Source organism: Paraburkholderia steynii (genome assembly GCF_900100565.1).
In the GTDB taxonomy this organism is placed as follows: domain Bacteria; phylum Pseudomonadota; class Gammaproteobacteria; order Burkholderiales; family Burkholderiaceae; genus Paraburkholderia; species Paraburkholderia terrae.
Map to the genome: position 1 here is coordinate 232861 of NZ_FNDI01000008.1, position 113494 is coordinate 346354.

The 113494-nt window shown below is 63.1% G+C and carries 104 protein-coding genes and 1 pseudogene (1 of these 105 cut by a window edge); 67 read left to right on the forward strand and 38 right to left on the reverse strand.

Annotation, left to right across the window (positions count from 1 at the left end; translation table 11 throughout):
• Together BLT65_RS16890 and BLT65_RS16895 are read right to left on the reverse strand one after the other, a co-directional pair.
• Positions 1-653, reverse strand: the 5' end (the start) of a protein-coding gene (locus BLT65_RS16890) for a heavy metal sensor histidine kinase (protein ID WP_091779286.1). The gene continues 799 nt to the left of window position 1, outside the view; only the first 653 of its 1452 coding nucleotides appear in the window; its start codon is at positions 651-653; the stop codon falls past the left edge of the window.
• On the reverse strand, positions 653-1330 hold the full coding sequence (locus tag BLT65_RS16895) for a heavy metal response regulator transcription factor (protein WP_007586698.1): 678 nt from the start codon (positions 1328-1330) through the stop codon (positions 653-655). Before BLT65_RS16895 ends, BLT65_RS16890 begins: the two co-directional genes overlap by 1 nt.
• A gap of 998 nt (positions 1331-2328) precedes the next feature.
• Between BLT65_RS16895 and BLT65_RS16900 the strand changes: the two genes are divergently transcribed.
• Complete coding sequence (locus BLT65_RS16900; protein WP_091779289.1) at positions 2329-3921, forward strand: aspartate:alanine exchanger family transporter; 1593 nt, start codon at positions 2329-2331, stop codon at positions 3919-3921.
• A gap of 288 nt (positions 3922-4209) precedes the next feature.
• A complete protein-coding gene (locus BLT65_RS16905) occupies positions 4210-6147 on the forward strand; it encodes a putative bifunctional diguanylate cyclase/phosphodiesterase (protein WP_091779291.1) in 1938 nt (645 codons plus the stop codon).
• A 12-nt stretch (positions 6148-6159) separates the two neighbouring features.
• Here BLT65_RS16905 and BLT65_RS16910 read toward each other — a convergent pair whose 3' ends face one another.
• Entirely contained in the window at positions 6160-6618 is a 459-nt protein-coding gene (locus BLT65_RS16910; protein ID WP_091779293.1) for an Lrp/AsnC family transcriptional regulator, read from the reverse strand.
• A 261-nt stretch (positions 6619-6879) separates the two neighbouring features.
• On the opposite strand from BLT65_RS16910, the gene BLT65_RS16915 reads away from it, so the two are divergent.
• From BLT65_RS16915 to BLT65_RS16955, 9 genes are all read left to right on the forward strand, one after another.
• The gene (locus BLT65_RS16915; protein ID WP_091779295.1) at positions 6880-7950 is read left to right on the forward strand and encodes a Leu/Phe/Val dehydrogenase; all 1071 of its coding nucleotides are present in this window, start codon (positions 6880-6882) and stop codon (positions 7948-7950) included.
• 1012 nt (positions 7951-8962) lie between these two features.
• On the forward strand, positions 8963-9667 hold the full coding sequence (locus BLT65_RS16920) for a FadR/GntR family transcriptional regulator (RefSeq protein WP_042315039.1): 705 nt from the start codon (positions 8963-8965) through the stop codon (positions 9665-9667).
• A 65-nt stretch (positions 9668-9732) separates the two neighbouring features.
• The gene (gene ltnD / locus BLT65_RS16925) at positions 9733-10623 is read left to right on the forward strand and encodes an L-threonate dehydrogenase (protein WP_091779296.1); all 891 of its coding nucleotides are present in this window, start codon (positions 9733-9735) and stop codon (positions 10621-10623) included.
• A gap of 15 nt (positions 10624-10638) precedes the next feature.
• The gene (gene otnK / locus BLT65_RS16930) at positions 10639-11955 is read left to right on the forward strand and encodes a 3-oxo-tetronate kinase (RefSeq protein ID WP_091779298.1); all 1317 of its coding nucleotides are present in this window, start codon (positions 10639-10641) and stop codon (positions 11953-11955) included.
• Positions 11952-12608, forward strand: a complete 657-nt coding sequence (gene otnC, locus BLT65_RS16935; RefSeq protein WP_091779300.1) for a 3-oxo-tetronate 4-phosphate decarboxylase — start codon at positions 11952-11954, stop codon at positions 12606-12608. The genes otnK and otnC overlap by 4 nt, the downstream gene beginning before the upstream one ends.
• Before the next feature lie 136 nt (positions 12609-12744).
• Entirely contained in the window at positions 12745-14082 is a 1338-nt protein-coding gene (locus BLT65_RS16940; RefSeq protein ID WP_042315043.1) for an MFS transporter, read from the forward strand.
• A 25-nt stretch (positions 14083-14107) separates the two neighbouring features.
• On the forward strand, positions 14108-14896 hold the full coding sequence (otnI, locus tag BLT65_RS16945) for a 2-oxo-tetronate isomerase (RefSeq protein WP_091779302.1): 789 nt from the start codon (positions 14108-14110) through the stop codon (positions 14894-14896).
• Positions 14897-14944: 48 nt separating this feature from the next.
• The gene (denD, locus tag BLT65_RS16950; RefSeq protein WP_091779304.1) at positions 14945-15931 is read left to right on the forward strand and encodes a D-erythronate dehydrogenase; all 987 of its coding nucleotides are present in this window, start codon (positions 14945-14947) and stop codon (positions 15929-15931) included.
• Positions 15932-16043: 112 nt separating this feature from the next.
• Positions 16044-16277 carry a hypothetical protein gene (locus BLT65_RS16955; protein WP_244186509.1) on the forward strand — a complete coding sequence of 78 codons (234 nt, stop codon included), beginning with the start codon at positions 16044-16046 and terminating at the stop codon, positions 16275-16277.
• Here the strand turns inward: BLT65_RS16955 and BLT65_RS16960 are convergent.
• From BLT65_RS16960 to BLT65_RS16995, 8 genes are all read right to left on the reverse strand, one after another.
• Positions 16274-17332 carry a GlxA family transcriptional regulator gene (locus BLT65_RS16960; RefSeq protein ID WP_091779308.1) on the reverse strand — a complete coding sequence of 353 codons (1059 nt, stop codon included), beginning with the start codon at positions 17330-17332 and terminating at the stop codon, positions 16274-16276. The genes BLT65_RS16955 and BLT65_RS16960 overlap by 4 nt on opposite strands.
• A 94-nt stretch (positions 17333-17426) precedes the next feature.
• A complete protein-coding gene (locus tag BLT65_RS16965) occupies positions 17427-18188 on the reverse strand; it encodes a CbtA family protein (RefSeq protein WP_091779310.1) in 762 nt (253 codons plus the stop codon).
• A 13-nt stretch (positions 18189-18201) separates the two neighbouring features.
• A complete protein-coding gene (locus BLT65_RS16970; protein WP_091779312.1) occupies positions 18202-18411 on the reverse strand; it encodes a CbtB domain-containing protein in 210 nt (69 codons plus the stop codon).
• A 42-nt stretch (positions 18412-18453) separates the two neighbouring features.
• Positions 18454-18801 carry a nitrile hydratase accessory protein gene (locus BLT65_RS16975; protein WP_091779314.1) on the reverse strand — a complete coding sequence of 116 codons (348 nt, stop codon included), beginning with the start codon at positions 18799-18801 and terminating at the stop codon, positions 18454-18456.
• Between the two features lie 10 nt (positions 18802-18811).
• Positions 18812-19435 (reverse strand): nitrile hydratase subunit alpha, encoded by a 624-nt coding sequence (nthA, locus tag BLT65_RS16980; protein WP_091779316.1) that lies wholly within the window; start codon positions 19433-19435, stop codon positions 18812-18814.
• Positions 19436-19453: 18 nt separating this feature from the next.
• The gene (nthB, locus tag BLT65_RS16985; RefSeq protein ID WP_091779318.1) at positions 19454-20197 is read right to left on the reverse strand and encodes a nitrile hydratase subunit beta; all 744 of its coding nucleotides are present in this window, start codon (positions 20195-20197) and stop codon (positions 19454-19456) included.
• A 30-nt stretch (positions 20198-20227) separates the two neighbouring features.
• The gene (locus BLT65_RS16990) at positions 20228-20731 is read right to left on the reverse strand and encodes a DUF1097 domain-containing protein (RefSeq protein WP_091779320.1); all 504 of its coding nucleotides are present in this window, start codon (positions 20729-20731) and stop codon (positions 20228-20230) included.
• 34 nt (positions 20732-20765) lie between these two features.
• Positions 20766-21734 carry a CobW family GTP-binding protein gene (locus BLT65_RS16995; protein ID WP_091779322.1) on the reverse strand — a complete coding sequence of 323 codons (969 nt, stop codon included), beginning with the start codon at positions 21732-21734 and terminating at the stop codon, positions 20766-20768.
• Positions 21735-22413: 679 nt separating this feature from the next.
• On the opposite strand from BLT65_RS16995, the gene BLT65_RS17000 reads away from it, so the two are divergent.
• The 7 genes from BLT65_RS17000 (at position 22414) to BLT65_RS17030 (ending at position 31597) form a co-directional block, all read left to right on the forward strand.
• Complete coding sequence (locus BLT65_RS17000) at positions 22414-23514, forward strand: asparaginase (protein WP_091779324.1); 1101 nt, start codon at positions 22414-22416, stop codon at positions 23512-23514.
• 217 nt (positions 23515-23731) lie between these two features.
• Positions 23732-24646 carry a LysR substrate-binding domain-containing protein gene (locus BLT65_RS17005; RefSeq protein ID WP_042315055.1) on the forward strand — a complete coding sequence of 305 codons (915 nt, stop codon included), beginning with the start codon at positions 23732-23734 and terminating at the stop codon, positions 24644-24646.
• A gap of 181 nt (positions 24647-24827) precedes the next feature.
• On the forward strand, positions 24828-26108 hold the full coding sequence (locus BLT65_RS17010; RefSeq protein WP_042315074.1) for a dicarboxylate/amino acid:cation symporter: 1281 nt from the start codon (positions 24828-24830) through the stop codon (positions 26106-26108).
• Positions 26105-27586 (forward strand): cysteate racemase, encoded by a 1482-nt coding sequence (cuyB, locus tag BLT65_RS17015; RefSeq protein ID WP_091779326.1) that lies wholly within the window; start codon positions 26105-26107, stop codon positions 27584-27586. The genes BLT65_RS17010 and cuyB overlap by 4 nt, the downstream gene beginning before the upstream one ends.
• A gap of 49 nt (positions 27587-27635) precedes the next feature.
• Positions 27636-29081: an aspartate ammonia-lyase gene (gene aspA / locus BLT65_RS17020; RefSeq protein WP_091779328.1), complete on the forward strand. Its 1446-nt coding sequence runs from the start codon at positions 27636-27638 to the stop codon at positions 29079-29081.
• 247 nt (positions 29082-29328) lie between these two features.
• A complete protein-coding gene (locus BLT65_RS17025; protein WP_042315075.1) occupies positions 29329-30636 on the forward strand; it encodes a dicarboxylate/amino acid:cation symporter in 1308 nt (435 codons plus the stop codon).
• A 13-nt stretch (positions 30637-30649) separates the two neighbouring features.
• A complete protein-coding gene (locus tag BLT65_RS17030; protein ID WP_091779330.1) occupies positions 30650-31597 on the forward strand; it encodes an amino acid ABC transporter substrate-binding protein in 948 nt (315 codons plus the stop codon).
• 409 nt (positions 31598-32006) lie between these two features.
• On the opposite strand, the gene nhaR is transcribed toward BLT65_RS17030, so the two are convergent.
• Positions 32007-32903, reverse strand: a complete 897-nt coding sequence (gene nhaR / locus BLT65_RS17040; protein ID WP_042315060.1) for a transcriptional activator NhaR — start codon at positions 32901-32903, stop codon at positions 32007-32009.
• 147 nt (positions 32904-33050) lie between these two features.
• On the opposite strand from nhaR, the gene BLT65_RS17045 reads away from it, so the two are divergent.
• The 3 genes from BLT65_RS17045 to BLT65_RS17055 all read left to right on the forward strand — a co-directional run bounded on the left by BLT65_RS17045 (position 33051) and on the right by BLT65_RS17055 (position 34911).
• Positions 33051-33533 (forward strand): CBS domain-containing protein, encoded by a 483-nt coding sequence (locus BLT65_RS17045; protein ID WP_042315061.1) that lies wholly within the window; start codon positions 33051-33053, stop codon positions 33531-33533.
• 92 nt (positions 33534-33625) lie between these two features.
• Positions 33626-34591: a Tim44 domain-containing protein gene (locus BLT65_RS17050; protein WP_091779332.1), complete on the forward strand. Its 966-nt coding sequence runs from the start codon at positions 33626-33628 to the stop codon at positions 34589-34591.
• A 122-nt stretch (positions 34592-34713) separates the two neighbouring features.
• Positions 34714-34911, forward strand: a complete 198-nt coding sequence (locus BLT65_RS17055; protein WP_007586642.1) for a hypothetical protein — start codon at positions 34714-34716, stop codon at positions 34909-34911.
• Between the two features lie 29 nt (positions 34912-34940).
• Here BLT65_RS17055 and BLT65_RS17060 read toward each other — a convergent pair whose 3' ends face one another.
• The 3 genes from BLT65_RS17060 to BLT65_RS17070 all read right to left on the reverse strand — a co-directional run bounded on the left by BLT65_RS17060 (position 34941) and on the right by BLT65_RS17070 (position 37820).
• A complete protein-coding gene (locus tag BLT65_RS17060; protein WP_091779334.1) occupies positions 34941-36239 on the reverse strand; it encodes an SUMF1/EgtB/PvdO family nonheme iron enzyme in 1299 nt (432 codons plus the stop codon).
• Positions 36240-36417: 178 nt separating this feature from the next.
• Entirely contained in the window at positions 36418-37209 is a 792-nt protein-coding gene (gene fnr / locus BLT65_RS17065; protein WP_091779335.1) for a fumarate/nitrate reduction transcriptional regulator Fnr, read from the reverse strand.
• 131 nt (positions 37210-37340) lie between these two features.
• A complete protein-coding gene (locus tag BLT65_RS17070) occupies positions 37341-37820 on the reverse strand; it encodes a universal stress protein (RefSeq protein ID WP_042315064.1) in 480 nt (159 codons plus the stop codon).
• 311 nt (positions 37821-38131) lie between these two features.
• On the opposite strand from BLT65_RS17070, the gene BLT65_RS17075 reads away from it, so the two are divergent.
• Both BLT65_RS17075 and BLT65_RS17080 read left to right on the forward strand, forming a co-directional pair.
• Positions 38132-38821: a FadR/GntR family transcriptional regulator gene (locus BLT65_RS17075; protein WP_036000061.1), complete on the forward strand. Its 690-nt coding sequence runs from the start codon at positions 38132-38134 to the stop codon at positions 38819-38821.
• 144 nt (positions 38822-38965) lie between these two features.
• The gene (locus BLT65_RS17080) at positions 38966-40474 is read left to right on the forward strand and encodes an MFS transporter (RefSeq protein ID WP_042315065.1); all 1509 of its coding nucleotides are present in this window, start codon (positions 38966-38968) and stop codon (positions 40472-40474) included.
• Positions 40475-40493: 19 nt separating this feature from the next.
• On the opposite strand, the gene BLT65_RS17085 is transcribed toward BLT65_RS17080, so the two are convergent.
• Positions 40494-41081: an acyl-homoserine-lactone synthase gene (locus tag BLT65_RS17085; RefSeq protein WP_042315066.1), complete on the reverse strand. Its 588-nt coding sequence runs from the start codon at positions 41079-41081 to the stop codon at positions 40494-40496.
• Between the two features lie 141 nt (positions 41082-41222).
• Here BLT65_RS17085 and BLT65_RS17090 point away from each other — a divergent pair, with 141 nt between their 5' ends.
• Positions 41223-41555, forward strand: coding sequence for a helix-turn-helix domain-containing protein (locus BLT65_RS17090; RefSeq protein ID WP_007586630.1), 333 nt, complete (start codon positions 41223-41225; stop codon positions 41553-41555).
• On the opposite strand, the gene BLT65_RS17095 is transcribed toward BLT65_RS17090, so the two are convergent.
• A complete protein-coding gene (locus BLT65_RS17095) occupies positions 41539-42243 on the reverse strand; it encodes a helix-turn-helix transcriptional regulator (RefSeq protein ID WP_042315067.1) in 705 nt (234 codons plus the stop codon). The two genes, BLT65_RS17090 and BLT65_RS17095, sit on opposite strands and share 17 nt — an antisense overlap.
• 607 nt (positions 42244-42850) lie before the next feature.
• Here BLT65_RS17095 and BLT65_RS47895 point away from each other — a divergent pair.
• The 8 genes and pseudogenes from BLT65_RS47895 to araD form a co-directional block, all read left to right on the forward strand.
• Positions 42851-43207 (forward strand): annotated as a pseudogene (locus BLT65_RS47895) (dihydrodipicolinate synthase family protein); the annotation flags it as partial.
• 75 nt (positions 43208-43282) lie between these two features.
• Complete coding sequence (locus BLT65_RS17105; RefSeq protein ID WP_042315069.1) at positions 43283-44863, forward strand: aldehyde dehydrogenase (NADP(+)); 1581 nt, start codon at positions 43283-43285, stop codon at positions 44861-44863.
• A gap of 114 nt (positions 44864-44977) precedes the next feature.
• Positions 44978-45928 (forward strand): SMP-30/gluconolactonase/LRE family protein, encoded by a 951-nt coding sequence (locus BLT65_RS17110; RefSeq protein WP_091779336.1) that lies wholly within the window; start codon positions 44978-44980, stop codon positions 45926-45928.
• A 250-nt stretch (positions 45929-46178) separates the two neighbouring features.
• Positions 46179-47369, forward strand: a complete 1191-nt coding sequence (locus tag BLT65_RS17115; protein WP_091779338.1) for an extracellular solute-binding protein — start codon at positions 46179-46181, stop codon at positions 47367-47369.
• A gap of 152 nt (positions 47370-47521) precedes the next feature.
• On the forward strand, positions 47522-48601 hold the full coding sequence (locus BLT65_RS17120) for an ABC transporter ATP-binding protein (RefSeq protein WP_042315072.1): 1080 nt from the start codon (positions 47522-47524) through the stop codon (positions 48599-48601).
• Positions 48598-49485: an ABC transporter permease gene (locus BLT65_RS17125; protein WP_036000081.1), complete on the forward strand. Its 888-nt coding sequence runs from the start codon at positions 48598-48600 to the stop codon at positions 49483-49485. The genes BLT65_RS17120 and BLT65_RS17125 overlap by 4 nt, the downstream gene beginning before the upstream one ends.
• Positions 49485-50390: an ABC transporter permease gene (locus tag BLT65_RS17130; RefSeq protein ID WP_007739999.1), complete on the forward strand. Its 906-nt coding sequence runs from the start codon at positions 49485-49487 to the stop codon at positions 50388-50390. The genes BLT65_RS17125 and BLT65_RS17130 overlap by 1 nt, the downstream gene beginning before the upstream one ends.
• 8 nt (positions 50391-50398) lie before the next feature.
• On the forward strand, positions 50399-52150 hold the full coding sequence (gene araD, locus BLT65_RS17135; RefSeq protein ID WP_091779340.1) for an L-arabinonate dehydratase: 1752 nt from the start codon (positions 50399-50401) through the stop codon (positions 52148-52150).
• A 73-nt stretch (positions 52151-52223) separates the two neighbouring features.
• Here araD and BLT65_RS17140 read toward each other — a convergent pair whose 3' ends face one another.
• Complete coding sequence (locus BLT65_RS17140; RefSeq protein ID WP_042316696.1) at positions 52224-52829, reverse strand: short chain dehydrogenase; 606 nt, start codon at positions 52827-52829, stop codon at positions 52224-52226.
• Positions 52830-53001: 172 nt separating this feature from the next.
• On the reverse strand, positions 53002-53451 hold the full coding sequence (locus BLT65_RS17145) for a DUF3005 domain-containing protein (protein ID WP_091779342.1): 450 nt from the start codon (positions 53449-53451) through the stop codon (positions 53002-53004).
• Positions 53452-53735: 284 nt separating this feature from the next.
• Between BLT65_RS17145 and BLT65_RS17150 the strand changes: the two genes are divergently transcribed.
• From BLT65_RS17150 to BLT65_RS17165, 4 genes are all read left to right on the forward strand, one after another.
• The gene (locus BLT65_RS17150) at positions 53736-53969 is read left to right on the forward strand and encodes a hypothetical protein (protein WP_007586604.1); all 234 of its coding nucleotides are present in this window, start codon (positions 53736-53738) and stop codon (positions 53967-53969) included.
• Between the two features lie 171 nt (positions 53970-54140).
• A complete protein-coding gene (gene epsC, locus BLT65_RS17155; RefSeq protein ID WP_042316692.1) occupies positions 54141-55073 on the forward strand; it encodes a serine O-acetyltransferase EpsC in 933 nt (310 codons plus the stop codon).
• 39 nt (positions 55074-55112) lie between these two features.
• Complete coding sequence (locus tag BLT65_RS17160; RefSeq protein ID WP_091779344.1) at positions 55113-55940, forward strand: AraC family transcriptional regulator; 828 nt, start codon at positions 55113-55115, stop codon at positions 55938-55940.
• Between the two features lie 80 nt (positions 55941-56020).
• Positions 56021-56944: a DMT family transporter gene (locus tag BLT65_RS17165; RefSeq protein ID WP_091779346.1), complete on the forward strand. Its 924-nt coding sequence runs from the start codon at positions 56021-56023 to the stop codon at positions 56942-56944.
• Positions 56945-57096: 152 nt separating this feature from the next.
• On the opposite strand, the gene folE is transcribed toward BLT65_RS17165, so the two are convergent.
• Both folE and BLT65_RS17175 read right to left on the reverse strand, forming a co-directional pair.
• Complete coding sequence (folE, locus tag BLT65_RS17170; protein ID WP_007745422.1) at positions 57097-57726, reverse strand: GTP cyclohydrolase I FolE; 630 nt, start codon at positions 57724-57726, stop codon at positions 57097-57099.
• A 130-nt stretch (positions 57727-57856) separates the two neighbouring features.
• A complete protein-coding gene (locus BLT65_RS17175) occupies positions 57857-58780 on the reverse strand; it encodes a LysR family transcriptional regulator (RefSeq protein WP_042316687.1) in 924 nt (307 codons plus the stop codon).
• A gap of 141 nt (positions 58781-58921) precedes the next feature.
• Here BLT65_RS17175 and BLT65_RS17180 point away from each other — a divergent pair, with 141 nt between their 5' ends.
• The 10 genes from BLT65_RS17180 to BLT65_RS17225 all read left to right on the forward strand — a co-directional run bounded on the left by BLT65_RS17180 (position 58922) and on the right by BLT65_RS17225 (position 71205).
• On the forward strand, positions 58922-60100 hold the full coding sequence (locus tag BLT65_RS17180; protein ID WP_091779348.1) for a 4-hydroxybenzoate 3-monooxygenase: 1179 nt from the start codon (positions 58922-58924) through the stop codon (positions 60098-60100).
• Positions 60101-60407: 307 nt separating this feature from the next.
• Positions 60408-61109 (forward strand): 3-oxoacid CoA-transferase subunit A, encoded by a 702-nt coding sequence (locus BLT65_RS17185; RefSeq protein WP_036002191.1) that lies wholly within the window; start codon positions 60408-60410, stop codon positions 61107-61109.
• Between the two features lie 12 nt (positions 61110-61121).
• Complete coding sequence (locus tag BLT65_RS17190; RefSeq protein WP_036000108.1) at positions 61122-61781, forward strand: 3-oxoacid CoA-transferase subunit B; 660 nt, start codon at positions 61122-61124, stop codon at positions 61779-61781.
• A gap of 143 nt (positions 61782-61924) precedes the next feature.
• Complete coding sequence (locus BLT65_RS17195; protein WP_091779350.1) at positions 61925-63307, forward strand: 3-carboxy-cis,cis-muconate cycloisomerase; 1383 nt, start codon at positions 61925-61927, stop codon at positions 63305-63307.
• 4 nt (positions 63308-63311) lie between these two features.
• Positions 63312-64103: a 3-oxoadipate enol-lactonase gene (pcaD, locus tag BLT65_RS17200; protein WP_091779352.1), complete on the forward strand. Its 792-nt coding sequence runs from the start codon at positions 63312-63314 to the stop codon at positions 64101-64103.
• Positions 64100-64498 (forward strand): 4-carboxymuconolactone decarboxylase, encoded by a 399-nt coding sequence (gene pcaC, locus BLT65_RS17205; protein ID WP_091779354.1) that lies wholly within the window; start codon positions 64100-64102, stop codon positions 64496-64498. The genes pcaD and pcaC overlap by 4 nt, the downstream gene beginning before the upstream one ends.
• A 981-nt stretch (positions 64499-65479) precedes the next feature.
• Positions 65480-67381, forward strand: a complete 1902-nt coding sequence (locus tag BLT65_RS17210) for an ABC transporter permease (RefSeq protein WP_091779356.1) — start codon at positions 65480-65482, stop codon at positions 67379-67381.
• On the forward strand, positions 67378-68184 hold the full coding sequence (locus BLT65_RS17215) for an ABC transporter ATP-binding protein (RefSeq protein ID WP_091779358.1): 807 nt from the start codon (positions 67378-67380) through the stop codon (positions 68182-68184). Before BLT65_RS17210 ends, BLT65_RS17215 begins: the two co-directional genes overlap by 4 nt.
• Positions 68181-68894: an ABC transporter ATP-binding protein gene (locus tag BLT65_RS17220; protein WP_091779360.1), complete on the forward strand. Its 714-nt coding sequence runs from the start codon at positions 68181-68183 to the stop codon at positions 68892-68894. The genes BLT65_RS17215 and BLT65_RS17220 overlap by 4 nt, the downstream gene beginning before the upstream one ends.
• 1102 nt (positions 68895-69996) lie before the next feature.
• Positions 69997-71205 (forward strand): ABC transporter substrate-binding protein, encoded by a 1209-nt coding sequence (locus tag BLT65_RS17225; RefSeq protein WP_091779362.1) that lies wholly within the window; start codon positions 69997-69999, stop codon positions 71203-71205.
• Positions 71206-71270: 65 nt separating this feature from the next.
• Here the strand turns inward: BLT65_RS17225 and BLT65_RS17230 are convergent, their stop codons facing one another.
• Positions 71271-71522 (reverse strand): hypothetical protein, encoded by a 252-nt coding sequence (locus tag BLT65_RS17230; RefSeq protein WP_007748721.1) that lies wholly within the window; start codon positions 71520-71522, stop codon positions 71271-71273.
• A 255-nt stretch (positions 71523-71777) separates the two neighbouring features.
• Between BLT65_RS17230 and BLT65_RS17235 the strand changes: the two genes are divergently transcribed.
• The gene (locus BLT65_RS17235) at positions 71778-72359 is read left to right on the forward strand and encodes a DUF6496 domain-containing protein (protein ID WP_091779364.1); all 582 of its coding nucleotides are present in this window, start codon (positions 71778-71780) and stop codon (positions 72357-72359) included.
• Between the two features lie 76 nt (positions 72360-72435).
• On the opposite strand, the gene aptA is transcribed toward BLT65_RS17235, so the two are convergent.
• A complete protein-coding gene (gene aptA, locus BLT65_RS17240) occupies positions 72436-73764 on the reverse strand; it encodes an omega-aminotransferase AptA (RefSeq protein WP_091779366.1) in 1329 nt (442 codons plus the stop codon).
• Positions 73765-73917: 153 nt separating this feature from the next.
• Here aptA and BLT65_RS17245 point away from each other — a divergent pair, with 153 nt between their 5' ends.
• On the forward strand, positions 73918-75327 hold the full coding sequence (locus BLT65_RS17245) for an aminotransferase-like domain-containing protein (protein ID WP_091779369.1): 1410 nt from the start codon (positions 73918-73920) through the stop codon (positions 75325-75327).
• 24 nt (positions 75328-75351) lie between these two features.
• On the opposite strand, the gene BLT65_RS17250 is transcribed toward BLT65_RS17245, so the two are convergent.
• The 5 genes from BLT65_RS17250 to BLT65_RS17270 all read right to left on the reverse strand — a co-directional run bounded on the left by BLT65_RS17250 (position 75352) and on the right by BLT65_RS17270 (position 80066).
• The gene (locus BLT65_RS17250; RefSeq protein WP_091779371.1) at positions 75352-75543 is read right to left on the reverse strand and encodes a hypothetical protein; all 192 of its coding nucleotides are present in this window, start codon (positions 75541-75543) and stop codon (positions 75352-75354) included.
• Positions 75544-75659: 116 nt separating this feature from the next.
• Positions 75660-77159, reverse strand: a complete 1500-nt coding sequence (locus tag BLT65_RS17255) for a diguanylate cyclase domain-containing protein (protein WP_091779373.1) — start codon at positions 77157-77159, stop codon at positions 75660-75662.
• 230 nt (positions 77160-77389) lie between these two features.
• Positions 77390-78478 (reverse strand): GGDEF domain-containing protein, encoded by a 1089-nt coding sequence (locus BLT65_RS17260; protein ID WP_091779375.1) that lies wholly within the window; start codon positions 78476-78478, stop codon positions 77390-77392.
• Positions 78479-78487: 9 nt separating this feature from the next.
• The gene (locus BLT65_RS17265; protein WP_091779377.1) at positions 78488-79135 is read right to left on the reverse strand and encodes a hypothetical protein; all 648 of its coding nucleotides are present in this window, start codon (positions 79133-79135) and stop codon (positions 78488-78490) included.
• 310 nt (positions 79136-79445) lie between these two features.
• Positions 79446-80066, reverse strand: coding sequence for a LysE family translocator (locus tag BLT65_RS17270; RefSeq protein ID WP_091779379.1), 621 nt, complete (start codon positions 80064-80066; stop codon positions 79446-79448).
• A 175-nt stretch (positions 80067-80241) separates the two neighbouring features.
• Here BLT65_RS17270 and BLT65_RS17275 point away from each other — a divergent pair, with 175 nt between their 5' ends.
• The 5 genes from BLT65_RS17275 (at position 80242) to BLT65_RS17295 (ending at position 85345) form a co-directional block, all read left to right on the forward strand.
• Complete coding sequence (locus BLT65_RS17275) at positions 80242-81957, forward strand: SulP family inorganic anion transporter (protein ID WP_091779381.1); 1716 nt, start codon at positions 80242-80244, stop codon at positions 81955-81957.
• A 294-nt stretch (positions 81958-82251) separates the two neighbouring features.
• Complete coding sequence (locus BLT65_RS17280) at positions 82252-82650, forward strand: VOC family protein (RefSeq protein WP_007748683.1); 399 nt, start codon at positions 82252-82254, stop codon at positions 82648-82650.
• A gap of 52 nt (positions 82651-82702) precedes the next feature.
• The gene (locus BLT65_RS17285; protein WP_091779382.1) at positions 82703-83323 is read left to right on the forward strand and encodes a tat (twin-arginine translocation) pathway signal sequence; all 621 of its coding nucleotides are present in this window, start codon (positions 82703-82705) and stop codon (positions 83321-83323) included.
• Between the two features lie 16 nt (positions 83324-83339).
• Positions 83340-84923 (forward strand): GMC family oxidoreductase, encoded by a 1584-nt coding sequence (locus BLT65_RS17290; RefSeq protein ID WP_091779384.1) that lies wholly within the window; start codon positions 83340-83342, stop codon positions 84921-84923.
• Between the two features lie 80 nt (positions 84924-85003).
• Positions 85004-85345, forward strand: a complete 342-nt coding sequence (locus BLT65_RS17295) for a ribbon-helix-helix domain-containing protein (protein WP_007747228.1) — start codon at positions 85004-85006, stop codon at positions 85343-85345.
• A 42-nt stretch (positions 85346-85387) separates the two neighbouring features.
• On the opposite strand, the gene BLT65_RS17300 is transcribed toward BLT65_RS17295, so the two are convergent.
• Both BLT65_RS17300 and BLT65_RS17305 read right to left on the reverse strand, forming a co-directional pair.
• Positions 85388-86449 (reverse strand): sensor domain-containing diguanylate cyclase, encoded by a 1062-nt coding sequence (locus tag BLT65_RS17300; RefSeq protein WP_091779430.1) that lies wholly within the window; start codon positions 86447-86449, stop codon positions 85388-85390.
• Positions 86450-86549: 100 nt separating this feature from the next.
• On the reverse strand, positions 86550-87473 hold the full coding sequence (locus tag BLT65_RS17305; RefSeq protein ID WP_091779386.1) for a LysR family transcriptional regulator: 924 nt from the start codon (positions 87471-87473) through the stop codon (positions 86550-86552).
• A 111-nt stretch (positions 87474-87584) separates the two neighbouring features.
• Between BLT65_RS17305 and BLT65_RS17310 the strand changes: the two genes are divergently transcribed.
• A complete protein-coding gene (locus BLT65_RS17310) occupies positions 87585-88226 on the forward strand; it encodes a glutathione S-transferase family protein (protein ID WP_091779388.1) in 642 nt (213 codons plus the stop codon).
• Between the two features lie 60 nt (positions 88227-88286).
• A complete protein-coding gene (locus BLT65_RS17315) occupies positions 88287-90332 on the forward strand; it encodes a 2Fe-2S iron-sulfur cluster-binding protein (RefSeq protein ID WP_091779390.1) in 2046 nt (681 codons plus the stop codon).
• Between the two features lie 15 nt (positions 90333-90347).
• Here BLT65_RS17315 and BLT65_RS17320 read toward each other — a convergent pair whose 3' ends face one another.
• From BLT65_RS17320 to BLT65_RS17350, 7 genes are all read right to left on the reverse strand, one after another.
• Positions 90348-90701 (reverse strand): hypothetical protein, encoded by a 354-nt coding sequence (locus BLT65_RS17320; protein ID WP_091779392.1) that lies wholly within the window; start codon positions 90699-90701, stop codon positions 90348-90350.
• A 13-nt stretch (positions 90702-90714) separates the two neighbouring features.
• On the reverse strand, positions 90715-91437 hold the full coding sequence (locus BLT65_RS17325) for an RNA polymerase sigma factor (protein ID WP_244186510.1): 723 nt from the start codon (positions 91435-91437) through the stop codon (positions 90715-90717).
• Positions 91438-91441: 4 nt separating this feature from the next.
• Positions 91442-91774, reverse strand: coding sequence for a cupredoxin domain-containing protein (locus BLT65_RS17330; protein WP_091779394.1), 333 nt, complete (start codon positions 91772-91774; stop codon positions 91442-91444).
• Entirely contained in the window at positions 91771-92301 is a 531-nt protein-coding gene (locus BLT65_RS17335; protein WP_091779396.1) for a DUF4142 domain-containing protein, read from the reverse strand. The genes BLT65_RS17330 and BLT65_RS17335 overlap by 4 nt, the downstream gene beginning before the upstream one ends.
• Positions 92302-92433: 132 nt before the next feature.
• Entirely contained in the window at positions 92434-94245 is a 1812-nt protein-coding gene (locus tag BLT65_RS17340) for a chloride channel protein (protein WP_091779398.1), read from the reverse strand.
• Positions 94246-94291: 46 nt separating this feature from the next.
• Complete coding sequence (locus BLT65_RS17345; protein ID WP_036000194.1) at positions 94292-94705, reverse strand: MarR family winged helix-turn-helix transcriptional regulator; 414 nt, start codon at positions 94703-94705, stop codon at positions 94292-94294.
• Positions 94706-94825: 120 nt separating this feature from the next.
• Positions 94826-95956: an HPP family protein gene (locus tag BLT65_RS17350; RefSeq protein ID WP_091779400.1), complete on the reverse strand. Its 1131-nt coding sequence runs from the start codon at positions 95954-95956 to the stop codon at positions 94826-94828.
• Positions 95957-96355: 399 nt separating this feature from the next.
• Here BLT65_RS17350 and BLT65_RS17355 point away from each other — a divergent pair, with 399 nt between their 5' ends.
• Complete coding sequence (locus BLT65_RS17355) at positions 96356-96775, forward strand: phasin family protein (RefSeq protein WP_042314373.1); 420 nt, start codon at positions 96356-96358, stop codon at positions 96773-96775.
• A gap of 58 nt (positions 96776-96833) precedes the next feature.
• On the opposite strand, the gene BLT65_RS17360 is transcribed toward BLT65_RS17355, so the two are convergent.
• Positions 96834-97898: a zinc-binding metallopeptidase family protein gene (locus BLT65_RS17360; protein ID WP_091779402.1), complete on the reverse strand. Its 1065-nt coding sequence runs from the start codon at positions 97896-97898 to the stop codon at positions 96834-96836.
• A gap of 371 nt (positions 97899-98269) precedes the next feature.
• Here BLT65_RS17360 and BLT65_RS17365 point away from each other — a divergent pair, with 371 nt between their 5' ends.
• The 11 genes from BLT65_RS17365 (at position 98270) to BLT65_RS17415 (ending at position 113255) form a co-directional block, all read left to right on the forward strand.
• A complete protein-coding gene (locus tag BLT65_RS17365; RefSeq protein WP_091779404.1) occupies positions 98270-101695 on the forward strand; it encodes a transglutaminase family protein in 3426 nt (1141 codons plus the stop codon).
• A gap of 48 nt (positions 101696-101743) precedes the next feature.
• Positions 101744-104356, forward strand: a complete 2613-nt coding sequence (locus BLT65_RS17370) for a circularly permuted type 2 ATP-grasp protein (RefSeq protein WP_091779405.1) — start codon at positions 101744-101746, stop codon at positions 104354-104356.
• Positions 104353-105243, forward strand: a complete 891-nt coding sequence (locus BLT65_RS17375; RefSeq protein WP_042314377.1) for a transglutaminase family protein — start codon at positions 104353-104355, stop codon at positions 105241-105243. Before BLT65_RS17370 ends, BLT65_RS17375 begins: the two co-directional genes overlap by 4 nt.
• A gap of 74 nt (positions 105244-105317) precedes the next feature.
• The gene (locus BLT65_RS17380; RefSeq protein WP_091779407.1) at positions 105318-105740 is read left to right on the forward strand and encodes a MarR family winged helix-turn-helix transcriptional regulator; all 423 of its coding nucleotides are present in this window, start codon (positions 105318-105320) and stop codon (positions 105738-105740) included.
• 60 nt (positions 105741-105800) lie between these two features.
• Positions 105801-106244 (forward strand): MarR family winged helix-turn-helix transcriptional regulator, encoded by a 444-nt coding sequence (locus BLT65_RS17385; RefSeq protein WP_091779409.1) that lies wholly within the window; start codon positions 105801-105803, stop codon positions 106242-106244.
• Between the two features lie 80 nt (positions 106245-106324).
• Entirely contained in the window at positions 106325-107440 is a 1116-nt protein-coding gene (locus tag BLT65_RS17390) for an HlyD family secretion protein (protein ID WP_091779411.1), read from the forward strand.
• 21 nt (positions 107441-107461) lie between these two features.
• Positions 107462-109042 (forward strand): DHA2 family efflux MFS transporter permease subunit, encoded by a 1581-nt coding sequence (locus tag BLT65_RS17395; RefSeq protein WP_042314381.1) that lies wholly within the window; start codon positions 107462-107464, stop codon positions 109040-109042.
• Positions 109043-109097: 55 nt separating this feature from the next.
• Positions 109098-110552, forward strand: coding sequence for an efflux transporter outer membrane subunit (locus BLT65_RS17400; protein ID WP_091779413.1), 1455 nt, complete (start codon positions 109098-109100; stop codon positions 110550-110552).
• Positions 110553-110638: 86 nt separating this feature from the next.
• On the forward strand, positions 110639-111823 hold the full coding sequence (locus tag BLT65_RS17405; protein ID WP_091779415.1) for a thiolase family protein: 1185 nt from the start codon (positions 110639-110641) through the stop codon (positions 111821-111823).
• 123 nt (positions 111824-111946) lie between these two features.
• Complete coding sequence (panE, locus tag BLT65_RS17410; RefSeq protein ID WP_042314384.1) at positions 111947-112885, forward strand: 2-dehydropantoate 2-reductase; 939 nt, start codon at positions 111947-111949, stop codon at positions 112883-112885.
• A 70-nt stretch (positions 112886-112955) separates the two neighbouring features.
• Entirely contained in the window at positions 112956-113255 is a 300-nt protein-coding gene (locus BLT65_RS17415; RefSeq protein ID WP_042314385.1) for a hypothetical protein, read from the forward strand.
• The last annotated feature ends 239 nt before the right edge of the window (positions 113256-113494 follow it).

Genomic DNA, 113494 nt, shown 5'->3' on the forward strand with positions numbered 1-113494 from the left:
TGCGCGGCGCTCGCGGCGATATCGTTTACGGGCCGCATCGCCGCGCGAATCAGCAGATAGCTGAGCACCGTGGTCAGCAGCACGCCGATGATGCCGTAGATCTTGAGCTGGTCGCGGTACTGATCGAGCAGTTCGTAGCGGTCGCTCAGGTTGCGCGCGATCAGGATGCTGACCATTTCGCCGTCGCGCAAGGTCACGTCGGTGGCGACACCGCGAATCGGCGCGCCCGTGTTGTTGTGCCACGCGACGATGTCGTCTGCCGTGATGCGCGCCGTTGGCGGCACGCGCTGAATGGAGCGGCCGGTGGCGAGAATTGAAGTGTCGCTGGCGGGCACGGGCATGCCGAGCGTGCTCGTCAGATTGTGCTCGATGGCGAGTTGCCCGTTGGGATCGAACACTTCCATCGACATGCCCGGATTACCCAGCACGATGCTCGTGATCCGGTCGCCATGCTCGCGAATGCCTTTCGATGCTTCGATCTCCTGCGCCAGACGCCGCGCGTGACGCGCAGCGAGCACGATGCTCATGTCGTCTTGCGAACTGATCTCACGTTCGAGCGCGCGATAGAGAAAGTTGCCGACCAGCACGAACACGGCGAGCGTCGTCGCGCCGAACGCGAGCGCGAGCGTGGTGGTGATCGAACGGCCGCGCATCAATCCGCTTCCTTGATTTCGAGCACATAGCCGACACCGCGAACCGTATGAATCAGCTTGACGGGGAAGTTGTCGTCGATCTTGCTGCGCAAGCGGCGAATCGCGACTTCGACGACATTCGTGTCGCTGTCGAAGTTCATGTCCCACACGTATGACGCAATCTGCGTGCGGCTCAACACTTCGCCGTGGCGGCGCGCGAGCAGTTGCAGCAGCGAGAACTCGCGCGGCGTGAGATCGATGCGCGTGGTGCCGCGCTTGACGCGGCGGCGGTTCACGTCCATCTCCAGATCACCGATGCGGATCAGCTCGCTTTCGCGCGGCGGTCCGCGACGTGCGAGTGTGCGCACGCGAGCTAGCAGTTCTACGAATGCGAAAGGCTTGACGAGGTAGTCGTCGGCGCCGAGTTCGAGGCCGCGTACACGGTCGTCGATGTCGTCGCGTGCGGTGAGAAATAGCACGGGGGTGGTGCGCGTGGCACGCAGCGTTTTCACGACGGTCCAGCCGTCCATCCACGGCAGCATCACGTCGAGAATGATGACGTCGTAGTCTTCCTCCTGCGCGAGGATCAGGCCGTGCGAGCCGTCGTTCGCTACCTCGACTGAATAGCCGGACTCTTCTAGTCCCTTCTTCAGGTAGGCCGCTGTTTTGGGTTCGTCCTCGATGACAAGGATGCGCATCGTTCTGCTCCGCTTTGCTGCTGGATTTTGACGTTTCAATCATACCGAGATGTGTGTGGTGTCTGATTACATTTCGGTAATGTTCTAGTTTGCTTGTTTTTCTCTGGCATCGGGCCTTTGCGCTGGCATCCGCGTTTGCGCTTTCGTTGCGGGGCCGGTTTGGTTTTTTGGGGTTTGCGCTGGCATCCGCGCTATGCCTTCGTGCTTCAAGCGTCGCCCCTGTGCGGGGCGGCACCTACTTTTCTTTGCCGCCGCAAAGAAAAGTAGGCAAAAGAAAGCGGCTAACACCGCCAGCTCTTGTGTTTGCCTGAGGGCCCCCAAAGGTTCTTACGCTTCACACGGCAATCACGTGACCTATGTTCGTTGCCAACGCTCTTGCGGTGCGCCTCACCCGCTTCACGCACCCGCGTCCGAGCACGCCATGCCAGATAGTCCACCGCCGCCCAGGTGGCAAACTGTGTGTACGCCGTAGCGCATCACACGCCTCACTTCGGACCCGATTGCGCACGCGTGCCACCCTGTAAGAGCGCCAAGCTATACGACGCGACAACCTACACATAGTTTGCCACCTGGGCGGCGCAAACGATTCGCTGCCGTTAGCCCAAGTTCGGGTGTTTGAAGTAGGTGAGGCGGTCATTCGAAGCGTTGGCAACTAACGCGAACAGAAATGCTGCCGTGTGAAGCGTAAGACCGGTTGGGGGCCCTCAGGCAAGAAGAAATGTTGGCGGTGTGAGCCGCTTTCTTTTGCCTACTTTTCTTTGCGGCGGCAAAGAAAAGTAGGTGCCGCCCCGCACAGGGGCGACGCTTGAAGCACGCTAACAAATCGCGGATGCCAGCGAAAACACAAGCAAACCAAACCAACCCGGCCGCGCACAGCGTCTATGATTGATCTGGCAATACATGGGCGGATAGCCTCAAAGCGGCGTGCGCCCATTCCAGTCGCATCATGCTCTTCCGTTAGCTAACAGCAAGGCCAGTACACGACCCATGGAGCGAACATGGATGCAATCCGTACATTGCTCGAATCGCAACCGTTGCTCACTTTGTTCCTCACCATCGCGCTGGGCTATGTGATCGGCGAATTCAGCATCAAAGGCGTGGCGCTCGGCTCGGGCGCGGTGCTGTTCGTCGGGCTTGCGATCGGCGGCTTTGCGCCGAAGTCCGCGCCGCCCGCGGTGCTCGGCACGCTGGGTCTGTTGCTGTTTCTCTATGGCATCGGCGTGCAGTACGGTGCGCAGTTCTTCGCCGGCTTGTCGAGTACCGATGGACTCAAGGCGAACGCGGCCGCCGTGCTCGGCGTGATCGGCGCGGGCTTCGTGTCGCTCGCACTCGGGCCGCTATTCGGCGTGAAGCTCGATCAGGCGCTCGGCCTGTATGCGGGCGCGGGCACCAGCACGGCAAGCCTGCAGGCGGTGCTTGCCGTGCTGAAGGGCGAAGGGGCGGCCGTCGGCTATAGCGTCGCGTATCCGTTCGGCGTCGCCGGGCCGATCCTGTTTCTCTATCTGCTGAGCGTCGCGCTGGCGCGCAAGATCGAAGCGCCGCCCGCGCACATCATGGAGACGGCCGAGATCGCGCTGCGCAACCAGGCGTTCGTCGGCCTCACGTTTCCCGAACTGAAAGCGCGTCTGCCCGCGGGCCTCGGCATCGCAGCCGTGCGCCGCGCGCATCACAACCAGCTGCCCGCCGACGATTTCGTCATGCAAACCGACGACGTGCTGCTCGCGACGTCGATGGATGGCGACGAACTGCGCAAGGCCACCGAACTGCTCGGCGAATTGCACCCCGGACGCATGACGCGTTTCCGCGAAGATCTCGATTATCTGCGCGTGTTCGCGTCGAGTCGCACCGTGGTCAGCCATGCGCTGCGCGATATCCGATTTCCCGACGGCATGGTGTGCTCGATCGCGCACGTGCGTCGCGGCGACGCCGACATGCTGCCGAGTCCCGATCTGATACTCGAGTTCGGCGACCGTGTCGGTCTCTTGATCGGTCCCGGTCAACGCGATGCGGTGCGCAAGCTGTTCGGCGATTCGATCAAGGGAACGGCGGAGTTGAGCTACATCTCGATCGGCATCGGTGCGGCGCTCGGCTTGCTGGTCGGCCTGATTCCGCTGCCGATACCGGGCGTCGGCAAGTTGTCGCTCGGGCTCGCCGCGCTGCTGCTGGTCGCGCTCTATCTCGGCAAGATCCGGCGAATGGGTGGACTCGTCTGGACGATGCCGCTTTCGGCGAATCTCGTGCTGCGCAACTTCGGACTGACGGTGTTTCTCGCGCAGGTCGGGCTGTCGTCGGGACCGAAGTTCTTTGCGACGATCGGCCTCACGGGCATCTCGTTCCTGTTGTACGGCGCGGCCATTCTGATTGCGCTCGTGTGTATCACGGCGGCGTGCTGCCTGTGGCTTTTTCGCCTGCCGTTCGACGCGACCGTCGGCGTGATCAGCGGCGCGACGGGCAACCCGGCGATCCTCGCGTTCGCGAATCGCATCGCGCCGACCGATCGCCCCGATATCGGCTACGCGATGATCTTTCCATCGATGACGATCGTGAAAATTCTGTTCGTCGAGATCGCGGCTGTGGTCATAGGCGGATGAACGGTTTTGCGCTATCAACACGCTATTGATCTGACGAATACCTTGTAAAAAAGGGCTTTTCGCGAGCATTACGCACGTGTGTTGTGCAAGCGTGTGTGGCGCCGTCGAGACAGCGCGGCTCATCTCGCTGCTTTCTTTACTGGCGAACATAGTCGGTCTCGTATCATCAGGTTCGCCGCGCAACTGCCGTAAACATGCAGGTATGCGACAGACGCCATCGCCTCTCGCAGCCTGGACGTACCAACAGGCGGCGCCCCGGACTTGCCGACCCATTCACGCTGCCGAGCCATGATTCGCCCGCAGGACCTCGCCTCGTTTCGTACTGTTCCTGCCGTGAAGGCCGCGCTGTCACGCTCGCAGTTCGACGCGTTTTCACGGCAATTGCCGCTGCTGTATGTGATCCTCGTGGTGAACAGCGTCGCCGTGGCCGCGACGCATGTCGCCGTTGCGCCGGCGTGGCTCGCCATCTGGGTGCCGCTCGCGATGTGTACGGCCTGCGCGATCCGGCTGGTCGTGTGGGTGAGGCGACGAAATTTCCTCGCGTCGCTGACGGACGAACAGGTCGCGTCGCGGCTCAAGACGACGGTCTGGCTGATTGGACTGCTGGGCGTCATCTTCACGGGCTGGGGATTGCTGCTTTTCCCGTATGGCGACCCGTACGCACGCGCGCACGTGGCGTTCTACATGTCGATTACGGTGATCGGCTGCATCTTCTGTCTGATGCACATGCGCAAGGCCGCGTTGTTGCTGACGGCCATCGTGATCGTGCCGTTCTCGCTGTTCTTTTCGCTGACGCATAACGCGGTGCTTGTTGCGATTGCGATCAACATGCTGCTGGTTGCCGTCGCGATGATCTTCGTACTGGTCACCTACTATCGTGACTTTGCGAACCTCGTTGGATCGAAGCATGCATTGCAGGCGAAGCAGGCCGAACTGCAACGGCTGAGCGACGAAAATTCGCGCCTCGCCAATCTCGACATCCTCACAGGGTTGCCGAACCGCCGGCGCTTTCTGGCCGATCTCGACGCGCTCTTCGAAACGGCGCAGGCAGGGCAGGCCCGATTCGCCGTCGGCGTAATCGATCTCGACGGCTTCAAGCAGGTCAATGATCTATATGGCCACGGCGCAGGCGACCGCGTGCTCGAAGAAGTCGGCCGGCGGCTGCTCGACGTGTCGGGGCCGCATACCCAGCTTGCACGGCTCGGCGGCGACGAGTTCGGCCTGCTGGTGACGGACGTGCGCGAGCCGCAGGACTTGCGCGACATCGGCGCGGCGATCTGCGAAACGCTGCGCGCGCCGTACGCGTGGCATGGCGCGACTGCGCGGCTGTCGGGATCGCTCGGCTTTGCGATCTATCCCGATGCGGGCCGCTCGCCCGCGCAACTGTTCGAGCGCGCGGATTACGCGTTGTACTTCGCGAAGGAGCATCGCCGCGGCGGCACGACGATCTTCTCGGCGGAGCACGAAAAACAGATTCGCGAGCTTGGGCAAGTTGAACAGGCGCTGCGGCATGCGGATCTCGAGCGCGAAATGACGCTGCATTTCCAGCCTATCGTCGACACGGTGCGCGAGCATGTCGTGTCGTACGAAGCGCTGGCGCGATGGGCCAGCCCGACGCTCGGCGACGTGCCGCCGGCGTTGTTCATCAAGGTCGCCGAGCGCAGCGATTTCATTCATACCGTGACGGCGGCGCTATTGCGCAAGGTGCTCGCGACGATGCGCGAGTGCGATCCGGCCGTGCGCGTCGCCTTCAATCTGTCGGCGCGCGATATCGGCTCGGTGGACGCGGTTGCGAACATTACGGGCATCGTTCGCGAGAGTGGCGTCGCGCCTGATCGCCTGACCTTCGAAGTGACGGAGACGGCCGTCATTCAGGATTTCGAGCAGGCGTTCGCGTCGCTCGATGCGTTCAAGCAGCTAGGCGTTCACATTTCGCTCGACGATTTCGGCACGGGCTATTCGAGCCTTACCTGCATTCACCGGCTGCCGCTGGACAAGATCAAGATCGACCGCGGCTTTCTCGACCGCATCGACGCCGATCCGGCGGCACAGGACATCGTGCGCAGCATCGTAGATCTGTGCCGCACGCTTGAACTGACGTGTGTGGCCGAAGGCGTGCAGACGGAGGCGCAGGCGAGCGTGCTGCGCGGGCTTGGCTGCACGGTCATGCAGGGTTTCTACTTCGGCATGCCAATGCCGTTCGAAGAGCAGTCGTTTGCGGTGTGATGGTTGCAGCGCTCAAGGCTCGACGGAGACCGAGCGCTTCAGGCAGCGCAGTGCGAACAAAGAGCGGCTGTCCTGAAAGCCGGGCAGGCGATACAGCTTGCGCCGCAGAAACGACTCGTAGCCTTCCGTGCCCGCCACCGCAACCTTGATCAGATAGTCGTATTCCCCCGACACGAGAAACGCCTCGACCACTTCCGGCAGATCGGCGAGCGCTTCGCCGAAGCGGTCCAGCGTGCGCTCATCGTGCTTCGCGAGCTTCACTTCGATGATGACGGTATCTGGCAAGCCCAACGCTTTCTGGTTGAGCAGCGCCGCATAGCCTTCGATCACACCCGCCTCTTCGAGTGCGCGCACGCGGTTCCAGCAAGGCGTCGCCGACAGGCCGACACGTTCGGCGAGCTTCGCGTTTGAGAGGCGTCCGTCGTTGCGCAGTTCGCGCAGGATGCGCTGATCAGTGGCGTCCAGTTTCATGCAGTCTCCGGGTCAAGACGATTCGTCTTCTGTAATGCCGTTCTGATAGTCGATTATTCTGCCACGATCCCGTTCTGTGCCTGATCAACAGCACAAAATTCCCAATTTGACCGCATACACTTTTGCGACGGATGACCTTGCCTTGCGCGGGTCCCGAGAACTTCGCTGCCTGCGTCCGCGACCCGGACGACGAGCGGCCAGCCGGCGCGAGGCGATCGCTTCGCGCGGACTCAACTGCCTGCCCACAAGGAAGGAACACTGATGGACCGACTGACGACGAACTTTGCCGGAACGCTTTTCGGGCTTCACGGCGAACCGGCCCACGAACGCATTGTCGCGGCCAGCGATGCCGAATCCGGCCTGCAAGCCGTGATCGCGGTGTACAGCACTGCGCGCGGCCCTGCGTTTGGTGGTTGCCGCTACTGGCAGTACGCCTCGGACTACGAGGCGTATCACGACGCGCTGCGTCTGTCACAGGGCATGGCGTTCAAGAACGCGCTCGCGGGACTGCCGTTCGGCGGCGGCAAGGCGGTGATCCTGAAGCGTCCGGAGCAGATGGATCGCGTGGCGCTGTTCAAGGCGTTCGGCAGGCTCGTGCAATCGCTCGGCGGCGTTTATCTGACGGCTGAAGACGTCGGCACGACGGCCGACGACATGCGCGCGGTGCAGAGCGAGACGCCGTATGTGAGCGGCATTCCGCGCGACAACGACGTGTATGGCGGGAATCCGTCGCCGCGCACCGCCTATGGTGTGTTCGTGGGCCTGAAGGCGGCGGTGCAGGTTGCGCTTGGGCGTGACACTTTGGAAGGCATTTCGGTTGCCGTGCAGGGTTTGGGTTCGGTCGGCTGGGATTTGTGCGAACGGCTGCATCGCGCGGGCGCGGAACTGATTGTGTCGGATATCGATGCAGGCAAGACCGGGCGCGCGCAGCAGATGTTTGGCGCGCAGATCGCTGATGCGGCGCGGATTGCATCCGTCAACGCTGATGTGTTTGCGCCTTGCGCGCTGGGTGGGTCGATTACCGAGGCTGTAGCGGCTGGTTGTCAGTTTAAGGTTATTGCTGGTGGCGCTAATAATCAGCTGATGTCGCTGGCTGAGGGTGATGTGCTGCATCAGCGTGGGATTTTTTATGCGCCGGATTTTCTCGTCAATGCAGGTGGGATTATTAGCTGCGTGCGGGAGTATCTCGGCTCCGCCGATAAGCAGGCGGTGCTGGATGAGGTTGCAATGATCGCGCCGCGGGTTTTTGAGCTTGCTGAGAGGGTTAAGGCAACTGGCGTTGCGCCGGCTCGTGCTGCTGTGGTTTGGGCTCGGGAGATGATGGAGAGGTGAGGTTTGGGTGTTGTCGGCGACGCTGTTTGGGTTTGCTTTTGCCTTTGGGTTTGCCTGTAACTGGCGTCGCTTTTGGATTTTTGTCTTTGCGCTGGCATCCGCGTTACGGCGTTTGCCTCTGCGCTGGCATCCGCGATTTGTTAGCGTGCTTCAAGCGTCGCCCCTGTGCGGGGCGGCACCTACTTTTCTTTGCCGCCGCAAAGAAAAGTAGGCAAAAGAAAGCGGCTAACACCGCTAGTTCTAGTTTTTGCCTGAGGGCCCCCAACGGGTCTTACGCTTCACACGGCAATCACGTGACCCATGTTCGTTGCCAACGCTCTTGCGGTGCGCCGCACCCGCTTCACGCACCCGCGTTGCGGCACGTCATGCCAGATATTCCTCCGCCGCCCAGATGGCAAACTGTGTGTAGGCCGTAGTGCCACACACGCCACACTTCGGACCGATAGCGCAGGCGTCCCACCCTGTAAGAGCGCAACCCTGTACGACGCGACAGCCTACACACAGTTTGCCACCTGGGCGGCGCAAACCATTCGCTGCCTCTGGCCTTTGTACGGGAGTTTGAAGCAGGTGAGGCGCTTATTCGAAGCGTTGGCAACACGGGCGAACAAGGACGTTGCCGTGTGAGGCGTAAGACCCTGTGGGGGCCCTCAGGCAGGAACAAGAACTGGCGGTGTTAGCCGCTTTCTTTTGCCTACTTTTCTTTGCGGCGGCAAAGAAAAGTAGGTGCCGCCCCGCACAGGGGCGACGCGTGAAGCACGCTAACAAGACGCGGACGCCAGCGAAAACCCAAGCAAACCAAACCAAACCAAACCAAACCAAACCAAACCAAACCAAACCAAACCGCCCGCACCCCGAAGCCTCAACCGCGAACGCCAGCGCCAAGGCCAAAAAAACACCGACCGGCATCGCCCGCGCCACGAAGGCTCAAACCCAAACCCCGAGGGTTTCCCCCCATACCACCCGCCGCAGGCAAATTTGTATGATGACCCTATGACATGGCAAATCCACTGATATGTTCGAAAAAATCCCGAGCCGGGCGCTAAGCGACACAGTCGCTCAACAGCTGCTGGCGCAAATCGACAAAGGCACCTTCGCCCGCGGCGGTAAGCTGCCCACAGAAGCCGTGCTATCGCAAGAGTTCGGCGTAAGCCGCACAGTGATCCGAGAAGCGATCTCGCGCCTGAAGAACGAAGGCGTGGTCGAGCCCCGCCAGGGCAGCGGCGTCTATGTGTCAGCCCACGGCGCGATCCGCCCACTGCGAATCGACTACGCAGAAGCCATGGAAGGCGGCTCAGTGCTGCACATCCTCGCAGTGCGCCGCGCAATAGAAGCCGAAGTCGCAGCAGAAGCCGCCATGCGCCGCACGGACGCCGACATGCTTGCCATCGACGCCGTCCTCAAAAAGATCGACGAAGCCGTCTCCGAGGGCCGCGACGGTGTCGCTGAAGACGTCGCGTTTCATCGCACGATCGCTGCCGTGACGGGCAACCCGTATTTCCTGAAGACCCTCACGTTCCTCAACCAGTACCTCGAAGCAGGCACCGTCATCACGCGCCGCAACGAAGCGCTGCGCGAGGACTTCTCGCGTCAGGTGCGCGACGAGCACGCGGCAATCGTCGCCGCGATCCGCGCAGGCGATCCACTGGCCGCCCGCAACGCCGCGCAAACGCACATGTACAACGCCGCCCGCCGCCTGGCAGAGGCCGGTATCTGCTGATCCACACACGTCTGCTCGCGACACGCGCGAGCCGTCGTCCGAAGCATTGTTCGTAGAGGAATGGTATGTCCAGAAATGTCGGAGTGATCGGTCTTGGCGCGATGGGAATGGGCGTCGCGCGCTCGCTGCTGCGCGGCGGCTTCAACGTGCATGCGTGCGACGTGCGCCGCGATGTGCTCGACCAGTTCGTCGCCGATGGCGGCAAGGCTTGCGCAAGTCCCGCTGAACTCGGCGCGCAATGCGACGTCGTCGTCACGCTCGTCGTCAACGCGGCGCAAACCGAAACCGTGCTATTCGGCGAGCAAGGCGCCATTCGGGCGATGAAACCCGGCGGCGTCGTGATCGCCTGCGCAACCGTTGCGCCCGACTTCGCCATCGACCTCGGCCGCCGCGTCGAAGCGGCCGGCTTGCAGATGCTCGACGCACCCGTGTCGGGCGGCGCCGCGCGCGCGGCATCGGGCGAAATGACGATGATGACGTCCGGCCCCGCCGCCGCCTACGCCGCATGTGACGACGTGCTCGCAGCGATGGCGGGCAAGGTCTACCGCCTCGGCGATCAGCATGGCGCGGGGTCGAAAGTGAAGATCATCAACCAGCTGCTCGCGGGCGTACACATCGCCGCCGCCGCCGAGGCGATGGCGCTCGGCCTGCGCGAAGGCGTGGACGCCGACGCGCTCTACGACGTTATTACGCACAGCGCCGGCAACTCGTGGATGTTCGAGAACCGCGTGCCGCACATTCTCAACGGCGACTACACGCCGCTGTCGGCCGTCGATATCTTCGTCAAGGACCTCGGCCTCGTGCTCGATACCGCGCGCCGCTCGAAGTTTCCGCTGCCGTTGTCGGCGGCGGCGCATCAGATGTTCATGATGGCGTCGACGGCAGGGCATGGCGGCGAAGACGATTCCGCCGTCATCAAGATTTTCCCCGGCATCGACGTGCCGCCGAAGCGCTAAGCGGAGCCGAACGAGATGACCACCTCTACCCGCAAGCCCCTGCTCGGCTGCATCGCCGACGACTTCACGGGCGCGACCGATCTCGCGAACATGCTGGTGCGCGGCGGCATGCGCACCGTCCAGACCATCGGCGTGCCCGCTGCCGATACCCGCATCGAAGCGGACGCGCTGGTCGTCGCGCTGAAGTCGCGCACCATCGACGCCGCGGATGCCGTCGCGCAATCGCTCGACGCGCTGGACTGGTTGAGCGCGCAAGGCTGCCGCCAGTTCTTCTTCAAGTACTGCTCGACCTTCGATTCGACCGATAAAGGCAACATCGGCCCCGTCGCCGATGCGCTGCTTGATGCGCTGTCGGCGATCGACGGCGGCACGCCGTTCACGATCGCGTGCCCGGCGTTTCCCGAAAACGGCCGCACGATCTATCGCGGGCATCTGTTCGTCGGCGACGCGCTGCTCAACGAATCAGGTATGGAACATCACCCGCTCACACCGATGACGGACGCGAACCTCGTGCGCGTGCTGCAGCGGCAAACGCGCTCGAAAGTCGGCCTCGTGCGCTATGACGCGGTGGCGCAGGGCGCGCAAGCCGTGCGTGCATCGATCGATGCGCTGCGCCACGACGGCGTGCGCATGGCGATCGCCGATGCAGTGTCGGACGCCGATCTCTACACGCTCGGCGAAGCCTGCGCGGACCTGCCGCTGATCACGGGCGGCTCGGGCGTTGCGCTCGGCTTGCCGGGCAATTTCCGCCGTGCCGGTCTGCTCGACGATGCCGCCGATGCCGGTGAACTGCCGCGCGTCGAAGGCGCGTCGGCGGTGCTGGCGGGCAGCGCGTCGAAAGCGACCAATGCGCAGGTTGCCGCGTGGCGCGAAACGCGCCCAGCGTTCCGCATCGATCCGTTGGCGGCCGCGCGCGGTGAGCCCGTCGTCGAACAGGCGCTCGCCTTCGCGCGCGAGCATATGAACGCGGCGCAGCCTCAGCCTGTGCTGATCTACGCAACGGCATCGCCGGATGACGTGAAGGCCACGCAGCGCGAACTCGGTGTCGCGCAAGCCGGGGAACTGGTCGAACGCACGCTGGCTGCGATTGCGCGCGGGCTGCACGATCTCGGCGTGCGCAAGTTCGTCGTCGCGGGCGGCGAGACATCGGGCGCCGTGGTGCAGGCGCTCCGCGTCGAAATGCTGCGCATCGGCAAGCAGATCGATCCCGGCGTGCCCGCGACCGCGACCATCGGCGCTGAGCCGCTCGCTCTTGCGCTCAAGTCGGGCAACTTCGGCGCCGTCGATTTCTTCGCGAAGGCGCTGCATCAACTCGACGGAGGCGCGCAATGACGCTCGCCATCCACTCGGGCAGCGAAGCAAAAGTCCGCGAAGAAATCTGCGTGACGGGCGCGAGCCTGTACGAGCGCGGCTATACCGTCGGCAGCGCGGGCAACATCAGCGCGCGCCTCGACGACGGCTGGCTGATCACGCCGACGGACGTCTGTCTCGGCCGTCTCGACCCCGCGCAGATCGCCAAAGTCGATCTCGAAGGCAACGCCGTGTCAGGCGGCAAGCCGTCGAAAACGCTCGCGCTGCATCGCGGCGTCTACGAGCGCAACGGCGAGGCGCGCGGCATCGTACACACGCATTCGACGCATCTTGTCGCGCTGACGCTCGCGGGTGTCTGGAACGACGCCGACGTGTTGCCGCCCATCACGCCGTACTACGTGATGAAGGTCGGCCACATTCCGCTGATCCGCTACCGGCGTCCCGGCGATCCGCAAGTCGCGCAGCAGATCGCGGCGCTCGCTGAAAGTGTGCGCGGCGTGTTGCTCGAACGGCTCGGGCCTGTGGTGTGGGAGCGGTCGGTATCGCAGGCTTCGTACGTGCTCGAAGAGCTGGAAGAGACGGCGCGCCTGTGGCTGATGACGAACCCGCGTCCCGCGCCGCTCGACGAAACAGCGCTTGAAGAATTGCGCACGGTATTCGGCGCGCGCTGGTGATACGCCCGGAAGCATAGAAGCTCAACGGTCCGCGCACGCCGCGGGCCATCCGCATGACCAACCAGGCAAAAAGCCGGAGGACCGACCGCCATGAAGCGGGCGGCTAATAACCGGCGCCATTCGAAGGAGACAGTGCATGACAAGCTATCAGGCGGCATCCGCACGCCCCGCATCAACTGCCGACGCAGCCGGACAACCCGGCGCGGCTGAAGTCGAACGCACCTACGGCAAGGTGTTCTGGCGCATCGTGCCGTTCCTGATGCTGTGCTACGTGGTCGCGTATCTGGACCGCGTCAACGTCGGCTTTGCGAAGCTGCAGATGTCGCAGGATCTCGCGTTCAGCGAAACGGTGTTCGGCTTGGGCGCGGGTGTGTTCTTCGTCGGCTACTTCCTGTTCGAATTGCCTAGCAACATCCTGATGCACAAGCTGGGCGCGCGGATCTGGATTGCGCGCATCATGATCACCTGGGGCGTGATGTCCGCGCTCTTCGTATTCGTGAAGACACCGGCGCAGTTCTACGCGCTGCGCTTTCTGCTCGGTCTTGCCGAAGCCGGTTTCTATCCCGGCGTGATCCTGTATTTGACCTACTGGTTCCCGTCGCATCGTCGCGCGAAGATCATCGCGGTGTTCATGTCGGCGATTCCCGTGTCGGGCATTTTCGGCAATCCGCTGTCGGGCTGGATCATGCAAAGCTTCGATTCGCATCATGGCTTCGCGGGCTGGCAATGGATGTTCGTGATTGAAGCGGTGCCCGCCATCGCAATCGGCATCGCGACGATTCTGTATCTCGACAACGGCATCGCCAGCGCGAAATGGCTGACGCCGCGCGAGAAAAAACTGCTCGCCGATGAAATCGCCGCGCAGCCGCAAGAGAAAACGAAGTCGCATTCGGTCGGCGCCGTGTTTCGCGATCCGCGCACGTGGTGGATGTCGCTGATTTACTTCGCGTTCGTCACGGGTCAATATGGGTTGACGTTCTGGATGCCGACGCTCGTCAAGTCGACGGGCGTAACGGGCGCGTTCCAGATCGGCCTGTTGAGCGCGATTCCGTTTCTGGTCGCGATCGTCGTGATGAACGTGATGGGCCACAGCGCGGACAAGCGTCGCGAGCGCCGCTGGCATCTGATCGGTCCGGCGCTTGCGGGTGCGGTCGGCTTTACGGTTGCGGCTTCGTTTGCTGACAACACGGTCGTATCGATCGCGTCCCTCTCGATCGCGGCAGCGGGCGTGCTGACCTGCGCGCCGCTCTTCTGGTCGCTGCCGACGGCGTTCATGTCGGGCGCGACGGCGGCGGCGGGCATTGCGATCATCAATTCGATCGGCAATCTGGCGGGCTTCGCGAGCCCGTACATGATCGGCTATCTTAAGGACCTCACGCACAGCACGCAGTCCGGCATGTACGTGCTCGCCACGATGCTCGTGATCGGCGCGCTAGCCACCTGGCTGACGCCCGCGCGGCTCGTGAACCGCTGAACGCGCTTTAAAAGGAGTTGCTTCGATGCCTCGCTTCGCCGCCAACCTGACGATGATGTACAACGAACACGCGTTTCTCGATCGCTTCGCCGCTGCGGCGCGCGATGGTTTCGAGGCCGTGGAGTTTCTGTTCCCGTATGACTTTCCGGCCGCCGATCTGAAGGCGCGTCTGACCGAAAACGGTCTCACCCAGGCGCTCTTCAACGCGCCGCCCGGCGACTGGGCGGCGGGCGAGCGCGGCATCGCGTCGTTGCCGGGCCGCGAGGACGAGTTTCGCCGCAGCGTCGATACGGCGCTCGAGTACGTGCGCGTGCTCGGCAATGACAAGTTGCACGTGATGGCGGGCTTGATCAAGCCGGAGCAATCGCGCGCCGCGCATCGCGAGGTGTATCTGAAGAACCTCGCGTATGCGGCGAAGACCGCGCAGGCGGACGGCATCACCGTCGTCATCGAGCCGATCAACACGCGCGATATCCCCGGCTTCTTTCTGAACCGGCAGGACGATGCACAGGCGATCTGCGCGGAAGTCGGCGCGGCGAACCTGAAAGTGCAGTTCGATCTTTACCACTGCCAGATCGTCGAAGGCGATCTCGCGGTGAAGCTCAAGCGCGACATCAAGGGCATCGGCCATATCCAGGTTGCGGGCGTGCCCGAGCGGCACGAGCCGGATATCGGCGAAGTGAACTATCCGTATCTGTTTTCATTGATCGACGAGCTGGGTTACGACGGCTGGATCGGTTGCGAATACCGGCCGCGCGCAGGCACGTCCGATGGACTTGGATGGATCAGGCCGTACCTGAAGGCACGCAGCTAAGGTGGTACCTGAGCGCGTTCGACAGACACACTGAGGATTAACTGGAACATGAAAGTACTGATCACGGGCGGCGCGGGATTTCTCGGCCAGCGTCTCGCGCGCGAGCTGCTCGCACGCGGCGAACTGAAGGGCACGGACGGACAGCGTCAGCCGATCACCGAACTGGTGTTGCTCGACGTCGTCGCGGCGCAGGGTCCGAAAGACGAACGCGTGCGCGTCGAAGTCGGCGACATTGCCGAGCGCAGCGTGCTCGAACGTCTGATCGACGACAAGACGGCGGCGATCTTCCATCTTGCGGCGATCGTCAGCGGCCAGGCGGAAGCCGATTTCGAACTTGGCATGCGCATCAATCTGGACGCGTCACGGCTGCTGCTCGACGTGTGCCGCGCGCGCGGGCATCGGCCGCGCGTGCTGTTCACGAGTTCGGTCGCCGTCTACGGTGGCGATTTGCCCGATGTCGTGCTCGATGAAACCGCGCTCAATCCGCAGTCATCCTATGGCGCGCAGAAGGCGGGCGCCGAGTTGCTGCTCAACGACTATGCGCGGCGTGGTTTCGTCGATGGCCGTGTGTTGCGCCTGCCGACCATCAGCGTGCGGCCGGGCAAGCCGAATGCGGCGGCGTCGTCGTTTGCGAGCGGCATCATTCGCGAGCCGCTCACCGGCGAACCGGCCGTGTGCCCGGTGAGCGGGTCGACGCGCTTGTGGCTACTGTCGCCGCGCAAGGCGATCGAGTGTCTTATCGCAGGAAGCGAGATCGACAGCGCGGCGCTGGGCAATCGCCGCACCGTGAACCTGCCGGGCGTGTCGGTGACGGTCGACGAAATGGTCGCCGCGCTGCGCGAGGTGGCAGGCGATGCCGTCGCGGCGCGCATCGAATGGAAGGCGGATGAGCGTGTCGAGAAGATCGTCGGCAGCTGGCCTGCGCGATGGGATGTGTCGCGCGCGACGCAGCTTGGGCTGCACGGCGACGCGTCGTTCAAGGATATCGTCCGCGCCTTCATCGACGACGAACTCGGCGGGAAGATTCCGCGGTAGTGACTTCTACGGGAGCGTGCGGTTGCTCCCGTTACCTGCGCGCATCCGCTTCTATAATCGGACGATCCACTCACACCGAGGGAATCTGATGCGGCGCAGCGCGATTCTCCTGATGCTTTTTCTGACCGCATGCAGCGCGACGGTCAAGCCGACGCTCACGAACGGCCGCGACGGCGCGGTGATTGCGTGCGACGGCCTGCTCTATAGCTGGAAGATCTGCGACAAGGCGGCAAGGAAAACATGTCCGGGCGGATATGATGTGGTGGATCGGCAGGAAAGCAGAAGCCGCACCGACTACGGCAGCTATCCGACGCGCAAGCTCGTAGTGAGTTGCAAACAGTATTAGCGCGGGTCACGCATCGCGCTATTCGAAACCGTGGCAGACACGCGAGACTCCGCGCGCGGCGCGGCCTGTTTCTTCTTCTCTGCGAGCGGCTTCTTCGATCTGAAGCGGTCGCGATAGTCGGCCGGGTTGATCTGCAGCCGGCGATGGAAGGTCCTGCGAAATCCGTCGGTGTCTTCGAAGCCGCAGCGCTGCGCGATGTCACGCAGCGACAGATCGGTGGCTTCGAGAAAGCGCCTCGCCGCATCGATGCGCGCGTTGGCGAGAAACGTCATCGGCGTGATGCCGCATTCCTTTGCGAAGAGGCGCGACAGGTTGCGCGCGCTCATGTGTACGCGTTCGGCGAGCGACGCCACGGTATGGTCCACATGCAGGTTGTCGAGCATGAACTGCTGCAGCGCGACCATCTGCGAACCCGGCGACGCCTGCGTCTCCAGCAGCGGGCTGAATTGCGACTGCCCGCCTGCGCGCCGCAGATAGACGATCAGATACTTCGCGACATCGAGCGCCATCTGGCGGCCGAAGTCGTCTTCGATCATGGCGAGCGACAGGTCGATCCCTGCCGTCACACCCGCCGTCGTGTAGATGTTGCCGTCCTGCACGAAGATGTGATCCGGCTCGATCCTCGCCTTCGGAAACGTCGCGGCGAGGCGCGGCACGTCCATCCAGTGCGTCGTCACTACCTTGTTGTCGAGCAGGCCCGCCGCGCCGAGCGCAAACAGCCCGTTGCAGATCGCCGATACGCGGCGGCATTGCCTGTGCTGCGTCCTGAGCCAGCCGCTTAGCGCCGGGTCGTCGAACGCGTCGAAGATGCCGAGGCCGCCGGGCACGATAATCGTGTCGAACTCGGGGCACACGTCGAAGATCGTGCGGTCGGGCATCGTGCTCAAGCCGCTCGACGATTGCACGGCACCGCGCGTCGTGCCGACCGTCAGCATTTCATATTCGCACTCGCCCTTGCTCAGTATCTTCACTTCGGCGAACGCGTCCCTCGGTCCGGCGATATCGAGCAGCTGGAAACCGGGGAAGACAAGCATGCCGACCTTGATGCGTTTCATCGCGAGTGTCCGGATACGCTGGAAGACGGGCGCCCGCGTGGGTGGGCGCCTCGAACGGTTAGTCTATACGGCAATGCCCGACGCGTCCGGGCAGTCAAAAAGCTTGCGTCGCAGCGCTGGCGCCGCGCGCATCGCCGCGCATGCGCGAGTCGGCGAATCCGATGCGCTCGGCCAGCACGCCGAACAGCGCGCCTAGCGTCGTCCAGATCACGGCCTGCATGCCGATCGCGGCGATGCGGAACTTCCACAGCAGCGTGGCAGGGAAAGCGGCCGGAACTTCGTCGATGGCGGGCAATGCCGCGAGCACCACGGCCAGCATCACGACGAACGCGAGCAGCCCCGCCAGCGCGCCGTTCCACGCGCCGAAGCGACGCGCGACGACACTGCGCACGTTGAGCGACAGCACCATGATCGCGACCGAGATCGCGATCGTCAGGAAATACAAGCCTGTGCGATAGCCGATCGTATCCGGATCGCCGACGGACGGCGGGTTAGCGGGATACTTGAGATTCGGCACGACGACTAGCGCGACGAACGCACCAAGCGCGAGCCACGCGGCAAGCGGCCGTGCGCCGAGCTTGCCGACGCGTCCCCACGCCCACGCGAAGGTCAGCGCGAAGAGCCCGCCGAACGCCGCGCCGTACGCGACGACGCCCGTCAGCAAACCGGGGCCGGCTTGCGTGTCGCGGCTCACCAGTTCGGGTTCGTGCGCGTCGCCTTCCATGGCGTGCGTGTGTTCCTCGAAGGCGATCGCGCGATCGACCTGCGGCTCGCCCGCCACGCGCGCGAATCCAAACGCGATCAACCCCGCGACGACACCCGCGAGCATGCCGCGCATCAACAGCTTGCCGACCATGATCGTCTCCTTGTCAGTGGCAGGGGAAACCGAGCAGATGGCGCCCGTCATGCACGAACTCATGCACAACCATACCCGGCACGAGCGACGTCGCGCCTTCCTCTGCGCCGACGAAGTACAGCACCAGCAACATCAGCAGGCCGCCGAAGACGATCCACGGCAGCAGTTCGCGAAGCGGAATGGGCGCGAGCGCGTCTACTGGTTGGAGAACAGCATCGTTCATGAAAAACCTCTTGAGTGTGAATGAATGATCAGGATGTCCGGCTTACGATTGAACCGCCACGCGCCGCGCCGTAACGACGCGCGCGAGTTCGTCGCGCGACAGCACGCCGCTCGCTTCGACCACGTTCAACAGCGCTTCGAGAAAGCGTTCGTAGTAGTCCCAGCGCGGCTGGTTCTCGCAGTCGATCATTTCCCACTTCGCAATCGACGCAATCAGGCTCTGTCGAAAGTCTTCCCATTCGAAGCAGCCCGCCTTCGACAGCGACAGCGCGAGACCGAACACGTCGCGCTCCCAGCGGTTGGTGAAAAACAGCTTGCCGTCCAGACGCGGCGGCGAGTCCGGTGTACCGAGCATCGATGCCGCGGCGTATTCCTCGAAGCGCGTGAACATGGCGATGTCCTCAAGCCGTGGGCGCAGCGACGAGCGCGACACCCATCATCGATTCCGGTGTGACGAGTGCGGCGAGTTCTTCCTCGTTCAGGTGCTCCGTGTTCGCGGGACGCTCTGGCACGACGAACCAGCGGATTTGCGCGCTGCTGTCCCACACCTTCACTTCCTTCGCCGCGGGCACGGTCACGCCGAATTCCTGCAGCACCGCGCGCGGCTCGCGCACGCCGCGCGCGCGAAACACCGGGTCCTTGTACCAGTACGGCGGCAGGCCGAGCACGGGCCACGGATAACACGAGCACAACGTGCAGATGATCAGGTTGTGTACGTTGGTGTCGTTGGCGACGGCGGCCATGTGCTCGCCTTCCGCGCCCGCCATGCCGAGCGGCAGCGAAAGTTCGGCAATCGCTTTGGGTGTGTCGTCGATCAGGCGCTGCTTGTACTCTGGATCAACCCACGCGTGCGCGACGATCTTCGCGCCGTTGAACGGGCCGGCCATCGTCTCGAAGTGCGCGAGTACGGCATCGACGGAATCGCTGCCGATCACGCCTTTCTCGATCAGCAGCGCTTCGAGTGCGCGGACCTTGGCGGCACTCGACGCTTCGCGGTCGTCGGGATATTCGAACATTGGGGTCATGCTGGTCTCGCTGTCGGTTTAGTTGGCCGGCTGCACGTAGGCTTCGTACAGGTCGGCGTAGAGGGTCGTGTTGGCTTCGCTCTTGCCTTCGCCCCAGATGTCGGCGGTATCGAAGGCGATCCGGTAGACGGGCATCGGCTCGCCGATGCCGTCAACACCTGTCGATACGAAGTATGAGAACGCGCCCGGGTAGACGAGATCGACGGTGCCCGTCTTGTTGCGCAGATAGCCGGGCAGACGCGTGTGATCGACGGCGTCGGGGTCGGCGATACGCACCGTGTCGCCTTTTGCAAAGCGTGCTGTGCGTTCAAGTGCGTGATAGCCCGAATCGCCGTTTTGCAGATACGCATCGACTTGCGCGGCGAGAGGCGTGTCCGGCTTGTCAGGCAAGGTGGCATCCGGGCTCGCCCGATAGTGCGCCGTCTTCTCCGCGAGTTCCTCCGCCGTGATGTAACCCTGATCGACGAAGAATTGCGAAATGCCGCCTAGCCACTTCTCGTAATAGCGGTACTTGAAGTAATCGAATGGCTGCATGTCTTCGGCGCCCGTGCGCAGCGATGCCCAGGTCCAGTCGTTCTTGAACGTGGTCGGCAGTTGATCGATCGGGTAAGGATGCAGCGCGTTCGCCAGATGCGCGCTCTCGGCCATCATCACGGTATGAATGCCGAAGATGCGCTTTTCCCACGGCTCAACGAAAACACGCGTCTCGGTGCTGACGGGGCCGAGGTTTTCGATGCCGCCAAGGTGATGCTGTAATTTCACGGTTCGCTCCGCAGAGTGGTGAAGAGAGACTTAGCCAAGCCGATGCTGGCGCCTGAATGCGAGCGCTTCGCCCACGACTTCCGACACGAAGCCGAACGCCGCGCCCGTCACGAGCGCGGCAGCGGCGACGAGCGCGGGGTTGCCGATGCCTGCCGTCGTGATTGCCTTGCCGGTCGCGACGGTGGTGCCGACTGTCGATGCGAAGCCCCACACGATCGCGGGCAACACGTCGAGCAGCTTGAGCTTCGACGCCTGCACCATCGCCGCGCTGCCGATGCCGACCAGCACGGCGACCGCGAATGCGCTGCCGCTCGTCGTCGCAATGCACAGCAGCGTCAGCGAGGCGATCACGAGCCCGGTCAGATTCGACGCGACGCTCTTGACGAAGCCTGCGCGTCCGCCGCCCAGCACGAAGAACGATGCCCAGGCGATGAACGTCACCCAGACGGGAACGGGCAGCAGGGTTCCCGTGAGCCATGTGTCGGCGACAGCAAGAACGCCGATGCTCAATGTGTACGCCTCAGGCTTTTTCATTTGCGTGCTCCTTCAAGGAAATTGAGTGAAAGGGTTAGTGCATGCAACTCAACAGACCGTCGCGCATCCGCTCGGCGTCGATGTTTCTGCCGATCATCACGAAGCGGTTCTCGCGGTGTTCATCGCGCGACCACGCCTTGCCGAACTTCGCGTCGAGCAGCATGTGAACGCTGTGGAAATGCAGCCGCCGCGCTTCGTCGTGCAGGTTGAGCACGCCTTTCATGCGCAGCAGTTGCTGGCCGTCTGTCTGCACGAGCTGATTGATCCAACGGTTGAAGCGCGTTGCGTCGAGCGCGCCTGGCACGATGAACGCGCACGATGCGATCGTGTCGTCGTGCTCGTGGTCGTGGCCGGCTTCGTCGAGTAGATCGGGTTCGACGGCGAGCAGGTTGTCGAGCGAAAAGCTGCGCACGCCTAGAAGTGAATCGACGGCGACGGCCGAGTGATTCGCGAAGTCGACCTGCGCGGTCGGATTGAGCTGACGGATGCGTTCGACCAGCGCATCGACTGCTTGCGGCGAGGCGATGTCGGTCTTGTTGACGATGATCCGGTCGGCGAACACGACCTGTTCTCTCGCGATGTCGTCGTCGAGTTGCGCATCGGCATGCAGCGCGTCGATGACGGCGACCACCGATTCCAGTTCGACGCGCTCGCGCACGTCGGGATCGGCGAGAAAGGTCTGCAATACGGGCGCAGGATCGGCAAGGCCCGAGGTCTCGACGATCAGCCGCTCCAGCCGGTCACCGAAACGCGCGAGCAGATCGCGCACGCTCGCGACGAGATCCGTGCGAACCGTGCAGCACACGCAACCGTTGTTGATTTCGACGACGGCTTCTTCGTCGGCCACGATCAACTGGCCGTCGATGCCCACTTCGCCGAACTCGTTCACGACAATGCCGATCTGCATCGGTCGCGTCGCGTCGAGGATGTGATTGACGAGTGTCGTCTTACCGGCGCCGAGAAAGCCGGTCACTACTGTCGTAGGGATTTTCTTGAGTCGCATCGCGGTCGTCCTTGGCGCTTGCCTTGCGGCGGTGCGCAGGTTGGGAACGCACGATTCTTAGCGACTTCCAGGCCGAATTATCGCGGCTGTCTTCGGGGCGACCATAGTTGGCAGGAATATGCGGCCCGGCTTACCGGATTTGCCGGAACGGTGCTGGACGGACAGAAAGCGGGTGGGAGAGGAGATGGGCGGCGCTATCGACAATGGGGCGCGCGTGATCGCAAACGGTGCGGGAGATGCATCGAAGCGTGCGGCAGAGCAGCGAGGTGCAGGCGAAGGTGGTTGTTCGACTGCGCCCTAAGAGATTGACCACTTACAGACCACTGGCCCTTCGTGGTCGGCGGCGATGATGTTATGCGAAGTCCGCATACCTGCATGCATGACTAGCATCAACTTTTTTTTGGCCGTCCCTACCATCCGTTCTTACGCTGGAGCGGTGTTTGGCCAACATCGCTCCAGGCCTTTCCCAGCGTACTGCGGACGGATCGCAACCCTGTTTTCACGACCCCGTGGTGCATACACTGAATGGAAGGCACAGCTCATCGGTCGGCGACCGTAACGCGCTTCGCCCGATCGTAGCCAGGCCGATGAATCCGGTTTAGTACCGTCACGGTTTCTTACTCATTCACATACGATCATGAACACACTATCCCGACTCGCTTTTGCGCCAGGCCGTACCGTGAGCGCGCTGCTGATCGCGGCATGCATTGCGCTCCCCGTCTGCTCGACATTTGCGGTAGCCGCTGAGTCCAATGCGGATCAGTCGACCACCGTCGATGGCCAGAACAAAAAGCTGCCACGCATCGTGGTGCTTGCGACGGGTGGGACGATATCTGGAACGGCAGACGCACGTTCAGCCATTGGTTACAACTCCGGCGAGAGAACCGGCCAGCAGTTGCTCAAGGATGTTCCGGGAATCGGCAAGTTCGCAACGATCACTGCCGAACAGGTTTCGAATGTCGGTTCGCAAGACATGAACGACGGGATCTGGTTTCAGCTGGCCAAGCGCATCAATGAGATCTTTGATCGCGGCGAGGCGGATGGTGTCGTGATAACGCATGGTACGGATACGATGGAAGAGACCGCCTTCTTCCTGAAGAACGTCTTGCATTCTCGCAAGCCGGTGGTTCTCGTCGGGTCCATGCGACCGGGTGGTGTTGTCGGCGCCGATGGCCCGAATAACCTTCTCGAAGCAGTTGAGGTGGCGGCGAGTCCTCAGTCGCAGGGGCGCGGTGTGATGGTGGTCATGAACGATACGATCCACGACCCGCGCTGGATCACCAAAACGAACACAACCTCCGTTCAGACATTCCTGTCGCCGAATGCAGGCCCAATAGGATTTGTCGATCCGGCGTCGATCCGATTCGTCACGCCCCTAACGGACTCCCGTCAATCTCCGTATACGCTGCCCGCTGCCGGACCATTGCCCCGCGTCGATATTGTCTACGCGCACAGCAATATGGATGCGTCGCAGATCGACCATGCCGTCGCTGACAATGCGAAAGGGATTGTGATCGCTGGCGTAGGCGACGGTGATGTATCGAAGGCGGCGTTGGCTGCCATGGAGCGGGCCGCGAAGATGGGGATTGTCGTGGTTCGCGCTTCCCGGGTTGGAACGGGCTTCGTGAATCGGAATGTGGAAGTTGACGATGACAAGAGCGGCTTTGTCGCCTCTCTTGATCTCAATCCACAAAAGGCCCGTGTGTTGACGCAATTGCTGATCGCAAACGGCATCACGACACCCGCTAAAGTGCAGCAGGCATTTTCTGCAACGTACTGACCTCGACAGACCGGTGTTGAAAATGCCGCCGACGTTCTGGCGAAGCAGATATCTCGCGCCAAGGCAGGATGGCGTCTGTAGCTCAAAGGTGCAGACGCCATCCGCAACCGGTCATGTGGAGGCTTCGTTACGAAGCGAGCGGACCGGCCTGGATCACACAGGAACGCAAACGGACGAGAGGTAGAATGCCCCTGTCCCACAAGGCTACCCACTCGCTATGGAAATCAAGTGGATCGAGGACTTCATCGCCCTCGCTCAGTACCAGAGCTTTTCACGTGCGGCAGAATTCCGGAACGTGACCCAATCCGGATTCAGCAGGCGCATTCAGTCTCTCGAGCAATGGGTTGGCGCGGAACTGATCGACCGCAGCAGCTTCCCTCCCGTCCTGACACCTGCAGGGCAACTGTTCCGCGAAGTCGCCGATGACGTCCTGAACAAGCTCTTCGATACCCGCGCCATCATACGTACCGAGCAACGCATCGCCGGCAAGAGCCTGCAGATCGCGGCCGGGCACACGATCGCGCTGAGTTTCCTGCCTTCGTGGCTCAAGCATCTCTCGACTCACTTTGGAGAAGTGCGCGCACGTGTGGTGCCCACCAATGTGCATGACTCGATCCTGATGCTCGTGAACGGCAACTGCGAGTTGATGTTCGCGTACCACCACCCCGAACTACCGCTGCATCTCGATCCTGTGAAGTATGAGCACGTCACAGTCGGTATCGACACGCTGATGCCTGCCAGCAGGCCGAACCCGCGTCTGGCTCCGTTGTTTCGCCTGCCGGGAACGACCAAGCAGCCCTTGCCACATATTTCGTACACTGAAACGAGCTACTTCGGGCGTTGTCTTGCCCTGCTGCTCAGCCGGGCTTCCGATACCCCGGCATTGCGGCTGCACTATGAATCGGACATGGCCGAAGTGCTCAAGAAGCTCGTGATGGAAGGCGAAGGCATCGCGTGGCTCCCGAAGAGCGCCATCGCTGCCGAACTCGACCAGGGCGAGCTGGTTCCCGCCGGTCCGTCTGCGTGGAATCTGGAAATCGAGCTTCGCGTCTATCGCGACGCATCCAACCGCAATGAGTTTCTGGATACGCTCTGGCAGCATCTTCGTGCCGTTTCACCCGTAACGGGCTAGGGTTTTCCCGCCTTATGCGAATTTCGCATGCCCGCATGCAGCACTTGCATTCACGTCTTTTTGACCATCTCTACCATCCGTTCTGATTCTGGCTCGACGTGTGGCCGACGTCGCTCCAGACCTCTTCCAGCGCATTGCAATCACCTTGCGATTGCATTGCGCCACTCAAGGACGGATGGACATGAAAAATCGCCTTACACTGAATATTGCCGCCGGGATGGTGCTCGGGGTCGTTGCCGGCTATGTGTGTCATACGAGCTTGTCCGACCCGGCGACGGTCAAGGCCGTGGCCGGTTATTTCTCGATCGTCACGGACATCTTTCTGCGGCTCATCAAGATGATCATCGCGCCGCTGGTCTTCGCTACGCTCGTGTCCGGGCTGGCCGGGATGGACAGCGGGCAGGATGTAGGCCGGATCGGCCTGCGCTCCGTCGGCTGGTTCATCTGTGCATCCTTGCTGTCGCTGAGTCTGGGTCTCGTGCTCGCCAATCTGCTGCAGCCGGGCGCCGGCCTGCATCTGGTCGAGAATGCCGGTGAGGTGAGTACCGGGCTCAATACGTCGGCATTGAACGTCAAGGACGTCATCACGCACGCGTTTCCGACCAGCCTGATGGATGCGATGGCGCGCAACGACATCCTGCAGATTCTGGTCTTCTCGGTCTTGCTTGGACTTGCGCTCAGTGCGTTGAAGAAAGACGAACGCGTGATGGTCGTCATCAAGGCCATCGACGGGATGGTGCCCGTCATGCTGCGCCTGACCAACTATGTGATGCGCGCCGCGCCCTTGGGCGTGTTCGGGGCCATTGCTTCGGCGGTGACGCTGCGGGGCGTCGACGTGCTCTACACCTACGGCAAGCTGATTGGCTCGTTCTATCTGGGGTTGGCGCTGTTGTGGTTGATTCTGACGGGCGTTGGCTATGCGTTCCTCGGCCGTCGCGTCGGTACCTTGCTCAAGGCTGTGCGCGAGCCGGCGATGATCGCCTTCTCGACGGCCAGCAGTGAGGCAGCCTATCCCCGTCTGACGGAGCAACTGGAGAAGTTCGGCGTCGACAAGAAGGTCGTCGGATTTACGCTGCCGCTGGGCTATGCTTTCAATCTGGACGGTTCGATGATGTATCAGGCATTTGCCGCGATCTTCATCGCGCAGGCCTTTGGTGTCGACATGCCCGTTTCGCAGCAGATCTTCATGTTGCTGGTGCTGATGCTGAGCAGCAAGGGCATGGCCAGCGTGCCACGCGGTTCGGTCGTCGTCGTCGCTGCAGTGGCGCCGATGTTTCATCTGCCGGCTGCAGGCGTGGCGATGGTGCTGGCCATCGATCAGATCCTCGATATGGGACGCACGATGACCAATGTCATCGGCAACAGCGTAGCGACAGCCGTCATTGCAAAGTGGGAGGGTCGCCGGCAGAGCGAACCTGATGACTCGTCGCTGTTCGATCAGGCGGAGGTCGGAGCGAAATGACGCCCGGGAATGTCGAGAACAGACGCAAGTACGGTATCGTCGGCGGCCTCGGGCCGCTGGGAAGCGCCGACGTGTTCTTCAAGCTCGTGAAGGCAATGCCGCCGTCGACGGATGCCGAGCACGCCGATCTGATTTTCCAGCAGCATCCGTTCAGGAGCTCGGGCGTGGGAAGCGCCGCCACGACCGAGCGCAAGCTCTACATCTTCAACATGATCCGCGATTTTGAAAAGCGGGGCGTGACGACAGTCGTGCTTCCCTGCTTTCTCAGTCACACCTTTATCGATGAACTGAAATCGAACACGACGCTGCAGATCGTCGATATGGTTGAAGCGGTGCGTCACCACGTCCGCAGGCGATTTCGCGGAGCGCGTCGCATAGGTGTCCTCGCGTCGGACTACACGCGGGAGAAACGACTGTTCGAGCGTTACTTCACGTCGCCGGAGTTCGAGGTTGTTCACCCGCGCATGAACGAAGGCATCGACCGCGTCACTGAAGCGGTGTATGGCCCGGAAGGCATCAAGAGCGGTCATCTGCGCGGCCGGCCGGTTGAACTGCTGCACAACGCTTGCGCGGATCTCATCGAGCAAGGCGTCGATGTGATCGTTCCGGGCATGACCGAGATCGCGCTCGTCGCGGATGAAATCCGTCTGCTGAGCGTACCGCTGGTCGATTCCAACCTCGTGTATGCACAGCACGTCGTGTCGGGCCAATACGATCCGCCCTCGGGTGTGTTCAAGGTCGGGGTCGTGGGCGGAGTCGGCCCCGCTGCGACGATCGATTTCCTCGACAAGATCGTGCGCAACACGCCGGCTCAACGGGACCAGGATCACATCAGGCTGCTCGTCGAACAGAACCCGCAGATTCCCGATCGTACCGAGAATCTGATCGGCGACGGCGCAGACCCGACGGTGTCGCTCTACGCAACGTGCAAGCGGCTGGAGGAGGGCGATGCCGACATCATCGCCATTCCGTGCAATACCGCTCACGCGTTTGTGGAACGCATCCAGCCGTACCTTGGCATCCCCATCGTGAACATGCTGACGGAAACGGTCCGCTATCTGCGCGAGTCTTATCCGGCGCAACGCGAGATCGGCGTGCTCGCGACCTCGGGCACGATCGCAAGCGGTGTCTATGAAAAAGCGCTTGAATCGCAGGGGCTTCTCCAGGTTGCGCCGGGCCCCGAACTCCAGGCGCGCGTGATGGAAGCGATCTACGGCAAGGACGGAGTCAAGGCAGGGTTCACGACGGGGCAGTGCCAGGAAGACATCGCTGCAGCCGTCGAAGGCCTCATTGCTGAAGGTGTCGAAGTCATCGTCCTGGGCTGCACCGAACTCCCGCTTCTTCTTCCACACAGCGAGTTCACAGGCAGAAACGGCGCTCGTGTGAGGCTGATCGATCCGACCGACGTGCTTGCCCGGCAGTGCATCGCCTATGCGACGGCGGCCAGCGAATCACCCGCCAGCAAGAGCGAAAGATAAAGCCAATCCTGTCATCGAACCAACACTGACACGCTAACGGAGCAACACGATGTCCACGTCCAATGAACGCATCGAGCATGATCTTCTCGGCGACCTCCCTGTGCCGAATGACGCCTACTACGGCGTGCATACCCTTCGGGCACTCGTTAATTTTCCGATCACCGGCATCCCGATCTCGACATATCCGAATCTCGTCAATGCACTGGCGAGCGTGAAAGAGGCGGCAGCCATGGCCAACCACGACCTCGGCCTGCTTGCAGAGCACAAGATGAAGGCGATCGTGTACGCATGTCGCGAGATCCGCAACGGTACGGCGCATGACCAGTTCGTGGTGGACGTCATTCAGGGCGGCGCGGGCACGTCGACCAACATGAACGCGAACGAAGTGATCGCCAATCTGGCGCTGGAACATCTTGGCCACCAGCGCGGCGACTACGCGCTGCTGCATCCCAATGAAGACGTCAATCTCGGTCAAAGCACGAATGACGTGTACCCGACCGCGTTGAAGATCGCGACGTACATGGGGATCGTTCAGCTGGTCCATGCGATGGGTATCTTGCGTCACTCGTTCGAACGCAAGGCTGAGGAATTCCGCGACGATCTCAAGATGGGGCGAACGCAACTGCAGGACGCTGTTCCCATGACGCTCGGTCAGGAGTTCAGCACTTTTGCGGTCATGCTTGGAGAAGACGAAGATCGGCTCACGGAAGCGTCAAAGCTGATCTGCGAGATCAACCTCGGCGCAACGGCCATTGGCACCGGGATCAACACGTCGCCCGAGTACGCTGCACTCGCGTGCCGGCATCTTGCGAGTATCACGGGCATACCCGTCATCACGTCACCCAATCTCGTCGAGGCGACACAAGACGTCGGCTCGTTCGTCCAGTTGTCGGGCGTACTCAAGCGTGTTGCCATCAAACTCTCCAAGACGTGTAACGACCTTCGGCTGCTTTCGAGCGGTCCGCGCGCGGGTTTTGGTGAAATCAATCTGCCGCCTGTGCAGGCTGGCTCCAGCATCATGCCTGGCAAGGTCAATCCCGTCATTCCGGAAGTCGTCAACCAGATCGCCTTTGAAGTCATTGGCAACGACGTGACGGTGAGCTTTGCGGCAGAAGCCGGTCAGCTGCAATTGAATGCGTTCGAGCCGCTCATTGCGCACAGCCTCTTCAAGAGCGTTGCACACCTGCGCGCGGGATGCCTCACGCTTGCTTCGAGATGCGTCGACGGGATCACGGCGAATCGTGACAGGCTTCACGCGCTCGTCGAGAACTCGATCGGCATCGTGACGGCGCTCAATCCTTATATCGGCTATACCAATGCGACGCAGGTGGCACAGGAGGCGCTCGCGTCGGGGAGAAGCGTCGCCGAGATCGTCATCGAGAAGGGTTTGCTGAGCCGGGCGCAACTCGACGAAATTCTGCAACCGTCGATGCTGACTCAGCCGAGACAGGCCGTTGTCTTTCCGCCGCAGTCGACCGAGGGGGATGCAGGTTGACAGCGCCTCGTTGCCCGCCCTTTGCCTGCGATGAAGGTCTGCGCCGTTAGATCGTCGACTCTGGATGAGCGACTAGGCTACACTCTAACTATTCGACGACCTACCGTAAGCTGTCGGGACGGGCCAGGGTTCACGGGCCCGACGAACCGTGGGCGCAGCCCCCAGTAGACAGCATCCGGGTAACACCTGGCGCATCCTGTTTCGACCTTTCCAGCCGCAAATACACGTGGTGAATGGAGGCTTCGAGATGAACAGAAAAAATGCCGCGGCCATCTGGATTCTGATTGCGATGCTGGTGGGCATCGGGATCGGCTACATGATCTACACGAGCTTTCCTGACAAGAAGGCTGCTACGGAGATCGCGGGCTACATCTCGCTGGTGTCGGACGTGTTCCTGCGTCTGATCAAGATGGTGATCGGCCCGCTCGTCTTCTCGACGCTCGTCGTCGGCATTGCGCACATGGGCGACGCGGCCTCGGTCGGACGCGTATTCGCGAAAGCGCTAGGCTGGTTCGTCACCGCCTCGCTGGTCTCGCTGCTGCTCGGCCTGTTGATGTCCAATCTGCTCAGGCCCGGCGAGAATCTCGGCTTGCCGCTGCCTGACATCGGCGCGTCGGCGAACCTGGCCACTGCCAAGTTCACGCTCAAGGACTTCGTCGGCCACATGGTCCCCAGGTCCTTCGCCGAGTCGATGGCCAACAACGAAATCCTGCAGATCGTCGTGTTCTCGATGTTCTTCGGCATCGCGCTCGCCGCGCTGGGCGAGAAGGGCAAGGTGCTCGTGGCCGCGATCGACCAGCTCTCGCACGTCATGCTCAAGATCACCGGCTACGTGATGAAGCTCGCGCCGCTTGCAGTGCTGGCGGCGATGGCCGCTACCGTGGCCGTCAACGGGCTGACCATCCTGTTGAAGTTCGCGGTTTTCATGGGCGACTTCTACCTCAGCCTTTTCCTGTTGTGGGCGGTGCTCACGGCGGCCGGTTTCGTATTCCTTGGGCCGCGCGTGTTCAAGCTACTGGCGCTGATCAAGGAAGCATTCATGCTTTCCTTCGCGACCGCGAGTTCCGAGGCCGCGTATCCGAAGATCCTCGACGCGCTCGACCGTTTCGGCGTGAATCGCAAGATTTCCAGCTTCGTGATGCCAATGGGGTACTCGTTCAACCTTGACGGCTCGATGATGTATTGCACGTTCGCGACGCTGTTCATCGCCCAGGCGTACAACATGCACCTCTCGCTGGGTACGCAGCTGACGATGCTGCTGATCCTGATGCTGACGTCCAAAGGCATGGCTGGCGTGCCGCGCGCTTCGCTGGTGGTGATCGCCGCCACGCTCAACCAGTTCGGCATCCCCGAAGCCGGGTTGCTGCTGATCCTGGGCGTGGATACGTTCCTCGACATGGGCCGTTCGGCGACGAACGCGGTGGGCAACTCGATCGCGAGCGCGGTGGTCGGCAAGTGGGAAGGGGAACTGCTGTCAGAAGCCGACGCCGCGGCCAACGCGGCGCGCATCGACGCCGAGCTTGGCGCGACGCTCGCCCATCCGGCAGAAAGCTGACGGGGACGCGGCCATGAAGACGCGGCGATTCTGGTCGATGCTGGCGATCGCGGGGCTGCTGGCTGCCGGTGCCGCAGTGCGGGCGCAGGAGGACGCGCAGTCATCCCGCCCGGGTCCCGACAGCGTTGCACCCGTCGCGCTGACGGGCACGCTGTCCAAGGTGCGGGAGTCGGGCACCATCGCGCTGGGCTACCGCGAGTCGTCGGTGCCGTTTTCGTATCTGAACGTGCGCAACGAGCCAATCGGCTATTCGATCGAGCTGTGCAAGGCACTCGTGTCGGCGATCGGGGACGCGGTCAACCGGACCCTGACCATCCAGTGGGTGCCTGTCACGCCCGAGAACCGCATTGACGCGGTGGTCAGCGGCCGGGTCGATCTGGAATGCGGCTCCACGACCAGCAACGTGGAGCGCCAGAAACGGGTGGCCTTCTCGCCGATCATTTTCGTGGCCGGCACCAAGGTGATGGTCAAGAAGGGTTCGCCCATCGGCTCATTCCGCGACCTCGCTGGCAGGAAGGTCGCGGTGACGGCCGGCACCACGAACGAGAAGGCGCTGCGCGATCTGGACGCGAAATTCAGGCTCGGGATTCAATTGCAGGTGGTGCCTGACCACGCGCAGGGCTTCGCGCAGGTGGCCGACGGAAAGGCCGACGCCTTCGCCACCGATGACGTGCTGCTGTATGGCTTGATCGCGGAGCATGCCCGTGCGGGCGGCGAGTTCCGCGTTGTCGGCGATTATCTGTCCTATGACCCGTACGGCATCATGTTCCGCAGGGACGACCCGCAGCTCGCGCAAGTGGTGAGGGATACTTTCCAGGAGCTTGCGGCGGATGGAGAAATCGATCGCCAGTACAAGCGCTGGTTCTTGCGCCGCCTGCCCTCGGGCACCAGCCTCGACCTGCCGATGAGCAGGCAGCTCGCAACCATCATTCAGTCGATGGCCGGTGGCGAGGCGCAGTGAGCGTTGCGCTCGCGGCGCATCTAGTGGCGCCAGCCGCGATACCCGTAGTAACCGCGTCTGTAGTAGTAGCCAGGGCCATAGTAGCCGCGGCCGTAATAGCCTCGATATCCGCCGTACCAATAAGGATAACGATAGTATCCGGGCCAGGGGCGCGGTCCATATATCACCGGCGGTCCATAGATGCCCCGCGCCGAGCGCGGCAGCGACCAGAAAACGAACGAGCTTGATCATTTGCGTACTCCTCGCCTCGAGTCCAGTTCGAACGACTGGCGACGACGCAACGAGGCATGGACAAATAGCGCTGAGTCCGTTTTCTATGGGTTCAATACGCAGAGGCTCATACGTGAGGCCGAAGGGCCCTGATCTTTAGAGTCAGCGGTTCCGAAGTCGTTCAGGGCCTGCAGAAGGGCTAACCATTGAACAACTCGCTTCGCGCCGCGTCCATGATCATCGCGACAGCCGGATGACTGATGCGGCGCTCAATCGAGATCGCGAAGAACTCTTCGACGATGGTGTTGATCTGCCCCACCATCGTCAGCTTGTGCTCTGCCTGTAACTGGCTCTCCAGCGCGGTTGGCGCAAACAGCAGGCCGCGGCCCTCGCGGCCGAACGCCATGGTCATCGCCCCGTCGTCGAATTCGCCGACGATGCGCGGCGAAATGGCATGTGACGCCAGCCAGTGATCCAGCTTGCGGCGCACGGCGGATTCCGTGCCGGGCAGCAGCACCGGCAACTGACCGAGCGACAACGGGAAGCGTTTCCTGGCGGTTTGGACCAGCGTCTCCGCGCCGAAGCAGCTCAGCGTCGAACGGCCGAGCCGGTGATTGAACGCCTTGATGTTGACGTCGGCGGGAATGGGGGCATCCGCGATGATCAGGTCGAGGCGATGCACGGCCAGTTGCGCGAGCAGCGCATGCAGCTTGCCTTCGTGACAGATCATGCGCAGCGACACGGGCGCGCCCAGCGCGGGTTCCAGCAGCCGGTACGCAATTGCCTTCGGAACTGAATCCGCGATCCCGACCCGAAACCGCATTTGTGCGCCGGATTCGCTCTCGCGCCGCATCGCGCTCTCGAGTTCCGAGCCCAGCGAGAATATTTCGTCCGCGTAGTCGAGCACCAGCCGGCCAGCATCCGTCAATTCGAGCGTGCGCCCGCTCTTTCTGAACAGTTTTTTATCCAGTGCTTCTTCGAGCAGTTTGATCTGGCCGCTGAGCGTTTGCGGCGAGATGTGCAACTGCTCGCCAGCGCGGACGATCCCTCCCGCGTGCGCTGCCACCCAAAAGTAATGCAGATGCTTGAAGTTCACGCCTCCTCCATTGGTCAGTCAACGCTACGGTTTTTTCGAAGTATTGGCAACAAAAATACGAATTTTATGTTCACTCGGGTTCGGTTAGATTGAAGCCTCGCACCTGGACGCCGGTGAGCGGCTAACGACTACTGACAGAGGTGACATATGGCATCGGTTGCGCAATTTCTTCGTTCAAAAGATTCCCAGACAGTGTGGTCCACCCACGCGTCCGCATCCGTCTACGACGCGATCGCGATCATGGCGCACCGGCAGGTGGGAGCACTGATCGTCGCAAACGAAGGACGCCTGGCCGGTATCGTCACGGAGCGGGATTACGCGCGGAAAATCGTTCTGATGGACCGCTCATCAAGGAATACGCCGGTGCGGGACATCATGTCGACAGAGGTGCGCCATGTCAGCCCTCAGCACACAACCGACGAATGCATGGCGATCATGACCGAGCATCGGATTCGTTATCTGCCCGTGATTACGGCGGGGCAGGTGATCGGGATGGTGTCGATCGGCGACCTGATCAAGAATCTGATTACCGAGCAGGAACACACGATCCGGCAACTGGAGCATTACATCCACGGCAACAGTTTTCACGTCGGCCATAACGGTTTGCAGGCCCAACAGCCGCGCGTTTGACGACCCAATAATATTACTGTTCGTAATGTTTTCCGCGCGACTATGAAGAGCGCGATCCGGGCAGCCCCCGGACTTACCAAAAGAGGTTTTTTATGTTCATGCAATTCGTCAATCACCTTCGACGTGCTGCCGGTGCGGTAACGCGCGGGACGGCAGCGCTCGGTCTGGCGGGACTGCTTGCCCTCGGCGCGGTGGCGTCGAATGATGCCGAGGCGAAGCGGGTGGGCGGCAGTCAAAGCATCGGGCGCCAGTCGCAGTCGGCGTCGCCGTCTGGGCAGACTCAACAACGCCAGCAAGCCCAGCCGGCGCAACAGGCAACGCAGGCGCCTGCTGCCGCGGCAGGTAACCGCTGGATGGGCCCGCTCGCCGGCCTCGCCGCCGGCCTTGGCATTGCGGCGTTGCTGTCGTCGTTTGGGCTGGGTGAAGGGCTCGCGCAAATGCTGTCGAATGCGCTGCTCATCGGGCTGGTGGTTTTCGCCGGCGTGATGCTGTTCCGCTTTATCGCCAACCGGCGTCGTCCGGATCTGGCTTATGGACATGGTGCCGCGAACCGGCAGCAAACGAACGGCTCACAGTTTCTCAATCAGATCGGGCAAGCGCGGCCTGAAGCGACGCCCACGGGCTGGCCGCGCGCAGCGATGGGCTCGATGGGCGCTGCAGGCGCTGTGCAGGCACCGGGACTTGCGCTCGGGGCCGATCAGGCGGCCTTTCTGGTATCGGCAAAGACCCTGTTCATGCGTCTCCAAGGCGCGTGGGACAGGAACGAGCAGGGTGACCTGTTCGAGCTGACGACGCCGGACATGTTCAGGCAACTCAAGATGGATCTGGAAGCCCGGGGCCGCGAGCCGAGCGTGACGGAAGTCACGCAGCTCGATGCCGAGGTGCTGGGCACGGAAAGCAACGCGAATGAAACACTGGTCAGCGTTCGCTTTTACGGTCAAATGCGGGAGGACGACGCACCGACGGCCCAGCCGTTCCAGGAGATCTGGAACATCGTCAGGAACGCACAGGGCGACCAGGCGTGGCGAGTGGCGGGCATCCAGCAGATGAACCACTAAAGGAGCGTAGTTGAACTGGCAGTCGGCTTGCTGCGTGTCAGCGAGCCGACGTCGTTTATTTCGCCGGGCGGAGAGGGTAAGGAATGCTGCCCTGCGCAGACAGACTCAATCGAGGAGACGGTATGTTGAGTCCACACGAATTCGCCACCTTGATGCTCATCAAGGATGCGCCGGATCAGATCGAACTGGGCCGCGCCGAGCTCGACACGCTCCTGCAGCGCCAACTCATCTCATTGGAAAACCTCGCTTCAGGACGCCCACGTGCTCATGTCACAAGCGATGGTGATTCCATTCTGAAGGCGGTCTCCCGGATGCGCTAGACATCCGGGCGTGTTCGCCAACTTATGCTTTATCTGTCAGAAGCCCTGACGCACCTGAACCCCGCATACACATGCTGATACCGCGGCTGAAACCAGTTGCGGAAAGTCGGCCGGATCATGCATTGCGCGGTGCGAGCCGAACCGCCCTTCAACACGTAATGCTGTCCGTCGTAGAAATTGGCCGAATAGCCGAGATAGAACGGAAACGCCTCGAAGCCCGGCAGCGCGTCAAATAACGACGAGGTCCATTCCCAGCCATTGCCGAACTGGCCTTCGACGCCAAACGCGCTGACATTGTCCGGCGACGCATCGACGGCTTGCGGGTCCCAGCTGCGGAAATCGTAGTTGCCCGATGGTGCATTCGGCACGCCTTGCGCAGCGCGCTGCCACTGTGCTTCCGTGGGCAACGCCTTGCCGGCCCAGCGCGCGTACGCGCTCGCTTCCGCATGGCTCACGTAGGCGGGCCAATCGGGCGGCAGCGCGATATCTTCGAACATCGTGCGCAGGGTCCACTGGCCGTTAGCATTCTGCGACCACGTCACGGGATGCGCGACGCCCTCGGCTTCCTTCCACGCCCAGTCCTTGTCGTTCCAGTAAGCGCGATTGCGATAGCCGCCTGCGTCGATGAACTCGCGGAATTGCGCGTTGGTCACCATATAGCGGTCGATCTCGAACGCTTCGACCTGCACGCGCTGCTCGCCGAATTCGTTGTCCCAGCCGAAGCGGCCATCTTCCTTCTTCATGCCAAGCACGGCTTCACCGGCCGGCACACGTACCATCGGCGACGCTTCGATGTTGCGCGCGTATTGCGCGGCGGACGTGACGCCCGGCGCCGCGGCCTTCATCTCCAGCGGCAACTGATGCAGCATGTACGCGAGCGTTTCCGCGTGCATCAAGCGGTGTTCGATGGCGACATGCATGAGCTGCTCGGGCGAGCCCGTTGCCATGCCGCCGCGGCCGAACTCGTAAGCGGCGAGACGACTGTCGATCTGCGCGCGCGCCTTGTTCGCATAGTCGCGCACGGCGTCGATCGAAGGCCAATCGGAAGGTTGATCGGTTGGAAAGCCGCCGTCGACGGGATCGATGCCGAACGCGAACAGCCTGTCGAGATCCGGCGCGAACGCGGGCAGCGGGCACAGGCGTTCGTCGAAGAGATTGCGGTCGAAGGCTTCGAGATGGCCGATGTAGAACACGATCCGGTGGCGCTCGCGGATCGGCCGGTCATAGAGGTATTCGGGTTTGACAACCGAGAACAGGGCGTCGGTCACGCGGCGCGCGTCGATGAGACGTTCGGCCAGCGGGTGGTGCGGTGCGGGGTCGCGGTTCATTCGCCGGGTCTCCTCGTGGGGACAGCAAGCATCTTTGCACGAGACGAGTGCGGGGTGCCGAAGACCCGACTCTCGCCGAGAAGAATAATCTTGAACTGTACCGCAGGCGCAGGAGACGTGCCAGGCGGATGCGCGCGGGCGTCGTGCGAGACGAAGCCGCGCGGCGGACCCTGGCGGATCAGGCGTTCGGCGAGGCGCCGACCTGGCGTAAGCCTTCGGGATCGACGATATGAATGAGGCGGCCTTGTGCGTCGATCAGTCCGCGCTTTTGAAATCTTGACAGGGTGCGGCTCACCGTTTCGAGCGTCATGCCGAGGTAGCTGCCCATGTCTTCGCGCGTCATCCGCAGATTGAATTCCGCCGACGAATAACCGCGCTGCGCATTGCGCTCGGAGATATCGAGCAGAAACGCGGCGACACGCTCGTCGGCGCTCAACGAGCCGAGCACCATCATCTGCGCGGCCTCGCGCACGATCTGCTCGCCCATCAGCTTGTGCAGCCGCTCCTGCATCGAACTGATCTCGCGGCACAGATGCTTGAGCGCCGCGTAAGGGATGATGCACACCGAGCTGTCTTCGAGCGCGACGGCGCTGCACGCGTGCTGGTCGCTGCTGATGCCGTCGAGGCCGAGCGCTTCGCCCGCGATCCTCAAGCCTGTGACCTGCTCGCGGCCATCGCGATGCGCCATCACCGTCTTCAGCGAGCCCGAGCGCACGGCGTACAGACTGTCGAACGAATCGCCCGCACGATAGAGCGCCTCGCCGCGACGCACCGGGCGCGCCGAGCAGATCAGCGCTTCGAGTTGCGGCATTTCATTGGCGGCCACGCCTTGCGGCATGCACAGATGCCGCATCGCGCACGACGAACAGCGTGCGGCGCTGCGCACGGCGCGCTGCGTGGAGGAGGCGGGGCTGCGGCGGACAGCGCGGGCAGGGGCGACAGCGGCGGTAACTGCGATGGGATTGAGCATGGGACCAACCGGCGTTAAAAAGGGTGACAACCGATTGTCCCACTCGATGCGCGCGCAACCAGGCGGCAAAATGACGCGTCGCAAGCGATCGCGTTGTTGAGCGGCGTCAGGCTTCGTTTCGCGCGCGACGCTCAGGCCTTGGCTTCTTCCTCAGCTTCGCCGCCGCCCGCAGCGGACGGAATCAGCAGCACGGGTAGCGTCGATTGACGCACGCAGCGCTCGGCTACGCTGCCCAGAATCAGCCGCTGCATGCCGCGCCGGCCATGCGTGCCCATGATGATCAGGTCGGCGTTGAAATCGGCGGCGGCGCGCAGCACGAGCGTTGGCACGTCGTCGAGCGACGACGCCTCGCCCACCGCGATATCGCCCGATACCCCCTGCGCGCGCATCGCCGCCGACAGTTCGGCCGTCAGTTCCTTGCCCTGCTCGACGAGCCGGTTGCGCAAGATGGACGGATCGTAGCCGGGCGCGTCGAAGTACATCGGCGTGTTTTCGACCGCGTAGAACGCGCGCAGCGTCGCGCCCAGTTTGCTGGCCAGATTCAGGGCGCCGTCGAACGCGCGGCGCGACGTGTTGCTGCCGTCGACGGCAACAAGGATGCGTGTGTACATGAAGCCTCCGTGTCGTGGAGAGCGTCGCGCCGCCGTGTTCCGCCTGCGCGGGCCCCGTGAAAGCGGTATGAATGGGTCCGGATTGCGCTTGCAGCATAAATGATCGACGAAAAGGGCGTGCTTTGGTCGGCGGGAATGCAGATGTCAATCAAACATTTGTCAAATTTTGCCGTCTGACGCGAGGTCGGTCATACTGGCGGCGTGCGTGCTACCACGCGTCTTCTGGCTGGAATGAGCCGTTATTTCGCCCGGTAGCCCGCGTTATTTGCCTTACAATTCAAATCTACTCTGACAAGCCGCTTCTCTCGACGATGAACGAGCGCAAATCGACAGGTCTGCCGGACAAGATCTACGGCGACATCCTGAACCGCATTCTCGAAGGCGAATACAAGGAAGGCGAACGCCTGCCGACCGAGCATGCCCTCGCGGAACGCTTCGAGACGTCGCGGCCGACAGTGCGCGAGGCGCTCGCGAGGCTGCGCGCGGACGGCATCATCGTGACGCGGCACGGCTCGGGCACGACGGTCGCGCGCCGTCCGGACCCCGACGTGCGCCGTTTCGCGCCGCTGGAGACGCTCTCCGACATTCGCCGCTGCTACGACTTTCGCATCGTGACGGAGTCGGGCGCTGCCGAGCTGGCCGCGCAAATGGCCGAAGCCGACGACATCGCCGCGATCCAGCACGCATGGGACGAACTGGAGCGCGTGATCGAAACGCAGGGCATCGGCGCGAAGGACGACTTCGCGTTTCACCTCGCGGTTGCGCGGGCGTCGAAGAACCAGTTCTTCATCACGATGATGTCGTTCATCGAAGAGCAGATCGTGTTCAGCATGAATCTGTCGCGCAACCTGTCGCTGGTGAAGACGCTCGAACGCCAGCGGCTCGTGCAGGCCGAGCACCTGGCCGTGCTCGACGCGATCCGCAGCAAGGACGCAGCCGCGGCCGGTCAGGCGATGCGCCTGCATCTCGAGCATGCGCGCGACCGGATGTTCGGCTCCTGACTTTTTCCGCCTTGCCGGGCCGTTGCGTTGTGCTTGCGGCCCTGTTCCCTCTCCCCCTGATCTGAAAATGCGGCGCGTGCTGCGCCGCATCGCAAAGAAGTGAATCCTTCCCGTCCCCTGGTTTTTCGCGACGCACTGCTGGCCATGCTTGGCATCGGTCTCGTCAACATGCTGGTCGCGCTCGACCAGACGGTCGTCAGCACGGCATTGCCGTCGATCGTCGTCGAACTGCATGGTTTTGAGTATTACGCGTGGATTGCGAGCGCCTATCTGCTTGCATCCGTGGTCACCGTGCCCGTGTTCGGGCGTCTCGGCGACTACTTCGGCCGCAAGTATTTCGTGATCACGGCCGTGATCGTCTTTACCGTGGCGTCGGCACTGTGCGGCCTCGCTTCCAGCATGCCGTTTCTGGTGTTCGCGCGCGGCCTGCAAGGCGTGGGCGGCGGGATGATGGTCGGCACCGCGTTCGCGTCGATTCCCGATCTCTTTCCCGACCCGCGCACGCGAGTGCGATGGCAGGTGGTGCTGGCGGCCGCATACGGAATCGGCACGGCGGCAGGGCCGTCGCTGGGCGGCTGGCTCAGCGAGCAATTCGGCTGGCGCTCGACGTTCCTCGTCAATCTGCCCGTCGGCGCGCTCGCGCTGTACTTCATCTGGGCGCATCTGCCGTACTACCGGCGCGAGCGTACGGGCGACGTGCGGATCGACTGGGCGGGCGCCGCGCTCGTCGCGCTGGTGCTCGGCGGACTTCAGACTTTCATCGAAGCCGTGCCGAAGGATGGCCTGACCACGGGCAACCTGATTCTCGCCGCGTCGGTTATCGCGGGTACGGCGGCGCTGCTGGTCTGCGAGCGCCGCGCGACGCACCCGATCGTGCCGCTCGATCTGTTCAAGGACCCGCAGCTTGTGACACTTTTCACGCTCTCGGTGCTGTCGGGCTTCGTGATGTTCTCGCTGATCTTTTTCGCGCCGCTGCTGCTGCAAGGCGGTTTCGGGCTCTCGCCGCAGCAGGCCGGCCTGCTCGCGACGCCGATTGCCGCGTGCATTGCCCTCGGCAGCATGATCAACACGCGTATCGTGATTCACATGAAGCGCCCGACGGCGATTCTGACGATCGGCTTCAGTCTGCTGGTGGCCGCGTCGGTGGGTATCGCGCTCGCCACGCCCGCGACGCCGCATCTCTATCTCGAACTGTCGATGGCGGCCGTCGGCATTGGCCTCGGTTTCATCCTCAACAACCTGAACGTGTTCGGGCAGGAGATTGCCGGCCGCGAGCGCTTCGGCATCACGACGGCGCTGCTGCAATCGACGCGCATGGTGGGCGGCATGCTCGGCACCAGCATCGTCGCGACGATCGTGAACCGGCGCTATGCGTCCGGCGTGGAAGAGTCGCTACGCGTGCTCGGCGAAACCGTCGCGTCGGCGTGGCGGCCGAAGCTCGCCGACCCGCGCATTCTCGTCGACGAAAACCTGCGCGACTCGCTGCTGATCGAGCTGAAACGCGCCGGCCTCGAAGGGCCGGCGCTGTTCGACGCCGCGCGTCACGTGCTGGTGCAGTCGATCCACATCGGCGTCGTGCTGACGGGCTGCGCCGCGCTGGCGGCGGCGCTGCTCGTGCGCCGGATCTCGCACATCACGTTCCGGCGCAGCTAGTCCCCGCTCAGGCTCAAACTCAAGCCGCCACGGGCATCGGTTTGCAGACGGCCGCGCGAATCGCGTCGACGGTGATGTCGAGCGCGATCGTGCGTTCGACGCCGATTCTCACGGGCGGCCCCAACCGCGTCACCTCGATACCCGTGCGCCGCAGCAGCCGCTCGATCGACGTCGTCGTGACGGTCACATAGCGCGTAATACCCATCCGGTCCGCGAAAGTCACCAGTTCGTGGATCGCGTGCATCGTCAAATCTGCAAAGCCAAACGTTTGCTCTCCATCCGTTTCGATAGCAAAGCGGCTCAGTTCCCATATATGCCGTCCGATTGGCGCGTCGTGGCCGTCGAGCAACTGCGGGAAGGTGTCCTTCAGCATGTTCGGGCCTTCCGTCGGCATCAGCCGCCAGCAGCCGCGCACGGCGCGGTCGGCGTCCTGAATGAGCATGTAGTACGGCCCGAGCGCGTCGTAGCCGTCGATCTCCATCCCGGCGATGGTCGGAACGTCCCATCCCATGCGGTCCCGAAAGACGCGGGCGCGCAGCCGGTACATCTCGTTGATGTGGTTGTTGTCGAACTCTTGCCGTGTGCCAATCCGAATCGCCGTATGCATGGTGTGCTCCTTACGTTGGTCGCGGTACGCAGGAAACCGTATGCATTTCGGATAAAAAAAACACCTATTCACCTGGATAGGTGCTCAGTCCGTCTGATGATTACAAAATTGAGATGAGGGCCAACACAGGGAAAAAACATCATGGAACTTCAGAATCATTGGCAAGCGGGCGTTCACGCAAACGTTCAACCGACCGTGCAGAGCCGCGGCGCGGATACTTCGACTGGTGTGGACCGCGTGCTGATCATCGCGTACCGCAAGAAAAAGAAAGAGAGCCAACGTCAATTCTGGGCGCGCTTTGGCGTAACCCAGTCGCGCGGCAGCCGCTTCGAATCGGGCGCTGAAATTCCGGCACCCGTCTCGATCCTGCTGGGCCTCTACTTCACCAAGACGGTCACGGACGGCGATCTGGGCAGGGCGGAGAAGGTGCTCCACAACCCGGAAGCGCGTGAACTCATCAACCTGGATCAATAAGGCCGAGTTGCGTTGCAATTACGGCCGCCGCGCGCCGTGAGTTCACGCCGAATTTCGTGCGAATGTTCTTAAGGTGGAAGTTCACCACGGCTTCCGAGCAATTAAGAATGTGCGAAATTTCCCAGGTGGACTTACCGCGTGCGGTCCATTTCAGGCATTCCTGTTCCCGCGGCGTGAGCTTCGGTACTAACGCCTGCGTGTGCGCATTCAGGTGAGGCTGGCTCGTGTCAATCACGAGATCGCGCAACAGCACCAGATTGGGCAGCACGACGTCGAGATGACGCCAGAAGTCGTCGGTCGGGTTATGGTCGTTGACGAAACAGATCAGTCCCGATTCCTGTCTCGGCCCGTGGATAGGCAGGCTCACGCCGGCGCGCAAGCCGTACGCGCGCGCCTCCTCATACATGGTTTGGGCCGGATTCGATTCGAACAGATCCGGCGACCAGATCAGTGGTGACGACTTCGTCATGCAATGCGCGACCGTCGGGTCGATGTGCGCAAACCCCTGGTCGTTGTAGAACTGCCGCCACGACGGCGAGTACGTGCTACGGATGAACGCGTCTTCCAGCCGCATGCCCGGCCGCGGAAGTATGCCGACCAGCACGCGGTCGAAGCCCCAGCCGTCTGCCAGTCGGGCGACTTCGCGGAACCAGCTGACGTCGTTCTCCGCTTCCAGCAACGGCGACATCTGTTCAATAAAGTGTTGCGGCAAGGTGCTATCTCTCGAGGTTCGCAGCGGAGGGGGCTATGGCCATGCCGATGCTGCGGTTACTCATGGGTCTTGTTGCGCATCAATCTATCACTATATTCGCAGGATAATGCGAATTAACGATAGAGAATTTCTTGCCTGTTTCATTTATGGCTAAAAATCGGGCTTCATGCCAACCGACATTTAATTGCATTGACGCAATTCTGCAGCAAATGCCGCAAATCCGCTCCTGCCGTGCCTGACAGCCATCTGAATAAACAACTATTTAGTAGGGTTTTGCGCGGTTTTGAATCGGTATTAAATACGGTTCGATCCCGAAAATCGGAAGAGATTACGAAACGTTTGATTCAAACCAGTCTGCTTTTTCACTCGTTGTCATACCAAAATTATTAAAAGTTTGATCTGCAGCGCAGCACGCAAGGCCTGTATTCATATGATGAAACTATGCTCATGCGTGTTGCATTGTAAGATCGGTGCGTCCAAGGTTGTTTGACAACATTGGTGTGGCGATGCTAACTTGGCCAGGTGATCGTCTTTGCCGCGAGCCGCCTCCATGAACGTGTCTCCGATCGTTCGCCGACACGCCACGCTCGCACGGCTCGTGGATCGCGGCACATTCGTTGCTGTGCAGTACGCGATCGTGCGCGACGATCCTTCGCGCGACGACTACCTGTGCCGGCTGTTGCAAAGCGTAAAGGCGGCAAAGGTGATATCAGGAGTGGGTGACTGACACGCGCTCATACCGCTCGAAACCCTGCGCGAAGACATTTCGCTGATACGCGTGCTGGACGACGTGGTCACGTTGTCGACGCTCGCGGACATAGGGCAGATCCTGCTGCTGTTGCGTTCGACGCCGCCTGAACATCATGCGAAGATCGAAGTTGCGACGCTGGCTTTGCTCGACTTCGAGCGCCGTCTCGCGGAAACGTCCGCCCATTCTTGACGTCGCACTATTTGGATTTCCGGCCGCGCGACGCGACATGCGTTCCTGCCGCGCAGCCATCGACAGGAGCAGGACATGCAAATTACCGGAGACATGCTGATCGGCGGGTCCGAGGTGCGCGGCACCAAGGGCACGCTGCGCGCGTTCGACCCGGCGCGCAACATGGAAATCGAACCCGAGTTCGGTGCGGGCGGCGCGGTCGAGGTGGATCGTGCATGCACGCTGGCTGCGCTCGCGTTCGACTCGTACCGTCAGACGTCGCTCGAAATTCGCGCGCATTTCCTCGAGACCATTGCCGAGAACATCCTCGGGCTCGGCGACGCATTGATCGAGCGCGCGCAGGCCGAATCCGCGTTACCGAAGGCGCGGCTCGAAGGCGAACGGGCGCGTACCGTCGGGCAGCTCAAGCTGTTCGCATCGCTGGTGCGCGAGGGCCGCTGGCTCACCGCGACGCTCGACTCCGCTCAGCCAGATCGCAAGCCGCTGCCGCGTCCCGACTTGCGCTTGCAGAAGATTCCCGTTGGTCCCGTCGGCGTGTTCGGAGCGAGTAATTTTCCGCTCGCGTTTTCCGTAGCGGGCGGCGATACGGCATCGGCGCTCGCGGCGGGTTGCCCGGTTGTCGTGAAGGCGCACCCGGCGCACCTCGGTACGTCTGAACTGGTTGGCCGTGCCATTCAGAAATCGGTCGCCGATTGTGGGCTGCATGAAGGCGTGTTCTCGCTCGTGGTCGGCGCGGGCAATGAGATCGGCGAAGCGCTCGTCCAGCATCCGGCGATCAAGTCGGTCGGCTTCACAGGTTCGCGCGCCGGCGGCCTTGCGCTGTTGAATCTTGCGCAGAAGCGCCGCGAGCCGATTCCCGTATTTGCCGAGATGAGCAGCATCAACCCGTTCTTCGTGCTGCCCGGCGCGCTTGCGAAACGCGCGGATCAGATCGCGACCGGCTTTATCGAATCGGTGACGCTCGGCGTCGGACAGTTCTGCACGAATCCCGGTCTCGTGCTGCTTCTCGACGGACCGAACAAGCAGATATTTATCGACGCCGCGGCAAAGGCACTCGCGCAAAAGAGTGCGCAGACGATGCTCACGCCGGGCATCGCCAGCGCGTATCAGGGTGGCATTACGCATCGCACCGAGCAGCGCGGCGTGCAGAGTATTGCGCGCGGCACGTCATCGGATGCGACTTGCGCCGCGCTGCCCGCGCTGTTCCAGACGTCGGCGATACAGTTCCTCACATCCGCGGAACTCGAAGACGAGATTTTTGGGCCGACTTCGCTGATCGTCACGTGCGCTGACATAGAGGAAATGGTGAAGGTGGCCGAATACCTCGAAGGCCAGCTCACAGCAACACTGCAGATCGAACCCGAAGACTACGACATCGCGCGACGCCTGCTGCCGACGCTCGAGCGCAAGGCCGGCCGCATCCTGGCGAATGGCTTCCCGACGGGCGTCGAAGTGTCGTACGCGATGGTGCATGGCGGCCCGTTCCCGGCGACGTCCGATCCGCGCGCGACCTCGGTCGGCGCGACGGCGATCGAGCGTTTCCTGCGTCCCGTCTGCTACCAGGACCTGCCCGCCGAACTGTTGCCGCAATCGCTGCACGACGACAATCCGCTGAAGCTCTGGCGTTTGCGCGACGGCAAGCCGGCGCAGGCGTGACGGCTTGCGTTGAGTCGCGACAGCGTTTCAAGCAGCATCATCACCTATAACCAGCAACCACCACGAACGCCGGGCATCGATCGATTCGATGCCCGGCGTTGCTCTGACAGCGCCATGACCGAACTCAATCACCCGAACCAGCGCCGCTATCCCGATCCCTCCATTCGTAGTTTCGATCCCCGCTTCGATGCATTGCGCCTCACCTCGGCTTCCGTCGAATGCCTGTTTCAGGGCGCACGTTGGTCCGAGGGACCCGTTTGGTTCGGCGATGGCCGCTACGTGCTGTGGAGCGACATTCCGAATAACCGCATCCTGCGCTGGGACGAGGAGACGGGTGCGGTGACGCCGTTTCGCCGGCCGTCGAATAACGCGAACGGCAATACCCGAGACCGAGAAGGACGGCTCGTCACCTGCGAGCATCTGACGCGACGCGTCACGCGCACCGAATACGACGGCTCGATCACCGTGATCGCGGACCGTTACCAGGGCAAGCGCTTCAATTCGCCGAACGACGTCGTCGTGAAGTCGGATGGCTCGGTCTGGTTTACCGATCCATCGTTCGGCATCGACAGCTTCTATGAAGGCGAGAAGCAGGAGCCGGAGCTGCCGCAAAACGTGTATCGCGTGGACGGGCAGACGGGCGAAGTGACGATGGTCTGCGACGAAGTGATCGGCCCGAACGGCCTCGCGTTCTCGCCGGATGAATCCGTGCTGTACATCGTCGAATCGCGCTCCCAGCCGCGCACGATCCGCGCATTCGATGTGGCCGGCGACGGGCGGACGCTTGCGAACAACCGCGTGCTGATCGACGCGCAGGACGGCACGCCGGATGGTTTTCGAATCGATATCCACGGCAACCTGTGGTGCGGCTGGGGCATGGGCACCGACGAACTCGACGGCGTGCGCGTGTTCTCGCCGCAAGGCGAAGCGCTCGGGCATATCGCGTTGCCGGAGCGCTGCGCGAACGTGTGCTTTGGCGGCAGGCATCGCAACCGCCTGTTCATGGCCGCGAGCCACGGCCTGTATTCGCTGTACGTGAATATTCAGGGCCTGCGCGGCGGCTGAAGTTGCCTAACAAGTCGTATCTTGGTGTTCTCCCTATGCCGAACGGACGAATCGGCAAAACCCGCTGAAATCCTTACCATAAAAGGACTTGAAGAATTTGAAAGGTCATCGTGCGATGAACGTGTCAGGCTAAAATTTGCTTGACATCATGCGTGCCCGTTCGTTATGTTTCACCCACTAGCAGCCCGTAACACGTCAGCGCCGCGCATCCCGTCGGCGGACGTTCCATATAAAGAGGCGAGGAGACGAAATGGCTTTTTCTGGCAAGTTGTCAGCGAAGTTGCCACTGAAGGTGGCCGCACTGTGCGTAGCCGTTGGCGCAGCAGTAGCAGGGTTCACGCAATCGGCGCGAGCGGCGGATGCCGTCACGATCAACATCGTCGACGTCGCGGGCGATCTCCAGTTGACGCAAAAGGGCTTTGAAGCCTTCAAGGCCAAGTACCCGAATCTCGTTTCCAACATCACGTACACGAACGCGCCCGCGCCGCAGTTGCCCGGCAAGATCAAGGCGATGCAGGCGGCCGGCCGTTCGGACATCGACCTCGTGCTGACGGGTACTGACGCGCTGGCCGCCGGTATCGAGCAGAACCTGTGGATCAAGCTGCTGCCGGAGAACAACGCCGCGTTCCTCGGCGTGCTCGACAAGTACGCGCCCGGTCCGCGCAAGATGCAGGATCTCGCGCAGGGCTTCGGTCTCGAAGTCGCCTATATGCCGGCCGGCCCGCTGATCGAATACAACCCGGCCAAAGTCAGCGATCCACCGAAGACGCCGGATCAACTCCTGCAATGGTGCAAGGCGCATCCGAACAAGCTGATCTACGCGCGTCCGGCCAATTCCGGTCCCGGCCGCACATTCCTGATGGGCTTGCCGTACGTGCTCGGCGACAAAGATCCGAAAGACCCCGTCAATGGCTGGGATAAGACCTGGGCGTTCCTCAAGCAACTGAACGACTGCATTCCTTACTACCCGGGCGGCACGTCGGCGGTGATGAAGGAACTGGGCGAAGGCACGCGCGACATGACCGTCACCGTGACGGGCTGGGACATCAATCCGCGCGCGCTCGGCATCGTGCCGGCTGAATTCAAGGTGCAGGCATTCGACAACATGACGTGGGTTAACGACGCGCACTTCATGGTGATTCCGAAAGGCGTGCCGAAAGAAAAGCTCGACACGCTCTACAAGCTGATGAACTTCATGCTGGAGCCGGCGCAGCAGGCCTTGACCTATGACGATGGTTACTTCTATCCGGGTCCGGCCATCAAGGGCGTGACGGAAGCACAAGCGCCCGAGCACAGCCAGGACGTGCTGAAGAAGTTCGGCCGTCCGGAATACGCGAAACTGCTTGCCGATCGTCCACACGTTCAGCCGTTGAGCGCGGCAGCGATGGTCGCAGCGTTCCAGAAGTGGGACCGCGAAGTGGGCGCGCAAAAGACCAAGTAAGTTCATACCAACGCGTACCCATCACCGCGCAAAGCGGAGCAGCCGGTGCCGCGCAGGGCGTGCATGACGCCTCGCGCGCATCGGCGATATGTGTCGGCGGGCCTTATGGAGTGCCATAGGGCGCGGCCATGCAACATCGTAGGGAAGCGATCATGAAGCATCACTTTGAACAGTTGCGCCTCGAGTCCGTCAGCCGCAGTTTCGTGAATGCCGAAGGGGTGTCGGTGGCTGCGTTGCAGGGTCTCGATCTGAGTATTCGCCGCGGTGAATTCATCGCGTTGCTCGGGCCGTCGGGCTGCGGCAAGTCGACGGCGCTCAACTGCATCGCGGGCTTGCAGCCGCTGTCGGGCGGCGGCATCTGGCTCGACGAAAAACGTATCGACGTGCTGCCGCCCGAGAAGCGCGGGTTCGGCATGGTGTTTCAGAACTACGCGCTGTTTCCGCATATGTCGGTGCTCGACAACGTCGGCTTCGGGCTGAAGATGCGCGGCATCGCGAAGGCGGAAACGGTGAAGCGCGCGCGAGAAGCGCTGCAACTCGTGCAACTGGTCGGGCATGAGAAGAAATTGCCGGGGCAGTTGTCGGGCGGTCAGCAGCAGCGCGTCGCGATTGCGCGCGCCATTGTGATCGAGCCGCCACTCATTCTGATGGACGAACCGCTGTCGAATCTCGACACGAAACTGCGCATCGAAATGCGCGCCGAGATCCGCCGCATTCATAGCCAGCTGGATCGCGCGACCATCTATGTGACACACGACCAGGACGAAGCGTTGTCGATGGCCGACCGCATCGTCGTGATGAAAGAGGGCGTCGTGCAGCAGGTCGCGACGCCGAAGGAAGTTTACGGGCGTCCGAAGAATCTGCACGTCGCGCGTTTCATGGGCTATCGCAATGTGCTGCCGTTTACGCTCGAAGGCACGCAGGGCGAAGGCGTGGCCGTCGAAGCAAACGGCGTGCGGCTGATCGGCACGGCCATGGATGGCTTCAACAGCAAGCGTGTCTCCGTCGCGATGCGTCCCGAGGATATGGAGCGCGCCGCGCCCGGCTCGGAAAACGCGTTCGACGCGCAGGTCACGACGGTCGAATACGGCGGCCGCGATTCGCTGATTCGTGTGAAGAGCGCGTTCGGCGAATTGTGGGCGCGCGTCGCAGGTGAATTTGCCGAAGGCGAGCGCGTCACGCTGCGCGTGCCGCCGTCGCGCACGCTGGTCTACGACGGAGAGCCGTCATGAGCACGCTGACGCCCGCCGCCGCAGCGACACCCGTCGCGCAACGCGACGGCAAGGCGTGGCTCGTGTCGCCCGCCTTGCTGTTCATCCTCGCGCTGTTCGTTTATCCGTTCGTCTACGGCCTTGCGCTGTCCTTCAGTCCGATGGAAGGCGGCGGCATGTGGGCGAACTACGCGAAGTTCTTCAGCGATACGTCGATGTGGCCAACCATCATCGTCACGCTGAAGCTCGCCGTGCCTGCCACCTTGATCAACGTCGGCATATCGGTGCCGGTTGCGTTCGCGCTGCGCCGTCCGTCGCCGTATCAAAAGTTCGTGACGACGCTGCTCGTGATTCCCATCACGCTCGGCACCGTGCTGATCGCGGACGGCATGCTCACTTACTTCGGTCCGAACGGCTGGTTTCCGCAAGCGCTGCAAGGGCTGCACCTCTATACCGACGAAGTGCGGCTCACGCACAACTTCTGGGGTGTGCTGATTTCGCTGGTCGTGTCGGGCTTTCCGTTCGCGTTTCTGTTGACGCTGTCGTACGTGACGGGCATCGATCCGACGCTCGCAAGCGCCGCCGCGACGCTTGGCGCGAACCCCTGGCAGCAGTTCCGGCAGATCTATCTGCCGCTGCTCGTGCCGGGCTTGACGATGGCCGCGTGTCTGTCATTCGTTCAGGCGTTTTCGGTGTTTCCATCGGCGGTGCTGCTCGGCGCGCCCGCGGGGCCGACACGCGTGATGTCGATTGCCGCTGCGGAAGCCGCGTTCGAGAGCTACGATTACTCGCTTGCGTCGGCGATCGCGATCGTGATGGGTTTCGTGCAACTGGTGATCGTCGCCGCGATGCTCGGCGCGCGCCGCTTCTTCTACAGTGGACCGGCGACGGGAGGTAAGGGCTGATGGCAACCGATCATCAAGTCGCGCATCCGTGGCCCGCTGCGCCGCAAGGGCAAACGGTGAAATCGATGAAACCGCATGTCAGTCTGCGTGACCGCGTGTACAAGGCGCTCGTCTGGGGCGCGATGATTTTCTTCCTGCTGAACATCGTGCTGCTGATCGCCACCGTCGCGGTCAATTCGATCGCGACGCGCTGGTTCGGCACGCTGCTGCCGCAGGGCTTCACGCTGCACTGGTATGCGCAGGCGTGGAGCGACTTCCAGCTCGCGGCAGTGCTGTGGGTAACGGTCGAAGTGGTCGGCGCGGTGGTGCTGCTGTCCATTTTGCTCGGCGTGCCTGCCGCATACGCGCTCGCGCGCGTGCAGTTTCGCGGCAAGCGTTTCGCGATGCTCGTGTTCCTGCTGCCGTTGATGGTGCCGCCTGTCACATACGGCATTCCGATGGCGACCGTGATGTACAAAATCGGCCTGGCGGGTACGCTGTCCGGCGTGATTCTCGCGAACCTGGTGCCCGCGCTGCCGTTCGTGATTCTCGTGATGACGCCGTTCATCGAGCAGATCGATCCGAATCTGGAGTCGGCGGCGCGTATCTTCGGCGCGAATACGTTCCGCTATTTCCGCTATATTCTGCTGCCCTTGCTGGTGCCCGGCATGCTTGCCGCCGGGTTGCTGGTGCTGGTTCGTACCATCGGCATGTTCGAACTGACGTTCTTTACGGCGGGGCCGGCGACGCAAACGCTCGTCGTCGCGTTGTACTACGCTGTATTTTCAACGGGCGTGCGCGCGCCGCAGTCGATCGACGCAATGGCGATGATCTACATGGCGATCACGCTGATCTGGGTATTGATTGCGCTGCAGTTCGTGAGCCCGACGCAGATCGTGTCGCGGGTGAAGGAGCAGCGCCGGTAGGAGTCGAAGTGTCGAACGATCAGACGAAGAAACGCAAGTCCCCCGACGAACTGCGCAGCCACCGCTGGTATGGCGTACACGACCTGCGTTCGTTCGGCCACCGCTCGCGCACGGCGCAAATGGGCTACAGCCGCGAGGAATATGCGGGCAAGCCTGTCATCGCGATCCTCAACACGTGGAGCGAGATGAACCCGTGCCACACGCACTTCAAGCAGCGTGTGGAAGAGGTCAAGCGCGGCATCTGGCAGGCGGGCGGCTTTCCGATCGAGTTGCCGGTGCAGACCCTGTCGGAGCCGTTCCAGAAGCCCACCACGATGCTCTACCGCAACTTCCTCGCGATGGAAGCGGAAGAGACGCTGCGCTCGTATCCCGCCGACGGTGTCGTGCTGATGGGCGGCTGCGACAAGACCACGCCCGCGCTGCTGATGGGCGCGATCAGCATGGACCTGCCGACCATCTTCCTGCCCGCCGGCCCGATGCTGCGCGGCAACTGGAACGGCGCGACGCTCGGCTCCGGCTCCGACACGTGGAAGTACTGGGCCGACCTGCGCGCGGGCAAGATCACGGAAGAAGACTGGCAGGGCGTCGAAGGCGGCATTGCGCGCTCGCCGGGCCACTGCATGACGATGGGTACGGCGTCCACGATGACGAGCGCTGCCGAAGCACTCGGCTTCACGCTGCCGGGTTTCGCGTCAATTCCCGCGCCGGATTCGCGCCACGCGCAGATGTCCGCGAAAACGGGCATGCGTATCGTCGAGATGGTGTGGGAAGACCTGAAGCCGTCGGACATCCTCACGGTGAAGTCAATCGATAACGCGGTGACGACGTGCCTCGCGCTCTCAGGTTCGACCAACGCGATCGTGCATATGATCGCGCTCGCGCGCCGTGCCGGGATCGAACTGACGCTCGACCGCTACGACAGCATTTCGCGCCGCACGCCCGTGCTCGCCAACATCCGGCCGACGGGCGCGTATCTGATGGAAGACTTCTATTACGCGGGCGGCCTGCAGGCGATGCTCGCAGAACTGGGCGACCTGATCGACCGCTCGCAGAAGACGGTGAATGGCCGCTCGCTTGGCGAGAACCTCGAAGGCGCGCAGATCTTCAACGACGACGTGATCCGCCGCCGCAACAACCCGCTGATGCCGGACAACGGCCTGGCTGTCCTGCGCGGCAACATTGCGCCCGATGGCGCCGTCATCAAACCGGGCGCAGCCGAGCCGCATCTGCTGGTACACACAGGCCGTGCGGTGGTGTTCAAGGACTACAACGACATGGCCGCGCGCATCGACGACGACGCGCTCGATATCGACGAGAACTGCGTGATCGTGCTGCAGCACGCGGGCCCCGTTGGCGCGCCGGGCATGCCCGAGTGGGGCCAGTTGCCGCTGCCGAAGAAGGTGCTGCAAAAGGGCGTGCGCGACATGCTGCGCATTTCGGACGCGCGCATGAGCGGCACGAGCTATGGCGCCTGCGTGCTGCACGTGGCGCCGGAGTCGTTTATCGGCGGGCCGTTTGCGCTGGTGCGCGACGGCGACATGATCGAACTGGACGTGCCGCAGCGCAGGCTGAACGTGCTGGTATCGGATGAAGAACTGGCACGCCGCAAGGCGGAGTGGGTCGCACCCGCGCCACGCTTCTCGCGCGGTTACGGCGCGATGCATCAGGTACATGTGCTGCAGGCCGACAAGGGCTGCGACTTCGACTTCCTGCAACGCGATGGCGCAAGCAATGCAACGGGTGAGCCGGAGATTCACTGAAGCGGCAAGCGCCGCGCAATAAAAAACGAGCGCACGACAACGTGCGCTCGCTAACAGACGTCAATCGAACGTTCTAGTACCCGACGCGATACACGCGTCCCGTTTGCGCGCCCTCGACGCTGCGCAGATACGCCTGCGCCGCCTTCTTCGCATCGACAGGTTCGAAGCCACGGAAGAACGGCGCATAGCTTTCCATCGATTCCGTCAGCACAGTCGGACTCACGACATTGATGCGAATGCCGCGCGGCAGTTCGATCGCCGCGCCGCGCACGAAGCCTTCGAGCGCGAGATTGACCGTCGTCGCGCTGACGCCCAGGTTGATCGGCTCGTCGGCGAGAATGCCGCTCGTCAGTGTGAACGAACCGCCGTCGTTCACATACTTTTGCGCGGCGAGCACGACATTGATCTGTCCCATCAGTTTGTCGCGCAGGCCGACCCAGAATTGCTCGACCGTCATCTCAGGCAACGGGCCGAAGTGGACCTTGCCCGTCGTCGTAACGACGCCATCCACCTTGCCGATGGTTTGAAACAGCCGTTCGACGCTCGCCGGGTCCGTGCTGTCGACCTGGTGTGCGCCACGCGTCGCGCCGACTTCGATCACTTCATGCCGCGCTTTCAGTTCAGTGGCGACGGCATGGCCGAGTGTGCCCGTTGCGCCGATCACGATGATTTTGCTCATCTGCTGCTCCGTGGATGGAATTGCGCTGATTGTGCTGATCGTTTCAAACGCGAAAAAGATGTGCGTGCGACGAAGTCATGAAACCAGGAGTTTCCAATCGCATCGACATTCGTACAAACGCGAAGATGCACGACGCGCCATGCGACCAGCGTCGTGCGAAAGGGATATCGCGTCACTTGACGCGCTCGAGTTCGATCACGCGCATCGGCCGCTGATGATTGAGCGCGAAATGCACGCGCCCGCGCGTGCGTTGGCCCGCTTGCGTGCTGGCTTCATGAAAGCGGTCGTCGAAGTGCTCGACGGGCTCGGGCACCGTCATGCCCTTGTCGATCACGCGGTAGCCCGGTTCCAGCGCGAGCAGCAGATGGTTTCCGCCGATGCGGCTGTCGAATCCCGCCAGTTCCGCATACGGGTTGTCGGGCACGCTGTTGACGAGCGATGCGTTGCTGGTCGTGATCTCATCGGGGCCGATCGGCGCGTGTCCTGCGATGCGTGCGGCCTCGTGATTCTTGCTATCGGTATCCACCGTGCTGTCGTGCGTGCGGTCGTTGTGCATCTCGGCGCTACGCGCGACGTCGTTTCCCGATTGCGTCGCCGGTATCTTGCGGGTGTTGAGGCTCATTTTTACGCCCTCCTTGACTCATGCCTTCAAAGCATTGGGAGCGAGCAAAACTCGTTCCGCGTGAGCGCCCAATCACGTTGGAATCCACGTGCGACGGCGCTTAGGGCAACCCGCGAATTTTTACTATTTTTTTGGTGGACGCCCTTTTCCTACAGAGTATGATTCTGGTTCGAGTGCAGCAACGCACACAAGAGCATGACCGCTGCAGTCTCATGGACTGCCACGACACACGGCATCGCACTCGCAAAAGGACCATCTATGAGGCAGTCAGGGGCGGGTGACTCATGCACGTTGATGCTGCATTCACACATCGTGGCTACTTGCTTAACTGCGCGCCAGCGCGCGCGGGCGATGGGACTTGGCAACCGTATGTGGTCGTGTCGCGCTCCAGCGATGGCGAACTCGTCGCCAACCGCTTCTTTCCCACCGACCTCCGCTTCACTGACGAAGCAGCTGCTATCGCGCATGCCCGCGACTGGGCCGTGCGCTGGATCGATGCAAGCAGTATGACCGTATAGCACGTCATTTGCTACGCACTCCCGCACATGCAACGGCCGGCACTGCATGAGCCGTTCCTTATGCGTTCATTATGCAATCCGCACCGGCGCCCGGCGGCGCGCGCCGAAACGCGGTAATCTCTGGGGACAATTCACTTTCGTCGCGCTTCACGCGCGACTGCCGTCCTCGCCATGTCAAATGTTTCCTCCCACAACTGGGGCCTCGAACAGATCGTCGCCGAACTGCGCGCGTCGCGTGAGGAACTGCATCGCACGCGCCATCCGCGCGGCATCCGCGAACTGCCTTCTCGCGACGGCGTGATCAACATCGTCGCGGGATTGCGCGCCGCGCTTTTCCCGACGCACTACGGCGCGCCCGATCTGACCGACGAGAGCGTCGATTATTACGTGGGTCATACGCTCGAAAGCACGCTGCGGCTGCTGGCCGAGCAGATCCGCCGCGCATTGCGCTTCTTGCCGGAGCACGCGGAGACGCCGGATGCCGATCTAAGCGCGCTCGCATTCGATGTCGCGCGCCAGTTCGGCAAGCAGTTGCCGGGCATTCGCGCGATGCTGGTCAGCGATATCCAGGCTGCGTACGTGGGCGATCCTGCCGCGCAGCACATCACTGAAATCCTGCTGTGCTATCCGGGCGTGTGGGCGATGACGCACCACCGGCTCGCGCATGCACTGCATCGGCTCGGCGTGCCCCTGCTCGCGCGCTTCATCAACGAGATCGCACATTCGGCGACGGGTATCGACATTCACCCTGGCGCGCAGATCGCCCCGAGCTTCTTCATCGATCACGGCACGGGCGTCGTGATCGGCGAAACGGCGATCATCGGCGAGCGCGTGCGTGTCTATCAGGCGGTGACGCTCGGCGCGAAGAGTTTTGCCGCGGATGAAGACGGCACGCTCGTGAAAGGCAATGCGCGTCACCCGATCGTCGAAGACGATGTGGTGATTTACGCGGGCGCGACCATTCTGGGCCGCGTGACGATCGGGCGCGGCTCGGTGATCGGCGGCAACGTGTGGCTCACGCATAGCGTGCCGCCGGGCAGCAGCGTGTCGCAGGGCAAGATCCGCGAAGGCGAGCGCGGGCGCAACGACGAAGGGCGGCGCTGATGTGTGGGCCCAGTTTCATCTGCGCGGGCGCTTGAGACGATGAAACCGCGTGGGCGCGTCCAGATGCTGCGTTGCGCGCTCGGCGGCGTCGAAGCGACCGTCGCGCATACGACGCACGCGTTCGCACGTCATTCTCACGATCGCTTTGGCATCGGCATCGTCGTTGCTGGCGGGCAGCGTTCGGCAAGCGGGCGTGGACCAGTCGAAGCGCGCGCGAACGATGTCATCACCGTCAATCCCGGCGAAGTGCATGACGGCAGTCCGCTCGACGAACACGGACGCGCCTGGCGGATGCTGTATTTCGAGCCGTCGCTGGTGATCGGCACGGTGGCCGAATGCGCGGAGTCGCCGTTGCGGGAAATGGAGTTGACGCGCCCCGTGTTGAACGACGCGCAACTGTCGCTGCGTTTTGCGCGACTTTTCTCGGTTGCAGTACACGAGGCAAACGAGGGCGTGTCGCCCGACAACCTTGCTTGCGAAGAAGCGTTGCTCGCGTTGTTTTCATATGTGGGCCGATACCACGCGACGTCTTTGCCGCGCAGACCCGAACGCATCGGTCCTGTCGCGCACGCGAAAAACCGTATCGACGACGATCCCGCGTCGGCATCGACGCTCGCCGATCTCGCCGCCGAAGCCGGTATGAGCCGTTTTCAGCTGCTGCGCAGTTTCGCGCATGAAGTCGGTTTGCCGCCGCATGCATACCGGATGCAGCGCCGTGTCCTGCTGGCGCGGCAACTGATCGCCAGCGGGTCCACGCTGGCGGATTCCGCGGTCTCGGCGGGCTTCGCCGATCAAAGTCATATGACGCGCGCTTTCGTGCGGCTTCTCGGTGTCACGCCCGCGAGCTACGCGGCCGCCGTCCGCTGATCCCCTGCAATAACGTTCAAGACCGCGCGTGAGCGCGGGCCGTACGCTCGCCTCATCGTTCGATACGAGGAGGCAGTGGCATGAACGCGCGTTACGTCGGTTATTCCTTTTGCGCGCTGGCGATGATCGGCGTGGGCAGCACGGTCGTCGTCAGCAAGGCGATAGCGGGCGGCTTGCCGCCGTTCGCGGCGACGGCTTTGCGCTTTGCGATTGCGTTTCCCGTCTTCGTCGCGATGATGCGCGTGCGAAAAGTCCGCTGGCCGAAGCTCGACGCGCACGATGTGTTGCTCGTGATCGCGCAGGCGGGCGCGGGAAGCGTCGGCTATACGGTTTGCCTGATCGGCGGAATGCGGCTCGCGTCGGCCGCCGATGCGGGTGTCATCGCGGGGACACTGCCCGCGGTGTCGGCGGGTTTCGCGGCGCTCGCGCTCGGCGAGCGTCCGTCACCGGCGCTGCTCGGCGCGATCGCGCTCGCGACGCTGGGCGTGCTCGCCTGCACGGTGCGCCTCGACGACGTGGCGGCCGCGAGCGGCACGCATTCTCTCGCAGGTAATGCGCTGGTATTCGCCGCAATTGTCTGCGAAGCGCTCTTCATCTTGCTCAACCGCAAGCTGCGCACGCCTGTGCCGGCTTTGCCGCTGTCGGCGCTCATGAGCGGAATCGGCTTGTTTGTCGCGATCGTGCCCGCCTGTTTCGAGCAGCCGTGGCGTCTGCCTTTCAATGATGCGAACGTCGTTGCCGCGCTCGCGGGCGTCGTCTATTACGCGCTCGTGCCGACGGTGCTTGGCTTCGTGCTGTGGTACGCGGGCGCTTCGCGCCTGAGCGGCGCGGAAGCGGGTCTCGTGACGGCGCTCGTGCCCGTGTCGACGCTCGCGCTTGCAGCGGGCGTGCTGCATGAGCCGATCAGCCGTGCGCAGGTGGTAGGCGTCGCGTGTGTGCTGGCAGCGGTGCTGCTTGCGACGTTCGGACGGTTTCGGTCGATGGGGATGCGCGCGGAAGCGTGAGTTGGCCGATCCTGGCTTTGCTTAGGTCGCGCCAGTTCCATCAGAACCACTAAGCTTGATTTGAGACTTGAGACGCTGACCAGACCGTTGAGACAACCACGCGCTATCCGGCGCGTGGCTAAAGCGGGCCGACAATCCTGGCCCGCGACAAATCAGGTATTCGCCACGCTAACGGAAGTCGGGCCGTGGACGATCGACAGAAACTCGCGACGCGTCGACGGGTCCGTGCGGAACGTCCCGAGCATGCGCGACGTCACCATCTCGACGCCAGCCTTGTGTACGCCGCGCGTCGACATGCATTGATGCGATGCTTCGAGAATCACGCCTACACCCTTCGGCTGCAATACTTCGTTGAGCGTATCGGCGATCTGCACGGTCATCTTTTCCTGAATCTGCAGACGCTTGGCGAACGCATCGACGAGCCGGGCGAGCTTCGAGATGCCCACCACGCGATGCTCAGGCAGATAAGCGACGTGCGCGCGCCCGATGATGGGCACCATGTGATGTTCGCAATAGCTTTCGAAGCGGATGTCCTTCAGCACGATCATTTCGTCGTAGCCGTCCACTTCGGAGAACGTACGGGCCAGGATCTCGCGCGGATCGACTTCATAGCCCGCGAAAAATTCTTCATACGCTCGCACGACGCGCGCGGGCGTGTCGAGCAGCCCTTCACGCTGAGGATTGTCGCCAGCCCAGCGCAACAGCACGCGCACGGCTTCTTCGGCCTCGTCGCGGGACGGCCGGCCGGGTGCGTCGGCGGACGTTGTGTTCTTCGTATTCATCCTTCGCTCCAGTTCCAGTAAAACGCGCATCGCACGTTGCGGCATTGTTCCATGTTTCCCGGCCCTACGCCGAACAGGGATATGCGTCGCGGGCCCCTGCGGGCGTTACAGGCGGGCCTTATATCCGTCGTTACTTCGGCCACTCGTCCTTCGCATCGTTGAACAGTTCTGCAACAACGCCGCGCAGCCAGCTCGCGCGCGGATCATTGTGGAACTTGCGATGCCAGTGCTGGCGCAAGTCGAAGCGGGGCAACGGCAACGGCGGTTCGACGAGCGTGATCGACGCGTGCTCCGACACATACGCGAAGCCGATCGCGTGCGGCACGGTTGCGATCAGATCGGTGCGCGCGAGGATGAACGGCAAGCTCATGAAGTGCGGCGTCTCCAGCACGGCGCGCCGGCGGATGCGCTTTTTCTCCAGAAACTGCTCGAGCACTTCCTGGCTGCGTCCTTCGGCGCGCACGACGGCATGGCCGAGGCCGATGAACTGATCGAGCGTGAGCGGCGCGCCCGCGAGCGGGTGATCGCTGCGCATCAGGCAGATGAACCGGTGCGTGAACAGACGCTGCTGGAAGAAGTTGTTACCGGAAAGATCGGGGAAGTAGCCGACGGCGAGATCGACATCGCCCGATTCCAGCCCGCGCTCGACATGCGCGGGCGGCAGCGATACCGAACGCAGATTCGCATGCGGCGCGCGCTCGGCGAAAAGCTGCAACAGCCGCGGCAGGAACACGATCTCGCCGACGTCGGACAACGCCAGCGAGAACGTATGCGTCGACGTCGTGGGATCGAAATCCTGCGAGTCGAGCATGCCTTTTTCGATGCGAGCAAGCGCCTCGCGGGCAGCGGGAATCAGCGCGAGCGCGCGCGGCGTCGGCTCCATGCCGCGCGACGTGCGCACGAACAGCGGGTCGTTGAAATACTCGCGTAAACGGCCGAGCGCGGTGCTCACGCGCGGCTGGCTCACGCCGAGACGTTCGGCGGCGCGGCTCACGTTGCGCATGTCTTCGAGCGCGACGAGGTAGGGAATCAGGTTGAGATCGAGTTCGGCCATGCTTTGGCGCGTGGGTGCGGGAGGACACTCGCGCAGTATCGGTTATGCGTATACAACCTATCCTAAAAATCGCGTTGTCGCATATTCGGGAAAGCGCCGAGAATCGTTTGATGACTCGAACAAAAGACTCGGAGACGAACGATGCGCACTCAAGTTGCCATTATTGGCGCGGGTCCCGCCGGTCTGCTGCTTTCGCTTCTGCTGCGGCTGGCGGGCGTTGAATCGGTGGTGCTGGAAAGCCGGTCGCGCGAACACTGCGAGCATCGGATACGCGCTGGTGTGCTCGAACAGGGCACCGTCGATACGCTCAACGAAGCCGGACTCGGCGCGCGGATGCAGCGCAAAGGGCTCGTGCATCACGGCATCGAACTGTTGTTCGAGCGCAAGCGGCATCGAATCGATCTGACGGCGCTGACGGGCGGCCGCGCGATCACCGTGTATGGCCAGCATGAGGTGGTGTGCGACATGATCGCCGCTGCCGTCGAGCACCAGCAACCGTTGTATTTCGACGTGTCCGAAGTGTCGCTGCACGACCTGACGACGGACAAACCGTGGGTTCAATTCACACGAGATGGCGCAGTGCAGCGTATCGACTGCGACTACGTGGCGGGCTGCGACGGCTTTCACGGCATCGCGCGCGAGTCGATTCCCGCCGACGCGCTGCAAACCTTCGAACGCGTCTATCCCTACGCATGGCTCGGCATCCTCGCCCACGCTGCGCCGACCTGCGACGAACTCGTCTACGCGCATCACGAGCGCGGCTTCGCGCTCTTCAGCATGCGTTCGCCCGAGGTAACGCGCCTCTACCTGCAATGCCGTCCCGACGAAGACCTCACGCAATGGCCCGACGAGCGCATCTGGGCCGAGCTTCACGCGCGCTTCGAGAACGACGACGGCTGGCTGCCCGCCATCGGCGACATCACGCAAAAGGGCGTGACGCCGATGCGCAGCTTCGTGTGCGAGCCGATGCAATACGGCCGCCTCTATCTTGCCGGCGACGCCGCGCACATCGTTCCGCCGACTGGCGCTAAAGGCATGAACCTCGCCGTCGCCGACGTGCGCATGCTGTCGAAGGCGCTCGCGGCGCGCTATCGCGAAGGCCGCGACGATCTGCTCGCCGCTTATTCGGCGACCTGTCTGGAACGCGTCTGGCGCGCCGAGCATTTCTCGTATTTCATGACAAACATGCTGCATCCGTCGTTCGATGACACGCCGTTCATCAACCGCCTGAAGATGGCTGAGTTGCGGTACGTCGCACATTCCGATGCGGCGTCGCGGATGCTGGCAGAGAATTACGTGGGGCTGCCGTTTCGCGATTGATTTGCGGGCCCGGCGGCAGGCGAAGCGGCATAGGGCAAACCACGAAACCGTTGCCTTGACAAGAGATGCAGGCGCAAACCATAATGCGTCGGTACGTTCGCTAAACGAAACTGTGTTCGCATAAAGAACTTTTCGCAAGTTCGACGGGCGATAGGGATTGAAGGGCGAGCCAAACACGCAGGTCTGCATTCCGTCGTCAGCAGACTATGAAGGACGAAAGCGGACGTGGAGACCGTCCGGCGTGCGTTTCGCCAGTTTCCTGGTGAATCGTGCGGCGCGGATCGACGCGTTTCAGAGGATATTCGACATGATCAACAAGATTTTCGAGTCACTCCAGTCGGCGGTTGCCGACGTGCATGACGGCGCGACCGTCATGATCGGCGGTTTCGGCACGGCGGGCATGCCGTCCGAGCTGATCGACGCGCTCATCGAACAGGGTGCGAAAGAGCTCACCATCGTCAACAACAACGCCGGCAACGGCGACACGGGCCTCGCGGCGCTGCTCAACGCGAAGCGCGTGCGCAAGATCATCTGCTCGTTCCCGCGTCAGACCGATTCATACGTCTTCGACGCGCTCTATCGCGCGGGCGAAATCGAACTGGAACTCGTGCCGCAGGGCAATCTCGCCGAGCGCATCCGCGCGGCGGGCGCGGGCATCGGCGGCTTCTTCACGCCGACGGGTTATGGCACGAAGCTCGCCGAAGGCAAGGAAACGCGCGTGATCGACGGCAAGCATTACGTGCTGGAAGCGCCGCTGCACGCGGACTTCGCGCTCATCAAGGCGTACAAGGGCGATCGCTGGGGCAATCTGGTGTATCGCAAGACGGCGCGTAACTTCGGCCCGATCATGGCAAGCGCGGCGAAAACGGCGATCGTGCAGGTGTCGGAAGTGGTGCCGCTCGGCGCGCTCGACCCGGAAGTGATCGTCACGCCGGGCATCTTCGTGCAGCGTATCGTCGAAGTGCCGCAGGCGGCCCACGCCTCGCAACGCCCCGAACAAGCCGCCTGAAGGAGACCCGACATGAAACGACTGACCCGCGATGAAATGGCGAAGCGCGTCGCGCAGGACATTCCTGAAGGCGCTTACGTGAACCTCGGCATCGGCGTGCCGACGCTGGTGGCGAATCACCTCGACGCCAATAAGGAAATCTTCCTGCACAGCGAGAACGGACTGCTCGGCATGGGCCCCGCGCCCGCGAAAGGCGAGGAAGACGACGAACTGATCAACGCCGGCAAGCAGCACGTCACGCTGCTGACGGGCGGCGCGTTCTTCCACCATTCCGACTCGTTCGCGATGATGCGCGGCGGCCATCTCGACTATTGCGTGCTCGGCGCGTTCCAGGTGTCGTCGAAGGGTGACCTTGCGAACTGGCACACGGGCGCACCCGATGCGATTCCCGCTGTCGGCGGCGCGATGGATCTGGCTATCGGCGCGAAGCAGGTGTTCGTGATGATGGAGCATCAGACCAAGCAGGGCGAAAGCAAGATCGTCGCCGAATGCTCGTACCCGGTGACGGGCGTCGGTTGCGTGGACCGCATCTACACCGACCTCGCGATGATCGACGTGACGAAGGACGGCCTCGTCGTGCGCGAAATCTTCTCGGATATCGACTTCGCGGAACTGGAGAAGCTGACGGGCGTCGCGCTGATCGACGGCACGCAGCAGGCTCGCGCGGCCTGAGCCTCGCTTAGCCTCGATACGTAGCAGCCACGCGCGCGCAAATGCGCGCGTGACCTCGGCGCGGCGTTCGGCGACAATGAAGCCGAACGCCGCGCGCTTTCAGGCGCGACCCAACGCGCATTCATCCCAACGCACAGAACATCATGCTAGAAGCTAGCGCTCGCTTGACTGGCCTGATCTGCGGCACGCAGCCGATGAACGACATCTGGTCGCCGCGCGCGACGCTGCAACGGATGCTCGACGTCGAAGCGGCGCTGGCGCGCGCATCGGCGGCCCATGGCGTGATTCCGCAATCGGCCGTTGCCGCCATCGAGGCAACCTGCCGCGCCGACAAGCTCGACGCCGACGCGCTCGGACGCGACGCCGCGCTCGGCGGCAATCTCGCGATTCCCCTCGTCAAGCAACTGACCGCGCGCGTCAAGGACGCCGACGCGGAGGCGTCGAAGTTCGTCCATTGGGGCGCGACGAGCCAGGACATCATCGATACGGCGACCGTGCTGCAACTGCGCGATTCGTTCGATCTGCTCGACGGCGCGTTGTCGTCCACCTGCAATGCGGTTGCCTCACTTGCGCAGCAACATCGCGAGACGCCGATGATCGGCCGCACGTGGCTGCAACAGGCGCTGCCCATCACGCTCGGTTTGAAATTCGCGCAATGGCTCGACGCGCTGCTGCGGCATCGCGAGCGGCTCGACACGTTGCGCGAGCGCGTGCTCGTGCTGCAATTCGGCGGCGCGGCCGGGACGCTTGCGAGTCTGCGCGACAAGGGCGGCGTGGTTGCCGCCGCACTGGCGAAAGAATTGAGTCTGGAGATGCCCGCTGTGCCGTGGCACACGCAGCGCGACCGCATCGCCGAAACGGCGTCGTTCTTCGGCATGCTGATCGGTACGCTCGGCAAGATTGCGCGCGATATCTCGCTGCAAATGCAGACCGAACTCGGCGAACTGGGCGAGCCGGTTGCCGCCGGCAAAGGCGGTTCGTCGACGATGCCGCACAAGCGCAACCCGGTCGGCTGCGCAGCCGTGCTGACGGCGGCGGCACGCGCGCCCGGCCTCGTCGCAACGGTGTTCGGCGGCATGGTGCAGGAGCACGAGCGCGCGCTCGGCGGCTGGCAGGCCGAATGGGACGCGCTGCCCGATCTTGCGCGTCTCGCGGGCGGCGCGCTGGCGAACATCGAACAGATCGCGCAAGGACTCGAAGTGAATGTAGAGCGGCTTGCGGCGAATCTCGAGGTGACGCATGGTCTGATTCTCGGCGAAGCGGTGATGCTCGCGCTCGGCGACAAGATCGGCCGGATGGATGCACACCATCTCGTCGAGCATGCATCGAAAGAAGCTGTGAAGAGCGGCAAGACGCTCTTCGACGTGCTGGCTGCCGATTTGGCCGTCACTCAACATCTGCCCGTCGAGCAACTCAGACGTCTGCTCGATCCGGCGCATTACGTGGGCAGCGCGCACGCTTTCGTGGACGCCGTGCTGGCTCTTCATAACGCGCGCAAAGCACGCGTGAACCAACATCAGGAGTAAAGGAATGCCTTACGCCGCAGTCAATGGCATCGAGCTTCACTACCGGATCGACGGCGACCGGCACGGCAACGCGCCGTGGCTCGTGCTGTCGAATTCGCTCGGCACAGACCTGTCGATGTGGACGCCGCAGGTTGCCGAATTCGCGAAACACTTTCGCGTGCTGCGTTACGACACGCGCGGCCACGGTCACTCGGAAGCGCCGAAGGGACCGTATTCGATCGAGCAATTGACGGGCGACGTGATCGGCCTGCTCGATACGTTGAAGATCGCGCGCGCGAATTTCTGCGGCATTTCGATGGGCGGTTTGACGGGCGTCGGCCTGGCGGCGCGCTACGCGGACCGCATCGATCGTGTCGTGCTGTGCAATACGGCGGCGCGCATCGGCTCGCCGGAAGTCTGGGTGCCGCGCGCGGCGCGTGCGCGCACGGAAGGCATGCTCGCGTTGTCGGATGCTGTGTTGCCGCGCTGGTTCACGGCGGAGTTCATTGCACGCGAGCCGCTCGTGTTTAATTATGTGCGCGACGTTTTCGTACACACCGACAAGGAAGGTTATGCGCTGAATTGCGAAGCGATCAACGCGACGGATTTGCGGCCCGAAGCGCCTGGCATCAAGGCGCCCGCACTGGTGATTTCGGGTACGCATGATCTCGCCGCGACGCCGGCGCAAGGGCGCGAACTGGCGGCGTCGATTCCGGGCGCGCGGTATGTCGAACTGGATGCTTCGCATATCTCGAACATCGAAGTTTCCGACATGTTCACGAAGACCGTGCTCGATTTTCTGAAGGGGCAGCGATGAACGATGATCAACGATACGAAGCGGGCATGGGCGTGCGCCGCGCGGTGCTGGGCGATGCGCATGTGGACCGGTCGCTGGTGAATCGCACGGAAGTGACGGAAGAGTTTCAGAACTTTATTACGCGGTATGCGTGGGGGGAGATCTGGACTCGCGATGGGTTGCCGCGGCATACGCGTAGTTTGCTGACTATTGCGATGATGGTCGCGCTGAATCGCAGCGAGGAGCTTGCTCTGCATTTGCGCGCCGCGCGGAATAATGGGGTGACGCGGGATCAGGTTAAGGAAGTTCTGTTGCAGACTGCTATTTATTGTGGGGTGCCTGCGGCGAATTCTGCTTTTCATCTGGCTGATAAGGTTTTTAAGGAGCAGGATGAGGTGGATGCCGGGAAGGGTTAGTTCCGGGTAGTGGTTTGGTTTTTTGGCGAAGCCGTTGTGATTGTGGGTCACGCGGCTTTTGTTTTTGTACCGGTTTCTGCTGCGCACGCGTTGGGTTGTGTGCTTGCCTTTGCGCTGGCATCCGCGATTTGTTAGCGTGCTTCACGCGTTGCCCCTGTGCGGGGCGGCACCTACTTTTCTTTGCCGCCGCAAAGAAAAGTAGGCAAAAGAAAGCGGCTAACACCGCCAACATTTCTTCTTGCCTGAGGGCCCCCACAGGGTCTTACGCTTCACACGGCAATCACGTGACTCATGCTCGTTGCCAGCGCTCTTGCGCTGCGCCTCACCCGCTTCACGCACCCGCGCTTCACCATGCCGTGCCAGATAGTCCACGGCCGCCCAGGTGGCAAACTGTGTGTAGGCCCCTTGTGCTCCACACGCGTCACTCCGGACCGATAGCGCATGCGTTCCACCTAGTAAGAGCGCAACCCTATACGACGCGACAACCTACACACAGTTTGCCACCTGGGCGGCGCAAACCGTTCGCTGCCGCTGGCACGTGTGCGGGTGTGTGAAGTGGGTGAGGCGTCCATTCAAAGCGTTGGCAGCTAACATCAAATCAGGGCGTTGCCGTGTGAAGCGTAAGACCCTTTGGGGGCCCTCAGGCAAACACAAGAACTGGCGGTGTTAGCCGCTTTCTTTTGCCTACTTTTCTTTGCGGCGGCAAAGAAAAGTAGGTGCCGCCCCGCACAGGGGCGACGCATGAAGCACGCTAACAAATCGCGGATGCCAGCGCAAACATGGCCAAACCAAGACCAACGCCCGCGCCGCACAGGCTCAAACGCCGATGCCACCGCAAAGACAGACCACCCCCACCGCCCCGCGGCTACAAAAAACCCAAACCGCAGATCAAAAACCCCTGCAAACCAAAAACATTTCCGGTATACCTGTCGCCCGACACAACCTATCCCCAACCCCAAACCCACCCGCCGCCAGGCAAAAATGCTCCCCAACCTGCTAGTCCAATTGATCAACGGACTCGCCGACGCCTCGGCGCTCTTTCTCGTCGCAGCGGGCCTGTCGCTGATCTTCGGCGTCACGCGCATCGTCAACTTCGCGCACGGCTCGTTCTACATGCTGGGCGTCTACGTGGCCTACAGCATCGCGAGCCGCTTCGGCACGAGCAGCGTCATCGGCTTCTGGCTGTCGATGCTCGCCTCTGCGTTCGTGATCGGCATACTCGGCGCGCTCGTCGAATTCATCGTGCTGAGGCGCATCTACAAGGCCCCCGAGCTATTCCATCTGCTAGCGACATTCGCACTCGTGCTGATCTTCCGCGACGCCGCACTCGCGATCTGGGGCCCGCAGGACCTGTTCGGCCCGCGCGCGCCGCATCTGTCCAGCGCCGTCGAACTGCTCGGCCATCAACTGCCGACATGGGACATCGTGTTGATCGTGATCGGGCCGCTCGTGCTCCTGTTGCTGTGGTACGCATTGACGCGCACGCGCTGGGGCACGCTCGTGCGCGCGGCGACGCAGGATCGCGAGATGCTCGGCGCGCTCGGCATCAACCAGGCGTGGCTGTTCACGGGCGTGTTCTTCGTTGGCGCGTTTCTCGCGGGGCTTGGCGGCGCACTGCAAGGGCCACGCATGTCGGCGAATCTCTCGCTCGATCTCGAAACGATCGGCAATGCGTTCGTCGTCGTCGTGGTCGGCGGGATGGGCTCGATTCCGGGTGCGTTCATCGCGGCGCTGCTGATCGCAGAGATCAAGGCGCTGTGCATCGGCATCGGACATGTGTCGCTGTTCGGCGTCGACCTTTCGTTGAGCCGCTTCACGCTCGTCGCGGAGTTCGTCGTGATGGCCGTGGTGCTCGTCGTGCGGCCGTGGGGCCTGCTGGGACGCGCGACGTCGGCGGTTCGCGCGGCGGCGCCCGCCGACATGCCATTGAAGCCCGCAGGCAGGCCGCTCAAGTGGCTCGCGGCATGCGTGCTGGCCGTGCTCGTGCTCGCGCCGCTCGCCGCCGGCGCGTTTCCGTACATGCCCGTGCTGCTCGTCGAAATTCTGATTGCCGTGCTGTTCGCGGCGAGCCTGCACTTCATCATGGGACCGGGCGGCATGCATTCGTTCGGTCATGCCGCGTACTTCGGCCTCGGCGCGTACGGCGCAGCACTCTTTTTGAAAGTGCTCGATCTGCCGATGGAAGCCGCGCTCGTTCTCGGGCCGCTCCTCGCCGTGCTCGGCGCGCTGGTGTTCGGCTGGTTCTGCGTGCGACTGTCGGGCGTGTATCTGGCGATGCTCACGCTCGCGTTCGCGCAGATCGTCTGGTCCGTCGTGTATCAATGGGACGACGTGACGGGCGGCAGCAATGGCATTCTCGGACTATGGCCGTCGAACTGGCTGTCGTCGCCCGTTGCCTACTACTACCTGACGCTGGCGTGCGCAGTGCTCGGCGTGTGGCTGCTGCGCCGCATGCTGTTCTCGCCGCTTGGATTTGCGATGCGCGCCTCCCGCGATTCGGCGTTGCGCGCAGAGGCCATCGGCATCGACACGAAACGCGTGCAATGGGCCGCGTTCGTGATTGCGTCGCTGTTTTGCGGGCTTGCTGGTTCGCTGTATGCGTTTTCCAAAGGCACGATTTCGCCGGAAGTGATCAGCGTGAGCCGTTCCGTCGACGGACTCGTGATGGTGCTCCTCGGCGGCATCCAGACGCTGACGGGGCCCGTCGCGGGCGCGGCGCTGTTCACGTGGCTGCAGGATACCGTCGCGCGTCAGACCGACTACTGGCAGGCGCTGCTAGGCATCGCGATCCTGTTGCTCGTGATTGCGTTTCCGCAAGGAATCGTGGGGTTCATGCGCGAGCGCTTCGAGCGCGATGAAGCACAAGCAGGAGGCGGCCAATGAGTCTTCTGCACGTATCGAATCTGTCGATGTCGTTCGGCGGCGTGAAAGCCGTCGACGACGTTTCGTTCGACGTGAAGCCCGGCGAACTGCTTGCATTGATCGGCCCGAACGGCGCGGGCAAATCGACGTGCTTCAACATCGTCAATGGACAACTGCGTCCGACGCACGGCTCGGTGATGCTGGACGGACACGAACTCGTCGGCATGCGTCCGCGCGATATCTGGCGGCGCGGCGTAGGCCGCACGTTCCAGGTCGCAGCGACCTTCAACTCGATGACCGTGCTTGAAAACGTGCAGATGGCGCTCGTGTCGCGCGAAAAGCGTCTATACGGATTGTGGAAACCGGCGGCGTCGCACTTCGAGGATGAGGCGCTTGCGCTGCTCGACCAGGTCGGCATGACGGCGCATGCGCAACGCGCGTGCAGCGTGCTTGCCTATGGCGACGTGAAGCGTGTCGAGATGGCTATCGCGCTCGCGAATCGACCAAAGCTTCTTCTGATGGACGAGCCGACGGCGGGCATGGCGCCGCAGGAACGCACCGAACTGATGGCGCTGACGAAGCGTCTTTCCGCCGAGCGCCATATCGGCGTGCTGTTCACCGAACACAGCATGGACGTCGTATTTTCCAGCGCGGACCGGATCATCGTGCTTGCGCGCGGCAAGCTGATCGCGCAGGGCGACGCGGACACGATACGCAATGACGCCAACGTGCAGGCCGTCTACTTCGGCACGGGCAAGACGTTTCAGCCGCGCGCGGCGTTATCGCGCGATGGCGGCGAGCCACACACGGAGCCGCGCACATGAACGCACCACTGCTGAAAGTCGAGAGGCTGAATGCGTTCTACGGGCGCGCGCAAATCCTCTTCGACGTGAGCTTCGAAGTGGGGCGTGGCGAAGTTGTCGCGCTGATGGGCCGTAACGGCGCGGGCAAATCGACGACGATGAAGTCGATCATGGGGTTGATGGCGCGTCGTGAAGGCGCGATTCATTTCGACGGGGCCGATATTTCTGCGTTGCCGCCGCATCGGATTGCCCGGATGGGGCTCGGTTATGTGCCTGAAGATCGTCGCGTGTTCTCTGGTCTCACTGTGATGGAGAATCTCGACACGGGGCGGCAGCCCGCGCGCGTGGGGGCGCCTGCGTGGACGCCTGGCAAGCTCTTCGAGCTGTTTCCGAATCTCGGTGAGATGCCGCAGCGGCTTGGCGGGCAGATGAGCGGTGGCGAGCAGCAGATGCTTACTGTGTCGCGGACGTTGATGGGGAATCCTTATCTTGTGCTGCTCGACGAGCCGTCGGAAGGCGTCGCGCCTGTGATTGTCGAGCAGATGGCTAATATGATTCTTGAGCTGAAGCGCGAGGGGTTGTCCATTCTTCTGTCTGAGCAGAACTTTCATTTCGCTGAGCTGGTCAGTGACCGCGCTTACGTGCTCGAGAAAGGTCAGATTCGGTTTGGTGGTGCGATGCGCGAACTTGCGGGGGATGAGGGTGTGAGGAGGGCGTATCTGGGGGTTTGATGTCTGCGACGCTAGGGTTTGGTTTTCGCTTTTTGCTCGCGTCCGCGAGGCGGTGGTCGTTGTGCAAGTGGTTTTTTTGCCTCTGCGCTGGCATTGGTTTTGGTTTGCTCGAGTTTGCGCTGGCATCCGCGCTATGCCTTGGTGCTTCACGCGTCGCCCCTGTGCGGGGCGGCACCTACTTTTCTTTGCCGCCGCAAAGAAAAGTAGGCAAAAGAAAGCGGCTCACACCGCCAGTTCTAGTTCTTGCCTGAGGGCCCCCAAAGGTTCTTACGCTTCACACGGCAATCACGTGACTCATGTTAGTTGCCAGCACTCTTGCGGTGCGCCTCACCCGCTTCGCGCACCTGCATTACAACATGCCGTGCCAGATAGTCCACCGCAGCCCAGGTGGCAAACTGTGTGTAGGCCGTAGTGCCACACACGCCTCACTTCGGACCGATTGCGCACGCGTTCCACCATGTAAGAGCGCTAACGTGTACGTCGCGACAACCTACACACAGTTTGCCACCTGGGCGGCAGATACCATTCGCTGCCGCTTGCACGTGTGCGGGTATTTGAAGCGGGTGAGGCGGTCATTCGAAGCATTGGCGACGAACGCGAACAGAAATGCTGCCGTGTGAAGCGTAAGACCCTTTGGGGGCCCTCAGGCAAAAACAAAAATCAGCGGTGTTAGCCGCTTTCTTTTGCCTACTTTTCTTTGCGGCGGCAAAGAAAAGTAGGTGCCGCCCCGCACAGGGGCGACGCTTGAAGCACGCTAACGAATCGCGGATGCCAGCGAAAACCCCAAAAAACCAAACCGACCGCGCCGCGAAGGCAAAACGCGGATGCCAGCGCAAACACAAGCAAACCAAACCGACCGCGCGCCGCGCAGGCAAAGCGCGGATGCCAGCGCAAACACAAGCAAACCAAACCGCCCGCGCCGCACAGGCGCTAACGCAGATGCCAACGCAAAGACCAAAACACCGAACGGCAACGCCTGCGCCGCAAAGGCAGAAACACCGACCAACAACACCCCACACCGCGAACGCCAAGAACCGGTACGATTCAACCTTCGCACCTCCCACCCGCACCCTTGAACGGACAAATAAAACGGAGCCACCGCATGACCTCGCGCGCAGCATGGATATCCCGCATTACCGCTTCACTAGCCGTCTCGCTGACAGCCCTAAGCGCTTCCGCCCAACAGACCATCAAAATCGGCGAAATCAACAGCTACAAGGCACAACCCGCCTTCCTGATGCCCTATAAAAACGGCTGGAACCTCGCACTAGATCAGGTAAACGCATCCGGCGGCGTGCTAGGCAAAAAGCTCGAAGTCGTCTCACGCGACGACAACGCGAACCCAGGCGACACGATCCGCGTCGCGCAAGAACTCATCGCCCGCGAGCAGGTGCAACTGCTATTCGGCGGCTATCTGTCGAACACGGGCCTCGCACTAACGGACTTCGCGAAACAGAAGCGCATGTTCTTCCTCGCCGCCGAGCCGCTCACCGACAAGATCGTCTGGGCCGACGGCAACAAGTACACATACCGCCTGCGTCCTTCCACCTACATGCAGGTCGCGATGCTCGCACCCGAAGCGGTAAAGCTGAAGAAAAAACGCTGGGCGCTCGTGTACCCGAACTATGAATACGGCCAGTCGGCGGCGGCGACATTCAAGAAGCTGCTGAAGGCCGCGCAACCCGACGTCGAGTTCGTCACCGAACAGGCAACCCCGCTCGGCAACCTGGACGCCGGCTCGACCGTGCAGGCGCTCGCCGACGCGAAGCCCGACGCGATCTTCAACGTGCTGTTCAGCGCAGACCTCGGCAAGTTCGTTCGCGAAGGCAATACGCGCGGGCTCTTCAAGGACCGCAGCGTCGTGTCGCTGCTGACGGGCGAGCCGGACTATCTCGACACGCTCGGCGCAGAAGCGCCCGTCGGCTGGATCGTGACGGGCTACCCGTGGTATTCCATCGATACGCCCGCCAACAAGAAGTTCGTCGCGGACTACGAAGCGAAGTATCACGACTATCCGCGCCTCGGTTCGGTGGTCGGCTACGCGGCGTTGATGTCGATTGCGAACGGCATCAAAAAGGCGGGCTCAACCGATCCCGACAAGCTCGCAGCCGCGTTCAAGGGCTTGAATGTCGATACGCCGTTTGGGCCGATCACGTATCGACCGCAGGACAACCAGTCGACGATGGGCGCGTTCGTCGGCGTGACCGCGCTGAAGGACGGCAAGGGTGTGATGACGTCGTACCGCTATATCGACGGCGCGAGCGTGCAGCCGTCCGACGCCGAAGTGAAGAAACTGCGTCCCGCGGACTGATTCCGCGAATGTAAGACGCGTCCCGAAGGCCAGCCGCGCGGCTGGCCTTTTTCATGTGCGCGCCGTCATTCCTCGGCGTCGTGCTCGGCCACGAAATGGCGCAGATATGCAAGCACGGCCGCTTCCGCCGCGCGATGGTCCGCGCAGCTTTTCGAACCGGCGTTCTCTTCGTCGCCGAACAGCGTCGATGGCGCATTGTGAACGTCCACTTCCTGGCCTTCGCGGAAGATGCGAATCTCGTGCATGGTCTCCGCGTATTCGGCCACCCAGTGAATCCCTTCGATATGGGCGCCTGCCCTGACTGTCTGTGTGTTCATGAGGCGTCTCCTGACGGTTGCATCGCCGCCTTTGACGTAAACCATAGACGCTATCGACGCATTGCGCAGCCTTCGTTGCGCATCGGGGCCGCCTGCGTCGTGATTGCCAGGCAGCGCGAATCGAAGCATTCCTTCGTCTGGCGAGCGGTTGGAGGCCCCCAAAAACGCAGGGCTTTCGAGCCAGGACAGCGGTCAGCGAGAACAAGGCACACCCGTTGCTGCATATGACACGCCACCATTACCGGGAGCACGGTCATGCCTGATAAAGCAACCCTCAAGCGTGCCGCCGCCGACAAGCGCGCCGGCAAGTCGTCGAGCACTCAAGCCGGCGAGTTCGTGAAGGAAGAAATCGATCACGTGCGCGAAGGCAAGCACGGCGTCAAATCGGCGAAGCAGGCTATCGCGATCGGTCTGTCGAAGGCTCGCCGTGCAGGCGTCGCGCTGAAGCAGCCGAAGGCGGGAACGACGAGCGCAGCCACGCGCAAGAAAGCCGCAGCGGACACGGCTGCGGGACAGAAGAAGACGCCTGCCGCGAAGCACTCAGCCGCGAAGAAGGCCACGGCGAAAACAGCTTCGAAGACCACGGCCGCACGCCGTCCGAGCAGCGAATCGAGGGCGAAGCGCTCGCGCGTTGCCGAGGCCGTGCTGAAACGCGAAAGCGGACAGGGCGCATCGAAGGAAGCGTTGTCAAAGCAGGCCAAAGCAGCGGCAGCGCGCCGACCGGCCGCGAGCCGGTCCGCTGTGGCCAAGAAGGCTGCTGCAACGAAGGGCGCGGCGGGCCGGTCGGCGGCCGCGAAGAAGGCTGCGCATACGCGGGCCGCACGAGCGCATCATTGAAAGCTAGCGGGAGAACCGCCGCTGCGCTCGCCGTCGTTTAAACGACGGCGGCGAGCGGCAGCGGCGTGCAAGACGCTTACTGGATCGAAGCCAGCGCGTTGCGGACGGTCTGGAAGATCTGGTCGATCTGCGCTTCGTCGATGATCAGCGGCGGCGAGAAAGCCAGGATGTCGCCCGTGAAGCGGATCAGCACGCCCGCCTCGAAGCACTTGACGAACGCCTCGTAAGCGCGGGCGCCCGGCGCGCCGTCGCGCGGCTCCAGTTCGATGCCCGCGACCATGCCAAGGTTGCGGATGTCCTTCACGTACTTCGCGTCGCGCAGCGCGTGAACGGCGGCCTCGAACTTCGGCGCCATCGATGCCGCGCGCTCGAACAGCCCTTCGCTGCGATACAGGTCGAGCGTCGCCACGCAGGCGGCGGCGGCGAGCGGGTGCGCCGAGTACGTGTAGCCGTGGAACAGCTCGATCGCGCCTTGCGCGCTAGCGTTGACGATCGTGTCATGCACCGTGCGGCTCGCCGCGACCGCGCCCATCGGCACGGAGGCGTTGTTGATCGCCTTGGCCATCGTCAGCAGGTCGGGCTTCACGCCGAAATATTCGCTGGCCGTTGCCGCGCCCAGACGCCCAAAGCCCGTGATCACTTCGTCGAAAATCAGCAGGATGCCGTGCTTCGTGCAGATGTCGCGCAGCTTCTGCAGATAGCCTTGCGGCGGAATCAGCACGCCCGTCGAGCCCGCCACGGGTTCGACGATCACCGCGGCAATCGTCGACGCGTCGTGCAGCGCGACGATGCGCTCCAGTTCGTCGGCGAGATGCGCGCCCCAGGCCGGCTGGCCCTTCGAGAACGCGTTGTGTTCGAGGTTGTGCGTGTGCGGCAGGTGATCGATGGACGGCAGGAGCGCGCCCGAGAACGTCTTGCGGTTCGGCGCAATGCCGCCGACCGAAATGCCGCCGAAGCCCACGCCGTGATAACCGCGCTCGCGGCCGATCAGGCGCGTGCGCTGTCCTTCGCCGCGTGCGCGGTGATAGGCGAGCGCGATCTTCAGCGCGGTATCGACCGACTCCGAGCCGGAGTTCGTGAAGAACACGCGGTCGAGCCCTTCGGGCATCAGTTCCGCGACTTTCGACGCCGCTTCGAACGCGAGCGGGTGGCCCATCTGGAAGGTCGGCGCGAAGTCGAGCGTGGCGGCCTGCTTCTGGACGGCGGCGACGATCTCGTCGCGGCCGTGACCCGCGTTCACGCACCACAGGCCCGCACACGCGTCGAGCACATCGCGCCCGTCGGTCGAACGGTAGTACATGCCTTTGGCCGATTCCAGCAGGCGCGGCGCCGACTTGAACTGGCGGTTGGCGGTGAACGGCATCCAGAAGTTCGACAGATCGTCGATTACAGGGCGCGAAGTCATGAGTTTCTCCTCGAATGGATAGCGAAACTGTAGCGTCCGAGGTTAAATGGCGGACATAAACAGTTGACTCACTGCGCTGCTAACTGTGCTGGTCGAATCGGCCTAACTGTGCTGAAATTGGCGCGGTATCCGTTGCCATCTGAATGAACCCTGATGATCGAAATCGAACTGGATCGTGACCGCCGCCTGGCGCCGACGCTCGTTGAGCAGGTGGTGCAGGGCTTCGCGCATGCGATCGACAGCGAGGCGCTGCGCGCCGGCGCGCTGCTGCCGTCGGTGCGCCAGCTTGCGCAATCGCATTCGCTGAGCACGTTCACGGTGACGGAGGCGTACAACCGGCTCGTGTCGATGGGCCTCGTGACGGCACGGCGCGGCTCCGGCTATCGCGTCGCGCCGCGCGCGCGGGCCACGCATGCGAATACCGTCGACTGGCAGCCGCCCAGCCTCACGGCGACCTGGCTGCTGTCCGACGTGTTCGCCGACCATTCCATGCCGATCAAGGCGGGCGGCGGCTGGCTGCCCAACGAGTGGATCAACGAAACGGGCATGCAGCACGCGTTCCGCGCGATGAGCCGCGTGCCCGCCGCGCGTCTGGGCGACTACGGGCATCCGTACGGCTTCGCGCCGCTGCGCGCAAAGATCGCCGAGCAGATGGACCGGCGCGGCCTGCCCGTCGAGGTGTCGAACGTGCTGCTGACGCAGGGCGCGACCCAGGCGCTCGACCTGATCGTGCGCACGCTGCTGCGCGCGGGCGATACCGTCGTCGTCGAAGATCCCGGCTACTGCAATCTGCTGCAAATCCTGAAGCTTGCCGGGCTGAACGTGATCGGCGTGCCGCGCACGCCGGCGGGCATCGATACGGACGTGCTGGAGCAAATCGTCGACGTGCATCATCCGAAGGCGATCTTCGTCAACACGACCTTGCAGAATCCGACGGGCGCGACCTACGGCATGGCGTCCGCGTTCCGGCTGCTGCAGATCGCCGAGCGCAACCGCATGTGGGTGATCGAGGACGACGTGAGCCGCGAACTTGGCTCCCCCGGCGCGCCGATTTTCGCGGCAATGGAAGGCTTACGCCGCGTGCTGTATATCAGCGGCTTTTCGAAGACGGTGACACCCGCGTTGCGTTGCGGCTATGTCGTCGCCGAGCGCGACGTGCTGCGCGAACTGGCGCGCACGAAGATGGCGGTGGGGCTGACTTCGTCGGAGGCGATCGAGCGGATCGTCGACAAGGTGCTGCACGAAGGGCGCTACGCGCGCCACGTCGAGCAGGTCAACGAGAGGCTGCGCGCCGCGCACGCGATTGTCGAGGAACGGCTGGATGCGCTGGGGCTGGAAGTCTTTCACCGGCCACGCGCGGGGTTGTTCCTGTTCGCCCGCTTGCGCGTGGAGCCGGAGCGCGCGGGCGAGATCGCGACGGCGGCGCTGTCGGATGGTATCTGGCTCGCGCCCGGTTCCTACTTCCGTCCCGACGATGCACCGAGCGCGTGGTTCCGTTTCAACGTCCCGCATTCGACCGATGACGCGCTGTGGCGCTTCATCGAGCGAATCGGGCGGGGCTGAACACGGCAGGCGCGAGAGGCAACGTCAGGGCCTGGCAAGCGAGTCGATCAGTTCGCCGATGTTTGCCGCGCCGACATTGTCTTCCAGCAGCCCGATGAACACGCGGCTGTACAACTGATCCCGCTGGACTTCGGGCAGATCCGTGCGGGCGTTCGCGATCGCTTCTGCCGCGCGGTGCGCCGAACTGACGATGCGTTGTGCGAGTTTCCTTTCCATACACTGCGCTAACGACAGCAAGCCGTAAAGCTTGAGCCGTTTTCCCCTGGTTTTAGAGCATTCGTATCGTCGCGAGCAAGCGATGCGCCGAATGCGTTGTATTGGTTCTGCCTGTATTACGCGACGAGCGCGTTCTTTGCCCTCGGCGCGCGGTTCGCGCGGCTGAGTTCCTTTGCGTCGTACATCACCCGGTCCGCGCTTTTCACGAGATCCTCCGCGCGTTCGCCGGATTGCAGCACCGCGATGCCGAGGCTCGCGCACACGCGGTACGCATTGCCATGCACGCTGACAGGCACCTCCAGCGCCGCCGTGATCGCGTCGGCAACGTCGGGCGCCAGCGCCGCGTCGTCCTCGATCACGACGAGGAACTCGTCCCCGCCCAGCCGTCCGACCTGCGCGCGGCCCTGCGCAACATCCGTCAGGCGCCGTGCGATCTCAGCAAGAATCGTGTCGCCCAGATGGTGGCCAAACGTATCGTTGAGTTCCTTGAAGCGGTCCAGGTCGACGAAAATCACGGCCACGCGGCCAGCGGCGTCTGGCGCGGCGACGGCTTCCTCGAGCAGATCCATGATGCAGCCGCGATTGGACAGGCCCGTCAGGCGGTCGGTATGCGCGAGCCGGTGCAACTGCTCCCGACCCTTCAGCAGTTTCAGGATCAGCGCGGCGATCCACGTGGACAGTCCGACCAGAATCGCCGAAATCACGCTTGCCATCGTCACGTAGACACGGCGCATCCGGTAGTAGTCGTCGAGCGTCTCGGCGACGGAGAGGCCCGCCATCACCGTGAGCCCGTACCGCTTGACCTCGCGGCGCGCGACGATGCGTTCCACGCGGTCGATCGGGTCGGTGAACATTTCGTCGTTGCCGCGCGGATCGACGTAGCCCGTCGGCAGCGACTCGCCCGTGCGGCTTGGCGCATCGCCTGCGCGGCGCGACAGCATCGAGCCGCGGCCCGACAGCACCGCAATCATCCCGTGCTCGCCGAGGGCGGCACTCGTGTAAAAGCCGTCGGTGAGCCAGGCGGGATTCTCCGACACGATCACGACGCCGCCGAAGCTGCCGTCCGGACGGTTGATGCGCCGCGTCGCCTGAATCGACCATTGCCGCGAGATGCGGCCGATCACCGGTTCACTGAGGAACAGCCCGACGTCGGCCCGCTCTCGATGCACGCGAAAGTGCTTGCGGTCGCTGAGGTCGATCGCGCCGGAAAACGGAATCGTCGATGTGATCACATGACCGTCTGCGCCGGCTAAGGTGACTTGCAGCGCCGTGTCGGCGGTGATGAGACCGTAGGCCTGGTATTTCTTGAGATCGAACGTATCGGGCGAGCTTTCGTAGCCGTATTTGACCAGCAGCGCGATCGTGTCGACGTCGTGAATCGTTTTCAGCGTGTGCGTGTCGAGCGCGCTCGCGACTGTGCCGGCCGCGACGCGCGCGTCATGCAGCACGGCTGTCTTTTCGACGCGCAGCCGCATCAGGATCGTGACCCACAAGACAGCGAGGATCAGCACGGTCAGCGCAGGCAGCAGAATGAATGCGCGATGCGGCGCGTTGCCGTGGCCGTGGAGCCGCAAGCGCTTGATGGATGTGCGAAGTCTGCCTGTCAACGACCTCATTACGGACGCGATGTTCTTCACTGGCTGATGGCTGACGCGTGAGGCACTTCAACTCGACCGTTCATAGGAGACGGCGCGCATGCTGCCGCGCCTTGCTGAACCCTTATAACGGCAGCGCCGGACGGAAGTTGATTGCGTTTCTCAGATTCGATTGAAACAGCATGGACGTGCTGAACTGGCGGCGTTGATCGCTGGAATCGACTCGATGGAAGCGCTGTCTCGCGTCGAAATCATGCGGGCGGAATGGGGCTGACGGCGAACGCGTAGCCATTCTTGCCGTGGCGCTTGACTTCGTACATCGCGCCGTCGGCGGCGGCGACCAGCAGCCGGTGATCGGCGACGCGATCGGGATAGGTCGCGATGCCGACGCTCGCGCGCACGAAGCCGAGGCCCATTTGCGTATCGGTTTCGCCGACGCAGTTCATCAGCCGCGCGGCGATGCCCGTGAGCTCCGTGTCGTTGCCGAAACCGGAGACGAGTGCCGCGAATTCGTCGCCGCCCATGCGCGCGACCATATCGCCGGGGCGCAGCGACTGGCGAAAGCGCTGCGCGAGCGCGATCAGAAATTCGTCGCCGATGGCATGGCCCAGGGTGTCGTTGACCTGCTTGAAGCCGTCTAGGTCGACATACAGCACGGCGCATTTGCCGGGCGCGCGCTCGGCCGCGATGCGGTCGAGCCGCGCGAGCAGTTGCTGGCGGTTGGGCAGGCCCGTCATCGCGTCATGCTGGGCGGCGTGGCGGAACTGATGCGTGAGACCCGCGAGCCGCCGATGCCGCCGCGCGAACACGACGAGCGCCGCGAACAGCGCGCCCGTCACCACGACCGTCAGCACGGCGAGCACGCTCGCGACGCGCAGCGTGCGCCGGCGGACATCGTGACTGACGGCGTCGCGGCGCGCGTGCCAGTAGTCCGCCGTGGCCGCGAGCGACTGCTTCAGTTCGTCGAGACTCTTTGCCGTCGCGTTGGCTTGCGGCAAGCGCGGCGCGGGAACGGGGCTCGATCCGATCAGCGCGTCGAGTTCGGTCACGCGTGCGCCCAGTTCGTCGAGCGCTTGCTGATATGTCGCGTTAGCGCCATTCGAAGGCGCGTTGCGCTTCAGCAGGCTCGCCATGTTGAGCGCATTGTCGGCCCGCCCGACGGCTTCCAGCACGAGCGTTGCGTATTGCTGCTGGAAGTGATCGGAGAATAGCGCCTTGACCTGCACGGCAACGTAGAGCAGCCCGACCACGAGGCACGCGAGTGCGAGCGCGCCGACCACGATCGGCTGCGGGCGCCATCGCGGGCTGAGCGGGCGGATCGGCGTGACGGTTTGCTTCACGCCGGCGGGCTAGGGGTGCGAATACGGATCGGGGTTGTTGCCGGGCTCCCGGGTGCGGCGGTGATAGCCGACCTTGCGGAACATCGCGGTCAGCCGAGACACGAACGTTTCCTTCGGTTTCGCCCGTTGCGCATGGCGCGCGGCGTTGCCCGGCTGCTTGCCACGGTCGGCGCGAGCGGCGGCGGAATTGTTTGGCCCGGGCGCGGTGCGCGCGGCTTGCGACGGGTCGTTCGCGTCCGCGTCTGCGTCCGTGTCGTCGTCGGCTGTCTGGGCTGCGGCGAGCGAATCAGTGTCGGCGGGCGCGGGTTTTTGCGTCGGCGTTGCCGGTATCACGCGGCCCGACACTGAACTCGTCGGCACAGCTGCAGCTGCATGGCTTGGGATGCGCAGGTCGCCGCTCGCGCTGGTTGCCGTCGTGGGCAGCGGGCGCCGGGCTGATTCGACGGCTTCGGCGTAGGCCACCTGGTCGCGGTTGAACCAGATCACATATGCAGCCGTCCCCATCACGCCGACGGCGAGACCCATCGCCGAGATCAGGCAGATCTGCACCCAACTGTAATGCCGTGCCTGCGGATCGTCGCTATCGGGCAGAGTCGCGCTCTCGTACTGCTGCTGCCGGCCGCCGCGCTCGCGGTCCGGAGATTCCTGTGCGTCCATGTGTGCAACGCCTCCGACCCTTGCGGTCTGCGTCTGTCAATGGCGGGACTGGCGCGTCGCGTACGCGCCGGTGAAATCTGCTCAGAGATAACCGTGGTCTTGGAGCAATTATCGAGCCCGTCAAATGCCGCAATCCGGCGATGATGCCGGCGAGGACAGTGCTGAGCCCGCTCACGAGGACAGGGTTATGTGTTGGTTATTCTACTGTCAATTCGCGAGACGGGCCGTGGTGGAAAACGGACGTTTGAAGCGCGCGGCGGCTGGCCAAAAAGTCGTGCAAAGCGAGAAAAATTTCCAGACTGTCCGCGCGTCACGCGATCAGGCGCAACACGATGGGATAAAGCGTCGCGACGAGCATCAGCGCCATCGCAATGTTGAACGTGCGCAGCCACACGGGGTTCGACAGTGCGCGGCGCATCGCGGTGCCGAACGCGGCCCACAGGCAGATGCACGGCAAGCCGATCACATAGAACAGCACGGCCATCAACAGCGCATTGATACCGAAGTCGGCGCTCAGATGAATCGTCGTCGCTGCCGTGAGCACCATCATCCATGCCTTCGGATTGACCCACTGGAACGCGATCGCTTCATGAAAGCGCATCGGGCGGCGCTCGCCTTTTTTGACCTGCATCTCGCCCGACGTGCCGATTTTCCACGCGAGATACAGCAGATACACGACGCTCAGCATTTCGAGCACCGTGTACAGCACTTCGAAGCGGCGGAACGCTTCGCCAAGCCCGAACCCCACCGACAGCATCAGCAACGCGACGCCCGCGCTAATGCCGAGAATATGCGGCAGCGTACGGCGAAAACCGAAATTGACGCCGGATGCGAGCAGCATCGTGTTGTTCGGTCCGGGTGTGATGGTCGTGACGAGCGCGAACAGGATGCCGGCGGGCAGGGCGCTGGCGCTCAGGGTGTCGAGGGTCATGGACGGCTCCGCAAGTATTTCGAGATTGCGACAGTGTACCGATCGGTTCCGGTACAGTACCGGTACAGATGCGTAAATGATTTCCGGTACGGAGCGCGGATAGGCGCCGAGGTTTCTTGCCACAGCGCAAACATTCAGGGCAGGATGCGTGGATAGCACTCCAACGTACTTGAGCATGCATAACTCAAAAGAAAAATCTTCAGCATCCCTGAGCCTTCTGAAGGGCATCCTTCCGATCGGCCGCGCGAGCGCATGGCGCGATGTGTTCTCCGGCATCTCGCTGGCGTCGATGGACATACCGCAGGTGCTCGGCTATGCGCGCATCGCCGGCATGCCCGCCGTGACGGGGCTTTACACCGTGTTCCTGCCGCTCGTCGCGTTCGCGTTCTTCGGCGCGTCGCGGCACCTCGTGGTCGCCGCCGACTCGGCCACGGCGACCATCTTCGCCAGCCGCGCGTCGACCATCGCGCCGATGGGCAGTGTCGAGTATGTCGCGCTGGCGGGCATGGTCGCCTTGCTGACGGCGGCGCTCCTGCTGCTTGCCCGGATTTTCAGGCTCGGCTTTCTCGCCGATTTCCTTTCGCGCACCGTGCTGGTCGGCTTCCTGACGGGCGTGGGCATACAGGTGTCGATTGCGATGCTTGGCGACATGTTCGGCATGACCGTGCCGTATCCCTCGTCGCGAAGTCTTGCGCAACTGGTTTATGTGATTGGGCATGTCGTCCATGCGCATCTGCCGACGCTCGCGCTCACGGTACTGGTGGTGGGCGCGATTCTCATCGGCAAGCGCTTCCTGCCGCGCATGCCGATACCCCTCATTGCCGTGATAGGCAGCATCGCTGCGAGCAAGACCTACGATTTCGCCGGGCACGGCATTACGATCCTCGGCCCGATCAGCGGCGGTCTGCCGCCGTTCGCGTTTCCGGCTGTCACGTGGCAACAGTTTCTCGACCTCGTGCCCGTGGCGGCGTCGTGCTTCGTGATGATCATTGCGCAAAGCGCTGCCGCGGCCCGCGTGTTCGCGCAGCAGTATCACGAGGAAGTGGACACCAACGCCGACATTCTCGGACTGGCGGCGGCCAATGCCGCTGCCGCATTCAGCGGCACGTTCGTCGTCAACGGCAGCCCGACGCAGACGGCGATGGCCGAACGCGCGGGCACGCGCAGCCAGATCGGGCAACTGGCGTTCGCGGGTGTGGTCGTGGTCGTGCTGCTCTTTTTCAGCTCGTATCTGCAATACCTGCCGCATTGCGTGCTCGCCGGGATCGTGTTCACGATCGCAGTCGGTCTCGTCAACGTGCCGAGTCTCGCGGCGATCCGCGCCGAAAGCCCCGGCGAGTTCACGCTCGCGCTCATCACGGCGGCCGCCGTCGTGATGGTCGGCGTCGAGCATGGCATTCTGCTCGCCGTCGCGTTGTCGCTGCTGCGGCATGTGCGGCACAGCTATCGTCCGCATACGATGGTGATGGAACCGTCGCCCGCCAACGGCAGATGGCAGCCCGTGCCCGCGAAGCCGGGCATCATGAGCGCGCCGGGACTCATTGTGTACCGCTTCGGCTCCGATCTGTTCTTCGCCAACGATCATGTCTTCACAGCGGAAGTGATCGAACTCGTCGATGCAGCATCCGGCGATCTGCATTCGCTCGTTATCGATGCGGGCGCGATCACCGCGCTCGACTACTCGGCGGCCCTCACGCTGAGCGATCTGATTACGGATCTGCAAGACCGCAAGGTGGCTGTCATCTTCGGGCGAGTGAATCCTTATCTGCGCGCCGATATGGACCGGCATCGCATTACGCAGGTCGTCGGCGATTCGAACGTATTCGACACGCTGCATGAGGCGCTCGCGCATGCAGGCATCAGCCCGCCGCACGAGGTGAACGCTTTATAGGCTCGCTGTCATCCAGCAGATGGCGCATCGCAGCAGCCACGCTGCGACATTCGCACGGCCTATCGCTTACCCTGGATCGCGCGTCGAACAGTGGCATGCGCCGTGCGCGCATGCTGCGCCGCACTTCATTGCCCATAGGCGCATCGCATCGTCTTCACACTCGAAGACACCTTCCGATCCCATCGCACCCGCACGCATCTGCAACATAGGGCAAGTCCCTAAGCGCATTTAGCCCTGCATTACCACGTCGCACATCGCCCTCCTACACTCAGCATCAAACGGAGGAGGGACGACATGGCCAAGATGATCCACACGATGGTCCGCATTCAGGATCTCGACCGCTCGCTGAAGTTCTATCAGCGTGCGTTCGGGCTCGAGCCTTCGCATCGGCTCGATTTTCCGGACTTCTCGCTTGTCTATCTGCGCAACGACGAATCCGACAACGAGATCGAACTCACCTGGAACAAGGGACGCGAAGACGCGTACTCGCATGGCGACGGTTACGGGCACGTCGCGTTCGTCGTCGACGACGTGAAGCGCGAGCGCGAGCGTCTCCTGCAACTCGGCATGACGCCGAACGACGTGCGCGAATTCAAGAACGACGACGGCGCCTTGCTAGCGCGTTACTTCTTCATTCAGGACCCGGACGGCTACAAGATCGAAGTACTCGAACGGCACGGGCATTACCAATAGAAAGCCGCGCATGACGCGGTACCCCCACAACACAACCATCAAGGAGACAGGCATGAGTCACAGAGTGATTCCAATCGCCGCAACGTCTGCCACGGCTCATGAGCCGGATACGCCGCATGCGCCGCGCTCGCTGGCGAGGCGCGAGTGGCTCAAGGGCACGGGTGTGCTGATCGGCACGCTCGCGTTCCCGTCGATACTCGCGACGCTTGCGCCTAGCCGCGTATGGGCGCTCGAAATGCAGGCGCTCGATACGCATCAAGGGGCGGTGCTGCTCGCCTTCGTCAAGCAGCAGTACCCGCACAAGACGCTCGACGACGCGGTCTATGCGCTCGTCGTCAAGGACCTCGATGCGAAGGCGCAGAAAGACCCGGCCGCGCGCCAGACACTCGCCGATGGCGTGAAGCAGCTCGACGCGCTCAACGGCTCGGACTGGACCAAGCGCTCGCCCGCCGAGCAGGCGCGCGATGTCGCCGCGATGCAGAAAACGCCGTTCTTCACGACCGTGCGCACGACAGCCATCGTCTCGCTGTACAGCAACGACATGGCCTACGTGCACTTTGGCTACGGCGCGGCGCAAGGCGACGGCGGCTATCTGACCAAGGGCTTCAACGATCTGGCGTGGCTGCCGAATCCGCCCGCCGCCGCGAGCGGTCCGATTCCCACCGACAGCTGAGCAACGGAGACCTGACATGGACGACAACAACAAGGTGCATTTCGCGCACAACGATGCGCGCGCCGTGGTCATCATCGGCTCCGGCGCGGGCGGCGGCACGCTGGCGAACGAGCTGGCGCAAAAGGGCATCGACGTGATCGTGCTCGAAGCGGGCAAGCTGCATACGCAAGGCGATTTCACCACTGACGAATGGGGCTCGTTCTCGATGCTGTCGTGGCTCGACAAGCGCACGACGTCGGGCACGTGGCGCGTTGCCACCGACTTCCCGAACCTGCCCGCGTGGATCTGCAAGACCGTCGGCGGCACGACGACGCACTGGGCGGGCGCGAGCCTGCGCATCAAGCCCCACGAATTCAAGGCGAAAACGAATTACGGCACGATCAAGGACGCGAACCTGCTCGACTGGCCCGTGACGGGCGAGGAGATGGCGCCGTGGTACGACCGCGCCGAAAAGAAAATGGGCGTGACGCGCACCAACGGTTTGCCCGGCCTGCCCGGCAACAACAACTTCAAGGTGATGTACAACGGCGCGACGAAGGTCGGCTACAAGGAATGCAACACCGGCCACATGGCGACCAACAGCATCGTGCGCGACGACCGCGCGCATTGCTTTCAGCGCGGCTTCTGCTTCCAGGGCTGCCGCACAGGCGCGAAATGGTCGACGCTGTACACGGAGATTCCGCGCGCGCAGGCCACGGGCCACATGGAATTGCGCACCCAGGCGCAGGTCGTGAAGATCGAAACGGATGCGAAGGGTAAGGCAAGCGCCGTCGTCTATTACGACGCCGCCGGCAAGCTGCAACGCCAGAAGGCGCGCATCGTCGCGGTGGCGGGCAATGCGATCGAAACGCCGCGTCTCTTGCTGAATTCGCATTCGAGCCGCTTCCCTGACGGGCTGGCGAATTCGTCAGGACAGGTGGGGCGCAACTACATGCGTCACACGACGGGCTCGGTCTATGCCGTGTTCAACGACAAGGTCGACATGTACAAGGGCACGACGATGGCGGGCATCATCGAAGACGAAGCGCGCTTCGACACGTCGCGTGGTTTCGCGGGCGGCTATCACATGGAGACGGTGTCGCTGGGGCTGCCTTTCTATGCGGCGTTTCTCGACCCCGGCGCCTGGGGCTCGGACTTCACGCAGGCCATGGACGCGTATCCGTACACGGCGGGCATGTGGATCGTCGGGGAGGACATGCCGCGCGAGACCAACCGCGTCACGCTGAATACCGACGTGAAGGATCAATATGGCCTGCCCGTGCCCAACGTGCATTTCGACGATCATCCGAACGACGAAGCGATGCGCGAGCACGGCTTCAAGCAGGGCAGCGCCGTGTATCAGGCGGCGGGCGCGAAGACCGTGTACAAGGTGCCGCCCTATCCGTCGACGCACAACCTCGGCACCGCGCGCATGAGCGCGAAGCCGCAGGACGGCGTGTGCAACCGTTTCGGCCAGACGCATGACGTGCCGAACCTGTTCATCTCCGATGGCAGCCAGTTCACGACGGGCGCGGCGGAAAACCCGACGCTGACTATCGTGACACTGGCGATCCGTCAGGCCGACTACATCGCAGGGCAGATGAACAGGCGCACAATCTGAACGACGCACGTGAACTCATCGAGTGCGGCAGGCGGGCGCGATGGCCGCCGCCGCACTCATACGAACAATGGAGACAAACCATGTGCAATGTCTACGTGAACGCGGACCCGATCCTGTACGAATCGCGCACGCGTTCGCTGCGCATTCACGGCGTGATTACGACTGTGCGTCTGGAGAATCTCTTCTGGGACGTGCTGCATGAAATCGCCTCGCGCGAGAACATGACGACCACGCAATTCGCCGTCAAGCTCTACGACGAACTCATCGCGCTGCGCGGCGAAGTGCCGAGCAATTTCGCGTCGTTCCTGCGCGTGTGTTGCTTGAGGTATCTGTCGATCGTCGCGGGCAAAAGCGAGTTAACCAGCTTTCCCGTCCCCATCCCCGTGCCCGAGGTGAAACCGCGTGTGCTGAAGACGGTGTGATCCGTCGCGGCGTTTCTTTCGCAGAGTCAGCAAACGCGCGCCTCAGCGCGAGTGCGTGCGGAACGCCTCGCCACCCAGGCTCGCGCGATCGACGGCGACGATGCGGTTGCGGCCGTTGTCCTTCGCCTGATACAGCTGAGCGTCGATCAGGTTGATGAACGCGGTCGTGTCCATCCCGCCGGACGAACCATTCGGCACGATGGTGCCCACGCCGAAACTCGCCGTCACGCGCTGCTGATGCGGCGAGCGCACATGCGCGATCGCCTCGGCATCGATCAGATCGCGGCAGCGTTCGGCCATCTTCACGGCGGCATCCGCATCCGTGTCTGGCAATACCAGCACAAATTCCTCGCCGCCGAACCGTCCGAGAAAATCTCCGGAACGCGCGGCCTGTGCGAGCACGCCCGCGACGCGCTTCAGGCATTCATCGCCCTGGAGGTGGCCGTAGTAGTCGTTGTAGGCCTTGAAGAAGTCGATATCGATCATGATCAGCGACAGCGGCTTGCCGCTTTCCTGACCCGCAGCCCACTCGCGCTGCATCACGGCGTCGAACATGCGGCGGTTGCCCGCGCCCGTCAGCCCATCCTTGAACGACAGGTCTTCGAGTTCTTTCTGCAGACGCGCGAGCTTTTCTTCCGTGCGCTTGCGTTCGCTGATGTCGAACATGAAGCCGATCAGCGAATCGACGCCGCCATCGGGCTTGCGCACCACATGCACGACGTCGCGCAGCCACACGTAGCCGCCGTCTTTCGTCAGCGCGCGATAGTCTGCTTCGTGATCGGTGCCCGCCTGCGACTGCGCGACGCAAAACTCGACCACCTTCTGGCGGTCGTCGGGATGCATCCGTTCGGCCCAGTCATTGACCGTTTTCCACGACGACGGCGCCCAGCCGAGCAGCGCCTCGATCTGCGGACCGATGTAGGTGAAGGCCATCGTCGCCCAGTCGATCTTCCACGGGATCGCTTTGGTCGATTCGAGCAGCGTGCGATACACGGCGCTGTCGTGTTCGAGCCGCTCGCCTTCGGCGCGCATGCTGGCGCTGGCATCGTCATGGCGCAGAAACGCGGCGCCGAGCATGTCTTGCGTGTCGTCGATGTTTTTCATGGTCGCTTCGTGATTGTCGATTGCGCCCGATGGCGCGACTCGCCATGTCAACGGCACGGCGGCATCGTTTCTTGATCGGCTGAAACCCGGACGGACAATTCTACTGATGCAGTGGCGCCGCGTCGCGCGCGAGGTACGTCCTGAACGTCTCGATCAGCGCGCGGACCTTGGACGGCGTGTGCTGCGTCGGCGGAAACACGGCCTGGATACCCGCCGGTTCCGTCGACCATTCGGGCAGCAGCCGAACGAGGCGTCCCGCCGCGATGTCCTTGCCGATCGAAAAGTCCGTCAAGAGCCCCAGTCCGCCGCCCGCGAGCGTCGCCGCGCGCGCGGCTTCCGCCGTGTTCACGAGAAACGCGTTTTCGCAGCGCACGCTTTCCGTGCCGCCGTTCGTGTGGCGCAAGTCGAGCGTTTGGGGCCGTTGCAGCACCGTCAGCGCGACGAAAGGCAGCGCAGGCAGATCGGCGGGCGTTTGCGGTTCGCCCCAGGTCTCGATGAATCCCGGGCTCGCCACGACCCATTTCTCGAAGCCGCCGAGCGTCACCGCGCGATAGTTCGAATCCGCGAGACGCCCGAGCCGGATCGCGACGTCGATGCCATCCGCGATCAGATCGACGACGTGGTCGCTGCACAGCAGTTCGATATCGAGCCGTGGATGCGCGCGGCGCAGTTCGACCAGCACAGGGGCGACCACCAGCGTGCCGTAGTCGATCGGGCAACTCACGCGCAGCGTGCCGCGCACGGGCGCTTCTTCGCCGCCGATTTCAGCCAGCGCTTCCTCTGCGGCGCGCAGGATCTTCACGCTCGCATCGTAGAACGCGCGGCCCGCCTCGGTGATGCCGAGACGGCGCGTCGTGCGTACCAGCAGGCTCGCGCCCACTTCCGCTTCGAGCCGCTGCATGTGCGTGCTGACCATCGTTTTCGCGAGCCCGAGCCGCGTGGCGGCCGCCGTCAGCGAGCCCGCTTCGACCACGGCGACGAAAACGGCCAGCCGGTTCAGGTTCACGTCGCGCACGTCGGCCATGTCGATTGTCCACTTTCAGATGATTGTGTTTTCAAGGTTATCAGGCTTCTTCGGCTGTGCGCCGTGCATTAACCTTCGTATTGTCCAACATGACTGAACCCGGAGTGACGAATGCCCGCAGCCAAGCCCGCCCAGCCGATCCGCCTGTACACGACCCTGCTATCGGGTCATGGGCATCGCGTGAAGCTGTTCCTGAGTTTGCTCGACCTGCCGTTCGAAGTGATCGAACTGGACATGCGCGCCGGTGACAACCGCAAGCCCGAGTATCTGGCGCTGAATCCGTTCGGCCAGGTGCCCACCATCCAGGACGGCGACGTGACGCTGTTCGATTCGAACGCGATTCTGGTGTATCTGGCAAAGCGCTACGGCGACGCATCATGGCTACCGGAAGACGCGCTCGGCGCGACGGCCGTGCAGCGCTGGCTGTCGCTGGCGGCGGGGCAGATCGCGTTTGGCCCGTGCTCCGCGCGGCTCGTCACCGTGTTCGGCGCGCCGTTGAATCACGAAACGGCGAAGGGCATCGCGGTGAAGCTGTTCGACGTGATCGAGTGCGAACTGGCGACCAAGCCGTTTGCAGCCGGCGAGCACGTGACGATCGCCGATATTTCCGCGCACACGTATATCGCGCACGCGCCGGAAGGCGGCGTGTCGCTGGAGCCGTATCCGAACATTCGCGCGTGGCTGCGCCGCGTGGAGGCGCTGCCGCGCTTCATCGCGATGCCGGCGACGAAGGCGGGGCTGCTCGCCGAGTAGTCAGCGACGAGCGGTTCCGTACGACGCAACACGCTGACGTATTGCCTGCAGGAGCCTGACATGTCCGATTTCATTCCTCTGAACGGCTGGGGCCTCGACACCTCGCCGTTTCACGCCGACGAACTCGCCGCGCAGCGGCTCGCAGGCGTGGACAGTCAGGCGAACTCGTCGGGGCGGCGCAGCATTCGCCGCTACATGCCGGACCAGCACCGCGAGTTCTTCGCGCAGCAGCCGTTCATGGTGTTCGGCGGCGTCGATGCGAGCGGGCAGCCGTGGGCGACGATTCGCACGGGCGAACCGGGCTTCGTGTCGTCGCCGGATGCGCGCACGCTGCGCATCGACAGCCGCGCGCTGCCCGGCGATCCGCTCGGCCCGCGCTGGCAGACGGGCGCGATGATCGGCGGCCTCGGCATCCAGCCGCAGACGCGGCGGCGCAACCGGATCAATGGCGTCGTGACGGGCGTGGACGGCGATATGGTTACGCTCGAAGTGACCCAGAGCTTCGGGAACTGCGCGAAGTACATTCAGGGGCGTGTGCCGACTTTCATCGACCGTGCTGAAGGTAGTGTTGTAGTGCCGCAGGAAATCTCGACGCACTTGAGCGACGCGGACCGCGCGTTCCTTGCGCGCGCTGACACCTTCTTCATCGCAAGCGCGAATATGGCGGACGACGCGGGCTTTGCGCGCGGTGTCGACGTCTCGCATCGCGGCGGCGTGCCGGGCTTCGTGCGGATCAGCGACGCGGCGACGCTCACCACGCCCGACTTCACGGGCAACAAGTTCTTCAATACGATCGGCAATCTGCTGCACGATCCGCGCGCGGGACTGCTGTTCATCGACTTCGCGAGCGGCGATCTGCTGTATCTCGCCGTGCGCGCCGAGATCATCTGGCAGGGCGCCGAACTTGCCGCTTTCGAAGGCGCCGAAAGACTGATGCGTTTTCATGTGCAGGAAGTGCGGCGCAGCGAGGGCGTGCTGCCGTTTCGCTGGTCCGATGTCGAATACGCGCCGCAATTCGCGGCGGCAATTCGCAAGGCCGCTGCCGTGTCGCCGTGGCACAAGCTGAAGGTGGCGGCTGTCGTCGAAGAGACGGCTTCCATTCGCTCTTTCTATTTCGAATCCACGGATGGCGCGCCGTTGCCTGCGTATCAGCCGGGCCAGTATCTGCCGATTCGCGTACACGTCGAAGGACGCGATGTGCCGTTGACGCGCACCTATACGCTGTCCGACGCGCATGATCCGCGCCGTTACCGGATCAGCGTGAAGCGCGAGGGCATCGCGTCGAACTGGCTTCACGATCATTTCGCGGCGGGCATGGAGATCGACGCAATGGCGCCGCGCGGCGCATTCGTCTACGACACGAACAGCCCGCGGCCGGCGGTGTTCATTTCCGCCGGCATCGGCATCACGCCGATGATCGCGATGTTGCATCACGAACTGAACGCGCGCGTCGCGGACGAGGGTCAGGCGAAGCGGCTGTTCTTCTTTCACGGTGCGCGCAGCGATCGCGAGCGTCCGTTCAGCGCGCATCTGAAAGACGTGGCGGCGCAGTATCAGTCGGTGTCGATGCATCTGTTCGACAGCGCAGCGAGCGAGCCTGCTGAAGGCATCACGCAAGGGCGCGTGGACATTTCTGCTTTGAAGCGCGCGCTGCCGTTCGACGACTACGACTTCTATTTATGCGGCCCCGAGCAGTTCATGCGCGACCTGTATGAAGGTTTGCGCGCATTGAATGTCGCCGACGAACGCATCCGTTTCGAAGCGTTCGGCCCTGCCAGCGTGAAGCGCACGCCGACGCTGGCCGAACCCGTCGCGGAAGAAAAAGCCGAAGCAGGCGGCGCGCAAGTGACGTTCGCGCGATCGCAACGCACCGTCCAATGGCTGCCGAAGCATGGCAGCCTGCTCGACTTCGCGGAAAAACACGGCATCGAAGCGCAATCGAGTTGCCGTTCAGGCATGTGCGGCACGTGTTCGACGAAAGTGTTGTCGGGACAGGTCGCTTACGACGGCGAAATCGAAGCGGAAGTCGCGGACGGGTGCGCGTTGATCTGCATGGCGCATCCCGTTACGGGAGGAGAGCGCGCGAGCCTGACGCTGGATCTTTGAGCTTAGCGGTTCAGGTCACTTGCCTGCGCCCGTCGAAGGTATGCACGTGAGCACCAGCGAGCTGCCGTTGCCCGCTTCGGCGCTCAACATCGCGCGATGAAACTCGCGGTGATCGCAGGACCATTCTGCTGTGAAATCGCGCGCACACGATGCGCGCTGCGTTGCATCGAGCCGCGTGTGTACGATGTAGCGGCAAGTCGCGCGATCGTTGCAGTGCTTCGCGAGATCGCGCGTGGCGTTGCCTGTTGCTGCGCCGCAATTCGCGCCATACGTGCCCGATTCAATGCGGATGCGTTCCGCTTGCGCTTCAATGCCGAAGACGGAAGCAGCGAAAGCGACGATCACCATCAAGCCGGCTCTTCGCGCCATGGCGTTTCTCCTGCTATTCGTCGCGCAACCGCGCCAGCACCGAAGCAACGATGCGGTCGCAATGCGCGCCGCCGAACTCGAATAGCGCCGGACCCAACTTTTCCACTTCGTCCGCAAGCGATTCGCGCAACAGCACTTTCGCCCTGAAATGACGACTGCGCACGGTGGCTTCGGGAATGTCGAGGCATTGCGCCGTTTCTTCGACGCTCATCTCTTCGACCGAACGCAACACGAATACGGTGCGAAAGCCGGAAGGCAGCGCGTCGAGCTTTCGTTCGAGCAGCGCGCGAATTTCCGCGCGGGACGCCGCCTGGTCGGGCGCGTGGTGGTCGTGGGCGTTCAGCGTGTCCATGATGGATGACATGTGCTCGTCGTCGGGACAATCGTGCAGCATCGGCAGCACGTTCTGGCGCCGCGCGTCGCGGCGCATCCGCGCGAAGCATTCGTTCAGCACGAGACGCGAGAGCCATGTGAAGAGCCGTGCATCGCCGCGAAACTGCGCGATGGACCTGTAGGCGTTCAGATACGCGTCCTGCAATGCGTCTTCCGCTTCGGCATCGTTGCGCAGCGTTGCGCGCGCAAGACGATAGAGACGCCGGTTGTGGCGGCGCATCAGCAATTCGAATGCGGTGCGGTCGCCCGCGACGATGCGGCGCACGATATCGGCGTCGTCGTCGTCGGAACGTGATGTGGAAGCGGCTTGCGCCGTCATGCCGTTCATCTTGTCGCTCTTCATGTCGTCATGGTGCCGGTTCGACGATCAGTGTGCCATGCATCGTCGGATGAAAGATGCAGCGGTACGTATAGCGCCCAGGCGTGCTGACCCGATAGCGCCATGATGCGTCGGGCGCGATGCTGCGGGAGTCGAAGCCTTTCGCGTCGGTGCTTGCCGTGTGCGCGACGAGATCCTTGTTGACCCACACGATCTCGTCGCCGCGATGCACGGTCAACGTGGGTGGGTTGAAGCGCATCTGCTCGATCGTCACCACATAAGCGCCGGCAAACGCAGGCGCAGCAAACGCACACCAGGCCATTGCGAACCCGCGCAGCACGGCGTTGCGCACGCGGCTCATTGCGCTTGCGGCAGCGATGCCTGCACCATCTTCGCGTGATCGAGATGGGCTACGAACGCGGGCCTGACCTTCACCAGCAGCGCTTTCAGTTCGGCGTTCTGCGCGGATGGGATCAGCGTCTTGTCGAGCGCATCGATCACGTTCTGGTGATACGTGACTTCATGATCGATATACGCGCGATCGAACTTCGCACCTTGCAGCGGCTTCAGATTCGCGATGTTCGCTTCGCCGCCCTGTTTGAGGCTGTCGCTGGTCGGGTTCGTTTCGGGCTTGACGCCGAGCTTGTGTACGAGATCGACGGCCGCCTTGTTGACGCCCGTATGATCCGTGACCATTTGCTGCGCGAACGATTTCACGTCCTTCGAATGCGTCTTCGATTCGGCGAGCTTGCCCGCGTCGATATCGGCCTGATTCGCGGCGACGACGATGGCGGCGATTTGTGGATCGGTCGGACCCGCGCTTTGGGACCAGGCGGGAGCGCCTGCGAGTGAAAGCGCGGTGAGCAGTAGCCAGTGTACGGATTTCATCTGAAGCCTCCAGGAAGATGTGCGGCCTGCCTTCTTCAGGAAGGGAGGCGCTCGGGCACGATTCGAGGAGTTAGATGTCACGAGCCGGAAGGCTGTTCCGGCTCGCGGGTTTCACTGTTGTCGCTATAGACCTTAGCCGTGCGTGCGCGTTTTGCGCACGGGCGGGAAATGCTTTTTGCCCGACGTAAAGCTCAGACGCCGAAAGCGCTCGCGCTTGTGCTCTTCCTCGAAGTGCGCGACGGAAGGCTTCACGAGATCGCTGCGCGACACGACGCCGAGCAGCTGCATCGAATCGCGATCGACGACGACGGGGAGCCGTTCAAGATCGTGTACGGCAAGACGCGTCGCGACTAGCCGGCAAGTTTCGTCGGGCAGCGCGACGACGGGCGCCGCGCCTTTCAGCACATCGGCGAGCGGCGTATCGAGCGTATGTGGCGTCGCGCCTTCGCGCACGGCATCGAGCATCGCGCGGTCGACGATGCCGAGCACCGCGCCGCTCGCGCGCAGGACGGGATACGCACGCCGCTTCTGCGTCGCGCCGAAATACGCGGCGAGCGTCTCGCGCACGCTGAGCGCGCCGTCGATCGAATCGACCTTCTGCGTCATCACTTCATCGACGTAATGCCGTTCGAGCGGATCGACGCCATACTCGCGATAGATGTGATAACCGCGCCGCGCGATCTTCTCGGTCATGATCGAGCGCTTCATCACGACGGTCGCGAAGCCGTGCGCGACCAACGTCGCGGCGAGCAGCGGCAGCAGCGCGTTGCTGTCGTGCGTGAGGCCGAAGGCGAACACGATGGCCGTCAGCGGCGCGCCGAGCGTGGCGCCGAGCGTCGCGGCCATGCAGACGAGCGGCCACAGCGCGGGCTCGTTGCCGGGCAGCACGTGGCCGAGCACGGTGCCGAGTCCCGCGCCGAGCATCAGCAGCGGCGCGAGCACGCCGCCCGATGTACCCGAGCCGAGCGCGATCACCCAGATCACCGCCTTCACGACGAGAATCGCCACCGCGACCTGCAACGCGATATGTTGATGCAGCAGATCGCCGATCACGTCATAGCCGACGCCGAGCGCACGCGGCTCGATAAATCCGCCGATACCCACCGCCAGCCCGCCGATGGCAGGCCACCACATCCAGTGCAGCGGCAGCTTGTGAAACAGGTCTTCCGTCTTGTAGAGCGCCGCCGACAAGCCCGATGCAAGCGCGCCCGACAACAGTCCCGCGATCACGCACGACACGAGCGAAATGGCCGTCGGCGGTGCGGTTTGAAGTGCAAACAGGGGATCGGTGCCGAAGAAGATCGCGCGCGCGAAACCGGCGACAGCGCAGGCCAGCGCGACAGGCAAGAAGCTGCGCGGCCGCCATTCGAACAGCAGCAGTTCGACGGCGAGCAGCACGGCGGCGACGGGCGTGCCGAACACGGCCGTCATGCCCGCGGCGGCGCCCGCGACGAGCAGCGTCTTGCGTTCCGCCGAAGTCACTTTCACGCACTGCGCGATCAGCGAGCCGAGCGCGCCGCCCGTCATGATGATCGGGCCTTCCGCGCCGAACGGGCCGCCGCTGCCGATCACGATGCCCGACGACAAGGGCTTGAGCACGGCGACTTTCGGCGACATGCGGCTCTTGCCGAACAGGATGGCTTCGATCGCTTCGGGAATGCCGTGTCCGCGAATCTTCTCCGAGCCGAAGCGCGCCATCATGCCGACGATCAATCCGCCGATCACGGGAATCACGATCACCCACGCGCCGAGCGTATTCGTGGCAGGCGAACGATCGGCGAACGAAAAGCTGCCGAAGAAGAACAGGTTGGTGAACAGATGAATCAGGCTCAGCAGCACGTATGCAGCAAGCGTGCTGAGCAGGCCGATGCCCGCCGCCAGCGCCGAAATGCCGGGTAAGCGCGAGTTGCTGGAAAAGTCCCGCTTGTGAGAGTTGTCGCTCATGAGTGGTGTGTCGAATGCGGTGTCGCTTGCTGGCCAGAGGCCGGAATCAGAGATCGATTTGCGGAATCGTGAACGCGCCCTTGAGCGAGCGCAGCTCGGCGCGATGCAGTTCCGCAAGCCGCGCCAGCACCTTTTCTCCTGCCTTCAGCAGATGCACCTCCACCTGGCGGCGGTCGGTCTCGCTGATCTTGCGCTTGACCAGTTCGAGCGCTTCGCAGCGCGATACCAGCGCGACCACGCCGTGATGCTGCGCCTGCAGCCGCTCCGCCAGTTCGCCGATGGTGGCCCATTCGCGATCGGGATAGCCCTTGATATGCAGCAGCAACAGATATTGCAACGGTGTAATGCCCTCGCCCTGCGCGGCCTGCTCGGAGAAGCGCTCGAAGCGCCGCATCTGATAGCGAAACTCAGAGAGCTGTTCGTAGTCCGCCTTGTTCAACGTGCGTGTCAGAACTTTCATGTCGATGGTCGCGCAAGGGAAAACAAAAAATCTATCACAAAATGATATAAATGGCGATGCCTGCGCATCGCCATCCGGTATCTTCAGGGCTTTTAATTCAGCGGCGTGAGACGGCCGCGCTCAGGCGGCGGGACGCTGTTGCACCTGACCTTGAGCTTGAGCCTGCATCTGCGTCTGCCGGTACAGACCCGCGATCAGATCGGACTGCGTGATGATGCCGACCAGTCTGTCGTGCGAGTCGATCACGGGAATGTGGTGGTGGCCGTCGTCGGCGAAGAGCGGCACCAGTTCGACGATCGGCGTGCTGGTCGAGACGGTGCGCACGTGCGTCGTCATGACGGTGCTGACGAGCCGTCCGCGGGTCGCGTCGCGCTTGAAGAGACGTGCCGACAGCGCTTCCATCAGGCGCAGGTCCGCGCTTTTCGGCTTGTTCGCGAGATCGGCGCGCGTGACGATGCCCGCCACGTGCTGACGCTTGTCCACGACGGGCAGCGCCTTGATCGAGTGACGCTGCAACAGGTCCGCTGCGGCGCGCAACGTGCTATCGGGCGTGACGCTGACGACGGGCGCGGACATCACGTCGCGGCATGCCAGTTCGCTGAAGGTGCGCGCGTAGGCCTGCAACTGCGTTTCGCGAAACAGCGTTTCGAGGTCTTCAGGGTCGATGTCGAGCAGTTCGCCGCGTCGGTTCAGCACGGCTTCGAGGTCGGCGCGCGTGATGCTGTTGCCGGATGCGGGCGCTTGCGGCACGGACGGCGCGGCGCGCGTCGCGTGCGGATAGCGGTGGCCCGTCACCGCGTGATAGACGAGCGCCGCGCCGAGCAGCGCCGCCGACTGGATCAGGATCGGCTCGAGCACGAAGCGAAAGCCGAGCGCATGAATGGCGGGTCCGCCGACCACGGCCGTCAACGCGACGGCGCCCGACGGCGGGTGTACGCAGCGCAGCGCGAACATCGCGGCGATCGCCACGCCCACCGCGAGCGCCGCCGCTGCGACAGGGTCGGAGATCAGCATCGCGCAGGCCACGCCCACCGTCGCCGACACCAGATTGCCGCCGATGATCGACCACGGTTGCGCGAGCGGACTGGCGGGCACGCCGAACAGCAGCACGGCCGACGCGCCCATCGGCGCGACCAGCAGCGGAATGTTCACGTTCGGACCGAGCAGCAGATGCATGCTGCCGCCCGTGAACGCAATGCCAATCAACGCACCGAGCGCCGAGCGCATGCGCTCGGGCCATTTGACGTTCATCGCGGCGGGATAAAAGCGCGCCAGCCACTGGAAAAAAGGGGAACGGGTCAAGATATTGTTCTGTTGAGGGAATCGGGCAGGCGTAAGTTAAGGGAAAAGCTGTCAGAAAGGAAACAACTTGTCGTCATGGATATATGCCAACGTGATATAAATCCCGCGCAACGCCCGCCCAGCGGACGCTTGTCGGGCCTGCAAATGCAGGGAAAACCCGTAAGCCGTGCGTCGTTGCACTGCATCATAACGTGATATGAAATGGGCATAGCATGGCCGCCGTGGCTGCTGGCATCCGTGTTGCTCGCTGGCGCATTGCCGCATTAACGGGCATGATCGTGCCATGTGCCTGCGTCAAGCCTTCGAGGCACATGCCCAACCCACCGAAGCACCCTGTGGAGATCAAGCATGGAACCCTTTGACGCCGCCAATCCGTTCGCCGAGTTCAACAAGCTGTTCGAACAGTTCAAGCTACCCGGATTCGACGTGCCGGCCGTGATGGAAGCGCGTCGCAAGGACGTCGAGGCCCTGATTGCCGCCAATCAGACGGCCGTGCAGGGCATCCAGGCGCTCGCGCAAAAGCAGGCCGAAATGCTGCGTTCGACGCTATCCGAGTTGCAGGACGTCGCGCAGAAGCAGGCAGCGTCCGGCGGCGTGCCGTCGGCGCAGACCGCGGAACTCGTCCAGCAGACGCTGCACAAAGCGCTCGCGGACATGCAGCAGCTCACGCAAGCCGCGTATCGCACGCAGGCCGATTCGTATGCGGTGATCGCGAAGCGTGTCGAAGAGAACGTCGAAGAGCTGAAGACCCTGCTGCAGAAGAAGTAACGCGCGTTCGCGCAGGCTGCAACGCGAGGCTGGCCGCGCGTGCGCGGCTTGTGCGTGACTACTTGCGCGCCGACACCTGCGCGATCACGCGATGCACGAAACGCAGCTTGTCGACGACGGGCGGCGCCAGCGCGAATGGATAACCGTCCGGCATGCCGAGACTGCGGTTCAGGCTGTTCAGCACGTCCGTCAGCGGAAACCAGCGCTTCATCAGGTTATCGAAGCTCGCTTCCTCGACGGGCGTCTGGTCGGTCAGGGACGGCTCGTTCGGCGCGGGCGGCAGCAGCGCAAGCCCGTATGCCGTCGACGTATCGAGCACCTCGACGATCATCAGATAGTGCGCCCACGTTTCGGCCCAGTCTTCCCACGGATGCATCGTCGCGTACGCGCTGATGAATCTGTTTTCCCAGTCGGCGGGCGCGCCGTTGCGATAGTAGGCGTCCATCGCTTCGCGATAGTCGGCCTGGTCGTCGCCGAAGCGTTCGCGAAACGGCTTGAGCCAGTGCGTTCCCGCAACCAGCTTCTCGAAGTAGTAGTGCCCCGACTCGTGGCGGAAATGCCCGAGCAGCGTTCGATACGGCTCGCGCATGTCGGTGCGGACTTTCTCGCGGTGCGCGTCGTCGGCTTCGGCCACGTTCAGCGTGATGCGGCCGTTGTCATGTCCCGTCATCACCGCTTCGCCGTCGCCCGTATTTTCGCGGAAGTCGAATTCGAGGCCGTTGTCGGGATCGACCTGGCGCGATTCGATCGCGAGGCCCAGCGAGTCGAGCGTATAGAGCAGGCGGCGCTTCGCGGTCTCCAGCCGGTACCAGTAGAGCCGGTTGTTCGGTTCCGCGAGATTCGGGATCGTGTGCGTGAGACGGCATGAGCGGCACAGCGTTTCGGGATCGTCGGCGGGCAGCATCCAGTTGCAGATGTTCTCGACCGCGTAGTTGTGGCATTGACGGTACAGCTTGCCTTTGACGTCGGGATGCAGGCTGCGCCACTGGCCGTCGCCCGCGTCTTCGAACGCACTGATTTCGGCCAGTTCGGGCACGTAGCCGAGCAGCGCCTCGCAGCGCTCGCACAATACGTTCTCGAAGAACACGCGCTGGTCGCATCGGTTGCAATGGAAGGCTTTCATCGCTTCAATCCGTTTACGTTTATGTCGTCGTGCAGTGGATGAGATGGGTGTCCGGCGGCCGTGCATGGCGCCGTGACCGTGGAAACGCGACGCGCGTGGGTTCCCGCAATCTTCATGCCGCTCCGCTATAAACGTCGTGGGTCTTGCGCACATTACGTGCGTGATCGCCCCGCCGCATGCGCCGCTTTGGTGCGTGTGGTCGGTCGCGTGGCACGCGTGCTTTGACATTCGAAGCCCTTTGAAGCATGAGGCCGCCACGTGACAATGCGATAGATGCAAACGCAGCACCCGCAGCCTTTTCACGCTCAACGGCATAGAGCTTGCTTTTCGCGTCTGCCCCCTTATCGGTCTTTCCCGCCCAGGAGTCCGGAGTGTCCATACGTGTCGCGCTGAACCATGTCACGCATTACCGCTATGACCGTCTCGTCGGATTGTCGCCGCAGGTCGTGCGGTTGCGCCCGGCGCCGCATTGCCGCACGCCGATCCTGTCGTACTCGATGCGCGTCGAGCCGGAACTGCACTTCATCAACTGGCAGCAGGACGCCTTCGCGAACTACCAGGCGCGGCTCGTGTTTCCCGAGCGCACGCCCGAGTTCAAGATCACGGTCGATCTCGTCGCGGAAATGGCCGTCTACAATCCGTTCGATTTCTTCCTTGAGCCGGCCGCCGAAAAGTTTCCGTTCGAATACGCGCCTGAGCTTGCGGCCGAACTGGCGCCGTATCTCGTCAAACGCGAAATGACGCCGCGCTTCAAGGAGTTCGTCGCGAGCATCGACCGTTCGCCGCGCGTCACAGCGGATTTCCTCGTCGAGCTGAACCAGCGTCTGCAGCACGATATCCGCTATCTGATCCGGATGGAGCCGGGCGTGCAGACGCCCGAGGAAACGCTAGTCAATGGGTCGGGCTCGTGTCGCGATTCGGGCTGGCTGCTGGTCGAGACGCTGCGCCAGCTGGGGCTGGCGGCGCGCTTCGTGTCGGGCTACCTGCTTCAGCTTGCGCCCGATACCAAGTCGCTCGATGGCCCGAGCGGCACCGAATACGATTTCACTGACCTGCATGCGTGGTGCGAAGTTTTCCTGCCCGGCGCGGGCTGGATCGGCCTCGATCCGACCTCGGGCCTGCTCGCGGGCGAGGGCCATATTCCCGTTGCGTGTACGCCGGAGCCGGGCAGCGCCGCACCGATTTCGGGCGCCGTCGACCAGTCCGAAGTCGAGTTCGAGCACGCGATGTCGATCACGCGCGTGCTCGAAACGCCGCGCGTGACGAAGCCCTATACGGAAGCCGCGTGGGACCGCGTGCTGACGATGGGCGCGCACGTCGACAGCCAGCTCGGCGCGATGGACGTGCGCTTGACGATGGGCGGCGAGCCGACTTTCGTGTCGGTGCGCGACCGCGACGCCGCCGAATGGAACACCGACGCGCTCGGCCCGACCAAGCGCGGTTATGCCGTCGCGCTGATGGACAAGCTGCGCGGCCATTACGGCGCGAACGGCTTTCTGCATATCGGCCAGGGCAAGTGGTATCCGGGCGAGCAGTTGCCGCGCTGGGCGCTGTCGCTCTACTGGCGCGCGGATGGCGAGCCGTGCTGGAAAGACCCGGCGCTGTTCGCTGACGAGCGCAGCCCCGGCCGCTATACATCCGACGATGCGCACCGCTTCATCACGCGGCTTGCCGGCAAGCTGTCCGTCGACAGCGAGTACGCGCAGCCTGGTTACGAGGACACGTGGTACTACCTGTGGCGCGAGCGTCGTTTGCCCGTCAACGTCGATCCGTTCGATTCGCGTCTCGACGACGAAATGGAGCGCGTGCGGCTGCGCCGCGTGTTCGAGGCGGGGCTGTCGGGTGTGACGGGTTACGTGCTGCCGCTGGCCCGCGCGACGAACGGTCCGGGCTGGACGAGCGGCGCATGGTTCTTCCGCGACGCGCGCATGTATCTGATTCCCGGCGATTCGCCGATGGGGTTGCGCCTGCCGCTCGATTCGCTGCCGTGGGTTGCGGAGGAAGATTATCCGTACCAGCATGCGCACGATCCGTTTGCGGAACCCGCGCCGCTGCGCACGTCGGCGCAATTGCGGATGCAGTATGAAGGCGTGTCGTATGACGCTCGCGGCGGTGCCGAACCAGGCGTTGCAAGAGGCACGGGCACAACTGGCCCCGGCACAGGCACGCTGCCTCAGGACCGCCTTCCCGAGCGTGGCGAATCGGCAGCATCGCTGATCCGCACGGCACTGTGCGTCGAGGTGCGCAGTCCGGCGCGCGCAGCGGGCCCGAAAGTGGAGGCCGACGCGTTGGGCGATGGGCGTGCGCTGCTGCACGTATTCATGCCGCCGCTCACTGAAGTCGACGACTATCTCGACCTGCTTGCCGCGATCGAAGCCACGGCCGCCGAGCTGAAGATGCCCGTCGTGATCGAAGGCTATCCGCCGCCGCGCGATCCGCGTCTGCATGTGCTGCAGGTGACGCCCGATCCCGGCGTGATCGAAGTCAACATCCATCCGGCGAAGAACTGGGACGAACTCGTCGATCACACCGAGTTCCTCTACAACGCCGCGCACGAGACGTATCTGAGCACCGAGAAGTTCATGCTCGACGGCCGCCATGCGGGCACGGGCGGAGGCAATCACTTCGTACTCGGCGGCGCGACGCCTGCCGACAGTCCGTTTCTGCGCCGCCCGGATCTGCTCGCCAGCCTCGTCGCGTACTGGCACAACCATCCGTCGCTGTCTTACCTGTTTTCGGGGCTGTTCATCGGGCCGACCAGCCAGGCGCCACGTATCGACGAAGCTCGTAACGATCAGGTCTACGAGCTGGAACTGGCGTTCAGCGAACTGCAACGGCAGATCGATCTGCTCGGTGGCCAGGGTAGCGCGCAATTGCCGCCGTGGATGATCGACCGCGCGCTGCGCAACATCCTGATCGACGTGACGGGCAACACGCACCGCGCCGAGTTCTGCATCGACAAGCTCTATTCGCCCGATGGCCCGACGGGCCGACTTGGCCTGCTCGAACTGCGCGGCTTCGAAATGCCGCCGCACTCGCGCATGAGTCTCGTGCAGCAACTGCTGCTGCGCGCGCTGGTCGCGAAGTTCTGGAAGACGCCGTACACCACGCGCCTCACGCGCTGGGGCACCGGCTTGCACGACCGCTTCCTGCTCGGCACGTTCGTGCAGATGGATTTCGACGACGTGCTCGCCGATCTGCGCGGCGCGGGTTACGCGTTCGACAGCGAATGGTTCGCGCCGCACTTCGCGTTCCGTTTCCCGGCCATCGGCGAGATGCACGCGAACGGCATGTCGTTGACCATCAGCGGCGCGCTGGAGCCTTGGCACGTGATGGGCGAAGAGGGCGCGGCGGGCGGTACGGTGCGGTACGTCGATTCGTCGGTGGAGCGGCTCGAAGTGAAGGTGTTGGGGCTGAACGACAATCGCCATGTGGTGAGCGTCAATGGCGTAGCCCTGCCGCTGCAACCGACGGGCCGCATCAGCGAATTCGTCGCGGGCGTGCGCTTCCGCGCATGGGCGCAGTCGTCATCGCTGCATCCTACGATAGGCGTACACGCACCGCTGACGTTCGATGTCGTCGATACCTGGACGGGCCGCTCGATCGGCGGATGCCAGTATCATGTCGCTCATCCGGGCGGACGCAACTATCAGACGTTCCCGGTGAACGCGTACGAAGCGGAAAGCCGGCGACGCTCGCGCTTCTTCACGACGGGCCACACGCCGGGGCCGCTGGTGACGCAAGCGCCGCCGCGCAGCCTGGAGTTTCCGTTCACGCTGGATTTGCGGCACTGGTAAGCCGCTGCTTCAACCTTAGACCCATAACGACAGACTCGCGACGACATCTTGGCTTTTCAATCGACCTTTCCGTTCGAAGCGGCAGCAGGCCATACCGACGCGCTGGCGCTGCTGCGCTCGCTGCCGCTGCTCGACGTGCGCGAAGGCCACTGGGACGAACTGCGCGACGAATCGGGCGCGCTGCGCGAGCCGTGGCGGCGCTTTTTCGAACTGCTCGGCGAGGAAGGCATCGCGGGTCTGGAGCCGGGGCGAGCATCGATCGCCCAGCAGGTGCGCGACAACGACATCACGTACAACGTCTACGCGGACAAGGGCGAGCCGCGTCCGTGGTCGCTCGACCTGCTGCCGTTCATCATCGGCGAAGACGAGTGGGCGCATATCGAGCGCGGCGTGAAGCAGCGCGCGCAATTGCTCAACGCGATCGTCGCTGATGTGTACGGTCCGCAGATGTTGTTGCAGCAAGGCAAGCTGCCCCCCGCGCTCGTCTATGGGCACCCCGGCTATCTGCGCGCCGTGAAGGGCTTCGCGCCGCCGGCCGGCCAGTTCCTGCAGGTGATCGGCGTCGATCTGGCGCGCGCGCCCAACGGCGAGTGGACGGTCGTGTCGCATCGCACCGAAGTGCCCTCGGGCCTCGGCTATGCACTGGAAAACCGCATGATCGTGTCGAGCGTATTCGCCGACGCGTTCCGCGAAATGCGCGTGAGCCGCCTTGCGCCGACGTTCTCCACGCTGATCGCGACGCTCGCCGAATGGGCGCGCGCGACGATGCGCAACGGCAAGACGGACAGCGCGCCGCATATCGCGCTGCTCACGCCGGGGCCGTTCGCAGAGACGTATTTCGAGCATGCGTTCCTGGCGCGCTATCTGGGCGTGACGCTCGTCGAAGGCAAAGACCTGACGGTGCGCAACGACATGCTGTATCTGAAGACGCTCACGGGTCTGGAGCGCGTGCATGTCGTCGTGCGGCGCCTCGACGATGCGTTCTGCGACCCCGTCGAACTGCGCGCCGATTCGACGATCGGCGTGCCGGGGCTGTTGCAGGTGATGCGCGCGGGCAACGTGATCGTGTCGAACGTGCCGGGTTCGGGCTTCCTCGAATCGCCGGCGATGCACGGTTTTTTGCCGGGCATCGCGCAGACCTTGCTGAACGAGCCTCTGTTGCTTAACGGCGTGTCGACGTGGTGGTGCGGCGAGGACGCCGCGCGCGAGCACGCGTTCGCGAACATGGACGACGCCTTCCTGCAACCGACATGGCCCACGCGTACGCCGGACGGGCCGCCTGGCATCGCGCCTGGCGCGCAGCGGCTCGACGCGTGGAAGAGCCGCATCGAGCGCGCGCCCGATGCGTTCACGATCCAGCAGCCGCTGCCGTACTCGTGTACGCCGCGCTACGAAGACGGTACGCTCGGCAACCGGCCGAGCGTGCTGCGCGCCATCGCTGTCGCCGATGCGAACGGCAACTGGCACGTGCTGCCCGGCGGCTTCACGCGTCTCGCGGGGGAGCGGCAGTCGTCCGTGTCGATGCAGTTCGGCGGCAGCAGCGTCGATACATGGGTGCTGTCCAGCCATCCGAATTCGACCTTCACGCTGTTGCCTTCGCCGCTCAAGCCCGCGGATCTCGCGCGTAAGCATCGCACCGTGTCGAGCCGCGCGGCGGAGAACCTGTTCTGGAGCGGCCGCTACGGCGAGCGCGCGGAAAACAACGTACGGCTGCTGCGGCTGATTCTCGGCTCGCTGGAAAGCAACGGCGCGGACACCATGTTCGGGACGCTCGCGGAACTCGCGCTGCAATACGGCCTCGTGCAATCGGGCGACATCGTGGCGGGCCAGTCGCTGCGAGCGTTCGAGCGCACGCTGGTCGCGAATCTGCACGAAAACACGGGCGCTTACAGCATCGGCCAGAATCTCGCGAGCCAGGCGCGCGCGAGCGGCGAGATACGCGGCCGGCTTTCGAACGATCACTGGCGCATCACGCTAGCCGCACGCAACGACTTTCGCGACGCGCTGCACGAACTGACGCCGGCGGCGGCGGTGTCGTCGAATGCGTCGTCGCGCGGCAAGGCGCGCTACAACCGCGTGTCGCTGATGAACGCGCTCGAACATCTTTCGACGCAACTCGCGGCGATCAGCGGCGCTCAAGGCGACCGCATGACGCGCGACGAAGCGTGGCGCCTGATGTTCGCGGGCCGGCACATCGAGCGCGTGTGGGCGATGACGTCGATACTGCGCGTCGTCGCGATGCAGCGCCAGCTGGCGACGCCCGCCGCGTTCGATCTGCTGCTGCAACTGTTCGACAGCACGCTCACGTATCGCTCGCTGTATCCGGGGCGCCTCGAAGTGCCTGCGCTGATCGATCTGCTCGTGATCGAGCCGACTAATCCGCGCGGACTGTACGGCGTGTATGCGCGGCTGTGCTCGAAGCTGGACGATATCTCGATGGCGGCAGGCAACACGCGCCACCGGCGTTTCAACGACATGCTGCCGGACGTGAGCACGCTGCCCTCGCTGGAACAGTTGTGTACGACCGATGACACCGGCATGTACGAGGAACTGATCACGCTGTGCGACCGCCTCACGATGAGCATGACGGCAGCCGCCAACGAAATCAGCGCGCGCTATTTCAGCCACGCGAACACGCTGGCTGCGCAGGTGTCGCAATGAAAGACGCGCAGACCCTGCTATCCGTGTCGCATCGCACGACCTATCACTATTCGACGCTCGTCGAAACCGCGCAGCATCTCGCGACCATTCGCCCGCTCGCGTGCTCGTGGCAGCGCGTGGTCACGCATACGGAGCGCATCGAGCCGTCGCCTTCGTATCTGCATAGCCGCATCGACGCGTTCGGCAATGACGTGCTGTATTTCGCGCTCGATGCGCCGCACGAACGCCTGCAAATGGTCAGCGAAACGACCGTGCAGCTCACGCCGCGCTGGCGCGATCTCGATCCCGACGCGACGCCCGAATGGGAAGAGGTGGCGGACTCGCTGCGGTTTCGCGCGGGCGGCGAGTGTCATCCGCAGGTCGAGTTCCGTTTCGCGTCGCCGAATGTCACGCTCAAGCCAACGTTACGCGACTATGCACTGCGCAGCTTCCGCCCCGGCACGCCGATCGTCGCGGGCGCAATCGATCTGATGCACCGCATTTACGCGGATTTCGACTACAAGCCGTCGGCGACGATGTTCGATACGCCCGCCGAACGTGCGTTCGATATGAAAAGCGGCGTCTGCCAGGACTTCGCGCAGGTGATGATCGGCTGCCTGCGCGCGCTCGGCCTGCCCGCGCGCTATGTGAGCGGCTATCTGCGCAACGATCCGCCGCCGGGACAGCCGCGCCTGATCGGCGCCGATGCGTCGCATGCATGGGTGTCGGTGCATTGCCCGCAAAGCGGCTGGATCGACCTGGACCCGACCAACGATGTGCTCGCCGACATGGACCACGTGACGCTCGCGATCGGCCGCGACTACAGCGACGTCTCGCTGCTGCGCGGCATGATTCTTGGCGGCGGCGCGCATCGCGTCGAGGTCGCCGTCAGCGTGTTGGCGCTGTGAGCAACAATGAATTTCAGCTGGCGCATCACAACGCGATTTGACAGCGTGCATACGCACATATAGACTTCCTTCCCATGAGCAAGCCTATTTCTCACGACGATTGCAACTGTTTCGCACTGCGCCAGGCGGCGCGGTTCGTCACGCAGATCTACGAACGCCATCTGGGCCAGGTTGGCCTGACGGCGGCGCAGTTCACGATCGTCGCGAAGCTCGCCCGCAAGCCGGGCCTGACCATGGTGGAACTGGCCGACACGATGGTGATGGAACGCACCACGCTCGTGCGTGCGCTGAAGCCGTTGCAGCGCGACGGCCTCGTGCTCAGCGAGCCGTCCGAGCATGACGGCCGCACCTATCAGTTCAGCCTGTCGAAAACGGGCAAGGATACGTTCGAGCAGGCCGCCATCGCGTGGCGCGCCGCGCAGGACGAATTCGAAAGCAAGTTCGGTCGCAGCCGTGCCAAGGCGTTGCGCGCCGAGCTGTTCAATCTGACCTCGTAATCCGGTTGTTTTTTGCGCGTTGCATCGCGCGTTCGACGAAATCGATTCAATGGTGTGCATATGCACGTAGAAACTGAGACTGAAGAAATACAGGTTTCGCCCAACGACGACTGCTTTGCGATCCGCCAGGCGGCGCGCTACGTGACGCAGTTATACGACCGTCATCTCGGTCAGGTGGGGCTGAAAACCACGCAGTTTTCGATCATGTGCCGGCTGCGCCGCCGCAAGTGGATGACGATGAAAGAACTCGCCGACTCGATGGTGATGGAACGCACCACGCTGGTCCGCGCGATCCAGCCGCTGCAGCGCGACGGGCTCGTGTTCACGGAAGCGTCGCGCAGCAACCGCCGCGTGTTGACGGTGATGCTGACGACAGCAGGCGAAGAACGGTTGCAAGCGGCGCGCGACCACTGGTTCGCGGCGCAGGAAGAATTCGAGCAGCGCTTCGGACCGCAGCGTGCAGCGAGTCTGCGCGAAGAGTTGTTCGACATGACCAGGCGCTAACGCTCACGATTTCAGGCAACAAAGCGGGCGCTTCCAGGCGCTTTTTTTCAACGTTTCCCAGTGCATACGCACATAGAGCCATGTCTACAACTCCTTCTATTGCTCCGCCGAGCGTCGTCGGCGCCGCAAAACAGACGCGCAGCATTCCGTGGATGCTGCTGGCGGTGATCACCGTCGTCGTCGTTGTCGCGGCGGCTGCATCGTACTGGTTCTTCGTGGGCCGCTTTGTCGAAACCACCGACGATGCCTACGTGGGCGGCGACGTCACCGTGCTTGCACCGAAGGTGAACGGCTTCGTCAACGACGTGCTGGTGCAGGACAACCAGTATGTGAAAGCGGGGCAGGTGCTGATCCGCCTCGATGCGCGCGATTACGATGCGCGACTCGCGCAGGCCAATGCCGAAGTCGCGAGCGCGGAAGCGGCCGTGACGGAGCTCGAAGCGAAGAAGTCGCTGCAACTCGCGACGATCAACGAGCAATCCGCCGAAGTGCGGGCGTCAGGCGCGGAACTCACACGCAGCGCGTCGGACTCGGCGCGTTACCGCCAACTCGTGAAGGACGATGCGGTGTCGAACCAGGTTGTCGAACGCGCGGACGCGGACCTCGCGAAAGCGCATGCCGCCGTGGATCGCAGCAGTGCCGCGTTGACGGCGGCGCAGCGTCAGTTGCCCGTGCTCGACGCGCAGATCAACGACGCGCATGCCCGCATCGCGACGGCCGTGGCGGCGCAACGTGTCGCCGCGCTCAACGTCGAGTACACGACGATCCGTGCGCCGATCGACGGCTATGTCGGCAATCGCACGGCGCGCGTGGGCGTGCTGGCCAATGTCGGCGTGTCGCTGCTGACGGTGGTGCCCGCTAGCGGACTGTGGATCGACGCGAACTTCAAGGAAGACCAGTTAAAGAAGATGAAGGTCGGTGACACCGTCGATGTCGATCTGGATGCGTCGAGCCATCCCATCGAAGGCGTGGTCGAGAGCTTGGCGCCGGCGACGGGTGCGACCTTCAGCGTGCTGCCCGCGGAGAACGCGACAGGCAACTTCACGAAGATCGTGCAGCGCGTGCCCGTGCGTGTGCGCCTGACGGTGCCGAAGGAGATGCAAGGTGTGCTGCGCCCCGGTCTCTCGGCGACGGTGAAGGTGCATCTGCGCAGCGAAGCTGACGCAAACCACGACGCAGCCCGCTCGGCTTCGTAACCCACGGACGCCGCGACCATCATGAGCAAGACGACATCCGCACCCGTGAACCCGGCCGATCTGCCGACCGCAACCAAAGTCTTCGCGTTTTCGCTGCTGTGCCTCGGCTTTTTCATGGCGACGCTTGATATCCAGATCGTGGCGTCGTCGCTGAAGGATATCGGCGGCGGCCTGTCGGCGAGTCAGGATGAACTCTCCTGGGTGCAGACCGCGTATCTGATCGCCGAGATCATGGTGATTCCGATGTCGGGCTGGCTCACGCGCGTGTTCTCGACGCGTTGGGTGTTCGCGGCATCCGCGTTGGGGTTCACGATCACGAGCATGCTGTGCGGGCTCGCGTGGGACATCAACTCGATGATCCTGTTTCGCGGCCTGCAAGGCGCAGCGGGCGCTGCGATGATCCCCACCGTGTTCACGACCGCCTTCATGCTGTTTCCTGGCAAGCAGCGGATCATCGCCGCGACGACGATCGGCGCGCTGGCGTCGCTCGCACCGACGATCGGCCCCGTGATTGGCGGCTGGATCACCGATCAATGGTCGTGGCACTGGCTCTTCTATCTGAACCTCGTGCCGGGCGTGCTCGTGACGGTGCTCGTGCCGCGCTATGTCAATGTCGATCACGCCGATGTCTCGCTGCTCAAGACGGGTGACTATCTGGGCATCGTGCTGATGTCGGGCTTTCTCGGTTGTCTCGAATATGTGCTCGAAGAAGGGCCGCGCAAGAACTGGTTCGGCGACAACGCAATTCTGTTCTGCGCGTGGATCTGCGCGATCTGCGGCTTCCTGTTCCTCGTGCATGCGTTCACGGCGAAAGAGCCGATCGTCGATCTGCGGGCGCTCGCAATTCGCAACTTCGGTATCGGCAGCCTGTTGTCGTTTATCACAGGTATCGGCCTGTTCTGCACGGTGTTCCTGACGCCCGTGTTTCTGTCGCGTGTGCGTGGTTTCGATTCACTGCAGATCGGTCTCGCGCTGCTGTCGGTCGGTTGCGCGCAACTGGTCGCGCTCACGGCGTACTCGTTTCTCGCACGCAGGGTCGACATGCGACTGCTGATGGTGTTCGGCCTGATCTGCTTCGGCGTCGGCTGCTACCTGTATGTGCCGCTGACGAACCAGTGGGGCTGGCACGAACTGCTGATTCCGCAGGTGCTGCGTGGCGTCGGCCAGCAATTCTGCGTGCCGCCCATCGTGACGATGGCGCTCGGTTCGCTGCCGCCTTCGCGGCTCAAGTCGGCGAGCGGCCTCTTCAATCTGATGCGTAACCTGGGTGGCGCGATCGGCATTGCGGTGTGCAGCACGATGCTCAACGACCGCCTGAACCTGCATTACGAACGGCTCGATGAACACGTGACGGCCGGCCGCCCGGTGATCGAAGCGATGCTGCGCAATCAGGCCGCGCATTTCTCGGCGGTCGGCGGCGACGTGATCAACGGCGCATCGGCGGGTCTCGCATCGCTGCATTCGCTACTGATGCGCGAAGCGCTCGTGCTGACGTTCTCCGACACGTTCCTCGCGGTCTCGCTGTGCTTCGCAGTGGGCCTGATCAGCGTGCTGTTCTCGCGGCCTTTCGGTCTTACCGCGCCGCCGCCGGACGCGCACTGAAACGCACTGAACCACGCGAAAGCCATCAACACATCCGATGATTGGAAGACCCGACATGAAAACGATCGTAGCCAAAGCGCTCGCCGTTGCCGCCGCCATGACGCTTGCTGCGTGTGCCGTACAGCCCGAGACGCACGCGGACTTGCCGCAGACGGTGAAGACCGTCGCCCCAGACGCGTGGAGCGTCGACGCGCCGAAAGATAGCGTGGATGCCGACCAGTGGTGGTCGCAATTCGGCGACCCAACCATGCACAAGCTCGTGGACATCGTGCTCAACGACAACCTCGACGTGAAAGCCGCCGTCGAGCGCGTGAAGCAGGCGCAGCAGGTCACGAAGCAGCAGCGCGCAGCGCTCGCGCCGCAACTCGATGCAGGCGCGACGGCGGCGTATGAGCGGCAGAATACGCCGCCGCCGCTGGGCTATGTGAAGCAGGCGGGCATCGGCTTGACGGCTTCGTGGCAGCCCGATGTATTCGGCGGCGAACGTCTTGCGGTGCTTGCGGCGCAGGCGCAGGTGTCGGGGCGTCAATCGGCGCTGAACGAATTGCGGCTCGCGCTGGCCGCGAATGCGGCCGCCGCGTATATCGACTTGCGCTGGGCGCAGTCGCAATTGCAGATCGTCAACGACAACGAGGAAATCCGCGCTCGCGCGCTGAAGCTCACGCAACAGCGCCTGAAATACGGGCTGTCGACACAACTCGACGTGGCGCGCGCGCAGAACCAGTTGCAGGATTTGCAGGCGCAGCTTCCGAAGATCCGCTCGGACATTCAGCACGACATGAGCCTGATTGCGGTGTATTCGGGACGCACACCGGAAAGCGTCGACAGTCTGTTGCTCAGTGAGGCGCATCCGATTCCCGTGCCCGCGCAAAGCGTGCCGCAGACGCTGCCATCCGAAGCGTTGCTGCGCCGCCCCGATGTACGGACCGCCTATGCGACGGTCGAGCAGCGCGCGGCCGAAGTGGGTGTCGCGCGAGCGGACCGCTATCCGAAGTTCAATCTGAGCCTGAGCGACGGCATTCTCGCGTCGTCGTATCTCGGCCTGCCGACGTTGACGGACAACCTGTTCAGCGCGGCGTTGAACGCGACGAGCCCGATCTTCAACGCGGGCCGCATCACCGCGCACATCGAGCAGAACGAGAGCCGCATGCGCGAATCGCAACTCGGCTTGCAGCAGACGATGCTGAACGCGCTGAAGGAGATCGAGGACACGCGCAGCGATCTCGTCAACGGCGACGCGCAGGTCGAGAAACTCGACGGCGCGCTTGGTGCGTCGGGGCAGGCGCTGAAGCTTTCCACTGAGCTGTACAAGGGCGGGGCGTCGAGCTTCCTCGATGTGCTCGATGCGCAAGAGGCCTATCTGCGCGACGCGGAATCGTTGAATCAGGCGAAGCGCGAGCATGCGCAGGCGGCTGTTGCGCTGTATCGGTCGCTCGGCGGTGGCTGGGATGCGCCGGCCAATAGCGATGTTGCGAAGGCGAAGCCGTCGACGGATGTCGCGGCTAACTAAGGCGAAACGAAGCGAAATAAAGCGGAACGAAAGTGCCTCGTTTGCGCGAGGCACGCAAGCGTAGTCCTTCAACCTGAGGAATAGCGATGAATGCTCGCGATATTGTGATTGCCCATCCCGTCCGCACGCCGATTGGCGCATTCGGCGGGTCGTTGAAAGAAGTGCCTGCCGTGCAGCTGGGCGCGGCTGTCGTGCGCGAGACGCTGCGGCGCGGCGGGCTCGATGCGAAGGCGTTGTCGTCGGTGGTGATGGGTAACGTCGTGCAGGCGGGGAACAAGATGAACCCGGCGCGCCAGGCGGCGATAGGCGGCGGCGTGCCCGTCTCGGTGCCCGCGCTCACGGTGAACCGCGTGTGCGGCTCGGGCGCGCAGGCGATCGTGTCGGCGGCGCAGGAGATCGCGCTCGGACTCGGCGACGTGGCTGTCGCGGGCGGCATGGAGAACATGGACCGCGCGCCGTATCTGCTCGAAAGCGGACGCTGGGGCAGTCGTATGGGCAATGCGCAAGTGCATGACAGCATGTTGCGCGACGGCCTCGTCGATGCGTTCTCGAACGAGCACTCTGGCTGGCACACAGAAGACCTCGTGAGCAAGGCCGAACTGACGCGCGCCGCGCAGGATGAATGGGCGGCGCGCTCGCAGCAGCGCTTTGTTGCCGCACAGGAGCGGGGTGTGTTCGACGCGGAACTGGTCGCCGTCGAAATCGCGGGGCGCAAGGGCGCGGTGCAGTTTGCGCGCGACGAGCAGCCGCGTCCCGACACGACGATCGAGACGCTCGCGAAGCTGCGCCCCGCGTTTCGTCCCGATGGCACGATCACGGCAGGCAATGCGCCGGGTCTCAATAGCGGTGCTGCGGCGATGATCGTCGCGGGGCGTGACTATGCAGAGGCGCATGGCATCGAAGCGTCCGCGCGTCTGGTTTCGTTCGGCATCGCAGCCGTCGAGCCGGGTATGTTCGGCCTCGGTCCCGTTCCCGCCGTGCAGATCGCGCTCGAGCGCGCGGGCTGGAAACTCGGCGACGTCGAACGTGTCGAGATCAACGAGGCCTTTGCTGCCGTGCCGCTTGCCGTCGCGCAGAAGCTGGGGCTTGCGCTCGACATCGTCAACGTTGAAGGCGGCGCGATTGCGCATGGTCATCCCATCGGCGCGACGGGTGCGGTGCTCACTACGCGCCTCATCCATTCGATGCGCCGCGATGGCATCAAGCGCGGCATCGTGACGTTGTGCATCGGCGGTGGGCAGGGCATCGCGCTCGCGCTGGAAATCGTCTGACGCGGTTTTCGTTGCTGTTTTGATGCCCGCAGCGGGACACCCAAGTCCGCTGCGGGCATCGTCGATTTGGGACATACTTCATGCGCATGGCGTACGCCAGGCAAACGGACTAACGGAGGAGCAATGCGAATTCTCGTAGTGGGCGCGGGTGCTGTGGGCGGATACTTCGGCGGACGTCTTGTGCAGGCGGGCCGCGATGTCACGTTTCTCGTGCGCGAAAAGCGCGCTGAAGAACTGCGGCACTTCGGGCTCGTCATTAAAAGTCCGCGCGGCGATGTGACATTGCGCGACGTGAAGACCGTGCTCGCGGATCAGATCACGCAGCCATACGATCTCGTATTGTTGAGCTGCAAGGCGTACAACCTTGACGATGCGATTGAATCGTTCGAATCCGCTGTCGGCGAATCGACGATGATCCTGCCCGTGCTGAACGGCATGCGTCATATCGATGTGCTCAAGCAGCGATTCGGCGCGACGAAGGTATTGGGCGGGCAGTGCGTGATTGCCGCGACGCTCAATCGCGAACGCGAAATCGTGCATCTGAACGACATGCATGCGATCGGCTTCGGTGAGCTCGGCGGCGGATTGAGCGAGCGCGTGCAAGCGGTTGCATCGGCGTTCGATGGTGCGAGCTTCGACTCGACGGCGTCCGACAACATCCTTCAGCAGATGTGGGAGAAGTGGGTGTTTCTGGCGACGCTTGCGGCCAACACCTGTTTGCACCGTGCCGCGATCGGCGACATTCTGAAGACACCGGACGGGCGCCGTGTGATCGAAGGCATATTGGCAGAGTGCAAGGCGGTCGCGGCGGCGAACGGTTATGCGATCGGCGAAGCGTCGAATGCGCGTGCGCAGACCATTCTGTTTGCGGATGGCTCGGCGTTGACGGCGTCGATGCTGCGCGATATTGAAGGGCAGTCGCGGATCGAGGCCGATCATATCGTCGGCGATCTGATTGCGCGCGGCGGCGACGCGCAGAAGGATGGGGCGCTGTCGTTACTGCGTATCGCGTACAGCCATCTGAAAGCTTATGAGGCGAGGTTGGCGCGGTTATCCGCGTAAGAACTCGGAGGGGCCAGAACGCGGCGAAGCTGAAGTAGAATCGACGGCACTGAATCACGCGAGGTGGACCATGCCCACTCCCCAAGGATCGGTGCCAGCGTTATGTACGGCTTCCGCGACGACGTTCTCGATCGGTATTATCTTTCTTGGCTATTGGGGTCTCCAGGAAGGAGGCCACTGGACGCTTACCGATAGGTTCGTTGCTGGGCTTGCGATTGTTGGGTTTGCGTTTTTGGGTCTCGTGCCGTGGGTGGCGACTAGTCCCGTCGTGCCTGATACGAATGATAAGAAGGTGCGCTCCGCGCGGGGGATGTTTCTGGTTGGGATGATTGCGGTTTGGTTGTCCATTGTTGTGTCGGTTATCTTTTGATTTTTTTTGTTTGTCTGCGACGCTGGGGTGGTTGTTTTGGGGGGTGCGCGGGCGCGTTGGGTTGGGTTTGGTTTGCTCGTGTTTGCGCTGGCATCCGCGCTTTGCCTTCGTGCTTCACGCGTTGCGCCTGTGGGTTTGCGTTTTCGCTGGCATCCGCGTTTTGTTAGCGTGCTTCACGCGTCGCCCCTGTGCGGGGCGGCACCTACTTTTCTTTGCCGCCGCAAAGAAAAGTAGGCAAA

Bases quoted from the DNA above. Each gene is read 5' to 3' on its own strand.
- cuyB (WP_091779326.1), top strand. From the start codon at position 26,105: ATGACGCCCGGGAATGTCGAGAACAGACGCAAGTACGGTATCGTCGGC.
- BLT65_RS17340 (WP_091779398.1), bottom strand. From the start codon at position 94,245: ATGAGCGACAACTCTCACAAGCGGGACTTTTCCAGCAACTCGCGCTTA.
- otnK (WP_091779298.1), top strand. From the start codon at position 10,639: ATGACCACCTCTACCCGCAAGCCCCTGCTCGGCTGCATCGCCGACGAC.
- BLT65_RS17120 (WP_042315072.1), top strand. From the start codon at position 47,522: ATGAAGCATCACTTTGAACAGTTGCGCCTCGAGTCCGTCAGCCGCAGT.
- BLT65_RS16970 (WP_091779312.1), bottom strand. From the start codon at position 18,411: ATGAACGATGCTGTTCTCCAACCAGTAGACGCGCTCGCGCCCATTCCG.
- BLT65_RS17270 (WP_091779379.1), bottom strand. From the start codon at position 80,066: ATGACCCTCGACACCCTGAGCGCCAGCGCCCTGCCCGCCGGCATCCTG.
- BLT65_RS17300 (WP_091779430.1), bottom strand. From the start codon at position 86,449: ATGAAAAACATCGACGACACGCAAGACATGCTCGGCGCCGCGTTTCTG.
- BLT65_RS17325 (WP_244186510.1), bottom strand. From the start codon at position 91,437: ATGAAGAGCGACAAGATGAACGGCATGACGGCGCAAGCCGCTTCCACA.
- BLT65_RS17115 (WP_091779338.1), top strand. From the start codon at position 46,179: ATGGCTTTTTCTGGCAAGTTGTCAGCGAAGTTGCCACTGAAGGTGGCC.
- BLT65_RS16940 (WP_042315043.1), top strand. From the start codon at position 12,745: ATGACAAGCTATCAGGCGGCATCCGCACGCCCCGCATCAACTGCCGAC.
- BLT65_RS17030 (WP_091779330.1), top strand. From the start codon at position 30,650: ATGAAGACGCGGCGATTCTGGTCGATGCTGGCGATCGCGGGGCTGCTG.
- BLT65_RS17045 (WP_042315061.1), top strand. From the start codon at position 33,051: ATGGCATCGGTTGCGCAATTTCTTCGTTCAAAAGATTCCCAGACAGTG.
- BLT65_RS17310 (WP_091779388.1), top strand. From the start codon at position 87,585: ATGCCCGCAGCCAAGCCCGCCCAGCCGATCCGCCTGTACACGACCCTG.
- nthA (WP_091779316.1), bottom strand. From the start codon at position 19,435: ATGACCCCAATGTTCGAATATCCCGACGACCGCGAAGCGTCGAGTGCC.
- BLT65_RS17055 (WP_007586642.1), top strand. From the start codon at position 34,714: ATGTTGAGTCCACACGAATTCGCCACCTTGATGCTCATCAAGGATGCG.
- BLT65_RS17360 (WP_091779402.1), bottom strand. From the start codon at position 97,898: ATGAAAGCCTTCCATTGCAACCGATGCGACCAGCGCGTGTTCTTCGAG.
- BLT65_RS17235 (WP_091779364.1), top strand. From the start codon at position 71,778: ATGCCTGATAAAGCAACCCTCAAGCGTGCCGCCGCCGACAAGCGCGCC.
- BLT65_RS16955 (WP_244186509.1), top strand. From the start codon at position 16,044: ATGCTTTTTCTGACCGCATGCAGCGCGACGGTCAAGCCGACGCTCACG.
- otnC (WP_091779300.1), top strand. From the start codon at position 11,952: ATGACGCTCGCCATCCACTCGGGCAGCGAAGCAAAAGTCCGCGAAGAA.
- BLT65_RS16905 (WP_091779291.1), top strand. From the start codon at position 4,210: ATGATTCGCCCGCAGGACCTCGCCTCGTTTCGTACTGTTCCTGCCGTG.
- BLT65_RS17315 (WP_091779390.1), top strand. From the start codon at position 88,287: ATGTCCGATTTCATTCCTCTGAACGGCTGGGGCCTCGACACCTCGCCG.
- BLT65_RS17105 (WP_042315069.1), top strand. From the start codon at position 43,283: ATGCAAATTACCGGAGACATGCTGATCGGCGGGTCCGAGGTGCGCGGC.
- BLT65_RS17395 (WP_042314381.1), top strand. From the start codon at position 107,462: ATGAGCAAGACGACATCCGCACCCGTGAACCCGGCCGATCTGCCGACC.
- BLT65_RS17130 (WP_007739999.1), top strand. From the start codon at position 49,485: ATGGCAACCGATCATCAAGTCGCGCATCCGTGGCCCGCTGCGCCGCAA.
- BLT65_RS17060 (WP_091779334.1), bottom strand. From the start codon at position 36,239: ATGAACCGCGACCCCGCACCGCACCACCCGCTGGCCGAACGTCTCATC.
- BLT65_RS17160 (WP_091779344.1), top strand. From the start codon at position 55,113: ATGAAACCGCGTGGGCGCGTCCAGATGCTGCGTTGCGCGCTCGGCGGC.
- BLT65_RS16965 (WP_091779310.1), bottom strand. From the start codon at position 18,188: ATGGTCGGCAAGCTGTTGATGCGCGGCATGCTCGCGGGTGTCGTCGCG.
- BLT65_RS17245 (WP_091779369.1), top strand. From the start codon at position 73,918: ATGATCGAAATCGAACTGGATCGTGACCGCCGCCTGGCGCCGACGCTC.
- BLT65_RS17225 (WP_091779362.1), top strand. From the start codon at position 69,997: ATGACCTCGCGCGCAGCATGGATATCCCGCATTACCGCTTCACTAGCC.
- ltnD (WP_091779296.1), top strand. From the start codon at position 9,733: ATGTCCAGAAATGTCGGAGTGATCGGTCTTGGCGCGATGGGAATGGGC.
- BLT65_RS16995 (WP_091779322.1), bottom strand. From the start codon at position 21,734: ATGCGACTCAAGAAAATCCCTACGACAGTAGTGACCGGCTTTCTCGGC.
- BLT65_RS17140 (WP_042316696.1), bottom strand. From the start codon at position 52,829: ATGAGCAAAATCATCGTGATCGGCGCAACGGGCACACTCGGCCATGCC.
- folE (WP_007745422.1), bottom strand. From the start codon at position 57,726: ATGAATACGAAGAACACAACGTCCGCCGACGCACCCGGCCGGCCGTCC.
- BLT65_RS17175 (WP_042316687.1), bottom strand. From the start codon at position 58,780: ATGGCCGAACTCGATCTCAACCTGATTCCCTACCTCGTCGCGCTCGAA.
- BLT65_RS16915 (WP_091779295.1), top strand. From the start codon at position 6,880: ATGGACCGACTGACGACGAACTTTGCCGGAACGCTTTTCGGGCTTCAC.
- BLT65_RS17390 (WP_091779411.1), top strand. From the start codon at position 106,325: ATGTCTACAACTCCTTCTATTGCTCCGCCGAGCGTCGTCGGCGCCGCA.
- BLT65_RS17285 (WP_091779382.1), top strand. From the start codon at position 82,703: ATGAGTCACAGAGTGATTCCAATCGCCGCAACGTCTGCCACGGCTCAT.
- pcaD (WP_091779352.1), top strand. From the start codon at position 63,312: ATGCCTTACGCCGCAGTCAATGGCATCGAGCTTCACTACCGGATCGAC.
- BLT65_RS17380 (WP_091779407.1), top strand. From the start codon at position 105,318: ATGAGCAAGCCTATTTCTCACGACGATTGCAACTGTTTCGCACTGCGC.
- BLT65_RS17145 (WP_091779342.1), bottom strand. From the start codon at position 53,451: ATGAGCCTCAACACCCGCAAGATACCGGCGACGCAATCGGGAAACGAC.
- BLT65_RS17090 (WP_007586630.1), top strand. From the start codon at position 41,223: ATGGAACTTCAGAATCATTGGCAAGCGGGCGTTCACGCAAACGTTCAA.
- BLT65_RS17375 (WP_042314377.1), top strand. From the start codon at position 104,353: ATGAAAGACGCGCAGACCCTGCTATCCGTGTCGCATCGCACGACCTAT.
- denD (WP_091779304.1), top strand. From the start codon at position 14,945: ATGAAAGTACTGATCACGGGCGGCGCGGGATTTCTCGGCCAGCGTCTC.
- BLT65_RS17295 (WP_007747228.1), top strand. From the start codon at position 85,004: ATGTGCAATGTCTACGTGAACGCGGACCCGATCCTGTACGAATCGCGC.
- otnI (WP_091779302.1), top strand. From the start codon at position 14,108: ATGCCTCGCTTCGCCGCCAACCTGACGATGATGTACAACGAACACGCG.
- aptA (WP_091779366.1), bottom strand. From the start codon at position 73,764: ATGACTTCGCGCCCTGTAATCGACGATCTGTCGAACTTCTGGATGCCG.
- BLT65_RS17050 (WP_091779332.1), top strand. From the start codon at position 33,626: ATGTTCATGCAATTCGTCAATCACCTTCGACGTGCTGCCGGTGCGGTA.
- BLT65_RS17220 (WP_091779360.1), top strand. From the start codon at position 68,181: ATGAACGCACCACTGCTGAAAGTCGAGAGGCTGAATGCGTTCTACGGG.
- BLT65_RS17385 (WP_091779409.1), top strand. From the start codon at position 105,801: ATGCACGTAGAAACTGAGACTGAAGAAATACAGGTTTCGCCCAACGAC.
- BLT65_RS17165 (WP_091779346.1), top strand. From the start codon at position 56,021: ATGAACGCGCGTTACGTCGGTTATTCCTTTTGCGCGCTGGCGATGATC.
- BLT65_RS16900 (WP_091779289.1), top strand. From the start codon at position 2,329: ATGGATGCAATCCGTACATTGCTCGAATCGCAACCGTTGCTCACTTTG.
- BLT65_RS17070 (WP_042315064.1), bottom strand. From the start codon at position 37,820: ATGTACACACGCATCCTTGTTGCCGTCGACGGCAGCAACACGTCGCGC.
- BLT65_RS17180 (WP_091779348.1), top strand. From the start codon at position 58,922: ATGCGCACTCAAGTTGCCATTATTGGCGCGGGTCCCGCCGGTCTGCTG.
- BLT65_RS17275 (WP_091779381.1), top strand. From the start codon at position 80,242: ATGCATAACTCAAAAGAAAAATCTTCAGCATCCCTGAGCCTTCTGAAG.
- BLT65_RS17265 (WP_091779377.1), bottom strand. From the start codon at position 79,135: ATGGACGCACAGGAATCTCCGGACCGCGAGCGCGGCGGCCGGCAGCAG.
- BLT65_RS16920 (WP_042315039.1), top strand. From the start codon at position 8,963: ATGTTCGAAAAAATCCCGAGCCGGGCGCTAAGCGACACAGTCGCTCAA.
- BLT65_RS17110 (WP_091779336.1), top strand. From the start codon at position 44,978: ATGACCGAACTCAATCACCCGAACCAGCGCCGCTATCCCGATCCCTCC.
- BLT65_RS17190 (WP_036000108.1), top strand. From the start codon at position 61,122: ATGAAACGACTGACCCGCGATGAAATGGCGAAGCGCGTCGCGCAGGAC.
- BLT65_RS16990 (WP_091779320.1), bottom strand. From the start codon at position 20,731: ATGAAAAAGCCTGAGGCGTACACATTGAGCATCGGCGTTCTTGCTGTC.
- BLT65_RS17350 (WP_091779400.1), bottom strand. From the start codon at position 95,956: ATGAACGTCAAATGGCCCGAGCGCATGCGCTCGGCGCTCGGTGCGTTG.
- pcaC (WP_091779354.1), top strand. From the start codon at position 64,100: ATGAACGATGATCAACGATACGAAGCGGGCATGGGCGTGCGCCGCGCG.
- fnr (WP_091779335.1), bottom strand. From the start codon at position 37,209: ATGCTCAATCCCATCGCAGTTACCGCCGCTGTCGCCCCTGCCCGCGCT.
- BLT65_RS17335 (WP_091779396.1), bottom strand. From the start codon at position 92,301: ATGAAATCCGTACACTGGCTACTGCTCACCGCGCTTTCACTCGCAGGC.
- BLT65_RS16910 (WP_091779293.1), bottom strand. From the start codon at position 6,618: ATGAAACTGGACGCCACTGATCAGCGCATCCTGCGCGAACTGCGCAAC.
- BLT65_RS17025 (WP_042315075.1), top strand. From the start codon at position 29,329: ATGAACAGAAAAAATGCCGCGGCCATCTGGATTCTGATTGCGATGCTG.
- BLT65_RS17415 (WP_042314385.1), top strand. From the start codon at position 112,956: ATGCCCACTCCCCAAGGATCGGTGCCAGCGTTATGTACGGCTTCCGCG.
- BLT65_RS17085 (WP_042315066.1), bottom strand. From the start codon at position 41,081: ATGCATACGGCGATTCGGATTGGCACACGGCAAGAGTTCGACAACAAC.
- BLT65_RS17125 (WP_036000081.1), top strand. From the start codon at position 48,598: ATGAGCACGCTGACGCCCGCCGCCGCAGCGACACCCGTCGCGCAACGC.
- BLT65_RS17185 (WP_036002191.1), top strand. From the start codon at position 60,408: ATGATCAACAAGATTTTCGAGTCACTCCAGTCGGCGGTTGCCGACGTG.
- BLT65_RS17290 (WP_091779384.1), top strand. From the start codon at position 83,340: ATGGACGACAACAACAAGGTGCATTTCGCGCACAACGATGCGCGCGCC.
- BLT65_RS17195 (WP_091779350.1), top strand. From the start codon at position 61,925: ATGCTAGAAGCTAGCGCTCGCTTGACTGGCCTGATCTGCGGCACGCAG.
- BLT65_RS17400 (WP_091779413.1), top strand. From the start codon at position 109,098: ATGAAAACGATCGTAGCCAAAGCGCTCGCCGTTGCCGCCGCCATGACG.
- BLT65_RS17405 (WP_091779415.1), top strand. From the start codon at position 110,639: ATGAATGCTCGCGATATTGTGATTGCCCATCCCGTCCGCACGCCGATT.
- BLT65_RS17305 (WP_091779386.1), bottom strand. From the start codon at position 87,473: ATGGCCGACGTGCGCGACGTGAACCTGAACCGGCTGGCCGTTTTCGTC.
- BLT65_RS17255 (WP_091779373.1), bottom strand. From the start codon at position 77,159: ATGAGGTCGTTGACAGGCAGACTTCGCACATCCATCAAGCGCTTGCGG.
- BLT65_RS16895 (WP_007586698.1), bottom strand. From the start codon at position 1,330: ATGCGCATCCTTGTCATCGAGGACGAACCCAAAACAGCGGCCTACCTG.
- BLT65_RS17095 (WP_042315067.1), bottom strand. From the start codon at position 42,243: ATGTCGCCGTTGCTGGAAGCGGAGAACGACGTCAGCTGGTTCCGCGAA.
- aspA (WP_091779328.1), top strand. From the start codon at position 27,636: ATGTCCACGTCCAATGAACGCATCGAGCATGATCTTCTCGGCGACCTC.
- BLT65_RS17355 (WP_042314373.1), top strand. From the start codon at position 96,356: ATGGAACCCTTTGACGCCGCCAATCCGTTCGCCGAGTTCAACAAGCTG.
- BLT65_RS17250 (WP_091779371.1), bottom strand. From the start codon at position 75,543: ATGGAAAGGAAACTCGCACAACGCATCGTCAGTTCGGCGCACCGCGCG.
- BLT65_RS16960 (WP_091779308.1), bottom strand. From the start codon at position 17,332: ATGAAACGCATCAAGGTCGGCATGCTTGTCTTCCCCGGTTTCCAGCTG.
- BLT65_RS17080 (WP_042315065.1), top strand. From the start codon at position 38,966: ATGCTTGGCATCGGTCTCGTCAACATGCTGGTCGCGCTCGACCAGACG.
- BLT65_RS17210 (WP_091779356.1), top strand. From the start codon at position 65,480: ATGCTCCCCAACCTGCTAGTCCAATTGATCAACGGACTCGCCGACGCC.
- BLT65_RS16975 (WP_091779314.1), bottom strand. From the start codon at position 18,801: ATGTTCACGCGCTTCGAGGAATACGCCGCGGCATCGATGCTCGGTACA.
- BLT65_RS17010 (WP_042315074.1), top strand. From the start codon at position 24,828: ATGAAAAATCGCCTTACACTGAATATTGCCGCCGGGATGGTGCTCGGG.
- BLT65_RS17075 (WP_036000061.1), top strand. From the start codon at position 38,132: ATGAACGAGCGCAAATCGACAGGTCTGCCGGACAAGATCTACGGCGAC.
- BLT65_RS17280 (WP_007748683.1), top strand. From the start codon at position 82,252: ATGGCCAAGATGATCCACACGATGGTCCGCATTCAGGATCTCGACCGC.
- BLT65_RS17345 (WP_036000194.1), bottom strand. From the start codon at position 94,705: ATGAAAGTTCTGACACGCACGTTGAACAAGGCGGACTACGAACAGCTC.
- BLT65_RS17215 (WP_091779358.1), top strand. From the start codon at position 67,378: ATGAGTCTTCTGCACGTATCGAATCTGTCGATGTCGTTCGGCGGCGTG.
- BLT65_RS17005 (WP_042315055.1), top strand. From the start codon at position 23,732: ATGGAAATCAAGTGGATCGAGGACTTCATCGCCCTCGCTCAGTACCAG.
- BLT65_RS17320 (WP_091779392.1), bottom strand. From the start codon at position 90,701: ATGGCGCGAAGAGCCGGCTTGATGGTGATCGTCGCTTTCGCTGCTTCC.
- panE (WP_042314384.1), top strand. From the start codon at position 111,947: ATGCGAATTCTCGTAGTGGGCGCGGGTGCTGTGGGCGGATACTTCGGC.
- BLT65_RS17230 (WP_007748721.1), bottom strand. From the start codon at position 71,522: ATGAACACACAGACAGTCAGGGCAGGCGCCCATATCGAAGGGATTCAC.
- BLT65_RS17330 (WP_091779394.1), bottom strand. From the start codon at position 91,774: ATGAGCCGCGTGCGCAACGCCGTGCTGCGCGGGTTCGCAATGGCCTGG.
- BLT65_RS17150 (WP_007586604.1), top strand. From the start codon at position 53,736: ATGCACGTTGATGCTGCATTCACACATCGTGGCTACTTGCTTAACTGC.
- epsC (WP_042316692.1), top strand. From the start codon at position 54,141: ATGTCAAATGTTTCCTCCCACAACTGGGGCCTCGAACAGATCGTCGCC.